108 protein-coding genes, 3 tRNA genes, 1 other RNA gene, 4 pseudogenes, 1 riboswitch and 1 other annotated feature are annotated in these 111,636 nt (G+C 36.6%); of the genes and pseudogenes, 31 read left to right on the top strand and 85 right to left on the bottom strand.

Translation table 11 applies throughout. From position 1 onward, the window contains the following. Nucleotides 1-670 precede the first annotated feature (670 nt). The 16 genes from lysS to spoIIE all read right to left on the bottom strand — a co-directional run bounded on the left by lysS (nt 671) and on the right by spoIIE (nt 18,063). Nucleotides 671-2,152: a lysine--tRNA ligase gene (gene lysS / locus J2Z81_RS05495; RefSeq protein ID WP_029268315.1), complete on the bottom strand. Its 1,482-nt coding sequence runs from the start codon at nt 2,150-2,152 to the stop codon at nt 671-673. A gap of 196 nt (nt 2,153-2,348) precedes the next feature. Beyond that, nucleotides 2,349-3,338: a tRNA dihydrouridine synthase DusB gene (gene dusB / locus J2Z81_RS05490; RefSeq protein WP_029268314.1), complete on the bottom strand. Its 990-nt coding sequence runs from the start codon at nt 3,336-3,338 to the stop codon at nt 2,349-2,351. Between the two features lie 32 nt (nt 3,339-3,370). After that, complete coding sequence (locus J2Z81_RS05485) at nt 3,371-3,592, bottom strand: helix-turn-helix domain-containing protein (RefSeq protein ID WP_029268313.1); 222 nt, start codon at nt 3,590-3,592, stop codon at nt 3,371-3,373. Beyond that, on the bottom strand, nt 3,562-4,074 hold the full coding sequence (gene folK / locus J2Z81_RS05480; RefSeq protein ID WP_029268312.1) for a 2-amino-4-hydroxy-6-hydroxymethyldihydropteridine diphosphokinase: 513 nt from the start codon (nt 4,072-4,074) through the stop codon (nt 3,562-3,564). The genes J2Z81_RS05485 and folK overlap by 31 nt, the downstream gene beginning before the upstream one ends. Further along, entirely contained in the window at nt 4,071-4,439 is a 369-nt protein-coding gene (gene folB / locus J2Z81_RS05475; RefSeq protein ID WP_029268311.1) for a dihydroneopterin aldolase, read from the bottom strand. Before folB ends, folK begins: the two co-directional genes overlap by 4 nt. Before the next feature lie 17 nt (nt 4,440-4,456). Continuing rightward, nucleotides 4,457-5,272, bottom strand: coding sequence for a dihydropteroate synthase (folP, locus tag J2Z81_RS05470; RefSeq protein WP_029268310.1), 816 nt, complete (start codon nt 5,270-5,272; stop codon nt 4,457-4,459). Between the two features lie 125 nt (nt 5,273-5,397). Further along, nucleotides 5,398-6,330, bottom strand: a complete 933-nt coding sequence (cysK, locus tag J2Z81_RS05465; protein ID WP_029268309.1) for a cysteine synthase A — start codon at nt 6,328-6,330, stop codon at nt 5,398-5,400. A gap of 120 nt (nt 6,331-6,450) precedes the next feature. Beyond that, nucleotides 6,451-7,356 (bottom strand): peptidylprolyl isomerase, encoded by a 906-nt coding sequence (locus tag J2Z81_RS05460; protein WP_226370876.1) that lies wholly within the window; start codon nt 7,354-7,356, stop codon nt 6,451-6,453. A 28-nt stretch (nt 7,357-7,384) separates the two neighbouring features. Next, nucleotides 7,385-8,254, bottom strand: a complete 870-nt coding sequence (hslO, locus tag J2Z81_RS05455; RefSeq protein ID WP_226370875.1) for an Hsp33 family molecular chaperone HslO — start codon at nt 8,252-8,254, stop codon at nt 7,385-7,387. A gap of 84 nt (nt 8,255-8,338) precedes the next feature. Further along, nucleotides 8,339-9,112 (bottom strand): type III pantothenate kinase, encoded by a 774-nt coding sequence (locus tag J2Z81_RS05450; protein WP_226370874.1) that lies wholly within the window; start codon nt 9,110-9,112, stop codon nt 8,339-8,341. A 453-nt stretch (nt 9,113-9,565) separates the two neighbouring features. Continuing rightward, on the bottom strand, nt 9,566-11,617 hold the full coding sequence (gene ftsH, locus J2Z81_RS05445) for an ATP-dependent zinc metalloprotease FtsH (protein WP_029268305.1): 2,052 nt from the start codon (nt 11,615-11,617) through the stop codon (nt 9,566-9,568). Between the two features lie 119 nt (nt 11,618-11,736). Next, nucleotides 11,737-12,285, bottom strand: a complete 549-nt coding sequence (gene hpt / locus J2Z81_RS05440; RefSeq protein ID WP_029268304.1) for a hypoxanthine phosphoribosyltransferase — start codon at nt 12,283-12,285, stop codon at nt 11,737-11,739. Nucleotides 12,286-12,295: 10 nt separating this feature from the next. Next, entirely contained in the window at nt 12,296-13,696 is a 1,401-nt protein-coding gene (gene tilS, locus J2Z81_RS05435) for a tRNA lysidine(34) synthetase TilS (protein ID WP_029268303.1), read from the bottom strand. Between the two features lie 84 nt (nt 13,697-13,780). Beyond that, a complete protein-coding gene (locus J2Z81_RS05430) occupies nt 13,781-14,710 on the bottom strand; it encodes a protein kinase domain-containing protein (protein ID WP_226370873.1) in 930 nt (309 codons plus the stop codon). After that, nucleotides 14,682-15,413 (bottom strand): VWA domain-containing protein, encoded by a 732-nt coding sequence (locus J2Z81_RS05425; protein WP_029268301.1) that lies wholly within the window; start codon nt 15,411-15,413, stop codon nt 14,682-14,684. The genes J2Z81_RS05430 and J2Z81_RS05425 overlap by 29 nt, the downstream gene beginning before the upstream one ends. Nucleotides 15,414-15,612: 199 nt before the next feature. Further along, the gene (spoIIE, locus tag J2Z81_RS05420) at nt 15,613-18,063 is read right to left on the bottom strand and encodes a stage II sporulation protein E (RefSeq protein WP_226370872.1); all 2,451 of its coding nucleotides are present in this window, start codon (nt 18,061-18,063) and stop codon (nt 15,613-15,615) included. Between the two features lie 307 nt (nt 18,064-18,370). Between spoIIE and J2Z81_RS05415 the strand changes: the two genes are divergently transcribed. Beyond that, nucleotides 18,371-18,444 (top strand) — tRNA-Met (locus tag J2Z81_RS05415). Nucleotides 18,445-18,596: 152 nt separating this feature from the next. Here J2Z81_RS05415 and J2Z81_RS05410 read toward each other — a convergent pair. The 24 genes from J2Z81_RS05410 to metG form a co-directional block, all read right to left on the bottom strand. Continuing rightward, on the bottom strand, nt 18,597-18,980 hold the full coding sequence (locus J2Z81_RS05410; protein WP_029268299.1) for a S1 domain-containing RNA-binding protein: 384 nt from the start codon (nt 18,978-18,980) through the stop codon (nt 18,597-18,599). A gap of 145 nt (nt 18,981-19,125) precedes the next feature. Further along, nucleotides 19,126-19,500 (bottom strand): FtsB family cell division protein, encoded by a 375-nt coding sequence (locus tag J2Z81_RS05405; RefSeq protein ID WP_226370871.1) that lies wholly within the window; start codon nt 19,498-19,500, stop codon nt 19,126-19,128. A 7-nt stretch (nt 19,501-19,507) separates the two neighbouring features. Continuing rightward, the gene (gene yabQ, locus J2Z81_RS05400; protein WP_029268297.1) at nt 19,508-20,107 is read right to left on the bottom strand and encodes a spore cortex biosynthesis protein YabQ; all 600 of its coding nucleotides are present in this window, start codon (nt 20,105-20,107) and stop codon (nt 19,508-19,510) included. Continuing rightward, nucleotides 20,104-20,403 (bottom strand): sporulation protein YabP, encoded by a 300-nt coding sequence (gene yabP, locus J2Z81_RS05395; protein WP_029268296.1) that lies wholly within the window; start codon nt 20,401-20,403, stop codon nt 20,104-20,106. The genes yabQ and yabP overlap by 4 nt, the downstream gene beginning before the upstream one ends. Before the next feature lie 76 nt (nt 20,404-20,479). Continuing rightward, complete coding sequence (locus J2Z81_RS05390; protein ID WP_226370870.1) at nt 20,480-20,743, bottom strand: RNA-binding S4 domain-containing protein; 264 nt, start codon at nt 20,741-20,743, stop codon at nt 20,480-20,482. 5 nt (nt 20,744-20,748) lie between these two features. Further along, entirely contained in the window at nt 20,749-22,194 is a 1,446-nt protein-coding gene (locus J2Z81_RS05385) for a bifunctional methyltransferase/pyrophosphohydrolase YabN (protein ID WP_226370878.1), read from the bottom strand. A gap of 3 nt (nt 22,195-22,197) precedes the next feature. Next, nucleotides 22,198-23,781, bottom strand: a complete 1,584-nt coding sequence (locus J2Z81_RS05380) for a putative polysaccharide biosynthesis protein (RefSeq protein WP_226370869.1) — start codon at nt 23,779-23,781, stop codon at nt 22,198-22,200. Between the two features lie 286 nt (nt 23,782-24,067). Beyond that, nucleotides 24,068-24,604 (bottom strand): stage V sporulation protein T, encoded by a 537-nt coding sequence (gene spoVT / locus J2Z81_RS05375; protein WP_029268292.1) that lies wholly within the window; start codon nt 24,602-24,604, stop codon nt 24,068-24,070. 296 nt (nt 24,605-24,900) lie between these two features. Then, complete coding sequence (gene mfd / locus J2Z81_RS05370; protein ID WP_029268291.1) at nt 24,901-28,425, bottom strand: transcription-repair coupling factor; 3,525 nt, start codon at nt 28,423-28,425, stop codon at nt 24,901-24,903. Nucleotides 28,426-28,527: 102 nt separating this feature from the next. Further along, nucleotides 28,528-28,758 carry an anti-sigma-F factor Fin family protein gene (locus J2Z81_RS05365; RefSeq protein WP_029268290.1) on the bottom strand — a complete coding sequence of 77 codons (231 nt, stop codon included), beginning with the start codon at nt 28,756-28,758 and terminating at the stop codon, nt 28,528-28,530. A 102-nt stretch (nt 28,759-28,860) separates the two neighbouring features. After that, complete coding sequence (gene pth / locus J2Z81_RS05360; RefSeq protein WP_029268288.1) at nt 28,861-29,421, bottom strand: aminoacyl-tRNA hydrolase; 561 nt, start codon at nt 29,419-29,421, stop codon at nt 28,861-28,863. A gap of 123 nt (nt 29,422-29,544) precedes the next feature. After that, nucleotides 29,545-30,180: a 50S ribosomal protein L25/general stress protein Ctc gene (locus tag J2Z81_RS05355; protein WP_029268286.1), complete on the bottom strand. Its 636-nt coding sequence runs from the start codon at nt 30,178-30,180 to the stop codon at nt 29,545-29,547. A gap of 140 nt (nt 30,181-30,320) precedes the next feature. Beyond that, nucleotides 30,321-31,274 carry a ribose-phosphate diphosphokinase gene (locus tag J2Z81_RS05350; RefSeq protein WP_029268284.1) on the bottom strand — a complete coding sequence of 318 codons (954 nt, stop codon included), beginning with the start codon at nt 31,272-31,274 and terminating at the stop codon, nt 30,321-30,323. Between the two features lie 14 nt (nt 31,275-31,288). Beyond that, entirely contained in the window at nt 31,289-32,668 is a 1,380-nt protein-coding gene (glmU, locus tag J2Z81_RS05345) for a bifunctional UDP-N-acetylglucosamine diphosphorylase/glucosamine-1-phosphate N-acetyltransferase GlmU (RefSeq protein WP_029268283.1), read from the bottom strand. 164 nt (nt 32,669-32,832) lie between these two features. Continuing rightward, nucleotides 32,833-33,123 carry a septation regulator SpoVG gene (gene spoVG / locus J2Z81_RS05340; protein WP_029268282.1) on the bottom strand — a complete coding sequence of 97 codons (291 nt, stop codon included), beginning with the start codon at nt 33,121-33,123 and terminating at the stop codon, nt 32,833-32,835. 350 nt (nt 33,124-33,473) lie between these two features. After that, nucleotides 33,474-34,301, bottom strand: a complete 828-nt coding sequence (purR, locus tag J2Z81_RS05335; RefSeq protein WP_029268280.1) for a pur operon repressor — start codon at nt 34,299-34,301, stop codon at nt 33,474-33,476. Nucleotides 34,302-34,367: 66 nt separating this feature from the next. Next, on the bottom strand, nt 34,368-35,219 hold the full coding sequence (gene ispE / locus J2Z81_RS05330; protein WP_029268275.1) for a 4-(cytidine 5'-diphospho)-2-C-methyl-D-erythritol kinase: 852 nt from the start codon (nt 35,217-35,219) through the stop codon (nt 34,368-34,370). 190 nt (nt 35,220-35,409) lie between these two features. Further along, nucleotides 35,410-35,592 (bottom strand): small, acid-soluble spore protein, alpha/beta type, encoded by a 183-nt coding sequence (locus J2Z81_RS05325; protein ID WP_226370868.1) that lies wholly within the window; start codon nt 35,590-35,592, stop codon nt 35,410-35,412. A 222-nt stretch (nt 35,593-35,814) separates the two neighbouring features. Beyond that, nucleotides 35,815-36,075 carry a biofilm formation stimulator Veg gene (gene veg, locus J2Z81_RS05320; RefSeq protein WP_029268273.1) on the bottom strand — a complete coding sequence of 87 codons (261 nt, stop codon included), beginning with the start codon at nt 36,073-36,075 and terminating at the stop codon, nt 35,815-35,817. A gap of 219 nt (nt 36,076-36,294) precedes the next feature. Continuing rightward, nucleotides 36,295-37,158, bottom strand: a complete 864-nt coding sequence (yabG, locus tag J2Z81_RS05315) for a sporulation peptidase YabG (RefSeq protein ID WP_029268272.1) — start codon at nt 37,156-37,158, stop codon at nt 36,295-36,297. A gap of 828 nt (nt 37,159-37,986) precedes the next feature. Further along, nucleotides 37,987-38,853, bottom strand: a complete 867-nt coding sequence (rsmA, locus tag J2Z81_RS05310) for a 16S rRNA (adenine(1518)-N(6)/adenine(1519)-N(6))-dimethyltransferase RsmA (protein WP_226370867.1) — start codon at nt 38,851-38,853, stop codon at nt 37,987-37,989. After that, nucleotides 38,843-39,412 carry a ribonuclease M5 gene (gene rnmV, locus J2Z81_RS05305; protein WP_029268098.1) on the bottom strand — a complete coding sequence of 190 codons (570 nt, stop codon included), beginning with the start codon at nt 39,410-39,412 and terminating at the stop codon, nt 38,843-38,845. Before rnmV ends, rsmA begins: the two co-directional genes overlap by 11 nt. Before the next feature lie 137 nt (nt 39,413-39,549). Further along, on the bottom strand, nt 39,550-40,317 hold the full coding sequence (locus J2Z81_RS05300) for a TatD family hydrolase (RefSeq protein ID WP_226370866.1): 768 nt from the start codon (nt 40,315-40,317) through the stop codon (nt 39,550-39,552). A 14-nt stretch (nt 40,318-40,331) separates the two neighbouring features. Then, nucleotides 40,332-42,281, bottom strand: coding sequence for a methionine--tRNA ligase (metG, locus tag J2Z81_RS05295; protein ID WP_029268094.1), 1,950 nt, complete (start codon nt 42,279-42,281; stop codon nt 40,332-40,334). Nucleotides 42,282-42,609: 328 nt separating this feature from the next. Between metG and J2Z81_RS05290 the strand changes: the two genes are divergently transcribed. Beyond that, nucleotides 42,610-42,897, top strand: a complete 288-nt coding sequence (locus J2Z81_RS05290) for an AbrB/MazE/SpoVT family DNA-binding domain-containing protein (protein ID WP_029268092.1) — start codon at nt 42,610-42,612, stop codon at nt 42,895-42,897. 99 nt (nt 42,898-42,996) lie between these two features. Here the strand turns inward: J2Z81_RS05290 and rsmI are convergent, their stop codons facing one another. The 18 genes and pseudogenes from rsmI to tadA form a co-directional block, all read right to left on the bottom strand. Then, the gene (gene rsmI, locus J2Z81_RS05285) at nt 42,997-43,872 is read right to left on the bottom strand and encodes a 16S rRNA (cytidine(1402)-2'-O)-methyltransferase (RefSeq protein ID WP_029268090.1); all 876 of its coding nucleotides are present in this window, start codon (nt 43,870-43,872) and stop codon (nt 42,997-42,999) included. Between the two features lie 6 nt (nt 43,873-43,878). Next, nucleotides 43,879-44,142: a GIY-YIG nuclease family protein gene (locus tag J2Z81_RS05280; protein WP_029268088.1), complete on the bottom strand. Its 264-nt coding sequence runs from the start codon at nt 44,140-44,142 to the stop codon at nt 43,879-43,881. After that, nucleotides 44,132-44,875, bottom strand: coding sequence for a tRNA1(Val) (adenine(37)-N6)-methyltransferase (locus tag J2Z81_RS05275; RefSeq protein ID WP_029268086.1), 744 nt, complete (start codon nt 44,873-44,875; stop codon nt 44,132-44,134). Before J2Z81_RS05275 ends, J2Z81_RS05280 begins: the two co-directional genes overlap by 11 nt. A gap of 86 nt (nt 44,876-44,961) precedes the next feature. After that, nucleotides 44,962-45,303 carry a DNA replication initiation control protein YabA gene (gene yabA / locus J2Z81_RS05270; protein WP_029268084.1) on the bottom strand — a complete coding sequence of 114 codons (342 nt, stop codon included), beginning with the start codon at nt 45,301-45,303 and terminating at the stop codon, nt 44,962-44,964. A 15-nt stretch (nt 45,304-45,318) separates the two neighbouring features. Then, complete coding sequence (locus J2Z81_RS05265) at nt 45,319-46,146, bottom strand: PSP1 domain-containing protein (protein ID WP_226370865.1); 828 nt, start codon at nt 46,144-46,146, stop codon at nt 45,319-45,321. A gap of 13 nt (nt 46,147-46,159) precedes the next feature. Further along, nucleotides 46,160-47,143 (bottom strand): DNA polymerase III subunit delta', encoded by a 984-nt coding sequence (gene holB / locus J2Z81_RS05260; RefSeq protein WP_029270792.1) that lies wholly within the window; start codon nt 47,141-47,143, stop codon nt 46,160-46,162. Between the two features lie 20 nt (nt 47,144-47,163). After that, on the bottom strand, nt 47,164-47,598 hold the full coding sequence (locus J2Z81_RS05255) for a YaaR family protein (protein ID WP_029270790.1): 435 nt from the start codon (nt 47,596-47,598) through the stop codon (nt 47,164-47,166). Between the two features lie 69 nt (nt 47,599-47,667). After that, nucleotides 47,668-47,997, bottom strand: coding sequence for a cyclic-di-AMP receptor (locus tag J2Z81_RS05250; protein ID WP_029270788.1), 330 nt, complete (start codon nt 47,995-47,997; stop codon nt 47,668-47,670). After that, nucleotides 47,966-48,647 (bottom strand): annotated as a pseudogene (gene tmk, locus J2Z81_RS05245) (dTMP kinase). Before tmk ends, J2Z81_RS05250 begins: the two are co-directional and overlap by 32 nt. Further along, nucleotides 48,644-50,092: an aminotransferase class I/II-fold pyridoxal phosphate-dependent enzyme gene (locus J2Z81_RS05240; protein WP_029270786.1), complete on the bottom strand. Its 1,449-nt coding sequence runs from the start codon at nt 50,090-50,092 to the stop codon at nt 48,644-48,646. Before J2Z81_RS05240 ends, tmk begins: the two are co-directional and overlap by 4 nt. 285 nt (nt 50,093-50,377) lie before the next feature. Beyond that, the gene (locus J2Z81_RS05235) at nt 50,378-50,569 is read right to left on the bottom strand and encodes a sigma factor G inhibitor Gin (protein WP_029270785.1); all 192 of its coding nucleotides are present in this window, start codon (nt 50,567-50,569) and stop codon (nt 50,378-50,380) included. A gap of 158 nt (nt 50,570-50,727) precedes the next feature. After that, nucleotides 50,728-50,991 carry a pro-sigmaK processing inhibitor BofA family protein gene (locus J2Z81_RS05230; protein WP_029270783.1) on the bottom strand — a complete coding sequence of 88 codons (264 nt, stop codon included), beginning with the start codon at nt 50,989-50,991 and terminating at the stop codon, nt 50,728-50,730. A gap of 75 nt (nt 50,992-51,066) precedes the next feature. Next, entirely contained in the window at nt 51,067-51,273 is a 207-nt protein-coding gene (locus J2Z81_RS05225; RefSeq protein WP_226374440.1) for a YaaL family protein, read from the bottom strand. Nucleotides 51,274-51,301: 28 nt separating this feature from the next. Next, nucleotides 51,302-51,898, bottom strand: coding sequence for a recombination mediator RecR (recR, locus tag J2Z81_RS05220; protein ID WP_029270779.1), 597 nt, complete (start codon nt 51,896-51,898; stop codon nt 51,302-51,304). A gap of 13 nt (nt 51,899-51,911) precedes the next feature. Next, a complete protein-coding gene (locus J2Z81_RS05215; protein ID WP_029270777.1) occupies nt 51,912-52,232 on the bottom strand; it encodes a YbaB/EbfC family nucleoid-associated protein in 321 nt (106 codons plus the stop codon). A gap of 52 nt (nt 52,233-52,284) precedes the next feature. Continuing rightward, nucleotides 52,285-53,979 (bottom strand): DNA polymerase III subunit gamma/tau, encoded by a 1,695-nt coding sequence (gene dnaX, locus J2Z81_RS05210; RefSeq protein ID WP_226370864.1) that lies wholly within the window; start codon nt 53,977-53,979, stop codon nt 52,285-52,287. A 238-nt stretch (nt 53,980-54,217) separates the two neighbouring features. Beyond that, nucleotides 54,218-54,483: signal recognition particle sRNA large type (ffs, locus tag J2Z81_RS05205), an RNA gene on the bottom strand. Between the two features lie 50 nt (nt 54,484-54,533). Beyond that, nucleotides 54,534-54,992, bottom strand: coding sequence for a tRNA adenosine(34) deaminase TadA (gene tadA, locus J2Z81_RS05200; protein WP_029270775.1), 459 nt, complete (start codon nt 54,990-54,992; stop codon nt 54,534-54,536). 83 nt (nt 54,993-55,075) lie between these two features. Here tadA and J2Z81_RS05195 point away from each other — a divergent pair, with 83 nt between their 5' ends. Continuing rightward, entirely contained in the window at nt 55,076-55,615 is a 540-nt protein-coding gene (locus J2Z81_RS05195; RefSeq protein WP_226370863.1) for an isochorismatase family cysteine hydrolase, read from the top strand. A gap of 63 nt (nt 55,616-55,678) precedes the next feature. After that, nucleotides 55,679-56,980, top strand: a complete 1,302-nt coding sequence (locus J2Z81_RS05190) for a glycoside hydrolase family 18 protein (protein ID WP_029268739.1) — start codon at nt 55,679-55,681, stop codon at nt 56,978-56,980. Nucleotides 56,981-57,098: 118 nt separating this feature from the next. Here the strand turns inward: J2Z81_RS05190 and J2Z81_RS05185 are convergent, their stop codons facing one another. Together J2Z81_RS05185 and J2Z81_RS05180 are read right to left on the bottom strand one after the other, a co-directional pair. After that, complete coding sequence (locus J2Z81_RS05185) at nt 57,099-57,611, bottom strand: type 1 glutamine amidotransferase domain-containing protein (RefSeq protein ID WP_226370862.1); 513 nt, start codon at nt 57,609-57,611, stop codon at nt 57,099-57,101. Nucleotides 57,612-57,692: 81 nt separating this feature from the next. Next, entirely contained in the window at nt 57,693-58,133 is a 441-nt protein-coding gene (locus tag J2Z81_RS05180) for an Rrf2 family transcriptional regulator (protein WP_029268735.1), read from the bottom strand. A gap of 179 nt (nt 58,134-58,312) precedes the next feature. Between J2Z81_RS05180 and hmpA the strand changes: the two genes are divergently transcribed. Beyond that, nucleotides 58,313-59,548, top strand: coding sequence for an NO-inducible flavohemoprotein (gene hmpA, locus J2Z81_RS05175; RefSeq protein WP_029268733.1), 1,236 nt, complete (start codon nt 58,313-58,315; stop codon nt 59,546-59,548). A 60-nt stretch (nt 59,549-59,608) separates the two neighbouring features. Here hmpA and J2Z81_RS16175 read toward each other — a convergent pair whose 3' ends face one another. The 4 genes and pseudogenes from J2Z81_RS16175 to acsA all read right to left on the bottom strand — a co-directional run bounded on the left by J2Z81_RS16175 (nt 59,609) and on the right by acsA (nt 62,006). After that, nucleotides 59,609-59,773, bottom strand: a complete 165-nt coding sequence (locus J2Z81_RS16175; protein ID WP_390337667.1) for an IS3 family transposase — start codon at nt 59,771-59,773, stop codon at nt 59,609-59,611. Further along, a pseudogene (locus tag J2Z81_RS16170) lies at nt 59,756-59,935 on the bottom strand (IS3 family transposase); the annotation flags it as partial. The gene J2Z81_RS16175 and the pseudogene J2Z81_RS16170, both read right to left, overlap by 18 nt. A gap of 45 nt (nt 59,936-59,980) precedes the next feature. Then, complete coding sequence (locus tag J2Z81_RS05165) at nt 59,981-60,205, bottom strand: hypothetical protein (protein WP_226370861.1); 225 nt, start codon at nt 60,203-60,205, stop codon at nt 59,981-59,983. 85 nt (nt 60,206-60,290) lie between these two features. Continuing rightward, nucleotides 60,291-62,006: an acetate--CoA ligase gene (gene acsA / locus J2Z81_RS05160; protein ID WP_226370860.1), complete on the bottom strand. Its 1,716-nt coding sequence runs from the start codon at nt 62,004-62,006 to the stop codon at nt 60,291-60,293. Nucleotides 62,007-62,240: 234 nt separating this feature from the next. Beyond that, a riboswitch (TPP riboswitch) is annotated at nt 62,241-62,340 on the top strand. A 136-nt stretch (nt 62,341-62,476) separates the two neighbouring features. Here acsA and tenA point away from each other — a divergent pair. Then, on the top strand, nt 62,477-63,169 hold the full coding sequence (gene tenA / locus J2Z81_RS05155; protein ID WP_226370859.1) for a thiaminase II: 693 nt from the start codon (nt 62,477-62,479) through the stop codon (nt 63,167-63,169). Between the two features lie 60 nt (nt 63,170-63,229). Here tenA and J2Z81_RS05150 read toward each other — a convergent pair whose 3' ends face one another. The 6 genes from J2Z81_RS05150 to J2Z81_RS05125 all read right to left on the bottom strand — a co-directional run bounded on the left by J2Z81_RS05150 (nt 63,230) and on the right by J2Z81_RS05125 (nt 70,123). Next, entirely contained in the window at nt 63,230-64,462 is a 1,233-nt protein-coding gene (locus tag J2Z81_RS05150) for a dicarboxylate/amino acid:cation symporter (protein ID WP_029268725.1), read from the bottom strand. A gap of 401 nt (nt 64,463-64,863) precedes the next feature. Further along, nucleotides 64,864-65,631 carry a phosphonate ABC transporter, permease protein PhnE gene (gene phnE, locus J2Z81_RS05145; RefSeq protein WP_029268724.1) on the bottom strand — a complete coding sequence of 256 codons (768 nt, stop codon included), beginning with the start codon at nt 65,629-65,631 and terminating at the stop codon, nt 64,864-64,866. Next, entirely contained in the window at nt 65,628-66,428 is an 801-nt protein-coding gene (gene phnE, locus J2Z81_RS05140; RefSeq protein ID WP_029268721.1) for a phosphonate ABC transporter, permease protein PhnE, read from the bottom strand. Before phnE (J2Z81_RS05140) ends, phnE (J2Z81_RS05145) begins: the two co-directional genes overlap by 4 nt. Beyond that, the gene (gene phnC, locus J2Z81_RS05135; protein WP_226370858.1) at nt 66,397-67,197 is read right to left on the bottom strand and encodes a phosphonate ABC transporter ATP-binding protein; all 801 of its coding nucleotides are present in this window, start codon (nt 67,195-67,197) and stop codon (nt 66,397-66,399) included. Before phnC ends, phnE (J2Z81_RS05140) begins: the two co-directional genes overlap by 32 nt. 112 nt (nt 67,198-67,309) lie before the next feature. Then, nucleotides 67,310-68,242, bottom strand: a complete 933-nt coding sequence (locus J2Z81_RS05130; RefSeq protein ID WP_029268718.1) for a phosphate/phosphite/phosphonate ABC transporter substrate-binding protein — start codon at nt 68,240-68,242, stop codon at nt 67,310-67,312. 282 nt (nt 68,243-68,524) lie between these two features. After that, on the bottom strand, nt 68,525-70,123 hold the full coding sequence (locus J2Z81_RS05125; RefSeq protein ID WP_226370857.1) for a bifunctional metallophosphatase/5'-nucleotidase: 1,599 nt from the start codon (nt 70,121-70,123) through the stop codon (nt 68,525-68,527). A 346-nt stretch (nt 70,124-70,469) separates the two neighbouring features. On the opposite strand from J2Z81_RS05125, the gene J2Z81_RS05120 reads away from it, so the two are divergent. Beyond that, nucleotides 70,470-72,530 carry a catalase gene (locus J2Z81_RS05120; protein ID WP_226370856.1) on the top strand — a complete coding sequence of 687 codons (2,061 nt, stop codon included), beginning with the start codon at nt 70,470-70,472 and terminating at the stop codon, nt 72,528-72,530. Between the two features lie 511 nt (nt 72,531-73,041). On the opposite strand, the gene J2Z81_RS05115 is transcribed toward J2Z81_RS05120, so the two are convergent. The 7 genes from J2Z81_RS05115 to guaB form a co-directional block, all read right to left on the bottom strand. Continuing rightward, nucleotides 73,042-73,114: transfer RNA gene (locus tag J2Z81_RS05115), tRNA-Arg, on the bottom strand. A gap of 189 nt (nt 73,115-73,303) precedes the next feature. Then, nucleotides 73,304-74,122, bottom strand: coding sequence for a pyrroline-5-carboxylate reductase (gene proC, locus J2Z81_RS05110; protein ID WP_029269163.1), 819 nt, complete (start codon nt 74,120-74,122; stop codon nt 73,304-73,306). A 399-nt stretch (nt 74,123-74,521) separates the two neighbouring features. After that, nucleotides 74,522-74,614 (bottom strand) — tRNA-Ser (locus J2Z81_RS05105). A 129-nt stretch (nt 74,615-74,743) separates the two neighbouring features. Continuing rightward, nucleotides 74,744-76,012 (bottom strand): serine--tRNA ligase, encoded by a 1,269-nt coding sequence (gene serS / locus J2Z81_RS05100; protein WP_029269162.1) that lies wholly within the window; start codon nt 76,010-76,012, stop codon nt 74,744-74,746. A 64-nt stretch (nt 76,013-76,076) separates the two neighbouring features. Further along, nucleotides 76,077-76,296, bottom strand: a binding site (T-box leader). An 87-nt stretch (nt 76,297-76,383) separates the two neighbouring features. After that, nucleotides 76,384-77,244 carry a pyridoxal 5'-phosphate synthase lyase subunit PdxS gene (gene pdxS, locus J2Z81_RS05095; RefSeq protein WP_226370855.1) on the bottom strand — a complete coding sequence of 287 codons (861 nt, stop codon included), beginning with the start codon at nt 77,242-77,244 and terminating at the stop codon, nt 76,384-76,386. A 61-nt stretch (nt 77,245-77,305) separates the two neighbouring features. Further along, the gene (locus J2Z81_RS05090; RefSeq protein ID WP_029269157.1) at nt 77,306-78,640 is read right to left on the bottom strand and encodes a serine hydrolase; all 1,335 of its coding nucleotides are present in this window, start codon (nt 78,638-78,640) and stop codon (nt 77,306-77,308) included. Nucleotides 78,641-78,796: 156 nt separating this feature from the next. After that, nucleotides 78,797-80,269, bottom strand: coding sequence for an IMP dehydrogenase (gene guaB, locus J2Z81_RS05085; RefSeq protein WP_029269156.1), 1,473 nt, complete (start codon nt 80,267-80,269; stop codon nt 78,797-78,799). A gap of 191 nt (nt 80,270-80,460) precedes the next feature. Between guaB and J2Z81_RS05080 the strand changes: the two genes are divergently transcribed. Further along, complete coding sequence (locus J2Z81_RS05080; protein WP_226370854.1) at nt 80,461-81,420, top strand: YaaC family protein; 960 nt, start codon at nt 80,461-80,463, stop codon at nt 81,418-81,420. An 80-nt stretch (nt 81,421-81,500) separates the two neighbouring features. Here the strand turns inward: J2Z81_RS05080 and gyrA are convergent, their stop codons facing one another. The 7 genes from gyrA to dnaA form a co-directional block, all read right to left on the bottom strand. Beyond that, a complete protein-coding gene (gyrA, locus tag J2Z81_RS05075) occupies nt 81,501-84,017 on the bottom strand; it encodes a DNA gyrase subunit A (protein ID WP_226370853.1) in 2,517 nt (838 codons plus the stop codon). A 39-nt stretch (nt 84,018-84,056) separates the two neighbouring features. Further along, nucleotides 84,057-85,982 carry a DNA topoisomerase (ATP-hydrolyzing) subunit B gene (gene gyrB / locus J2Z81_RS05070; RefSeq protein WP_038221157.1) on the bottom strand — a complete coding sequence of 642 codons (1,926 nt, stop codon included), beginning with the start codon at nt 85,980-85,982 and terminating at the stop codon, nt 84,057-84,059. 40 nt (nt 85,983-86,022) lie between these two features. Next, entirely contained in the window at nt 86,023-86,301 is a 279-nt protein-coding gene (gene remB / locus J2Z81_RS05065; protein WP_029269148.1) for an extracellular matrix regulator RemB, read from the bottom strand. A gap of 77 nt (nt 86,302-86,378) precedes the next feature. Next, a complete protein-coding gene (recF, locus tag J2Z81_RS05060) occupies nt 86,379-87,491 on the bottom strand; it encodes a DNA replication/repair protein RecF (RefSeq protein WP_029269146.1) in 1,113 nt (370 codons plus the stop codon). A gap of 65 nt (nt 87,492-87,556) precedes the next feature. After that, entirely contained in the window at nt 87,557-87,781 is a 225-nt protein-coding gene (gene yaaA / locus J2Z81_RS05055; RefSeq protein ID WP_029269144.1) for a S4 domain-containing protein YaaA, read from the bottom strand. 285 nt (nt 87,782-88,066) lie between these two features. Further along, nucleotides 88,067-89,203 (bottom strand): DNA polymerase III subunit beta, encoded by a 1,137-nt coding sequence (gene dnaN, locus J2Z81_RS05050; protein WP_029269142.1) that lies wholly within the window; start codon nt 89,201-89,203, stop codon nt 88,067-88,069. 185 nt (nt 89,204-89,388) lie between these two features. Then, the gene (gene dnaA / locus J2Z81_RS05045; protein WP_029269140.1) at nt 89,389-90,741 is read right to left on the bottom strand and encodes a chromosomal replication initiator protein DnaA; all 1,353 of its coding nucleotides are present in this window, start codon (nt 90,739-90,741) and stop codon (nt 89,389-89,391) included. A 673-nt stretch (nt 90,742-91,414) separates the two neighbouring features. Here dnaA and rpmH point away from each other — a divergent pair. From rpmH to J2Z81_RS04985, 12 genes are all read left to right on the top strand, one after another. Next, a complete protein-coding gene (gene rpmH, locus J2Z81_RS05040) occupies nt 91,415-91,549 on the top strand; it encodes a 50S ribosomal protein L34 (RefSeq protein WP_029269138.1) in 135 nt (44 codons plus the stop codon). 140 nt (nt 91,550-91,689) lie between these two features. Further along, a complete protein-coding gene (rnpA, locus tag J2Z81_RS05035) occupies nt 91,690-92,031 on the top strand; it encodes a ribonuclease P protein component (protein WP_226370852.1) in 342 nt (113 codons plus the stop codon). Between the two features lie 131 nt (nt 92,032-92,162). Then, nucleotides 92,163-92,927, top strand: coding sequence for a YidC family membrane integrase SpoIIIJ (gene spoIIIJ / locus J2Z81_RS05030; protein WP_029268970.1), 765 nt, complete (start codon nt 92,163-92,165; stop codon nt 92,925-92,927). After that, nucleotides 92,924-93,538: an RNA-binding cell elongation regulator Jag/EloR gene (jag, locus tag J2Z81_RS05025; protein WP_029268968.1), complete on the top strand. Its 615-nt coding sequence runs from the start codon at nt 92,924-92,926 to the stop codon at nt 93,536-93,538. Before spoIIIJ ends, jag begins: the two co-directional genes overlap by 4 nt. Nucleotides 93,539-93,818: 280 nt before the next feature. Further along, entirely contained in the window at nt 93,819-95,195 is a 1,377-nt protein-coding gene (mnmE, locus tag J2Z81_RS05020) for a tRNA uridine-5-carboxymethylaminomethyl(34) synthesis GTPase MnmE (RefSeq protein ID WP_226370851.1), read from the top strand. Nucleotides 95,196-95,256: 61 nt separating this feature from the next. Beyond that, nucleotides 95,257-97,143 carry a tRNA uridine-5-carboxymethylaminomethyl(34) synthesis enzyme MnmG gene (gene mnmG, locus J2Z81_RS05015; protein WP_029268964.1) on the top strand — a complete coding sequence of 629 codons (1,887 nt, stop codon included), beginning with the start codon at nt 95,257-95,259 and terminating at the stop codon, nt 97,141-97,143. A 26-nt stretch (nt 97,144-97,169) separates the two neighbouring features. Further along, on the top strand, nt 97,170-97,886 hold the full coding sequence (rsmG, locus tag J2Z81_RS05010) for a 16S rRNA (guanine(527)-N(7))-methyltransferase RsmG (RefSeq protein ID WP_226370850.1): 717 nt from the start codon (nt 97,170-97,172) through the stop codon (nt 97,884-97,886). 388 nt (nt 97,887-98,274) lie between these two features. Then, nucleotides 98,275-99,135 carry a nucleoid occlusion protein gene (gene noc / locus J2Z81_RS05005; RefSeq protein WP_029268962.1) on the top strand — a complete coding sequence of 287 codons (861 nt, stop codon included), beginning with the start codon at nt 98,275-98,277 and terminating at the stop codon, nt 99,133-99,135. A 318-nt stretch (nt 99,136-99,453) separates the two neighbouring features. Beyond that, complete coding sequence (locus tag J2Z81_RS05000) at nt 99,454-100,227, top strand: ParA family protein (RefSeq protein WP_029268961.1); 774 nt, start codon at nt 99,454-99,456, stop codon at nt 100,225-100,227. Further along, the gene (locus J2Z81_RS04995) at nt 100,208-101,050 is read left to right on the top strand and encodes a ParB/RepB/Spo0J family partition protein (RefSeq protein ID WP_029268959.1); all 843 of its coding nucleotides are present in this window, start codon (nt 100,208-100,210) and stop codon (nt 101,048-101,050) included. Before J2Z81_RS05000 ends, J2Z81_RS04995 begins: the two co-directional genes overlap by 20 nt. Before the next feature lie 108 nt (nt 101,051-101,158). Further along, complete coding sequence (locus J2Z81_RS04990; protein ID WP_319023822.1) at nt 101,159-102,316, top strand: aminotransferase class V-fold PLP-dependent enzyme; 1,158 nt, start codon at nt 101,159-101,161, stop codon at nt 102,314-102,316. 20 nt (nt 102,317-102,336) lie between these two features. Next, a complete protein-coding gene (locus J2Z81_RS04985; protein WP_029268955.1) occupies nt 102,337-103,041 on the top strand; it encodes a DUF554 domain-containing protein in 705 nt (234 codons plus the stop codon). A 65-nt stretch (nt 103,042-103,106) separates the two neighbouring features. Here J2Z81_RS04985 and yyaC read toward each other — a convergent pair whose 3' ends face one another. Continuing rightward, entirely contained in the window at nt 103,107-103,724 is a 618-nt protein-coding gene (yyaC, locus tag J2Z81_RS04980) for a spore protease YyaC (protein ID WP_226370849.1), read from the bottom strand. 86 nt (nt 103,725-103,810) lie between these two features. Here yyaC and J2Z81_RS04975 point away from each other — a divergent pair, with 86 nt between their 5' ends. The 11 genes and pseudogenes from J2Z81_RS04975 (at nt 103,811) to rpsR (ending at nt 111,492) form a co-directional block, all read left to right on the top strand. Next, nucleotides 103,811-104,833 carry a YkvI family membrane protein gene (locus J2Z81_RS04975; RefSeq protein WP_029268951.1) on the top strand — a complete coding sequence of 341 codons (1,023 nt, stop codon included), beginning with the start codon at nt 103,811-103,813 and terminating at the stop codon, nt 104,831-104,833. Between the two features lie 101 nt (nt 104,834-104,934). Beyond that, nucleotides 104,935-105,834 (top strand): mechanosensitive ion channel family protein, encoded by a 900-nt coding sequence (locus J2Z81_RS04970; RefSeq protein WP_226374369.1) that lies wholly within the window; start codon nt 104,935-104,937, stop codon nt 105,832-105,834. A gap of 29 nt (nt 105,835-105,863) precedes the next feature. After that, a complete protein-coding gene (locus tag J2Z81_RS04965; RefSeq protein ID WP_029268948.1) occupies nt 105,864-106,067 on the top strand; it encodes a DUF951 domain-containing protein in 204 nt (67 codons plus the stop codon). Between the two features lie 193 nt (nt 106,068-106,260). Further along, nucleotides 106,261-107,361, top strand: coding sequence for a redox-regulated ATPase YchF (ychF, locus tag J2Z81_RS04960; protein WP_226370848.1), 1,101 nt, complete (start codon nt 106,261-106,263; stop codon nt 107,359-107,361). 192 nt (nt 107,362-107,553) lie between these two features. After that, nucleotides 107,554-107,844 (top strand): 30S ribosomal protein S6, encoded by a 291-nt coding sequence (gene rpsF / locus J2Z81_RS04955; protein WP_029265867.1) that lies wholly within the window; start codon nt 107,554-107,556, stop codon nt 107,842-107,844. 16 nt (nt 107,845-107,860) lie between these two features. Then, nucleotides 107,861-107,926: pseudogene (locus J2Z81_RS04950) on the top strand (single-stranded DNA-binding protein); the annotation flags it as partial. An 815-nt stretch (nt 107,927-108,741) separates the two neighbouring features. Continuing rightward, nucleotides 108,742-108,954 carry a hypothetical protein gene (locus J2Z81_RS04945; protein ID WP_226370847.1) on the top strand — a complete coding sequence of 71 codons (213 nt, stop codon included), beginning with the start codon at nt 108,742-108,744 and terminating at the stop codon, nt 108,952-108,954. Next, nucleotides 108,955-109,644, top strand: coding sequence for a reverse transcriptase domain-containing protein (locus tag J2Z81_RS04940; RefSeq protein ID WP_226370846.1), 690 nt, complete (start codon nt 108,955-108,957; stop codon nt 109,642-109,644). It begins immediately after the preceding gene. A gap of 211 nt (nt 109,645-109,855) precedes the next feature. Then, on the top strand, nt 109,856-110,662 hold the full coding sequence (locus J2Z81_RS04935) for an HNH endonuclease (RefSeq protein WP_051681337.1): 807 nt from the start codon (nt 109,856-109,858) through the stop codon (nt 110,660-110,662). A 174-nt stretch (nt 110,663-110,836) separates the two neighbouring features. Further along, nucleotides 110,837-111,235 (top strand): annotated as a pseudogene (gene ssb, locus J2Z81_RS04930) (single-stranded DNA-binding protein); the annotation flags it as partial. Between the two features lie 26 nt (nt 111,236-111,261). Beyond that, the gene (rpsR, locus tag J2Z81_RS04925) at nt 111,262-111,492 is read left to right on the top strand and encodes a 30S ribosomal protein S18 (RefSeq protein ID WP_029265865.1); all 231 of its coding nucleotides are present in this window, start codon (nt 111,262-111,264) and stop codon (nt 111,490-111,492) included. Nucleotides 111,493-111,636 lie beyond the last annotated feature (144 nt).

The following is a 111,636-nucleotide window of genomic DNA, read 5'->3' as shown; positions in this document are numbered from 1 at the left end:
ATCTGCATCCACAACCACAAGCTATCATCTATATTCTTGACATACTGGTTGTTTTGTTCAGTTTTCAAAGAGCAAATTGTGCTTCGCCGTTCAAATTGGCGACTTTATTAATATATCACGCTGACAAGATAATGTCAACAACTTTTTTAAAATATTTTTAAAGGAGTTGAAGAACTTTATTGCCGTTCAACGCAACGTTTATTAATTTACCATGATTATTCTCCAAAAGCAAGCAAATTATTAAAAAAAGTATAAAGAAAATATTTCCTGCCTCAAGTACATGTTGCAACGCCTGTTATGCTTTGCTTTCTGTTATTGCTCCTTACTGTTTACGTTTGATAAAGCACAGTTCTAGTCATAAGTACAACAACAAATGGGTTTAGTTAAAGGGTAATGACTAAAATTATAATGCCAAACTTCATAAATACAATTCGATAAAGACTTCTTCTTTATTAACAAAAAATATTCCTTATTATCTAAGATTGCTTAAAAAGGAAACATATTAAACAAGGTGCATTTTTACATCCTTTTTAGTTACATTCCTTTCTTTCTCACTCATTAAGCTTGTTTTAATAAAAAAATATACGTGCTATTTCTAAATTGAAATGGCACGTATATCGAGTAATTGCTTTAAAAAATTCTAGACAGTAGAGTCTTCCTGTATCTTACCTTATTTATTGCGCATTTGCGGAAATAGCAATACATCTCTTATGGATGGTGAGTTAGTTAATAGCATAACGAGACGGTCAATCCCAATACCTAGTCCCCCTGTTGGTGGCATTCCATATTCAAGTGCTTCTAGGAAGTCCTCATCCATAAGATGTGCTTCATCATTCCCTTGTTCCCTTTCTGCCACCTGTAATTCAAAACGAGCACGTTGATCAATCGGATCGTTTAACTCACTAAATGCGTTGGCATGCTCACGACCGACTATAAATAGTTCGAATCGATCTGTAAAGCGGCCATCTTCTTTATTCTTTTTAGCTAAAGGGGAAATTTCTACAGGGTGACCAAAAATAAAGGTTGGTTGAATCAGTCTTTCCTCTACTTTTTGTTCAAAAAACTCATTAACTACATGGCCAAAAGTCATGGTATCTTTAATTTCAACCCCATGTTCCTTAGCTAATACACGAGCTTCTTCATCACTCATTTCCTTCCAGAAATCTACACCTGTATATTCTTTTACAGCATCTACCATATGAAGTCTTGTCCATTCCGGTTTTAAATTGACTTCGTTTTCACCGTACGTAATTGTTGTCGAACCTAAAACTTCTTTAGCAATATGCGCAATCATACTTTCTGTCAGCGACATAATATCTTTATAATCTGCATATGCTTCATATAATTCGATCATTGTAAATTCAGGGTTATGTCTGGTGGAGACTCCTTCATTTCGGAATACGCGACCTATCTCATATACTTTTTCTAAGCCGCCTACAATTAAACGCTTTAAGTGTAGTTCAATAGCTATTCGCATATATAAAGGTATATCCAACGCATTATGATGTGTTTCAAAAGGACGTGCTGCTGCTCCTCCAGGGATACCGTGCATCATAGGCGTTTCTACTTCTAAATAACCAAGTTCATCTAAATAACGACGCATGGACTGTAATATTTTACTCCGTAGTACAAATGTATCTCTGCTATCTAAATTGGTAATCAAATCTAAATAGCGCTGGCGGTATCGTTGCTCAACGTCCTTTAATCCGTGATATTTCTCAGGGAGTGGACGAAGTGACTTCGTTAATAAATGAAATTCTGCTGCCTTAACAGATAATTCCCCTACTTTTGTTTTAAACATTACACCGCTAACACCTATGATATCTCCCATATCTGTTGATTTGAAAATGTCATATGCTTCTTCTCCGATTTCGTCTTTTCGTACATATATCTGAATTTGACCACTAACATCTTGGAGATGTGCAAACCCAGCTTTTCCTTTACCGCGCTTTGTCATCATTCTTCCGGCGATCGTAACATAGTCCTCTCGTTCTTCCAGTTCTTCTTTTGAATAGGTATCATATAATTCTTGCAGCTCTTTTGACAAATGAGTCCGTACAAATTTGCAGCCAAAAGGATCCAGCCCTTTTTCTTGATAATCCTTTAGCTTCTCGCGTCGAACACTCATTTGCTCATTCAATTCTTCTGACACTATTAACCCTCCAGTATTATGGTTTATAGAAAAGATCCCTTATAAACCTAATATTTCTTACATTATACATCAATGTACATCGGCATCTACTATTATCATTAGTATATAGAAAAAAGAAACTTCTTTCATCTATCTTGAACATACATAAGAAAAAACTGTCAGCAAGTTACTGACAGGTTCAAAAATGAACTAAAAATTAGGAAGCTCTCATTGAGGTTTCTAATTCATGTGCGTAATCATATAATATATTTAGTAACTCGTCTCTTGTTTCACTTTCATTGATACGTCTTCTTATTCTTCCGTTCCCTTTTAATCCTTTCAAATACCATGCAGCATGTTTACGCATTTCCATAATTGCAATTTTTTCACCTTTAATCTTAATTAAGCGATCCATGTGAAGCATACAGACATTGATTTTTTCCATAGGGGACGGTTCATCTAATAGTTCCCCTGTTTCAAGGTATTTGGTAATACGGTAAATCATCCATGGATTCCCTAGTGCAGCACGTCCTACCATGACTGCGTCGACGCCTGTTTCTTCAAGTCGCTGTTTTGCAACTTGAGGGGAATCGATATCTCCATTTCCGATAACTGGTATAGAAACTGCTTGCTTCACCTGTTTGACTATGTCCCAATCTGCATATCCTTCATACATTTGTTTTCTTGTTCTCCCATGAATAGCTAACGCCTTCGCACCAGCAGCTTCGATTGCTTTAGCATTATCAATGGCGTAAATGTGGTCTTCATCCCAGCCACTGCGCATTTTAACTGTTACTGGTTTATCAACAGTTTTTACCACTGCTGAAACCATCTCATGAATTTTATCCGGGTCAAGCAACCACCGTGCACCAGCATCACACTTCGTAATTTTTGGAACAGGGCATCCCATATTAATATCAATAATGCTGGCGTTTGTATTTTTATCAACAAATTGCGCAGCCTCCATTAGTGAATCTTTTTCTCCTCCAAAAATTTGTAAACTCATTGGCATTTCTTCTTCGTCAATAAAAAGCATGCCCATTGTTTTTTCATTTTTATTAACGATTCCTTTATCACTAACCATTTCAGCATATACCAGTCCAGCGCCAAATTCCTTAACCGTTAAACGAAAAGCATAATTACACACACCCGCCATAGGCGCCAGTACAACTCGATTAGGAATAGATATATCTCCTATTTGAAACATCGTTTTAGCCTCCTTTATACAGTTTTTTAACATTACTCCTTCGTTTTTATATCTTCTAACATTAGTTCTTCTTTACTTATATTTAAACTTTCGGATACCTTATCCAATAATTCCCCAGAAGGTATCATTGTGCCTCGTTCTACTGCTCCAAGATGAGCTATAGGAACATTTATTTTTTTTGCTAAATCAATTTGCGTGTAACCTTTTAGCTTTCGAAATGCTTTTATTCTTCTGCCGACTCTTTTGGTGTCCATGTCGTTACATCCTTTTCTGCGCTTTCTGATAGATCCTTTATTAAGTCTCCTGCCGTTTTATTATATGTTGGGATATTTAAGGACGGAGCAATTTCCTCTAATGGAACCAGCACGAAGGCACGTTCATGCATTCGTGGATGCGGTACTGATAAACGCTCTGTTTTTATATTTTCTTGATTATATACTAAAATGTCAAGATCTATTGTTCTAGGGCCGAAACGAATCGTGCGTTTTCGCCCTAATTGTTGTTCAATCGTCTGACATGTATTCAATAGTTCGATAGCTTCTAGGGAAGTTTCTATTTGAATCACCATGTTTAAAAAATAACGTTGATCCAAGTAACCAACCGGTGCAGTCTCATAAATGGATGATTTTTTTAAGATAATAATGCCTTCCACCTCTGACAGTGCACTTATTGCATGATTTAAATATGTGAAGCGTGGTCCTATGTTTGTTCCCAGTGCTATAAAAGCTTTTTTCATGATACCTTCTCCCTGAAGATTTCTACTGCAACAGACTGATAATGGCCAGCAATTGGGGGATCGGGTTTTATGACCTTTACCTTGCAAGCAGCCATTATATCAAATGAGACGAGTAATTGATTTGCAATTTCTTCTGCTACAGCTTCAAGTAAGTTTTTAGCCTCACCTTCCACTATTTTTTGGACAAGTTCATATACATGTCCATAATGAATAGAATCAGACATGTCGTCTGTTTTTCCTGGTTTCTGCAGATCGGTGAATAGTTCTAGATCAACATGAAATCGTTGACCAAGTTTATTTTCCTCCGGGAACAGACCGTGAAAGCCATAAAATTGCATATTATTTAATAAAATTCTATCCTGCATTCGTCTTCACCCCCCCTTTAATAACGGCGTATCGTATCCATCACATCTACTAAATCTTTATGTATCTTAACATTGTGGACACGTACAATTTGGACTCCTTTCGTGATTCCTAAACAAGTTGTAGCTCCAGTCCCAATATCCCGTTGCTCTGCGGGAATATCATTTAATATTTTTCCGACCATTCTCTTTCTAGAGGCACCTAGTAAAACTGGATATCCAAGCTGGGAAAATTGTTCCAAGTTGTTCATCACTACTAGATTATCTTCCATTGTTTTCGCAAATCCTATCCCAGGATCAAGGATAATATTTTCCTTTTTTACATCCGCCTGTAAAGCAATATCGATACTTTGCTGTAAATCTTGCTTCATATCACCGAGAAGCGATGTATAGTTCATATTCGTTCGATTGTGCATTAAAATGATTGGTGCATTATTATCTGCAGCAACCTTAGCGATTTCAGGTTCTTTTTTTGCTCCCCATATATCATTAATAATGGCAGCACCCGCATCGATCGCTTGCTTTGCCGTTTCTGCTTTATATGTATCGATGGAAATAGGAATATTCACCGCTGATTTAACGGCCTCAACCATCGGTATGACTCGGTTTAATTCTTCCTTTAAAGAGACAGGCTCATGATCCGGTCTTGTCGATTCTCCGCCAATATCAATGATATCTGCCCCTTGCCTTTCCATTTCTATCGCTTGATTTACTGCTTCCTTAATAGATGTATAACTTCCACCATCAGAAAATGAATCAGGTGTAACATTTAAAATGCCCATGATATGCGTACGTTCTGCCAAATTATATGTTTTTACTGCCGTTTTTAATTGCATACTACATCGGACCTTCTTTCATTAGATTAACCATACTTATATTATCATAAAATAACGAAAAAGAGCTAGCATACATTTTTAAATGAGTAGCTAGCCCTCAGCATCATTTTATGAGCAGTTAATTCTTATTCAGTATCCTTATCAAATTGATACAATGGCGTAGATAGGTATCTTTCTCCATTATCCGGCAGTATCGCCAAAACTTTTTTTCCCTTACCTAACTTCTTAGCTATTTTCTGTGCTGCCGCTACTGCTGCACCAGAAGAGATACCTCCTAAAATGCCTTCTAATTTTGCCACATTGCGAGAAGTCTCAAACGCCTCGTCATTTGAGATACGAATAACATCCTCATATACATCCGTATCTAACACCTTAGGCACAAAGCCAGCTCCAAGCCCTTGTAATTTATGCGGACCTGGGGAATCTCCTGATAATACTGCGGAATCATCTGGTTCTACTGCGTAAATTTTAATATCTTTAAAATGTTCCTTTAAAACTTTACCTGCCCCGGTAATCGTACCACCAGTACCAATTCCTGAAATAAAGGCATCTAATCCATCGTCCATTTGTTCTACAATTTCTTTTCCTGTCGTACGGGCGTGGATCTCTGGGTTTGCCTCATTATCAAACTGCTGTGGCATAAAATAACCATGTTCCTCTTTTAATTCTTCTGATTTTTGAATTGCGCCTTTCATTCCATCTGCCCCGGGTGTCAAAATTAATTCTGCCCCATAAGCCCGCAACAAATTTCGTCTCTCTTTACTCATTGTATCTGGCATAACTACTACTAATTTATATCCCTTGGCTGCTGCAACCATTGCCAATCCGATTCCAGTATTCCCACTTGTCGGTTCAATAATCGTATCTCCAGCTTTCAAAACACCTTGTTTTTCAGCCTCTTCCACCATGGATAAGGCAATACGGTCTTTAACAGAACTTCCAGGATTCATAAATTCTAATTTCAAATAGACTTCTGCACTGTCTTCATCGGCAGCTCTATTTAATTTTACAATAGGAGTTTCGCCAATTAAATCCGTAATGTTTTTAGCAACTCTCATTAATATAACCTCCAAATTCCTACTAAATGCATAGGATTTATTTATAATTTACGGTCTTTGCGTTATTTTGTCAACAAAAATGAATAAAATAGGCGGATGGTTAAATGTACTTATATCAAATTATTCTTCAAATATCCAGTTTATATCTGCCTTTTTCCATAAAGGACTTGCTGTAAGTGGTTGATCTAGCTTATCTAATGCGAGCTCCCTCTTTATGTATGGCTTTATTTCATCATAAGAAAATGTGATGGACGGTAAATTTCGATGAAGATAAAGAATTACGAATCCATCTGTTGTTTTAAATGGTTTACTGTATGTTCTCTCCTCCATTTTAGCTGCCTTTTCATTATACTTACTTGGAACAAAGGAGCTTTTATTTGTAAAAAACCCGAGATATCCGCCCTCTTTTTTGGTGTCCCCATCAATTGAGTATTCTTTAGCTAGTAACCGAAATGATGCGCCTTGATCAAGCTCATCCATAATTTTTTCAACAGTTTTCTTGTCTTCCACAACGATGTGGGAATACTGCCGAGAAGCCTGAAAATCGTATTGCTTATGGTATTGTTCATAATACTTTTGTATTTCGCCTGCTGAAATATCTATGCCTTCTGTTAATAGGGCCTCTAATTGGTAACGATGCAAGATAGACTCTCGCCATTTTTCTTCCATGCGTGCTGTTTCCTCTTTTGTCATTATTCCCTGCATCGTCGTAAGCAATGCAATTTCCCGGTCAATTACTTTTTCATGTACATGTATATTCTCTTGTTCCGCCAATTGCTTCACAAGCTTTTGGTCGATCAGCATTTTTAAATGTTTTTCTCCATAATCTCTTCTTAAAGAAGACACCCAATCATCATATGATATTTTTGCCCCATCAATGATGGCCACCGGTTTATTGCTATTTATCTCTTTTTCTTCTCCGCCAGTATCTATTACTATTTTTTCATCTGTTTTCCAAATTAAGAATGTAGCAATATTGGTGATCAGCAGTACCACAACAATACCCAATAACAGCCTTCTTGACATGAATTACTTCCTTTCACTAACGGTTGGTTTATTGTTTTAAATTTACTAGCTCATCCTCGGTCAGATAATACTTTTTATTACAAAAATGACAAGTTGCTTCTGCACCATGATCTTCGTCAATCATCGCTTGAATTTCTTCATTTCCAAGACCCTTGATCGCTCGTTCAATCCGTTCTTTAGAGCACTTACAGCGGAATGTAATTGGCATTTGCTCATGCACCTTTACTTCCTCTTTTCCAAATAAATGTTCTAATATTTGCTCCGGTGAGTTCCCTTCTCTAATCAACTTCGATATGGATGGAAATGTCTGAATCTGGTCTTCCAACCGGGTAATTAATTCTTCATCGGCACCTGGCATCACTTGGATAATAAATCCTCCCGCAGATAAAATGGAATGATCCGGGTTAACTAAAACACCTGCACCAACTGCTGTAGGTATTTGCTCAGAATTTGCGAAGTAATACGTGAAATCCTCACTAATTTCTCCTGAAATAATAGGAACATGTCCCGTAAAATAATCTTTTAGCCCAAGATCTTTTACAACACTTATATTCCCCTCTGTGCCTACTGCACGAGCGACGTCAAGTTTCCCATGGTTATTCAATTCGAAGTCAACATGAGGATTTGCTACATAGCCACGAACTTCTCCTTTTGCATTACCATCTGTCACAATCACACCTAAGGGCCCATTTCCTTCTACTTTCACACTCAGTGAATCATCCCCCTTATACATTGCACCCATCATCGCAGTAATGGTTATCGTTCTACCTAATGCGGCTGAAGCCGTAGCCCATGAGTCGTGCCTTTTTTGTGCTTTTGCAACTGTATTTGTTGTCGTAGTAGCATAAGCTCGTACCATTCCCTCATAGGTAGTAGCTTTAATTAAATAATCTTTCATAGGTATTTGAATTCTCCTTTACAATCTTGTTTAAAATAAGAGAAAAATAATCATTCACCTTATTTTATAATGACCTAATTCTAATTACTTTATGAAGTTCTTTTGATAAATTAAATTTAATCCTTTTAGCGTTAAGTGCGTATCCACATAATCGATTGTCTCAGATGCTTCCCCGATCAAAGAAGCTAATCCTCCGGTAGCAATTACGGTTGGTTCATGTGTCATTTGCCTTTTTATTCGCATGACAATGCCATCCACTTGAGCTATATACCCATAAAAAACTCCTGATTGCATTGCTTCAACTGTAGAAGAGCCAATGACATTCTCCGGTGGCTGTAATTCGATTTTTGGCAGTTTGGAAGCCTTGCTATACAGCGCTTCCATTGAAATGCTAATCCCTGGGGTAATCAAACCTCCAGTATATTCCTGATGCTCATTGATATAACAATAAGTTGTTGCAGTACCAAAATCAATTATTACAAGTGGAGTATCGTAAGTTGCTATTGCAGCAACTGCATTCACAACACGATCTGATCCAATTTCTTTTGGATTTGGGTAGGAAACTTTTAAGTGGGTATGAACATTTTCCTCTCCTATGATGAGCGGCTTTTGATCAAAATAGATTTTGCACATTCTTTCTAATGCAATCATAATAGGAGGGACAACCGAGGAAATAATGATTCCTGTAATTTCCGAAAAGGAAATACCCTTATATTCAAATAAAGATTTTATTAGTATACCGAATTCATCTTCTGTTTTATAACGGTCGGTTTTTATCCGCCATTCATGTTTTAATTGATCCTTTTCAAATACACCTAAAACTGTATTTGTATTGCCTACATCGAGAACAAACAACATTATTAACCAAACCTTCCAATGAAATATAAATTCTTTCTTACAAATATACCATATATTTTTTTAGTATAGAATTATTAAAACACATCTTATGTAATTATAGCCTTACGTTTGAACTACTCACTGAATCTGTTTTGGATAATTCGTGCACTTCTGTTTCTTGAAAAGAAGTGGTGAAACACGAACCGAATACGCCCAATTGTTTTGATAATTAGCATTTCTTATTTTTTGTTTCGATAGATACCATAATCATACTTGTTGGAAGGGAAAAATTAAAATTGTTTGAATCGGACAATGGAGATAGCTAAAGCTATCCCTTGTCCAAAAGGTGATTCATCTACACCCTACTTCACCCTAAGATGGAGTCTTCTCGCCTAAAACGATAAAAACCCCGATTAGTGGATTTTTTATTTTCATTCCACTGCTCGGGGTTTTAACTAAATAGAGAAATCTTCATTACTCTTCCTTATGGTTATCATCCTTATCGGATTTTTCAGTTGATTCTTGCTCATCAGAAGAGATTTTGTTCTCATCTTTCTTATATTCTTGAGCCTCAGATTGTTTAGCCTTTGCTTTTGCCTTTGCTTCTTCATAAGACTCAGGTGTAATCTGGTCTTTATCTTTGCGTTGGATGTTTACTTTAACATCACTATTTTCATTTGCTTCCGCGTCCACTTCAGGCTCAGGAAGTACACCATCTTCAAAAAGCGATCTAATTTGTTTTGCATCTAATGTTTCTATTTTAAGTAGCGTTTGAGCCACGAGCTCTAACTTATCTTTATTTTCTGTAAGAATCTTTTTAGCTCGATCATAGCAGTAGTTGATAAAGTTTTGCATTTCTTTATCAATCTCATGAGCGATTGCATCACTATATGTTTGCTCATTCTGAATATCCTTGCCTAAGAAAACCTGGCCACCGCCACTGCTAAATTGAAGCGGACCTATTTTTTCACTCATACCATACTCTGTAATCATTTTATGGGCAATTCCTGTGGCTCGCTGGAAGTCATTTGAAGCACCAGTACTTACTTCGCCAAAAATGATTTCTTCTGCCACTCGCCCACCTAAAAGGCCAGTTATTTTATCAAATAGCTCTGGTTTTGTCATAAAATAACGATCTTCTTTCGGTAGCATAACAGCATATCCGCCTGCTTGCCCCCGCGGTACAATTGTTACCTTATGCACAGTATCTGCATCATCAAGTACCATACCAATAATCGTGTGTCCACTTTCATGGTATGCAACAATATTCCGCTCTTTTTCTGAGATAACCCTGCTTTTCTTGGCAGGACCAGCAATTACACGGTCAATTGCCTCATCGACATCAAGCATATCAATCGTTTTCTTATCATGCCGGGCTGCTACTAATGCCGCTTCGTTTAATAAGTTTTCTAAGTCAGCTCCCGAGAAACCAGGAGTACGCATAGCAATTGTTTTTATATCCACTGTATTGTCCAGCGGTTTATTTCTGGCATGGACATGTAAAACTGCTTCACGCCCTTTAACATCTGGACGATCAACTGTAATTTGACGGTCAAAACGGCCTGGACGCAACAGTGCTGGGTCTAGAATATCAGGACGGTTTGTTGCAGCGATAATAATGATTCCTTCATTGACGCCAAATCCATCCATTTCAACGAGAAGTTGGTTCAGCGTTTGCTCACGTTCATCGTGTCCTCCACCGAGGCCCGCGCCACGCTGTCTTCCAACTGCATCTATCTCATCTATAAATATGATACAAGGTGCATTTTTCTTTGCATTTTCAAATAGATCTCGTACACGAGATGCACCTACCCCAACAAACATTTCTACAAAGTCAGAACCACTTATAGAAAAGAATGGTTTACCTGCTTCACCTGCTACTGCTTGAGCAAGTAGCGTTTTACCTGTTCCCGGAGGCCCAACTAAGAGTACCCCTTTTGGAATACGAGCACCAACTGATGAAAATTTACGAGGGTCCTTCAAAAAGTCAACAACTTCTACAAGTTCTTGCTTTTCCTCATCAGCTCCAGCTACATCTTTAAAACGAACTTTCTTTTTATCCTCACTATACATTTTTGCTTTGCTTTTCCCAAAGTTCATGACGCGGCCTCCACCGCCGCCACCTTGGGCCCGACTAAGCATAAAGAAGATAAACAATCCGATGATGAGAAATGGAATCATCGTTGTTAGAAAAGTTACAAATCCGCTTGGTTGTTCTTCTTCCTTAACTTTTAAAACACTTTGTTCTGTTGCTTGATCAGTAATTGTAGCAATAATATCGGTGTTATCCGGAACCTGAGCAATAAATTCTTGACTATCTTTTTCTAAGACCCCGGTAACTCGCATAATTTTATTAGCTGGCTGCATCGTCATTTCTTTGATTTCGCCATTATTTAAAGCTTGCATAAATTCTTGTACATTAAATTCTTCAGCCTCATTATTTTGTCCTTTGAATAATCCAATAAGTCCGATAAGAACTAAGAATATTAGGGCAAAAATGACTGTATTACCAAATATACGTTTCATTTCTTTCCTCCTCCCAAGCGGGAAAAACTATATTAAATGGTACCATAGGAAAAAGTTCTAATACAACTAATTTCCCTCATAAAAATCTTATTTTCTAATTCCTCTAAAGCACCCTATTTTTATATTTCTTCCCCACCATATATTTTTGGTTTCAACACACCGATATATGGTAAGTTTCGATATTTCTCTTGATAATCGAGACCATATCCAACTACAAATTCATTAGGTACTTCAAATCCTATAAGATCAGCCTTAATAGCCGCTGATCTTCCGGAAGGTTTATCGAGCAGTGTAACAATTTTTACTGAATTAGCTTTTCGGTATTTAAACAGATCCACTAAATATTTTAGTGTTAAGCCACTGTCAATAATATCTTCAATAATCAGTAAGTCACGACCTTCTACTTTCGTATTAAGGTCTTTTACTATCTTTACTTCTCCTGAAGACTGCATAGCATCTCCATAGCTTGTAACATCCATAAAATCCATTTCTAAATTTGTTTCTATGTAACGCAACAAGTCTGCCATGAAAGGCATAGCTCCTTTTAAAACACCAATTGCAAGCGGAAACTTCCCATCATATTCTTTCGTGAGCTGACGGCCAATTTCTTTACATTTTGCTTCAATCGCCTCTTTAGATATTAGTATTTCTTTAATATCGTTATGCATTTTTGTCCTCCTACATGTTGCCTTTTTGGTAATTTAATTGAATATACGAGGAACCCTCTTCTGTTTTTAGCTTTGGCTCTCCTTTCTTTAAACCAACAAGCCATAATATTTCTCCCTTATTATCGGTGATTAAAGGCCACTTCTCTCTTTTTATTCGTGGTATCTTCGCATCGATAAAAATATCTTTTACTTTTTTGCTTCCCTTTAATCCTTTCCAACTCATTCTATCACCAGCCCGGCGCGTTCTTATATGTAAAGGTAAAGTAATCCTGTCAGCGGCGCATATGTAGATGTTTTCATCTTGCTTTTCAGGTAGTATATTCGTATACGAAGCAATAATCTTTGATCCGTTCTGTAAATTTACTTTTCCGGGCAGGTTTATTGTTTTTTTAATGGAGGAAGTCTGGGATTCTTGATCTTTAAAGTAAATAATTAGTTTATGATAGGATTTTTCCAGTTTCAAATTAGATGGAAAATCGATTTGAGAATTCCCTTTCTCATTTTCTAATAAAGCAAAAAAATGAGACTCATGAACATAAGATAAATTTCCAGGCTTTTTATCGTATAGATAGTTTAATATTAGATGATAGGCTCGTCTTTGTAAAGCATGTGGGTACGATTTAAATAAATCAATTTCGAACGAAATTCCTTCGCCATCCTCAGTCCACTCACAGACATGGTTAAACATATTAGTTGCAGCATCTTGTAAAAAGGTCTCATCCTCTTGCAACGACTCGCTTAATTGCTGTATTGTTGTGTGTATATTATTATTTTGAGTTTTTAATAACGGAAGTACATATTTTCGAAAATAATTTCTCGTGTAATTTGTTTCATAATTAGTCGGATCAATTTGCGGGATGATTTTATTGTGATCACAATATGCCTCTATAGCTGCTTTAGTCACACATAGGAATGGACGAATAATCAATCCAGAGGCAAAATTCCGTTTAACCGGAATACCTGAAAATGCACTTGAAGTGGCTGAGCGCACTAGACGCATCAACAGTGTCTCAATTTGATCATCTCCGTGATGCCCAAGAGCTAAATAGTCAGCTTTGAATAGATCCATTTGTTTTTCAAAAAACTGATATCGTAATTCTCTAGCGGCAACTTGGGTTCCAATTTGTCTCTCTTGCATGTAAGCTGGTACATTTAGAGAAGTTCCTACAAATTTGACACCCCACTGTTCACACTTTTTCTGTACATAGTCGAGATCCTCTTTTGCTTCCTCCCCCCGTAATTGATGGTCAATAGAAAGAGCAACTAATTCAAGATGCCATTCCTGGCGTATGGAACATAAAAAATGAAGTAGTGCCATGGAATCGGGTCCTCCAGACACGCCTACTAAAACCGTGCTATTTTTCTTCATTAAATGATGTTGTTTCATAAAAGTGATAATTTTATTTTGCATCGTATGAATTCATCCCCACTAAGTTATCTCTTCATTCTATCATATCCTATTTTACATCTTCTAATAAAAGAATTTAAATATAAACTAAAATAGCAAAGATGAAAAGTAATAACTTAATGCAAGTAATAATATCCCACCCAATTCGATAAGGAACGGCAATATGTTTACTTGATTCTTATCTCTTTTAGGTCTCCTTCTTTTCTGTCTGCTAGACAATATTTGCGTTATATCGCGTTTCATTTCACGACTCGATTGATACTTTCCTAAAATCGCCTTTTTTAGACTTGAGTTGTACGGTCTAAGTGCTTTAACACCATTTATTTTTTTGAAAAGGGTTTGCTCTGGATTTGGAGACTTGGAAAATCGATCAGGGTAAAACACTTCCAGCAAAACCATAACAAGAGCGAACAAATCATAGCTCGGTTCAGCGCGTCTTGAACCTATACCCCAATATCCTCTATCATAAAACTCTGTGTATTCCTTAATTGCTCTCCCCATTTGTGTTGTTCCACCAACATCCACCCATCGTACGCTTGGTGGTGAAGCGACAACAAGTAGGTTATCCAATTTTAAATCACCAAAAACCCACCCGGATTGATGGAGGTTCTCTAGATCTTCCAGTAATTGTAGGATGAAGACACCGATCCATTCCATTCCGTTTTTCTTAATAAAGGAAGGCAAACTTTCTCCTTGTAAATATTCCATAACGTAAAAAGAATATTTTCTGTTTTTTGTTATTTGCCAGTCGTCTACATCAAGCAAATAAGGCCCAAGGCGATTTCCTTGGACCTTTTTTAACGCTTTTAGTACATTGACCTCAACCGTCATAGATGTACCTTGTTCACTTATTTTTAATGCTGCTTGTTTTCCATTTGTTTCACACAAATATACTGTACCAATGGCACCTTGTCCAAGCTTCTTTTTTATTAAATAGCTATTTTTATGCCATTTCCCTTGAATAACGGTTCCTGGTCTAATATCAATATTATGCTTCTTCCATGCCTGATTTCTCATCTCTCAAGCTCCTTAGCAAGCCTTTCTTGCCAAATTGGTACATTGCCTCTCGTATCGCTGGCCCTGTTGGTGTTATTCCGCCACTGGTCAATTTCGGGAAAACAGATGAAATTTCATCTAGCCTAGGTGACCAATCAAATACAAGTTCAACGTCCTTGCGTCTGCCCGGAAAACTAAAAATACTAAATCGATTTCTGCCAATTCTTGCGTTTAAGCTAAGAGAAAGATCAATTAATGCTTCTTTTACTGTTTCAATTTTATCATACATACTTGCACTTGTATCTACTAATACTAATACCTCGAGATCACATGTTTCACCCATATCCTCAACAACTTCCATAACTTCTCCACGTTTTTCAGGATCCAAATCTTCAAGTGTTTGTTTCGGGCCTAAAATTTGCTTTAACTCATTATTCACAAACCCTTGCAATGTTTGTGTCATTGCTTGTTTGGTTACCATTTGAACTGTTTGTGCCAAAGATTCCTGATAGACAATCTGGCTTACCCCGCCCCCAGACAATGCAACATCTTCTACTTCTTGTAATCCTTCTGGATCTTCTGTTTGATCATCATCTAAAATACCAATAACGTTTACTGCAATTCCTTGCTGGTGAGCTAAAGCTGCTGTTGCAACGGGATCTTCCCCTTTATTGGAGCACCCATCTGTTACCAACAATATCTGTTTCAATGTCCCTTTTTTCACGCCAAAAACCTCCCAACTATTCCATCACCATCATCGACAAAAAGGGAAAAATTTATACATAGAAAGGAGGAGTATGTTTGGCATTTATTATCGATCTATTAACTGTGGAAAATACAAATCAGCGGTTGAGGAAGAAGGGAGTGAACAGGCAAAAAGACTGATATTCACCTAACCTAGCTATGGAATATCAGCCACAAACTTATTTTGCCTCTTCTCCGTAAAACGGAATGGAGGACCACTTTGGTGTATTTTTAACAATTTTGGCTACAAGCACCGTCATATCATCCCCGATTTCACCTGATCTTGTACGTATTACTTCTTCCAATAGCAAATCAGCTACTTCTTGAGGATCGTCGGTTTTCATTTCGCGAACTTTCCTCTTTATCCACATATCCATATTTTGAATGTTTTTTGGACCTTCAAAAATTCCATCACTCATCATAATTAATAGATCCTCTGCCTTTAATTGATCATTCACTATATCTACATCAAATTCCTGAATAATCCCCATCGGTAAGTTACTGGCTTCTATATTTAATATTTTATCCCCCCGTTTAATAAAACTAGGTGTCGAACCAATTTTCAGAAATCTAACAAAAGCATTGTGCAGGTTAATTACAGCAAGATCTAGCGTGGCAAACATTTCATCAGTTGTTCGTAAAGATAAAATCGAATTTATCGATTTGATAGCTACTTGTTCTGGGATACCTGTCTGTAAAATTTGTTGTAATAACCGTAGTGTCTCACCACTTTCTTCATTTGCTCGTTCCCCATTCCCCATACCATCACTAATTGCCATTGCATACTTACCCGCACCAATCTCTATCGTTGTGTAGCTATCCCCGGAGATTAATCCACCTCCCTTAGCCGCATTTGCAACCCCAGTTTCAATAACAAATTCCTTTGCAGAACCAAAGGCAAGGAAACAGTACCCATTAGGAAAAGGCGAAATTTCTTCTTCTTTTACGATAATCATTTCATTTAATATATCAGATAGTACCGGAGCAATTAATTTGGAAGCCTCTCCATGATAATTATAAAAGGATACGGTCATTTCAATATCCACATTCCCCTTTTCTAGTTGGAAAACATCCAATTTTTCTAGCTCTATTCCCATTTTCTTTAATGCATTTATAATTTGTACCTCTTGTTGTTCATGGTGCTTCCTTTCTTTTAAAATTTCTTTAGAAAAATCCTCCATCACCTCTGATACACCTTGCAGTTGATCTGCGACTAGTCTTTTACTCTCCTTTACTTGTTTTTTTAATTTTTGATTCGCCTCAAAAAAGGACATTTCCTCCTTTACCGTATCGATAACCTTTTTTGATTTTACACAGTGATTTTCAAACTTGTGAACTAACTTCCGATTCGGTTCATGCCCATCGGCAATATCATTTTTCAAATCTTCCATAATTGCGTATGTTTTATCAAATTGCTTTTGCCAACAGCGATCTTTCATAAAACAGGTTTGACAGGTTTTTTCCGTTATCTGACTTAAGAAGTAATCGGTTTCCCGCTGCACATTTTGTTCTTCAAGTAAATTTTCCTCCGATGTCGTAAAACTTTTTGATAAAGCTTCAAATACATTCGAAAACTGTTCTACCCGTTTAGCAGTTACATTGCGGACTTTTTGCAAATACTGTTCTTGTTCATTTGAGTATTCCTCTGTTCCAGGAATATACCTGGAAAGTTTCTTAATCCAGCTTGCTGGTGTTAAAAAGAAAAAAATAATGGCTATGGAAGATTCGATGAATGAAGAACCGATCGCTGATGTTTCCCCGTAAATACCAATTAAAAATGTCCCGACCAATAAACCAACACTGACACCAGCCTTTTTTCCTTCTTTTAGAAGGCCACCCAATAATCCTGAAAAAGCAAGCAGGCTCATTTGATATAAATTTGCTACATTTGCTAATGATAGAATTAATCCTGCCACAACCCCAACTGTAGAACCTATTGCAGCTCCGCCGACAAAGCTAAGTATCAGTACAAAATAACGTGAAAAAATTTGTTCCAACGATGCCCCATAAATTTCCCAGCCAATCGTTCCTGTTAATATAGAAGCGATTAAAATAATCATACAAACAATTTCTTCATTTTTTAATGTAGGTTTATACCTTTTTGGTGATATTAAAGGGATACTTTGCATAAATATTAATACTAGAACACATCCCAAGACACCTTCTACGGCTAGTAACAGCCATTCGTAGGAGGTAAGTTTATCGGAAATAGAATATAGAAATAAACGCGGTGCAGCGGTAGATATAAAAACGATAAACGGAATTTTTATCTGTACGTTTTTTGCATTTTTGAACATCGCTGCTAAAAATATAAAAACAAACATTGCCAACAATATGAACACGCCATGTGTCATACTGTAGCTAAGTGCACCTGCAAGCACCGCAAGCATTACCTTTGCAGACTTCTCTCTATGCACAAACCACATTGTTGCTAAAAAGGCAACTGCAAAGGGTGATACAACGGATAATATGATAGCTCTTCCTAAGAGAAATCCTACAATGTAAAACAGCCACCCTCTCTCAAGCATAATAGATTTAAAGTTAGCGGGGATTTTCCTCCACAACTTACTTAAATAATTATTTTTTACTTCAAATGTCTTTGTTTCCATTCTAGGAATTGAATCCATCATATAAAGCCCTCCTCTTGCATATATTAAATCACAAACTCTATTCTTTTTTTGTCAAAACAAGTAAGCGTGATAGAAAAATCGTTCGACTTCTTTCTAAGAGACACGCACCATTCAACATAAATGAATAGTTTCTGCTTCGTTATGTCTACGTTGTTTAGATCACAGACATGATTAATCTAAAGTTTTCACGAAGATAGAATTATTTCCCCGGAAATATGTCGAAGCTTTTATACTTTCTCTATCAAATTTTTCTTTGTTCTTGACACAAATGAATTTCTCATGTATGATATCTTTTGTGTTCAATTTTGGCGGCGTAGCTCAGCTGGCGAGAGCGTACGGTTCATACCCGTAAGGTCGTGGGTTCGATCCCCTCCGCCGCTATTTCCATCATTTGCTTGCATATTAAAAAACTGCCTTCCTTCAGGCAGTTTTTTTGATTCGATAAAAAAGAAAGCAGATATCACGTAAAATTGGTGATATCTGCTTTCTTTGGTTTATGATTTATAATAGAGCATCCTTATAGACAGCAATTGCTATCCTCTTTTAGCACCTCGACCTCCGCGTCTGGATTCCGTGTGCTTCTTTAAAGAGGCTAAACGGTCTTCAGAATCTTTAAGAAAACGATTCATCTTCGCTTCAAAATTTTCAGTGCGTTCACGAGCACTTTTTTGACGTACTGGTTTATCTTTTGCTTTCTTAATAGATAAACCAATTTTACCGTCCTTTTCAACATTAATGACTTTAACCTTAATTTCATCTCCAATGCTTAAGTGCTCATTAATGTCCTTAACATAATTATCGGCAACCTCACTAATGTGGACAAGTCCAGTTTTTTTGTCTCCAAGCTCGACAAACGCCCCAAAATTTGTGATACCAGTTACCTTTCCCTGCAGCTTGCTGCCTACTTCGATTGACATAAAAAAAATGCTCCTCCTTAAAATTTTTGAAAGACATGGCCTTTGCCATATTCTATATATTATTAAGCTTTAGAATTCAAATATATTCTAAGGCTCAAAATATAGTCCCACTATTCTATAGTATACATAAGCTTATAAAAGGGTGTCAATAGGATGGCTCCTCATCAGGGATCTTAAAGATTAATTCTCCCTTTTTAGAGAAAAAATAGTTCGTTCGTGCTATTTCCAGAACGTACTCTTCATCATTTAGCAATTCAATTTCTTCTTTATAATTTTTTTCCTTTTGTTCTAAGGATGCTAGTTCTTCTTCCATGTGATGATATTTTTCACTTTTCTCCGCCTGAAGTACACGCTGTTTAATATGGAAGGTAGCCATGCTCCCTATAGCAATAACAGTTATGATAGAAAATAGTACAAGACGGCGGATTAAGCGTTGCTTCTTTCTCTGTTTTCTTTCCATATAAGCATCATATTGCTGCATATAGTTCGAGTCTAATCTTGTAACATTCTTCTTTGGCATTAGGCCACTACCTCCTCTTAAACGGAATATACTTCTCCAATTTTATATATATATTCTTTATTATACTATAAAATCCTGCTGTTTTGTGCAATATTTTTTGCATTTTTTTTGGAAGTAAGCGATAGATCAATTGAAAAATCCACTTGATTGGCGTATATATAACTTTAAATAAAAAAAAGATGATGGATAATATCAGCTGCATCAGTGTTAAAAATAGTGTTATAACCATCCTAACAATCCAGCGCAGCGGTGTAATTAGCAATGCTTGTACAGTTCTTGCAAAAAAGCGGCATATAGCTCTCAACATGCTAATTATCTTTTCCAATGCCTTTTGGTATAGATTGGCTGCCATGACCTTGTACATGGAATATCCTAATAAACATGCAAGAAATACATAAACCCTCAGTTCCCCGCCGTTCACCTTAAATAAAACATAAAATAATAGGAATGTTTGCGTCAGCCAAAAACTGCTCTCCAATACATAAGTGAGCCATGTTTTTTTCTTCCAGTATGGAGAAAAGCGACGAAACGTATCTCTTGCTATCCCTAAGTAAAATCCACCTACAATCATAAAAATCATTGTCATGAATTGTGTATCAAGTGTCATTTAAATAGCTTGCTAAAGAATCCTTTAGCTTTCTCCTGATGCTGTTCATCAACATAGGATAGTTCATATATTTTTCCTTTAATGGAAACTAAACCATCGCCTACATCCAGGTTTTTCAATTGTAGATTTTGTCCCCGTACAACTAAATAACCCATTACGGTTTCCAGTAAAAATTCCTCATTATCAAAACTGTCTACTTCTTTAACACCGCTAATTTCCAGCTCCTTGCGGTTATTAATCTTCAAATAATGATCTTTTTGCACACGTGTAACATTTTCTCTTTCGTAATAATTCATTGCCCTCGCCCTCCTTATTATACTTTATGAAAGGTTGGACAAGGTTAGAACATTACTTTTTAAATGATGGGATTGTTTATTCCAACGTTTTTTCTTCTTCCCTGATTATTTTATACATCATCTCTGCCTCATTTTTTTTAACTGTTTCTTTTAACATGGTAATTTCAAGTGTCAATCGCTTTTGACCAAATTGAATGATTAATTCATCCCCCACAGATACAACGGATGACGCTTTTGCCCGATTGCCATTTATCGCTATTCGTCCCTGGTCAGCGACTTCTTTCGCTAACGTGCGTCTTTTAATTAAGCGGGATATTTTTAAAAATTTATCTAATCGCAATGAATTCATTCCCTTCTCTTAGCTTGCTCCCAGTAATAATCCATCTCTTCTAATGTGGCTTGATCTATGGCTTCTCCTTGTTCTCTTAATTGTTGTTCCATATACGAAAAGCGATAAATAAACTTTTGATTTGTCCGGTTTAATGCTACTTCGGGGTTAATTTTATAATACCTAGATAGGTTGGCCAGTACAAATAAAATATCACCCAATTCTTTCTCTATTTCATCTCTATTTTCCACTTGAATTGCTTCATTGACTTCTTGTATCTCTTCATTCAACTTAGCCCAAATATCATTTACATCTGTCCAATCAAACCCTACTTTAGCTGCCTTTTTCTGCAATTTGTACGCTCTTGCCAAAGATGAAAGACTTTTTGGTACACCATCCAATATTAATTTTCTTTGTTCACCCTTTTCTTCTTGTTTTAGTAAATCCCAATTTTTATACACTTGATCAACCGTATCGGCAGTAGTATCAGCGAAAACATGTGGGTGACGATGAATCATCTTGTCGGAAATTGCTTTAATGACATCGTAGATGGTAAAGTATCCGTCATCTTCTCCAATCTGACTATGAAGCATCACTTGCAGCAGCACATCTCCTAATTCTTCTACTATCCCCTCGTCATCTTGCTCATCGATAGCATCAATGAGTTCATATACCTCTTCAATGGCATATTCACGCAAGCTTTCATGTGTTTGTTTGCGGTCCCATGGGCACCCTTCTGGTGAACGCAGTGTTGCTATTATTTCTTTTAACCGAGCGAAAGTATGGTTTAACATACTATCGGGGGCTGGCGGTACATATACACTCACTAAATTACTCACCTCTAGTGAGCGGTCAAGTTCTTCTAGTGGCAGCGTTGTTAATTTCTCTGATTCAGTTCCTGCCGCTTCGACAATGGTAACTTGATAATCTGGCGGCAGATCCTCTAGTAAAGCTAACTTCACCTCAGATGCAATAAAACGGTCATATACCTGACAAAAAACAATAGGCTGACGATAATCTAGCTGACTTCTTTCAAAGAAGGTCCCATCAACAAATTGAAAGCCATCGATAGGGTCAATTCGTAATGCTGTAAAAAGTGCATCTAGATAACTTTGTCCGCCTGCTATATATACCGATACATCTTTTCTTTTTAACAAAAGCTGTACAGTTTTCTCAGCAAGCATCGGATGTCCAGGAACAGCATATATAACCTGCTTTTCCTTAGCTGCTTCAACTAATCTTCCTACAATACTTTCATACACAGTTGAAAATTGCATTTCATTTTCATATTCCTTATCAAATGATTCAAAAAGAACGCCTTCCTCTTGTAAAGCCTGAACAACAGGGTGGCTCATCGTCCGAATAAAAATACGATTTTCTGTCCCTATTAATTTTTTATAAATGCCCAGCGGCAATTGATTTATATCGCCCGCCCCCAAGCCGATAACCTCTATTTTATTCATCATTCACTTTCTCTCCTTATGCAATCGAATAAAAAATAATGGATAAGGAAGCATGGAAAGCTCCTCTTTGGAAAATGCTCTGCACCGCAATAATAGAATAATGTATAGAACTCCTCCGGTTATAGAGATAAATACAACATAGATCAGTAAGCGGATTCGAGAGAAAAGAGCATTACTTGCAAAAAAATAATCCATAACAATAATATATAAAATCATTCCGATACTTGCTTTTAAAAAGGCACTCCAATTTATATTTCCAAAAAACTCCAGCTTCGGCAATTTTCTTTTTAATTCAAAAACAGCCGCAATACCTAAAACACATAGACTAAAAACAGTCGCAAGTGCACTGCCTGTAATACCCCACAGCGGTACCAAGGTGTCATTAGCGATCCACTTTACCAAAACAGCCACTACAATAAATCCAGCTGTCCGCTTCATATACCCTAAACCCTGTAAAATAGAAGTAGCTGTAATAACAATTGAACATAGCAAGATGGACATAACTAAAATTTGTAACGTCTTTGTTCCGCTGTCATTTTCATATAATAATACATTTACTTCTGGAAATATCATTATCAATCCAAGAGTTGCTCCAGCTGCTAAATAGAAGCTAAACGCCAAGGCACCCTGAATAGATCGGTAAAATGCAGCTGGGTTTTTTTCCATGTTTTGTTTGCTTATATTCGGTATCAGGGCAAGAGCAAAGGAAGAACCAAGTACAGTTCCTAGTTGAATTAATGGTTGTCCGCGGTCAAATATCCCTTTGTCTTTCATAGCATCAAGCTTCGATAGGCCATGACTTAATAAATTCGGTACTAATGTAAATGCGTCCGCAAACTGGATAACTAATAAAATCATATGGTTTAATGCTGCAACAATCCCAAAGATAAAAACAGTTTTAAAATAGTGCTTCCATGGAGTTTCAACTCTAGTTCCTAAGCTTGGTTTATTTCTGCCAAAAAAGAACAAAAGAAGAAAAATGGCTGTAAGAAATCCACCTATGGAAGCAATTCCGGCGAATTCACCTATGTAATAGATATCCAGATCATGCAGAACAACTAAAATAGCAGCTAAAATAATAAGAAAAACTCGTGTAAGTTGTTCTCCCACTTGCGAATAGGCTGTAGGTTTCATATCATTATTTCCTTGAAAAGCACCACGAAGCAATGCTAAAAAAGGAATAAAGAGGAATAAAAAAGCTGCATTCTGATATGTCTTTTCTAATTGAATATCACCTGCCCAATTTGCTATCGTGGATGCATTACAATATATCAAAAGAAATAGAACACCGTTTATCCCTAATAAAATAAGAAAAACAGGCCAATAAAAGTTTGCTAATGAAATTTCTTTCCCTTCTGATTTTAGGTGTACCAGCGATCTAGAAATAGCAGAGGGAAAACCATATAATGCCAACACGATAGCTATTCCAAGTAATGGATAAACTTGTTGATAAATATAAAAGCCGAGGTCCCCTGTTAGATTTTGTAATGGGATTCGGTAACCTGCACTTAATATCTTACTAATCAATCCTGCTAATGTTAATAGGAAAGCACCTTTAACAAGCTTATCTGTCTCGCCTTTATTCATTGTAACGCCTTCTCATTTAATTAAAATTTTTCATTAAGTATAACATAGAAGCCTTTAAACCTCTCGCTACTTATCGACTTGCGGTCTGATTAAAGTGGGAGATTCCTACGCATTCCCGTAAAGCTAGATGCTTAATGTCTTTGTTTTTGTCTTCACCTCCGTTAATGGGAATGATTGCTCCTGTTATATCATCATCGTACTTGTTTAGGGGGGATTTTCCATAAATGAAACGAGCAAGAATCAGTTTATTTCTGACTCTTACTCGTTTCATTCATAATCACAGTAATTATTCCATTTGTTTCGCTAAAAAGTTTGACGCTGTTTCAATTAATTTTTGTTCAATTTTACTAAGCGCTTCCTTTTCTTTGGAAAACATCATCACACAGCCAATTGAATCTCCGTTAGCTATGATCGGACTGATGCAATAAGAACGCAAGTCTTCTTCTCTTCCTTCCGTAATTTCCACGGTGTTTGGTTCCGTTTCATATAAAAGGGATCGATCTTCAATGCTTTTTTCCAACAAGACACCGATATGTTTATTTAAATAATCTTTTTTCGATTCTCCTGCTAATGCGATAACTTCATCCCGGTCACATATTAGTACCGGGTAGGTAGCAGAATCAAATAATGCTTCTGCATATTCTTGGGCAAAATGACTCAATTCATTTATTGGAGAATATTTTTTCAAAATAACTTCGCCTTCACGATCAACAAAAATTTCTAATGGGTCCCCTTCACGAATACGCAATGTACGTCTTATTTCTTTTGGGATGACAACTCTGCCTAAATCATCAATTCGTCGCACAATTCCTGTTGCTTTCATTTTCTAAGAAGCCTCACTTTCGTATGATGATTATATTTAGTGTACTTACACATTTTAAAAGGTGATTTACTGTTAAGTATTTCCGGCTCCTATAGAGTTCTTTTTTCATGTAACCGGACTGTAAATGATTCAAACATTTTTAAAGGTTTCCCCACCTGACTCTTACTTATCTACCTGTAAAATGCTATTTCATTATGTCACCAGAATATCTAATTCCTTTCTTCATGTGTAAAAAACACCAATTATGGTTTTAGTATTAATCATCTGAAGGGAACTATACATAATACATTGCCTTTTTATTCGTTTCTATCCACATTCTCTAACTTTTTGATGAAACTTGATACGCTTTCAAATCGATGATGTTCTGTTTCTTTTGAAAATCTAAAAACAATTTTTAATTTATTATTCTCAGTGCCTAACTGAACTTCACGCCCGAAAGAGTTCGCTAATTCAAACAGCTTTGACCCGTCAATTTGTTGACTGCGGTCTTCCTCTACCAATAGCTCACACTTTTTATTTTTTGCACGGATAGATTCAACCCTTTCTTTTTTAGCATACATTTTTAAGATCGAAACTGAAAATAAATGATCAACCTCGATAGGATAATCACCAAACCGGTCAATTAATTCATCTTTTAAGTTATCAATGTCTTCCGATGAAGCAATCGTTTGAAACTGTTTATACATGTCAATTTTCTGTTTTTCATCTTTGATATAGGTGTCCGGTATATACGCATCGATATCTAACGTTAACTCTGGTTCGAATGGCGTTATATCTTCTATTTCTTTACCAGATCTTCGAGCGTCAATAGCCTCTTTTAACATTTGTGAGTACATATCAAAACCTACAGAATCAATAAATCCATGTTGCTGTGAACCGAGCAGGTTTCCTGCCCCGCGAATAGATAAGTCTCGCATAGCAATTTTAAAGCCCGATCCCAATTCGGTAAATTCCTTTATAGCCTGTAGGCGCTTTTCAGCTATCTCTGTAAGTACTTTATTTTTTTGATACGTAAAATACGCATACGCCACTCGATTCGAACGTCCAACACGCCCTCGTAATTGATAAAGCTGACTTAAGCCCATACGGTCAGCATCATTTACAATAAGTGTATTCACATTGGGAATATCAACGCCTGTTTCAATAATCGTTGTACTTACTAATACATCATATTCACCTTCTAAAAATCCAAACATGACATTTTCAAGTTCTGACTCGTTCATTTGACCATGGGCAACCGCAATTCTTGCATTATCAACAAGCATGCCAATATCCCTTGCAACTTTATCAATGTTTTCTACCCGATTATATAAGAAAAACACTTGTCCGCCTCGTGCCATCTCCCGTTCAATCGCTTCCCTGATAAATATCGGATTATATTCCAGCACGTAAGTTTGAATCGGAAAACGATTTTCCGGAGGAGTCTCAATAACGGATAAATCACGTACACCTAACATTGACATATGCAAGGTCCTAGGTATTGGTGTTGCTGTTAGCGTAATTACATCCACATTTGTTTTCATTTGTTTTATCTTTTCTTTATGTTTTACACCAAAACGTTGCTCTTCGTCGACAATAAGCAAGCCTAAATCATGATATTTAATATCTTTGGATAATAGACGGTGCGTCCCAATTACGATATCGACTAAACCTCGAGACAATCCATTCTTCGTATCCTTTTGCTGCTTTTTCGTTCTAAATCGACTTAAAAGTTCTATATTTACAGCATGATCTTGGAATCTTTCACGAAACGTTTCAAAATGCTGTTGTGCAAGAATAGTTGTAGGGACTAATAATGCTACTTGTTTACCTTCTGCAACCGCCTTGAATGCTGCTCTAATTGCTACTTCTGTTTTCCCGTAGCCCACATCTCCACAAAGCAGTCGATCCATCGGACGCTCTCTTTCCATATCCTCTTTTATTTCTTCGATACAACGTATTTGATCTTCTGTTTCCTGATAAGGGAAAGCTGCTTCAAATTCGCGTTGCATTTCCGTATCCTCTGAAAAGGCATGCCCTTTTTGGGCCTCTCTTTCCGCATATAATTTTATCAGATCATCCGCAATATCTTCTACAGAAGATTGGACTTTCCTTTTTACCTTTGTCCATTCTGAACCGCCTAATTTATAAAGTTTCGGTTCTTTTCCCTCAGAGCCAACAAATTTTTGAACCAGATCAATTTGATCAATCGGTACAAATAGTTTGTCATCACCAGAATATTTAATGAGCATATAATCTTTATGCAATTTATTTACAGTTAGCGTTTCAATTCCTACATACTTTCCAATGCCATGATTTGCATGGACAACATAATCCCCAACTTTTAATTCTTGGTAATCTTTAATGCGTTCTGCATTGGATATTTTTTGCCTTCTTCGCATGCGCTTCGTCTTTTTCTTAAATAATTCATTTTCTGTAATTAAAACTAATTTATGCATCGGCAATTCAATGCCATTATTGATATTACCAATTGCAATGGTTGGCTTTGTAACAGGTAACTCTAAGTGCTCTGCAATGCTTGCTTCGATATTATAATCCATAAAGATAGAGTGGATTTTTTCCGCACGTTTCGCATTTGGAGCTAAAACGACTACGGAATAATCTCCTTTTTCCCAACGTGTTAATTCATTTTTAAATAAGTTCATTTGTCCATGAAATTCTTGCATCGCTCTTGAAGAAAAATTTATGATATTTTCCGGCTGCGTGTTTGGAATATGTCGCAAAAACACAGACATATAAATACGTGGATGATTTATTTTTCCCCAAACAGTAAGCCAGTCAAAAGAAAATGTACTATCTTTCACCATTTGATTAGATGCTAGCAAACTGCTATACCATTCTGCCTCTTCTTTATCTAAATTTGTTGCAGTTTCTTGGATTCTGCTCATTTCATCCATGATAATTAATCCATTGGATGGCAGATAATCTAACAAACTAGCAGGATTCTCATATAGGAAGCCAATATACTTATACATTTCTTGAAAGCGCTCTACGTTTTTCAATCGTTCTATATCATGTTCCATTACTTTTATTAGTTTTTCCTTAGCTTCCTTCGATTTAATCTTTTTTAGCGTACTTGCTAATGCACGCTCAGTACGATTAGCTCCAGATAAAATATCCTCTTCATTCAATAGAAGTTCCGTCGCAGGTCTAACCCTGACTTGTTCTATTTTTTCTAAAGAGCGTTGTGTCCCTGCATCAAAATAGCGTATAGAGTCAACCTCTTCATCAAATAATTCGATACGAATTGGGTTTTCTTCTGTAACTGGATAAATATCAATAATACCACCTCGAATACTGAATTCACCCGGAGAATTAACCATTGACCCTCGTTCATACCCCATGTCAACTAATGATGATAGATAAGCATCTATGTCAATTTCCTCGCCTAGAGTGAAGCGTAATTGGTATTTATCCCAATAACTAGGCGGTGGCAAAATGCGTTTTAAGGCTGCTACTGGGGCTATTAAAATACCTGATTTCTTTTCTGCCCATTCTGTTAGCCCATCAATGCGCTGACTTTTTAATTCTGGACTAGCAATAGCAACTTCTGAAGCGATTAACTCATTCACTGGATATAAATAAACATTGCTATTTTCCATAAACTCTGACAAATCATCATAAAGCTGCTGTGCCTGAGTTAATTGGTGTGTAACTAGTAAAATAGGTTTGTTAATGGATTCATTAACAATGGAAATAAGCAAACTTCTTGCTGACCCTGATAAACCAGCAACAAGCTGCTCTTTCATACCATTATGAATACCACCTAAAATGGATTGGACATCTTCGGTGGAATGCAAAAAATTATTGATCCCTTTCATTTCTTAAACCCCCATGGTATATATAAAAGCGTAGACGAATCGCAGCAAGATGCTACAGCGCAAAAATGCTTTGGTTGAATAACCAAAGCTTGTCTGCGTATATTATTGTATAAAAAAGTCTAACTCGTGATATTGTGGATGCTGGCCAAGTGTATCCTCACAATTTTCACAAATAGCATGGATATGAATGTCTCCATTACTATTATAATTAATCATTTCTTTTTTATCCTCAATAGACAATTTATCCCACCCTAACATGGATGTATCAACAATTTGTTCCTCTATTTCACCTATGACATGTCCACAGTGTCTACACTTATAGACAATAGACATATAAAAAACCTCCTCAAATAAACATGGGGTACATTAAAGTTTATCCGAAAAGCATTTTTTTATACATAAAGTGAATCTTGCTTTTAGAGGAGACTTATATATCTAATGATTAAATTCATTCATCACCTCGTTAAAAGGGGCTTTCAGCCATGCTTCACAGGCATCTGCGGATTTCTTAATACTTTCATGTACGTCTTCTTGCTTGGCCTTAGGGAACGTACTGAGAACATAATCAACGATAGGCATCGAATTAGTTGGTCGTCCTACACCAATACGAATTCGTTTAAAATCTTTTGTTCCTAAATGGTCAATGATTGACCTGATTCCATTATGACCTCCATGTCCGCCTTTTTGCCGCAGGCGGATTTTCCCTACTGGCAAATCCAAATCATCATAAATCACAAGAATATCGTCGATATCGATATGATAATATTTCATTAATGGATACAGACATTCTCCAGACAGATTCATATATGTTTGCGGCTTGAGAAAAATTATTTTTTCACCTAAATCATGTTCTAACGCATATTTCCCGTTAAATTTAGATTTATTTAGACTCCAATGGTGACGGGATAACAATTCATCTATTACCATAAAACCTATGTTATGTCTGGTATGATGATATTTTTTTCCCGGGTTGCCTAGCCCAACAATACACTTCATTTCCATTCGTCCTTTTTAATAATATTTAGGTAAAAATACAATAATCCCTCCTAATAAGAATAGACATGATCAACGTTCTTAAAGGAGGGGCTACATATCTAAATTATATAGTTAGAAGAAAAATTATTGTTCTTCCTCTTTGGACTCTGCACCCACTAATTCTGGTTCAGCACTCTCACCGTCTGCATCTTCGTCTTCTTCACTTCCAGTATCAGGTGCTAACACATTAACAATAGCGGTATCTTCTTCTTCAAGAAACTCATATTTTTCAGAGCTTGGCAAATCAGCAATTGCGATTGTGTCACCAATATTTAATTCTGATACATCAACAGTAATTTCTTCAGGAATGTCGTTAGGTTTAGCACGTACTTGCAGAACATATAGTGGCTGTTGTAATACACCGCCTTCTTTTGTTCCAATTGCTTCTCCTTCTATACGCAATGGTACCTCAACATCCATTTCTTCAGACATGTCTACAACGTAGAAGTCAACATGCATCACTTCATCTTTAAGGGGATCCATTTGATAATCATGAAGCATTACATCAGCAGATTCACCATTTTCAATATCAAGGGTGATAATTGCGTTTCTTCCTTCTTCACGAACTGTTTTTACTAAGTCAATCGTATTTACTGTAATTGCTTTCGTTTCCTTGCCTTTCCCGTAAACAACACCTGGAACATTTCCACTTTCACGATATTGTTTTGTTGTTGAATTTTTAAGATCATTACGTAAAATTGCTTTTAATTTTACTGCCATGCTAATCATCCTCCAATTTTTTAACAACTTCGTTTCATCTATTTATGTTGTTTAATCTTGTATAATTTTCTATCCATACATTATATACTATTATCTCATTTTTAATCGATATAACAACTATTTTGAAGTAAAATACATATCTAGTCAAATAAGATACTTACAGATTTTAATTCATGGACCCGGATAATCGCTTCACCAATAAGCGGAGCTACGGATAAAGATTTGATTTTATCACTCATCTGTTCATTTGAAATCGGAATCGAATTCGTAACAACAAGTTCCTTTATTTGTGAGTTATCAATGCGTTCCAGCGCAGGTCCTGATAAAACAGGGTGTGTACAACAAGCATAGACTTCCTTTGCCCCATTTTCGATTAATGCATCAGCGGCAAGCGTGATTGTACCTGCTGTATCAATAATATCATCAATTAAAATTGCTGTTTTCCCTTCAATGTTACCTACGATATTCATCACTTCAGCAACATTTGGGCGTGGCCTTCTTTTATCAATAATACCAATAGGTGCCTTCAGATAGTCTGCCATTCTTCGTGCGCGCGTTACTCCGCCGTGATCTGGAGAAACTACTACGACGTCATCCAAGCCTTTCGCCTCAAAGTAATCCGAAAGTATTGGTACACCTTGTAAGTGGTCAATTGGCATATCGAAAAAGCCCTGAATTTGTGGTGCGTGCAAATCAAGTGTAATAACTCGGTTAGCTCCGGCTGTTTCTAATAAATCTGCCACTAGTTTTGCGGTTATTGGTTCCCTCGAGCGTGATTTACGATCTTGACGTGCGTATCCATAGTAAGGCATTACAATGTTTATCGATTTAGATGAGGCACGTTTTAATGCATCGATCATGATAAGCAGTTCCATCAAATGCTGGTTGACTGGCAAACTTGTGGATTGCACTACATATACATCACAACCCCTAACACTTTCCTCAATATTAATTTGTACTTCTCCATCACTAAATGTTGAAACACTGCACTTTCCTAAAGGGGTCCCAATATGATTTGCAATTTCCTCTGCTAATTTACGGTTTGAATTCAACGTAAATACTTTTAATGATGGATCCTTGTAGTCAGATGTCATTAAAAAAACCTCCATTAATCCTTTTTTTCTTTTTTTCTTTGTTTTGTATAGCCTTCTTTATCCGTTTGTCTCGATCTAGCGATAGATAAGGCTTCATTAGGTACGTCTGATGTAATTGTTGATCCTGCAGCTATATAAGAAGCTTTTCCAACAGTTAAAGGGGCAATTAAATTAGCATTACAACCAACGAACGCATCATCTTCAATGGTAGTTACATGTTTTTTATTACCATCATAGTTTACAGTAATTGTACCACATCCCATATTTACTCTACGTCCAATCACCGCATCTCCGATATAACTTAAATGAGGAATTTTACTATTTTGATCGATGGTTGACTTTTTGATCTCTACAAAATTTCCTACTTTAACTTCATCGCGAATATTTGAGTCTGGTCTAATATGAGCATATGGACCAATTTTTACGTGATCTCCTATTTGACTGTCTTCGAGGACACTTTGTCTGACAGCGGTATCTTTCCCCACCACACAATTAATAACCTCTGTGTACGGGCCAATTTGTGCACCTGCTTTAATCGTTGTATCCCCACTTAAAATCGAACCAGGATAAATGATTACATCTTGTTCTATTTTAACATTAGGTTCAATATAAGTGTTATCCATATCTTTAATTGTTACACCATTTCGCATATGTTTTTCATTGATACGCTGTTTCATTACCTTTTCTGCTTGTGCTAGTGCTACACGATCGTTGACACCCAGCGTTTCTTCAAAATTCGGTGTTAAAAATGCACTTATTTTTTCACCTTTTTCCCTTAAAATACCAATAACATCTGGCAAATAATACTCGCCTTGCGCATTATCATTTGATACTTCTTTTAATGCATCAAATAAAGCTTTATTATCAAAACAATATGTACCAGTATTTATTTCATCAACACTTCGTTCCTTATCATCTGCATCTTTATGTTCAACGATACGTTCAACTTCATTTTGTCCGTTACGAATAACTCGTCCATACCCCTTTGGATTAGGAGCTTTTGCGGTTAAAATCGTTGCTTTTGTTTCATTTCTTTCATGATAGTTAAAGAGTTCTTTATATGTTTCTTCTGTAATTAACGGTGTATCTCCACATACCACAATTGTTGTTCCTTCTTTATCTTTTAATAAGTCTTCAGCCTTAAGTACAGCATGGCCAGTTCCTAATTGCTCCTCCTGAACCACAAATTTACTTTCATCTCTAAGATGTTCAGTAACCTTATCTGCACCGTATCCAACAACTGTCACAACTTCATCTAATTGGATGGATTTTAAATGTGTGATAACATGCTGTACCATTGGACGACCTAATACAGGATGAAGCACTTTGTATAGTTTTGACTTCATTCTAGTTCCTTGCCCTGCTGCAAGAATGACAGCATAACGTTTTGTCATGAGGAAACCTCCATTCCATTTATCCATAATGAATATATCTCAAAAAGAATTCGATTTCAATAGATCTGTCAACAGAATACAATGTTTTTAATGGAAAAATAACTTGCCTTTTTGAATAAAAAAAGTCCAATCAATAAATGATTAGACCTCTTGTAATTTACATATTAGGAAACCCCAGCTTCTTCATATTCTACTTCTGCTTCCCCTGCACGGTGATATTCTTCCAGTACAGCATCCTGAATTTTTGCACGTGTTTTCGAGTTAATTGGGTGTGCAATGTCTCTAAATTCACCGTCTGGGGTTCTCTTTGATGGCATGGCTACAAATAGCCCGTTGTTTCCATCGATCACCCTGATATCATGGATAACAAATTCCTGATCAAACGTAATCGATGCAATTGCTCGCATTCTCCCCTCTGTATTCACGCGGCGTAATCTTACGTCAGTTACTTCCATGATGTGTCACCACCTTTTCCCTATTTAACTTATTTAAGTATTTCAACAAAACATACAAAAGTCCTGCCTGATATTCAAAAAAATTTAAAATAATTACAAAAAGGTTAATAATTAAGACTGTTATCTAAAAAATTGTTGTTAACATCTTAAAATTATGAATAACAGTTGAAATAAACGTAGACTTTTTCGAAAGTAGCAGCCAGAATGAGAACACTCAGAGCAAGGTATGAGTGAAGGAGCCAACAGGGGTCACCCGCGGAAAACGAAGCCTATTTGGGCTGTGGTGGCTTAAACGACCAAAGCATAAAACAGTTTTATTAAAATAAAATCTCCCATTTGTGCGGAAGATTTTATTTTTTGGAACAGTTTGATTCAAAGTTCCCAGGGTGTACTTCAATATAATTTTGCATCATATCAACATTTGTAATTTTAACCAATGATGTATATTCCCGAACCACTCGTTCATCTTCTTCATCATCTGCTTCAGCCAGCACTCCAATCGCTTTGACATTCGCATTAAATTCCTCAAGTAGACTTTTCATGCCAGTAATTGTTCCTCCAGCTTTCATGAAATCGTCAATAATACATACATTGGAGCCTTCTTGTAAACTTCGCTTCGGTAATACCATTGTTTGAATTTTTCTGGAAGAGCCCGACACATAATTAATACTTACCGAAGAACCTTCCGTCACTTTTGGATCTCGTCTCACAATAACTACTGGAACACCGAGGAATGAAGCAACTGCATATGCTAATGGAATTCCTTTCGTAGCCACAGTCACAACAACATCAATGTCTAAATGCGAAAAGGCAGATGCTAAAATTCGCCCTATTTGCCGAACTTGCTTAGGGTCTCCTAATATATCACTCATATAAAGGTATCCACCTGGAAGAATACGGCTTGTATCTTCCAATTTGTGGCACAATTCTGTAATGTACCGAATACTTTTCTCTTTCGAATTATACGGAATATACTTTACCCCACCAGCTGCTCCTGCTGATCTTTGCAAGTATCCTAAACCTTCATGTTTAAACATATAATCGATAATGTCCAAATCTTCGCTAATAGAAGATTTGGAGGCTTGATATATTTTAGTGAAATAAGGCAATTGTATTTGCTCTCTTGGGTTTTCTATAAAATAATCTGTCAATGCAACAATTCTGTTACTTCTTTTCATTTCCACACCTCAAAATCCGAATATTTATACTAAAATATACCATTTACATGCGTGTATTGGCAAATATCAACCTAATATACGGACTATATATACCTCTTCACAAAACCCACGCAGTCCATTATAAATTCGCCGTGCCTTGTTTTCATGTTGGACTAAACCATATATCGTCGGACCGCTTCCACTCATCAGAACACCTGCAGAACCCGCATATTTCATGCGATCTTTTATTTGCTGTACCTCTGGATGTAATTTAATTGTGACACTTTCTAGCACATTTCCCAGGTTATTACAAAGTTTTATGAAATTTTTTTCTTCCAAGGCGCTTATAATTTCAGATGTGCTTGGGTGTGTGATGCAACTCATATCAAATCTTTGAAATATTGTTCTTGTGGAGACCCCAATGTTAGGCTTAGCTAAAATAACCCAACAAGAAGGTGGAGAAGGTAATTTCTCAATACGTTCCCCCCGCCCTTTGGCTATCGCAGTAGAATTATGTACACAAAACGGCACATCAGAACCAATATGCGCCCCGAGTGCTGCTAATTCCTCCGTTGGAATGTTCATCGACCACAGTCGATTTAAACCACGTAATACAGCAGCTGCATCACTGCTTCCACCACCAAGACCAGCCGAAACCGGTATACTTTTTTCAATTTTAATATGTACGCCTTTTTCAATGTTGTACATTGTTTTAAAAATTTGAGCAGCCTTAAAAGCTAAATTTCGTTCATCATTTGGCACATATCTGCTTTCTAAAGAGACGTCAATACGATCTTGATCTAATGGATGTAATTCGATACGGTCAGATAGATCGATTGTTGTCATAATCATTTCAACCTCATGGTAACCGTCATCGCGCTTACCTAAAATATCTAATGATAAGTTAATTTTTGCTGGCGCTCTTTCAAAAAGAACCATTCCGTCACCCACTTTATAAATCTAAACAGATTGTAACATATTAGAAAACGGGAGGCGACTGCATGTGTCATGTGATGGACAACAAATAAGTATATACAGCTTTTATGCTGTATTTTATGGTTTTTTGAAAATTAATTTACAATAGAAAATAATAAGGCTTGCAGAGATATTCCCTGCAAGCCTAATCCAATTAGGGATTGTTCTTTTGTTGCATACTTTGCTCAGCTATTTCAAGAGCCCGTTTTACCATATTTCCTGCATCCCTTGCTTTTATTCCGCCCCATCCCTCTTTTTGAACAGTGTCGTAAAAACCTAACTCCTTAGCAATTTCCTCTTTCATTTGATCTGACATGATACCTCTTTGTCTAGCCATGAAAGAACAGCCCCTTTCTGTTAACAGTTTATACGACATTCGTAGCTTATGGTTTTTCTTATCTTTCTAGTCGCGTTAAATATATACAGAAAAGGCATTTTTTGAAAAAAACAAGCATAAGTTCAAATACTCTACAGTAGAGTATTGGTCTTATGCTTGTTTTACTTATATAGTGATTCGATCATCAGGAAACCTCAATAGAAGCAGAAGCATTATTCCGCCTTATATTGATTGTACTTGGGTTTCGTCATCTAAAAAACTTAATTCTACCGTTTCCGTCAGGACATCTGCATAGCTATATGAAACACGTTCGAATGCATTTTCTTCTTGGTCTAACTCAACCACGAAAACCGAAGGATACGTTTCAGTTAATATACCTGACCGGCAAATCGTTTTCCTTCTTCCTCCATTGGCAGTTAACTTTAATCTCTGCCCAATTTGACCTTCAAGACCTTGCTTAATTTCGACTAATGTTTTCACTATCCTCCACCTCACTGTATAGAGTATAACATAAGCTTGTTTGATTGTCAAATAAGCCTTATATTATAACAATACTTCATTTTAGTTGTCAACTAGTAAATATAAATATTTTCACTTCCTTGTATTATTGTTTCATTATCTTCATAAATTATGTAAAATAATTCTTTAAATGACAGGAAGAGGACATATAACCGTAATCGTCCTCTTCACAATGTATTTAATCTATTGCTCATTTTCCATATAGGGCATACCTGTTCGAAGCAGACCTCTGGTTTCAACTCCACCCATTCCTTTTTCTCCCGTTAGCGTATTTCTCAATACATCCCATACACTGACTTTATCCATAAATGATGTATATGCAATCTTAGCTGCTATATAAACTGGGTCTAATGCGTGTATGTTTATTCTAAACGGAGAACTGGCAAAATTTGCACCCGCTCGGATTAATGATTCAAAATGAGATTGACAGGCACCTGCAAAGATAACAAGTTGATCTAAGTTTGGTATAATTTCCCTTGCTCCTCGAATGGTTTCAGCAAAATATTTGGAATGGCGATAAGCCTGAAGGTCACTTTTTGAGCCTTTGTTTTTTGAATAAGCATCGTGACCAGTAATAACAATAATATTGGGCTGGATCTTTCTAACCAATTCACCAATTTTAAACGGCATTTCCTTTTCATTGATATGAACACCATGAACTTGCAATCCAATACGTTGATATAGCTCTACACATTTTCTCAGGTAAGTTTGATCTCCATCTATATGAAGTACTTTTGCAGGTAATTGAAAATACCTTGTCGTATGTTGATAGCCACCCGTTGATTGATAATCGCGCTTTTCTTTCATTAATTGATAATCTTGCCGAAAAAGACGATAAGAAAATTCTTCTTGTTCCTTTCCCTTTTTCCGTCTTTTTTCTAAATCCCTTTCTTTTACATGAACTAAATCATCGATAGGTGCATCAGCTTCCAAACGAATATCTTCTCCATGTAGAATGGCAAAATCATTTCCTAAAGACTCAATACGGAATAATAAGTCATGCTGATAGGATTTACGTGTCACTAGTTCTCCTGTTATAAAGCTCATAAAGCCACCTCACAGCCTTCATTAAAGTGAAAGCACCTCTAAACTTAGACTATGTATAAATAACCCATATTGTGCCTTATTATTCTTTTGATTACTCATTTCCAACCTAAATAGAGAGACTAACTATATAAAGTCAATAGTGCTAGCGACAAAATTTAATACTATTTTTATAGGGAATTTGGACATGGCAAATAAGCTTGATGGTTAATGATTTTAAAATTAATCATCAAGCTGTGTATTTTTGTTAAACTTTAGTATTTTATAACGGTCAAAATATTACGTATAAACAACTTCTTTATATAATTCGCCTGTCCGTATGAAATGGAATATGACTCTAATTAATTTCTTCGCTACATGGCTTAACACCACATTATAATGTTTGCCTTCTAAGAGCTTTTTTTCATAATATGCCTTGATGCCGGCCTCTGCCTTATGATGAGACCGAACGAAGGAATGTAAGCGCATGACGCCAAGAGACATGGGAGGGTACGTCCTCATAAATGAGCAGAGATAGAACGTGCATCAAATATCGAGTAAATGTTAGTTTTTACCAAACTAATACCGCGAAGCGAACCCTTTATTTCCTTTTTATTCCTAATATGGGATTCAATGGATAAGCATTCCGATGAACTAAACAAAAAAATATTTTTTTAGAAACTTAAAACACCTCTAAACGTTGTTACATCAACTTTCTCTGAGGGAGTCAGCCGCCTGCCTTTCGTTCCAGTCAACTAGATATGAAAAGGGCTTTAATATGCTTGTTTGTAAACAAAAAGGACACCTTCTGATAAAATTAAAGTCACTACACATGTCTCAATCTCTTTACTTTCAAAATGTATTGGCCAAGGTTGCAAATTCCTGCATGGAAAGTGATTCACCACGTCTTGAACCGTCAATTTGAGCTTTTTCTAGTATTTCATTAATTTGTTCTTTATGATAACTCTCTTTAAAATAATTTGATAAGTTATTACGTAATGTTTTCCTTCTCTGGGCAAAGCATGCCTGGACGATTGTAAAGAAAAATGCTTCATCAGCCACTTGAACAGGAGGCTCTTTTCGAATCGTAAGTTTTAAAACCCCTGAGTCAACGTTTGGCTGTGGAATAAATACTGTCTTAGGAACATGCATGGCAACCTTAGCATTTGTATAATATTGTACGGCAACACTTAAGGAACCATAGTTTTTTGTATTTGGTTTAGCAGCCATACGATCTGCAACTTCTTTCTGAATCATCACGGTAATGCTTGAGACAGGCAGTTTCTCCCGCAACAATTTCATAAGAATAGGCGTCGTAATATAATAAGGCAAATTAGCGACAATATGAATATCCTGGTCAGGCTGAAAATGGCTGCTGATTGCAGCTTTAACATCTGCTTTCAAAATATCCTGATGAATAATCTGCGTATTCGGATAACCAACAAGTGTTTCATCCAAAATAGGCAATAATCGCTGATCCACTTCATACGCAATCACTTTTTCCGAATGAACAGCTAATTGCTCTGTTAAAGCCCCAATACCCGGTCCGATTTCAATAGCTCCGGAATTCTTACTAATACCAGCACATGCAATAATATTTTCGAGAATATTAACATCAACTAAAAAGTTTTGTCCCAGGCTTTTTTTAAAAGAAAAGGTATATTTATTGAGAATTTCCTTTGTTCTAGTAGGAGTAGCAATATACTTTTTATTCCTCATTCTCTTCCTCCTGTAGTATTTGTCTTACCGCTTGCTCAAACTGCAGTTTTGTAATTTGAAACATAGTTAACCGCTTGAGAAGCTGTTTTCCATTTGTATGTCCGATTTGCAGTATTTCACCTATTCGCTTCCTTCGCGAGCTTGCATTAGCGCCTCCAATTAATCCATAAGCTAATAAATCCTTTTTATCAATCTCATTATCTTCATTTTCCATTCGTTCATACACACCTGAAAGTGCCTGTCTAATCGCTTCCACTGGTGCATGTTCTATTCCTAAACTATTATTTCTTGGATGTTTTGCTCTTGCCTTTTCCCTCGGTAAAAAAGCATGCTTACAGCCCGGAATTGCCTCATCGATGATACGGCGGATGCGTTCTCCAGGATAGTCCGGATCTGTAAAAATAATAACACCACGTTTATCTTTTACATGTTGTATTTGTTTTAAAATAGATTGATTAATTGCTGAGCCATTTGTTTCGATGGTATCAGCGTCTACCGCTTGAAGGACTTTAGCTGTGTCATCTCGACCTTCCACAACAATTACTTCTTTAATTTTCACGATTTACTCCTCCGGATCAAAAATAAAATGCTCTTACCATCATAGCATGGTAAGAGCATTTATTATAACGTAATATTCTCATCAGTCATCAATTCGATTTCTTTATTTCGAAAGGTTAACAGCAAACAACTGCCGTTTTAGTGTAAATTAAACAATTCAAAAGCATTTTCTGTTGTGATCTTTCCTAACTCGTCAAATCTCATTTCCCTTAACTGTGCGATCTTTTCTGCAACTAATTTTACGTATGCAGGTTCATTTCTTTTTCCACGATTTGGATGCGGTGCTAAAAATGGAGCATCTGTTTCAATTAATAAACGGTTAAGCGGCACTTGAACTGCTACCTCTTTAGGTAGCGGGGCATTTTTAAATGTGACAGGCCCGCCAAGTGAGATATAAAAGTTCATGTCAAGAAATGTTTGCACATATTCTGCTGAGTCATTGTAACAATGCATAATGCCGCCAATCTCACCGGCATTTTCTTCACTTAAAACTTCAATGATATCCTCAGTTGCTTCCCGATTATGAATAATAATCGGCATATTCACTTTTTTAGCAAGCCTGATCTGCCTACGAAACACTTCCTTTTGTACATCTTTTGGCGACTTATCCCAATGATAATCCAAACCCATTTCACCAAGTGCGATAACTTTAGGGTGTTCTGATAAAGACTCTATCCAAGCTAAATCTTCTTCCGTCATATCAATTGCGTCAACAGGATGCCAGCCTACAGCAGCGTAAATCGTCTCATACTGCTCAGCAATTTCAAGAGCTAGTGGAATCGTCTTGCGATCAAAACCAACAACAACCATATGCTTTACTCCCGAATCAAATGCCCGGTTGATAACTTCCTCTTTATCTTCATTAAATTGGTCTGCATTTAAATGTACATGTGTATCAAATAACACGCTATCCTCGCTCCTTACTTTACAACAGATCCATTCGGCAGTGATTCTTCCACTGTGGTGAGTACCAGTTTTCCATTTTCATCTTCACCAGACAGAATCATTCCTTCTGATCGTGCGCCGCGTAGTTTGACAGGTTTTAAATTGGTTACACAGATCACCTTTTTGCCAACTAGATCTTCCGGCTTGTAGTGCTCAGCAATTCCTGAGATTACTTGTCGTTTTTCATCCCCAATATCAAGCTGCAGTCTGATGAGTTTATCTGCTTTTTTCATTTTCTCTGCCTCTAGTATTTCGGCTACACGCATATCCAGCTTCATAAAGGCTTCATAATCGATTAATTGTTTTTCTTCTTCCGATTTCTTTTGTTTTTCCTGTCCTGGCTTCTTCATCATATCTTTAATGGCTTGAACTTCCTTTTCTACATCCAAACGCGGAAATATCGGTTTTCCTTTCTGTACACACGTCCCTACTTTCATTTGTCCAAGCTTGTATATACTATTCCATTCCTTGAGGGAATCCTCTTCGATACCCAATTGTCTGAAGATCTCTATCGGAGTTTCCGTTAAGAATGGACGAAGCATTACGCCAATAATTCTTAGTGATTCAGTCAGATGAGCCATCACGTTTCCTAAACGCTCTTTCTTGCTTTCATCTTTTGCAAGTATCCATGGCTCTGTTTCGTCAATATATTTATTCGTTCGACTGATCAATTGCCACAGGGATGAGAGTGCTACAGAAAATTTCATATTTTCTAACGCTTCTTCCACCTTACCGACTGTTTCTTTTGCAAAAGTCTCAAGGGATTGATCAATATCTGTTTCAGCTTCCTTATAAGCAGGAATTTCGCCATCAAAGTATTTTTTAATCATTGCTACCGTACGATTCAATAGATTACCTAGATCATTTGCCAAATCATAATTTGTCCGCTCCACAAAACCTTCCGGGGTAAATACACCGTCAGACCCAAATGGTACTTCACGCAATAAATAGTAACGCAATGCATCAAGTCCATATCGATCTGTCAGCTGAATTGGGTCAACAACATTTCCTTTCGATTTGGACATTTTTCCATCTTTCATTAAAATCCAGCCATGTGCAAATATTTTTTTAGGTAGTGGCAGGTCTAATGCCATTAACATAATTGGCCAATAAATGGTATGGAAACGCACAATTTCCTTACTCATTAAGTGAACATCCGCTGGCCAGTATTTTTTGAATTTCTCATCATTATCAGATCCATAGCCTAGTGCTGTAATGTAATTACTTAATGCATCAATCCAAACATAAATGACATGTTTAGGATCTCCCGGTATTTTAATGCCCCAGTCAAAAGTTGTCCTAGACACTGCTAAATCCTCTAGACCTGGTTTGATAAAGTTATTAAGCATTTCATTTTTTCGGCTTTCCGGTTGGATAAATTCTGGATTTTCGTCATAATACTGAATAAGCTGATCCACGTATTTACTCATTTTAAAGAAATATGATTCTTCTTTTACCTTTTCAACCGGGCCGCCGCAATCTGGGCAATGCCCATCATCTAATTGTCTTTCTGTAAAAAATGATTCGCAAGATGTACAGTACCATCCCTCATACTGATCTAAATAAATATCACCTTGTTTTACAAATTGGTCAAATATCTGCTGCACTATTTTTTTATGACGTTCTTCTGTTGTCCGTATAAAATCATCATTAGATATTTCTAATTTTTTCCATAGGTCCTGAATGCCAATAATCATATTATCGACATATTCTTGCGGACTTACGCCTTTTTCTGTTGCCTTTCGTTGTATTTTCTGACCATGCTCATCTGTTCCGGTCAGATAATAAACATCAAAACCACGCATACGTTTATACCTGGCAATGGCATCCCCAGCAATGGTAGAGTATGCGTGTCCAATATGTAAATTACCACTTGGATAATAAATAGGGGTGGTAATATAAAATGTGTTTCTTTCGTCTGACATGTTTTACCTCCTCTTTCCGCTTCCAATGACATACCTAACAAATAAAAGCTAATTCTATTGTAGCTATTTTAGCATAAGATTTCCATTATCTTATCATGTACGGTTAATAATCATTAAATTACCGGTACATAGCATTGCCATATTCGTTTCCTTTTCTACCTAAACTGGGTGACAAACAATTTTCTAATTTGTTTTAATATTTAATAAAAGGCATTGACACATATATCAAACGTTGGTACTATATGTCATAAGCTTATGTCGAATATTTCTATTAAAATTGGTAAAGGTGGGTCTATTCCCACCTTAATCTTTTGAGGGGGAGATAAATATTAAATCGACTGGAATTGTACGGAAAGTTGACGAATTAGGTCGAGTCGTCATTCCAATGGAATTACGTCGTACACTTGATATCCACGAAAAAGATGCAATGGAAATATATGTGGATCATGACAGAATTATTTTAAAGAAATACACACCAAACATGACTTGTCAAATTACGGGAAATACCTCTGAAAACAACATGACTTTAGCTAATGGCAAACTAGTACTTAGTCCTGAGGGAGCAGAAAATTTAGTAAAAGAAATAAAAAAACTGCAACAAAAAATAGAGCGTTAGTTTTTGAAGAAAACTTCTTCAATAGATCAATACGATGTGAAAATTTTAAAATACTAAAGGGGGATCAACGCTTGGAAAACCACGTTAATCCCTTTTACTTTATTCAATATGATATATTTTGTATACCTCACGTTTCCCTATATTTCGATCAGTAGCAACCTTTTTAATCGCTTCCTTACTGGAAATATTATCGCTTTCCATGTATTCTTCTACATGAGCTTTTACGGACAAATGACCCCACCATAAAACTTCTACTTGTTCCTCCTCATTATTGCACCCCTCTACAACGAGACAAAATTCACCTTTAAGTTCTTGTTTATCAGCCCAACTTATCACTTCTTCCAGTGTACCACGACTATATTCTTCAAATTTTTTCGTTAATTCGCGCGCAACAGCCAATTGTCGGTTACCAAACTGATGATAAAGAACATTTAATGTCCCCTTTAAACGGTATGGTGATTCGTAAAAAAGCAATGTAGCTGGTAAAAATTTCAGTCGTTGCAATTCTTTCTCTTTTTGTTTTTTCTTTCTGGGTAAAAAACCATAGAATAAAAATTCAGTGGTTGGTAATCCTGAGCCAACTAATGCACATAGGGCAGCACTTGCCCCAGGTAAGACTACAACAGAATGATTTGCTTCTATAGTTGCTTGCACTAATTCAAAACCAGGATCAGAAATAGCCGGCATACCAGCATCACTTACAATTGCAATTGACTCTCCCTGCTTCAATCGATTCAGTAATTGTTTATTTCGCTCATTCTTGTTATGTTCATGGTAGCTGATTAACGAAGTTTTAATTTCAAAATGGCGCAGTAAATTTTTTGTATTCCTCGTATCTTCTGCCGCGATAACCGCAACTGTCCGGAGTGTCTTTAATGCTCTATATGTAATATCCTCCAGATTTCCAATTGGAGTTGGTACAACATATAAAGTCCCTTCTACGTTCTGTGTATCAAAGCTTTTTTGTATCTGCATGATTTATCACTCTTTCACCTTGTCCTCAATTAATTGAAGTTTTTCCTGACGAGAAAGCTTTTTTATTTTGTATTCATTTTGCATTGCTTCTTCTTTTGTTGGGAATTTTTCTATAAACATTACTTGGAATGGCCCTCGCCCGCGTGTATACTTGGCACCTTTTCCTTCCGTATGCATTTTCAGTCGGTTTTCTAAATGATTTGTATAGCCAGTATATAATGTATTATCTTTACACTTTAAAATATAAACAATATGTTTCTCATTTTCCATAAATAATATCCTCAGCTTCTTTTGTATACGTATTATCTTCATTATAAATGATGAGTGGTGGCAAAAGACTTAAATTCGCTTTTCCATCCCGAATCCCTTCCACTAATAACATATTTGCTTCTTTCCCTTTTTTAGGGTAGACAAGCTGCATTCGCTTTGGTTCGAGTTTATAAGCACGAAATAACGTTAAAATATCAATAAGTCTGCCTGGTCTATGTACCATCGCTACTTTACCTCCTGGACGCACATAAAGTTTACATGCCTTTACAACTTCTTCTAACGTACAGAAGACCTCATGTCTGGCTATCGTTAAATATTCATTTTTATTATGCTCTGTTTTTGATGGTGTTGGGAAATAGGGGGGATTACATGTTACTACATCATAACTGCTCTGCCCAAGTTCAGGCTGCATATATCTTAAATCACCGTGAATCATTTTTATTTGTCCTTCTAACTGATTAAGTCGTACACTTCTTTGTGCCATATCAAATAAACGCTGCTGGATTTCAACACCGGTTATCTGAGCATATGATCTTTTTGATAACAAAAGCGGAATAACTCCATTTCCCGAACATAAATCAAGTATCTTTCCTTTTTTAATAGGAACATATGTAAAATGAGCTAATAAAACAGCATCAAGCGAAAAGGAAAAAGCAGAAGGACTTTGAATAATTTGCATGCTCTCATCTGCTAATAAATAATCCAAACGTTCATCATCAAATAACTGTACCATAGTCGAATCCTTTCTTATGCATTACCAAATGGAAGAAAAGCTGTTCCCTTGTCCTATGAAAGACATTGAAACAGCTCACCATCATTTTATTTAGCTTTATTTAAAAATTCAAGACAGAATAAACAATCCTCATCTTGTCTGGGACTCCCAAAATGAATATTACATATATGAAATCCCTCTTCGTATATTCTAGCCAAGTTGTCGTACCCTTCACCTGGTACCTCGGCTTTCTTTTTTTGCTTACTGCTTTCCTCTTGTTCTATATTGCTATCTAGACGATTGCGTAAATGATGGTTCTCCATAGCAAGGCGATGATTTTCCTCCAACATCTCTGCTAGCTTTCCTTTTAAATCACCTAATTGCTCATATAACTCGCCTATTTGTTTTTCCATATCTGATACCTGATCAAAGATTTGCCTTTTATTCACGCTATTTACACCCCACTATTCTGTGGCTTGTGCTGAAATAATTCCTTCATCGATTAATTCATCCAGTGTGTATTCAATTACCCGTTCTTTGTCTGGAATTTCGATTTGCACGAGTTTTTCAAGAATGTTTAGGCCTACTACTTTTCCATCTCCAAATGGGACTTTAATGCTTTCCCCGATATCAGGCAATTCACGTTTTGCTTTTTCATAATCATCATTTTCATATTTCAAGCAACACATTAAGCGGCCACATAAACCAGATATTTTTGCTGGATTAAGCGATAGATTTTGATCCTTTGCCATTTTAATAGAAACAGGCTCAAAATCCCCCAAAAAGGTGGAACAGCATAGCATTCTACCACATGGTCCAATCCCACCAAGCATTTTCGCCTCATCGCGAACCCCTATCTGACGCAGTTCAATACGCGTCTTAAATAAGGCTGCCAGATTTTTAACTAAGTTACGAAAATCAACACGACCATCTGCTGTAAAATAAAAAATAACCTTATTTCGATCAAATGTATATTCTGCCTCAACTAATCGCATATCGAGATTATGTTCTTTTATTTTATCGGTACACGTCTGAAAGGCCTTTTCCGCTTGCTTCTGATTTTCAAAAACAGTCTGTTTATCTTCTTCAGTAGCAATACGAATAACTTGCTTAAGAGGGAGTACAACATCTTCCTCGTCTACCAGTTTATCTGTAAGCACAACTTTTCCAAATTCAATTCCGCGCACTGTTTCTACAATAACGTAACTATTTTTGGATACGTTGTGTTCAGCTGGATCAAAGTAATATATTTTACCCGCTTTTTTAAAGCGGACACCAATAACCTTAATCAATCCTTTATCACCTCTATATTTGAAGTGTTAATTGTTCCATCACTAAAGTTGGATGAACATTTTGCTTCAAATTCCGTTTTGCCTGCAAGATCGCATTTAAAATATGGTGAAGTTTTTCCTGCGAAAAATACCTTGTTGTTCGTTGAAGACTTTCATCGTCCGTAGTAAACACTACCATGGAGTCCTCTCTTCCAATTTGTGCGTACAAAATATCCTTAAAAGCTAAAAGCAGTAAATCAAATCCTTGTTCTTGCTGCTTTCGATCTTTAAAATGTGGAATCCAATGCTGATGAATAAATAAGTAAACATCATCAGGCTTAGTTGAAAACATGTCTATTAATTGTACCATTATCTTTCTGGACTCTGCAAACCACTCATCTTCAATCCATGTAAACGCATCATTTAAATTATTCGTTAAAGCACTCATTAAAATCGCATTTGCCTCGGACATTCCTGATTCGGTAAGCTGCTGTTGGAATAATCTAGGATTAAGTGGGCGCAAGTCTATTACTTGGCAACGAGACCTTATCGTTGGAAGGATGGATTGACTATTATCTGTCAGCATCATTGCTGTTGTTTTTTTACTCGGTTCCTCCAGGAATTTTAAAATACGATTTGCAGCATTTGCTGTCAACGTATCAGCGCCTTTTATAATATATACTTTTTGCGTTGATTCAACTCCTGAATAAATAAACTCTTTCTGCAGGTTTCTGATTTGTTCAATTTTTATCGACTGCCCATCGGGCTCAATCCAGTGAACATCTGGATGATTTCCGGAATCAATACGCTTACAATTACTGCATATGTGGCAAGGGTCAGCGTCTCTTAAATTCTCACAAAACAGTACTTTTGCCAGCAATAGAGCAATGGCTTCTTTTCCGGTGCCACGTTCACCTTGAACTAAATAGGCGTGAGAAATACGATCTTTCTTTATACTATTTGTAATAATTTTACTTGCTAAAGGTTGAATTTCCATAACCTCAGACCATGTTTTCATCCCAGTTCATCCTTCATTTATTACATATATAAATTAACCAGTAAACCTTTTATTTCACCGATCATACCAAGCAGGTCTACTGACTTTTTTTCGTGATTCATCATTTCCTCTGTTAATGCTATTAATTTTTCATCAACTTCTTTTATAATCGATAATTCATGGTTTTGTCCCCCGTAGTTAAAACGATAAGACTTTTTTATATCAAGTCCATTGGAAACTGTTTCTTGCAATAAATCTTTAATCATATGCTTAAACTTTACTAAGTCTTTAAATGACCTAAAATGCGCAAGCTTCTCCCCTTGATGGGTAATATCTCTTATTAATTGCTCAATGGCCTGTTGTCTTAACTGATGTGTTTGGGACTGAACCATCCTGTCAAACCCTTGTTTGCTTTTTCCCGCAGTTCGATTAAATGTCGTTTCGATTTGTGAGCGCATTTCCTGACTAATTTTCATAGGCCAGCCCCTTTAATTAATGGCATTTTGTAAACGAACAGAGTTGTCAGCATTCTTTTCGACTTATGCTTAAAACTGATAAAATGACTCGATTGGCAGGATAAATACGGTTGCACCGCCAAGCTCTACTTTAACAGGTTTTGGGATATAGGAATCTGCATTGCCACCCATTGGTGAAATAGGTGCAACCATTTGCTCACGCTGAGAGCAATTGTCACGGATAATGGATAATGCATCATCCACATAATCATCCCCGCAGCCAATCATTAATGTTGTATTTCCTTCCTTCAAAAATCCACCCGTGGTAGCTAGCTTTGTCGTTTGAAAATTTTCACTTCCTAAGGCATCTGTCAGACGATTAGAATCCTTATCTTGAACAACAGCAATAATTAACTTCACTTTCTTTACCTCCTTTTTTACTTTGCTTGCAAATGAGAAATGATTTTTTCCAGCGTGTCTATTTCAACTTGTTCTACATCTCGGTTTGCATCAACTTTTTGGATACGGTTTGAATAGCGTTTACAAAGTATTTCATAAGCCTCATAAACTTGCTCATGAAAATGAACTTTTTCCAAATCTAAACGATTCCTCTCTCTATCTTTATTCAAACTAATGCGTTGCAATCCCTTTTTTGGTTCAATATCAAAAAATAAAGTTAAACTCGGCATACAATCTAAAATAGCAAACTGATTAATTCCAAATACTTCATCCATTCCTAGACCTCGGGCATACCCTTGATAAGCGAGACTGCTATCGATAAATCTGTCACAGAGAACGATTTTCCCTTGGTCTAATGCTGGCAGTATTTTTTCAACTAAATGCTGTCTTCGCGCAGCAGCGTATAACAGTGCTTCTGTACGTGCATCCATTTCTGTATGAAGAGGGTCTAGGATGATTTCTCTCACCTTTTCCGAGATTTCAATACCACCCGGCTCCCTTGTCTCAAGTACATCGTAGCCCATGTCAGATAATTTGTGATGTATTGAATGGATAACTGTCGTTTTTCCAGCACCTTCTACACCCTCAAATGTTATAAAATATCCGTTCACGTATCTTCTTCTCCTTTATTATAAACCTTTATACCATTATTTATATCACAGTGCTGAAAAGTAACACCTTGCTTGATTAATTGTTTAATCATTTGTATGTGTGTCTCAGTTATTTCTTCCCCTTTAAGAATGAAAGGAATGCCTGGCGGATATGGGATCACTGCCTCTGCTGCTATTTTTCCTTTTGCATTATCTAGAAGGGTTAGTACAGAAGTCTGTTGACTCATTTTTGGATAAGTCAAAGCTAATTTATGCACTTTATTTGAAAATAACTCTTTCATATCTATTGTAGCATGATTTGTTTTAATTTTTAATTCATCATTTATGCTTGTTACTGCTTTTTTAAGCTCACTTAATCTATGAAAAGGAGCTAATCCATGAATGAATAAAAGTTGATTATGTGTGACGAGTTCAGGAAAAACCCCATTTTTTTCAAAAAGACTTGCGACCAAAGCAGAAGAAATTCCTTTTTTCATAGATAACGTAATCTTTAAGGGGTCATCTTTTTCTGAAATTGGAAGAACGACGCATGCATTTAGTGATGCCATAACTTGTCTGACTTGTTTCACACTAGTTAAAACATCTGATACGCTTTTGGAAGTCAGGGTTGCCAAAAATGATCTGGCAATATCTAGTGATGCCATTAATGGGTAGGATGGGCTGCTAGATTGCAATATTTGCAAGAAATGGGCAACCTTTTCTTCCGCAACGAATGATGAGTTTATATGTAAGTAAGAAGTCATCGTCATTGCTGGTAATGTTTTGTGGGCGGAGTGTACTACAGCATCTGCACCGAACTTCAGTGCTGAATGTGGAAATGGGTGAATTCCTAAAGAAAAATGAACTCCATGTGCTTCATCAACTAATACAGGTATCTGATAGGTATGTGCCAGTTCAATCATTTCCTTTATCGCGTATGTTCTGCCAAAGTAATCGGGATAGGTTAATACAACAGCTTTGGCATCTTTATGTTCCTCTAAGGCCTGTTTTAATGTTGCCGGGCTGGGACTAGTATAACGATTCACCGCTTCATCATAATCAGGTGTTATAAAAATAGGATCAGCATTAGCTAATTCCAGTCCATTCATAATCGATTTATGACAGTTCCGCTGTACAATGATTTTGTCTCCCGTAACGCATACAGCCAAAATCATTGCTAGATTACCAACTGTGCTTCCACCAATGAGAAAAAAACTTCGCATTGATCCAAAGTAATCAGCTGCTAAACTTTCCGCTTCAGCAATTACTTCCTTCGGGGCATGTAAATCATCCATTCCTGTTATCTCCGTTACATCAATGGGCAAAATTGAACCAAAAAAGCGGTCTGCACGCTTTGGAAAGATGAGGCCGTTCTTATGTCCAGGGACATGAAAGGAAATTGGGGCTGCCGCAGCATATTGCTTTAACTTTGTATATAGTGGAGTTACTTGATGATCTTTTTTCAATTTTATTCAACATCCTTCTATGTTAATTATCTTTATAATAAGGCTTTAAACTTACCATTACGCATCTTATAGACTATTTGTAAATTCCAAATCCATTTCATATATTTTACTTTTATGGTCATCATTGGTCAATTTTAGAATTCCAGGCACTTTTTTCGGACCACCACCCTTTTAAAAATGGAAGGAAGAGACTTTACACCTAAAACAATAAAAAAAGCCTTTGCAAGCAAAGACTATAACAAATAAGAAGGAGATTAATTTTAGAAACAATCATATCTTACAAATCTAAGAATATAATCTTGGTTGATTCATATTTTTTAACTTTCTTAAATAATAGTTATACTTTTCCTCCCGTGGCTCCGTATGGATCATGTTTCGTTCACATTCACAGCAAATAAATAGGTTGTATAAATGAATTCCTTCCTTCTTTTCCTCTTCACATATGCCACACCGTTCAAATACGATAAACCGATTCATTTTCTTCACCTCCGTTAGTTTTAGCATCTCCTAATCTAACGGAATCTATACATATAAATCTTGTAAACTTTGATAAAGTATATGCTCCCCATGCCTGTTTGTATTCAAAAATGAAATAAAAAATAGCCGAAAGCTCATGTAAGCTCTCAACTATTTTACTAAAGTAAAAATAAATGAATTGCTGCAAGGGACGCTAGTCCAAATAAACCTAAAAATCCTGATATACCTATCGTAAATAGATTAATAGGTATATGTAATCCAATTGCTCCTCCAAAAACGTTAACAAAAAACAAAAATAGGACACCAATGCCTAATTTCACAGTAGTGTGGGCGATAAAACGCATTGGTTTAGCAGGAGCACCGATCAGTAATAATAATACAATTAATACAACCATAATGGAAATGACTAATGTAGAGTTCATCCTACGTACACTCCTTTTCTTTGTCTCTTTATACTAAAAGTATGAAAAGAAACACCGAAAAAGAACTAAAACTGATTAGTAATTCCAGGTTGCATTTATTTTCCTGTGCCTTGCTTCTCTAAGTAAAAACAAATACTTTGCTCGAGCTAACCCTTTTTTATATATAATACTATCAATAGGCTCAATACTATTTTCTAAGAGCGATTGAATTTGTTTCCACTCATTTTCTAAAGTGAAAATAGATTCTAGCAACTGCTGATCTATTTCTTTTTTCTTGTTCATTTTCCTCCCCATGCCATTCACCTAAATTCTACAAATCTCTTCTGCCCTCGATCGCCTTTGAAAGCGTAACTTCATCAGCATATTCCAAGTCACCGCCAACAGGCAGCCCATGAGCGATTCTCGTTGTACGGACCCCTGAAGGCTTCACAAGACGTGAAATATACATTGCAGTTGCTTCTCCTTCAATGTTTGGGTTTGTAGCTAAGATTAATTCATCTACTTCTTCATCTTTTAAGCGATTAATCAGATCGGGTACGTTTATGTCCTCAGGCCCAATGCCATCCATGGGTGAAATAGCACCATGTAAAACATGGTATTTTCCACTGAATTCCTTCATTTTTTCCATGGCAATGACATCCTTTGGATCCTGCACAACACAAATAACGGATGAATTTCTTGAATTATCCTGGCAAATGGAACATGGATCCTGATCTGTAATATGTCCACAGATCGAACAGTGAGATAATTCCCGCTTCGCTTTTACTAACGAGTTAGCAAAATCCATTACATCATCATCATTCATATTAATAACAAAAAAAGCCAGTCGGACGGCAGTTTTTGGTCCGATTCCTGGCAATTTTGTAAAACTGTCAATCAGTTTGGAAATCGGTTCTGGATAATACATCTATAAGTGCCTCCTAGAACATTCCGGGCATATTTAATCCTTTCGTAAATTGTCCCATTGTTTCATTGGTTTTTTCATCAATCTGCTTAATGACATCATTTGTAGCTGCAAGAACAAGGTCTTGTAGCATTTCTACATCATCTGGATCAACTACCTCTTCTTTAATTTGTACATCTGTAATTTCCTTTTGACCATTTGCGGTAATTGTCACCATTCCACCGCCTGCAGTTGCTTCAAAGCTCATCGCATGCAGTTCCTCTTGCGCCTTCGCCATCTTTTTTTGCATTTTTTGCATTTGCTTCATCATATTCCCCATATTTCCCATACCTTTCATGGAAAACGCCTCCTTTTCATGTACCTTTATAATTACTGAATGAAACTAAAGCTTAATCATGTATTTCTAATAGATCATCCCCGACAAGCTTTCTTGCCTCCTCTACTAAAGGATCTTTTTCTTGCTCCTTATTCTTTGAGGCTGATGCAGGGTGTTCTTGAATACTTATATATTCATTGCGTAATTCCTTCCAGTTATTGTCCGGAATTGGAATTATTTCAAGCTGCTTTCCGATTATATTTGAAAGTACCGATTCTACAATCTCCTGATTGTCCAAAAACAGGGAACAATGAATTTCATATTTGAACGCAACCACGAGCGCTTTATCTGATGCAGCCGCAGGTTTACTATCTTGAATTGTCGCATGCGCGGGGGCGTTGGTTGTTTTTAATTTGTTTAAAAATCCGCCCCACTCCGATTGTACTTCTTTTAAAGCAGCTTTTTTCGCCTCTTGAAGCACGTTGCGAATTTTTTCATATGGGATTTTATAACTATTTCTCATTGCTCGGGCTGGTGGTTTTCTCGGTTCTGAACTTTTTGTTGGAGTTGCTGTAACAGGTCTTTCCTTTAATGTATTGATTTCTTTTTCCAATTGTGCCAGCTTATTCGTCAGCCTCGTTATTTCTTCTGAGTCAGCCACGTCGCCTGCTTGCTGCTTTTCATGGTATCTGTTTGTTATCGTTAAAATTGAAATCTCAATAAATACTTTTGGACTGTTCGTCCATTTAATTTCCTGTTGACATTGGTTTAATTGCATAATCGCATCTTGAATCCATTCTACATGAACATTTGCTGACAACTGCTTAAATTCGCTATCTATTCTAGCTCTTTCCAGAACATTTTCCAAAGACGGGGCACTCTTATATAACAACAAATCGCGTAAAAAGTAAATTAAATCAAACACAAAACGCGCTGGATCCTTACCATGTTGAATTAAATCGTCCAAAAGATTCAGTGCTTGCTGCACATTTTTATGATACATTTCCTTAACAATATTTGTTAATATTTGTTGGGATACGCCTCCGGTAACGGCTAACACATCATCTAACTCAACAGTATCGTCACTATACGATATCGCCTGATCAAGTATGCTCAATGCATCCCGCATACCGCCTTCTGCAGCTAATGCCACAGTTTCCAATGCTTCGGGTGAAACGGTAATATTCTCAGCATCAATAATTTTTTGCATTCGATCAACAATTGCCCTACTGCCAATGGGCTTAAAATCAAAACGTTGACATCTTGAAATAATCGTTAGTGGTATTTTATGTGGCTCTGTTGTCGCTAAAATAAATACAACATGCTTTGGTGGCTCTTCCAATGTCTTTAGCAGCGCATTAAATGCATTTACTGAAATCATGTGCACTTCATCAATAATATATACTTTATAAGGGACAGAACTTGAAGCATATTTAACTTTATCACGGATTTCACGAATATCATCTACACTTGTATTTGAAGCGGCGTCTATTTCAATTACATCCGAAATGGAACCATCTTGAATACCACGACAGGCTGCACATTCATTACATGCCTCTGTTGTCGGTGCATGCTCACAATTGATGGTCTTAGCAAAAATTTTAGCTGCACTTGTTTTTCCCGTTCCACGAGGTCCAGAAAATAAGTAAGCATGTGAAAATTTTTCCTGTGCAATCGCATTTTGCAATGTTCTGGTGATATGCGCTTGTCCCACAACATCGCTAAAATTCTTTGGACGCCAGACACGATATAATGCTTGATAACTCATAAATACCCGTTCCTCTCCCTAATCTTACCTTTAATTATACCCGATTTATAGGTGCTATGTGAACCCAAGCGATTAAATAAGAAAAAATTCATCAAGTGGCTGATACGTGGTGGAAAAGAAAAAGTATTCGAAGTTCTTAATCCCCTTTAATATAAGGTTCTAAAATGATAAGTGATACAAAAAAGCTGTATCAAAAGATGCCCTAAAACATTTTGATACAGCTTTTTCAATATGTACGCCGTGCACCCATCGTCGATGTGATGACCCTATGCGTTACTTAAGTTCATGGCTCGGCCTAGGCTTCCCTGCGGCACACAAGGATAACCACTTACTGCTGCTTCCTTCCGGATCTGACAGGATTCATGGGTCCCTGTTGCGCAGGACCTAAGCGTCAACACCACTCCCTTAAGGCAGGCCATAAAGCCGCCACACCTTGGACGGGAATTCAGTCTCGCTATAGCGGATTGCGAGTATAGGGCACCGCTACCTCCCCACTTAGCACGACATTCTTTATTATAACTATTTTTTCTTCAAAAAACAAGAAAAGATTGTTGTTAATTTTTTCTGTTTCTTAATGCTTTGAAAAAATCCTTTAATAAATGTGCACACGCTTGTTCAAGAACACCGCTCCTTAACTCAACTTGGTGGTTAAATCGCTTTTCTGAGAGCAAATTCATTAAAGTTCCAGCACAGCCTGCTTTTGGATCAAAAGCTCCAAAAACAACCCGTTTTATCCGGGATTGGACAATCGCTCCTGCACACATCGGACAAGGTTCAAGAGTGACATATAACGTACAATCCTCTAAACGCCAGCTTCCTTGTTGTTTATTTGCTTTTTGAATTGCAATCAATTCGGCGTGGGACAGGGAAGATTGCGATGTTTCACGCAAATTAAAACCTGAAGCAATGATCTCATCCTTATAGACAATCACCGCCCCAATTGGTACTTCATTCAGCTCCCTCGCCTTTTTTGCCTCTTTTATAGCAATTTGCATAAATTGTTCATCTGACATCGTTTACTCAACTCTTTTATTTCGTTTGAAAATCATCAAATAGGAAATAAATAATACAGACAAGTTCTAAAGGAGTTTTACAAATGGCTGTGAAATCTTCATTTGAGAATGCCGCTGTATTATTTATCGATGTTATTAACGATTTTAACTTTCATGGTGGAGAAAAATTGCTTTATCATACAAAAAGCATTTTACCACACTTAAAAAAACTAAAAGCATTTGCAAAAGAAAATAGTTTACCCATCATTTATATTAATGATCATTATGGCTTATGGCAAGCAGACTTCAAAAAAATAATGAAACATTGCACAAATAAACACAGTAAAACAATTATTCAAGAAATAATGCCTGATAAAGAAGATTATTTTTTTATCAAACCACAACATTCCGCTTTTTTTCAAACACCGCTGCAATCTTTGCTTCATGAACTAGACAAAACATGTCTCATTATAGCAGGAATTGCCGGAGATATCTGTATCCTTTTCACTGCTAAGGATGCATACATGTATAAATATGATATGCATATTCCAAAAAACTGTATGGCATCGGAAGACAAAGATGGAAATGATTATGCACTTTATTTAATGCGTTCTGTAATGAAAGCAAAAACAGATCCCATTTAAAAGAATATATTAGATTCTCCCTTCATAAAATGGATTAGGATACAACTTAAGGGAGAGATTTTGATGCAAACGTATGTTATTAAAACTGGAGATACCTTACGTGCTATTGCGGATAAATATGGTACAACTATCGATGCTCTGGTAAATGCAAATGAGCTTGATGCACCAAACCAATTAGTTGTGGGACAATCATTAGTTATTCCAATTATTGGCCAATTTTATTTTGTTAAGTCTGGGGATAGCTTATATTCCATAGCCCAAAAGTTTAATATGTCCTATCAAGAGCTTGCGGAGATAAACAACTTTCCTGTCCATAACGTTCTTCCTATTGGCTTTCGGTTATATATACCAGAACAGCCGAAGAGACAAATTACTTCACTTGGCTATATCGCACCTAGTGGGGACAATGTTTCACAAACTTTAGAAAACGCTGCAAGAAAAACAACGCCATATCTGACCTATCTTGCACTTTTTAGCTATACGGTTAATCGTGATGGGAGCCTCACTCCTCCACCAATAGGTAATTTAAAAGAAATAGCTAATTCAAACGATTCATCATTAACACTCGTTGTAACAAACCTTGAGGAGGGTGGATTTAGTACGGAACTCGCCCATATCATCTTGACTGTTCAAGCGGTGCAAAATACGCTTCTGGATAATATTATGAATACAGCAGAAACTGTTGGTTACAAGGATATACACTTTGATTTTGAATATATACAGCCAGAAGATAGAAAAGCTTATAATAATTTTTTACGAAAGGCGAAGGAAAGATTTTCCCAAGCAGGGCTGTTATTGTCAACAGCATTAGCACCAAAAACTAGTGCTAAACAAAAAGGAACATTGTATGAGGCACATGACTATGCAGCACACGGGGAAATTGCCGATTTCGTTGTTTTAATGACATATGAATGGGGATATACGTATGGACCACCGATGGCTATCTCACCAATAGATGAGGTGCGAAAAGTTGTCGAATATGCATTAAGTGAAATGCCGGCAAATAAAATATTATTAGGTCAAAATTTATATGGCTACAACTGGGAACTCCCTTACGAAGAAGGTGTAGCGGCTCAAGCATTAAGTCCACAACAAGCCATTAATCTGGCACGCGAACAACGCGCAGAGATTCAGTTTGATCCAGGTGCACAAGCTCCCTTTTTCATTTATACAAGTGCAGAAGGAACCAGACATGAAGTATGGTTTGAAGATGCAAGGTCTATCCAAGCCAAATTTGACCTTATTAAATCATACAGTTTAAAGGGAATTGCGTATTGGAAACTTGGTCTAGCATTTCCACAAAACTGGTTACTACTCTCAGATAATTTTACAGTTACTAAAAATACAGGTATAGAAGGCATATGATATAAGAAGAAAAATCATATGCCTCACTCTTTTTCTAATTCATCGAGGATTCCAAATTTCAATCTGGCGAAAAAAACCTGTAGAATCCTTCGGATACATATTGGTATTAAAGGATTTTTTATTTTAATAGTGCCAATGCCTCTTTGTTAAATGCAGGAATATCCTTTGGTTCACGGCTGGTGACGAGCTGGTTGTTACAAACAACAACTTCTTCGTCTTGCACAAGAGCACCCGCATATTCCATATCCACATGAATCGATTTAAACCCAGTTGCTTTACGTCCCTCCAGGGCTTTCGCTGTTATGAGAAGCTGCGGACCATGACATATAGCAAAGACTGGCTTTTTTACGTCCATAAAGTGTTTTGCAAATGCTACAAACCGATCATCCGCACGCAGTTGATCTGGTGAAAACCCACCTGGGATAAATAAAGCATCAAATTCATCTGGATTAACATCATCAATGGAAGCATCAATGGTAACTTTTGATTCCTTATTCTTTCCTTTTATCTTCTTTCCCTGTTCTTTTTCCATGGTTACCACTTCATGCCCATTATCTTTAAACGCCTTGACAGGGGCTTTGTACTCGATATCCTCGAACATATCTGTTAAAATACATGCTATTTTACTCATGGTGATACGCTCCTTCATTATAGGCTATATAAGGAGTATTCCACGTGATGTGGAAATAAAACATGTCATCTGCCCCCCTACTTATTCACGTATTCCCATGAGCCGAAGCAATTCGTCATCGTTAACTACCAAATCTCTGATTGTGTATTGGTCTAAAACATACAAAAACTCCTGTAGCGCTTTATTTAGCATATGCTTTAATTGACAAGCGGGAGATATAACACAATGATTTACATCTTTATCAAAGCATTCCAATATTGTAAAATCATTTTCAAATTGCCGTACAACCATTCCAACATTTATATCCTCTGGAGGTTCAGCTAAGCGGATTCCCCCATTTCTCCCTCTTATTGTTTCAATATAACCAAGCTTATTTAGTTCAAACACAATCTTACCTAAATGATGTTGAGAAATAAAAAAGATTTCGGATATTTCCTTAATGCTTGCTAATTTCCCTTCTGGTTTCATTGCAGTGAAAATCAGTACACGAAGTGCATAGTCTGTATATTTTTTTAATTGCATCTATATTTACCTCCTTTTTAATTATTTATTTATCTATCTTCACAATATTGTAACAGAATTTTCCTTTTAGCTATTGAATAGGATATATTTACATTATACAATAAAGATGTATTTGAAATACATGTTTATTTAACCGGTTAAGAAGTATAATCTATTATTTACAAAGGGAGTGCTTTACTTTGGTAACAAAAACAACAGTTGAGTTGGACGAACGTACTAAAGACATTATAAAAGCGACTGTACCTGTACTACAAGAACGTGGAGATGAAATAACCAAACGTTTCTATCAGTTCATGCTAAGTGAGCATCCGGAATTAAAAAATATTTTCAATCAAACCAATCAAAGAAAAGGCGATCAATCGCATGCTCTTGCTAATACGGTTTATGCTGCTGCAGCAAACATTGATCAATTAGAAAACATAATGCCTGTTGTCACACAAGTTGCCCATAAACATCGAAGCCTGAACATAAAGCCTCATCACTATCCTATCGTCGGAAAATATCTATTATTAGGCATGAAAGATGTGCTTGGTGATGCAGCAACAGATGAAGTTATTAATGCTTGGGAGAAAGCATACGGCGTCATTGCTGATGTATTTATTGATGTAGAAAGAAAAATGTATGAAGAACTTGAAAATACGGATGGCGGTTGGGTGGACTTCCGCGATTTTAAAGTAGTTAAAAAAGTTGTTGAAAGCGATGTAATTACTTCCTTTTATTTAGACGCAGCAGACGGCAAACCATTCCCTGCCCACCAAGCTGGACAATATATTACAGTGAAAGCAGATATAGAAGGAGAACCTTATACACACTTACGCCAGTACACATTGTCTTGTGCACCAGGGGAAAGATTTTACCGAATCAGTGTAAAGCGTGAGGATGCGATAGGAGATAATCCAGCAGGTATTGTCTCCAACTATTTACATGCTAACCTGGAAGAAGGCAGTATTTTACCTATTAGTGCACCATCTGGTGATTTTATCCTTGATCAAAAAGATGATAGACCACTAGTCTTAATCAGTGGCGGTGTTGGGCTGACACCAATGATGAGTATGTTAGAAACTGTGATCAAGGTACAGCCAGAACGTGAAGTACTGTTCATCCATGCGGCACAATCCGGTAAGGTCCATGCAATGAAAGATAGAGTTAAGGAAATAACAAAGGCACATAAACAAGTAAAAGCTTATACAATCTATGATCATCCAACACTGGAAGATGAAGGACAATATGATAAACTTGGCTACATTGACCAAGAGTGGCTGGAATCTGTCATACCTACATCAAATGCAGCATTTTACTTCTGTGGACCAAAAGGATTTATGCGTGCTATGTATCAACATTTAACAAACCTTGATGTAGCAGATGAAGATATTCGTTATGAGGTATTTGGTCCAGCAACAGCAATTACAGCATAATTAAAAAAATACAAGACACGTGAGTCAAGTGTACTGAACCCATAAAGTTAAACTTAAATTTTAAGCTGCTAATTGGCTGGTTTGTTTCCGGTATTCAACCGGACTCATTCCAGTCAATTTTGCTTTTATTCTCTTATGATTATAATAGTAAATATACTTGTCAATACTGTATTTTCGTGACTTACGTGTGAATTTGGTGCATGCAAATCCAAGTTTATTCATGATGCGTAAAACTTTCTTGTGATTGACAATATATTCACGGTTTCTCAGCTCGATATTAATTCTTCGGTAACCATAGTTACCGTTGTGTTCTTCAAATATATCCTGAATTACTTTTTCAATTTCTTTATCTGGGTTAGTTTCATTGAATCTTTTCTGCCAATACATATAAGTAGCCTTTGGAAATTTTGTCGCTTCAAGGATTACTGCTAGTCAGAATTTTCCTAGTAGTTCGTGGATGATTCTAGATTCTGTTTTCGCAGTCGGCTCGGAATATTTTTCCCTGAAGCTCGGAGCTTTTTTAAGTAAGCATTCTCCACACGCAGTGGTTCGCTTAGCTGGAATACCAAATTTATTGGCTAACAATTTGTATCCACCTTCACCTGCTAAATACGCTTTTACAACTGCCAGTTTAAATGCTAAATCATACTTAGCCATATAAAACACCCCTAAAATTAGACTTTTGGTCTAACTCTAGGGGTGCACATCAAAGAACGTGTCTTGTATTTTTTCATTCTAAAACCTATTTTTCTAATGTTGAAGTATCACCTGTTGGTAATCCGAGCTCCCGTGATTTTAGAAGACGACGCATAATCTTACCGCTTCGGGTCTTAGGTATAGCATCTGTCACTTCTAATTCACGTGGCGCTGCATGGGCACTTAAACCTGTTTTTACAAATTGGCGAATATCCTCCAATAATTCGGATGCATCTTCATATCCCTCGTTTAGGGAAATAAAGGCTTTAATGATTTCGCCGCGTTCAGGATGTGGCTTACCAATCACACCAGCTTCAGCCACAGCTGGATGTTCGAGCAATTTACTTTCTACTTCGAATGGCCCAACTCGTTCACCAGATGTGTTAATGACATCATCTAATCGGCCCTGGAACCAAAAATATCCGTCTTCATCGCGATAGGCACTATCACCAGAGAGGTACCAGCCATTAACAAAATAGCTCTCAAATTTACCAGGGTTATTCCAGATTTTACGCATCATTGCAGGCCAACCTTCTTTAATAGCCAGGTTACCCATTTGGTTTGGCGGTAGTTCATTTCCTTCATTATCAACGATAGATGCTTCAATACCTGGAATTGGTTTTCCCATGGAACCAGGACGTATTTCTTGAGAAGGGAAATTCACAATAATATGTGCTCCAGTCTCTGTCATCCACCATGTATCATGAATTCGGTGGTTAAGCGCTTCCAATCCCCAAGTGATTACTTCCGGATTTAATGGCTCACCCACACTCATTACATGACGTAAGGATGATAAATCAAATCGTTTTACAACATCTTCTCCTGCACTAACTAACTTTCGTAATGCTGTTGGTGCTGTATACCATACGGATACATTGTATTTTTCGATTGTATCGTACCAAGCTTCTGGTGAAAATCGTCCACCACGGACAACATTTGAAACTCCTTTTAACCATGGGCCAAAAATTCCGTATGATGTTCCAGTGACCCATCCTGGATCTGCCGTACACCAGTATACATCATCATCTTTTAGATCAAGTACCCATTCTGCTGTAATATATTGTTGAATCATTATATTATGAACATGATAAACGCCTTTTGGTTTTCCAGTTGAACCAGAGGTATAATGAATGAGCATTCCATCTTCTAAGTCCACCCATTCTATATCAAAATCACTTGATGCACTTTCCATTTCTTCTTTATAATCAATATACTTATCCGCTGTTTCATTATGATTTTCGATAAGAATGATCTTTTTTAGTTCCGGAAGATCCTTTTGCGGAACACGCTCCAAGAGATCTGGAGTGGTTATTAAAACTTTTGCTTCACTATCCTGCAAGCGATCGCGAACAGCTTGCTCCATAAATGCTTCAAATAGTGGTCCAGCAATCGCACCGGTTTTTATAATTCCAAAAAATGATATATAAAATTCAGGACTCCTTGGTAGAAATAGAAAAACACGATCACCTTTTTGAACATCATGCTTTTTTAATACATTTGCAAACTGATTGCTTTTTTTACTGATTTGTTCAAAGGTTAATTGTTCTTCTCTATCAGGAGATGAATAATATAAAGCAACTTTATCTTTTAATTTTGGATTTTGTGCATGTCGGTCAACAGCTTCATATGCTATATTCACCTTTCCAGTCTCATTCCAGCTGAAATGCTTTTTCGCATCCTCCCATGAGAATGTTTCTCGCATTTTATCATAATCTTGTAAATTATACTTCCCTTTCTGAGCGGGTATACGTTGCATGTCCATGTTATCACCTCATGTTGTTTAGTTTGGAATTCTATTAATTTTTAAAAATTGTGTAATTACACTTTATTGTAACAATTTTGTCTATATATTTATTTTAGAACATTTTGTGACATTTTTAAAGTAATTTTGCTTAGATTGCCTATAAAAATTTTCTTATACCTCTATGAAGCTATCTTGCTTTATACAATCAGATATGATTTAATGGCATTAATAGTTAAATAACTTAATATTTTTTCATTTCACTAGGGGAGCAATTTAATTGCTGAGAGAGGAAGCTTGACCCTTTGAACCTGATCTAGTTTGCACTAGCGTAGGGAAGTGGAACATGCGATATTTGTATGCGCATAACCCATTCTTCCTACCAATGAAAGAATGGGTTTTTCGTTTCCTCTTAATCATTTTAGGAGGTCGATCGATTTAACAGTTTGGTCTTTGTTTCTAGTAAATACAGGAAAAAGGAGATATATAAAATGGAAAATTTATTCACAGACAGGTTATGGAACAAAGTAGAACCTATTTGGAAGTCTTATTTAGAACATCCTTTTGTAAAAGGACTTGGAGAAGGCTGGCTAGATCAAGAAAAATTTAAGCATTGGATGAAACAGGATTACATTTATCTTATTGAGTATTCACGTCTATTTGCTTTAGGAAGTGCGAAAGCTACAGATTTAGATACCATGACTACTTTTGCAAATCTGCTTCACGGAACATTAGATATGGAAATGGATCTTCACCGTAAATATGCAAGTAAGTTCGGCATATCCAATGAAGAATTAGAAAACACAGAAGCAGCTGCTACTACAACCGCGTATACAAGCTATATGCTAAATGTTTCGCAGCGTGGAGGCATTGAAAATGTTGTCGCCTCTGTACTTGCATGCGCTTGGAGTTATAATTACATTGGCAAGTCACTGGCGAAGGTGCCTGGTGCTTTAGAACATGAATTTTACGGAAACTGGGTACAAATGTATTCATCTGATGAATTCACAGCGTTAGCAAATGATTGTATTGATTTAATCAATACAATCGCTAAAGGTAAACCTGAGCATGAACTTGCTTTTATTGAAGAAATTGTTGTAAAAACAAGCTATTTTGAGTATATGTTCTGGGATATGGCAGAGAACAAGGAAATGTGGCCAGTAGAAGTCCGTGCTAGCGTTTAATAATAGATAAAGGTTGTCTCATTAGGTTATTACAACCTAATTTGAGACAACCTTTTTGTTTTAGGATGATTTAGCTAATTTACTTTCTTTTCGTTTTTCATTTTCAGAAATGACATATGCACAAGCTGCATCTCCGGTAATATTGAGTGAAGTCCGAAGCATATCTAAAAGACGATCAACCCCTACTATAAGTGCGACACCTTCAACTGGAAGACCAATTTGATTCAAGACCATAGCCAGCATAATTAACCCGACACTTGGTACACCAGCAGTTCCAATACTTGCCAGTGTAGCTGTCAGAACCACCATTAACATATCGTTTAGTCCGAGAGGGATTGCATAGACTTGGGATATAAACACCGTTGCTACGGCTTGCATAATTGCAGTCCCATCCATATTAATCGTAGCTCCAAGCGGTTGCACAAAACTACTAATAGACTTTTTAATACCTAGTTTTTCCTGGGCAATTTTCATCGAAACTGGTAATGCTGCACTTGAGCTAGATGTACTAAATCCAACAGACATAGCAGGAAAAAATTCTTTAAAAAACTTAGATGGTTTTGCTTTTCCAATTCCCCATATTGCCAAGCTATAGGTGATCGCTCCATGTAAAATTAATGTTAAGATTACAGCAAACATATACATGGCCATTGATCCTAATGCATCTAATCCTGCATCACCTATTGCTGAAGCAACCAAGGCAAATGCACCATATGGAGCCGTTTTCATAACTGCGTTAACAATGTAGATTAATATATCATTTGCTTGTTCAAATAATTGATATATTCCTTTCGTTTTCTCCCCTAACACAGCTAGTGCGACCCCTATAAAAATAGCAAAAGCAATAATTTGAAGCATATTCCCTGTTGTCATTGCTTCAAATGGATTTTCCGGAATAATATTTACGATTGTTTCCATAATAGGTGGAGCTGATTGCTCTTCAAAATCAGCTTTATTCGTCTCAAACACCCCGGCTTTACCAGGTTCCAGTAAAGTGCCTATCCCTAGCCCAAGCATCAACGCTATTGCTGTTGTAACTAGGTAAAAGGCAATCGTTTGAGCACCAATTTTACCCAGTTTACCCGGATCGCCAATTCCTGCGGTACCGAGAACAATGGAGACAAAAACAATTGGTACAACGATCATCATAATTAAATTTAAAAATAGCTGCCCAACAGGATTTAATGCATATTTATCTATGATTACGAACAAGTCGGAAGAAGTAAAGTTAAGGCCTATACCAACAATTACACCAAGAATAAGTGCAATAATAATCTTTTTTGTTAAACTCATATTATTCATTGTCCTTTCTTCTTGTTGTTAAGTAAATCAGATTAATGATTGGAAAGATGGGTTATACAGGTTCGAGGTATAAAAAAGAACAACTAGGCAGGAATTAAAACTAAGATACATGGTATGGAAGCCGACCTTTTTCATATTAACACACTTCGATTGTTTTTGTAACATCTATTCTCCGGGCTTCAACCTTCCTAATCGCAATGGAATTTTTTGTTGGAAGTTATAAAGAAGGAAATACTTTGAGAAAAGGCTAATCATTCTATCATTAAGCTAGTAACAGGGAGTAATTCTAAATTTCGAGGGTTTCATCCAATACAGAACCGGTAAATTGACTACACGGAGCATCTTTTAAATATCATAGATGATCCGTGATATCGTTTTTCTAGTCATTTTGCTTATGTGAAGCGAGCTCTTATTTTCCCAGAAATAAGATCAATCAGCGTAACCATCAAAATAATTCCAAGTAAAATAACACCCACTCTTTCCCAGTCGCGTACACTTAAAGCGAAAATAAGCGGTGTTCCAATTCCGCCCGCGCCAATGATTCCTAAAACAGTCGCAGCACGTACATTCACTTCAAACCGGTATAAAATAAAAGAAAAAAAGTTTGGTAATACTTGGGGTACAACGGCAAACATAAATGTTTTGATCGGGTTTGCACCAGTAGCGGTTAATGCTTCTTTTGCATTTAAATCAACACTTTCTACACTCTCTGAAATTAACTTACCAAGCATACCTACAGCACCAATCCCCAGTGCTAGCACACCTGCAAATGCACCTGGACCAACTGCTTTTATAAATAGTAATGCTAGAACAATATCTGGAAAAACTCGTATAAAACTTAAAATAAATTTGCTTATTCCCACCGTAGCTTTTGACTTTACTATATTTTTGGAAGCCATAAATGAAAATGGAACACAAAGAATGGCCGCGATAAATGTGCCGAGCAAGGCAATCGCTAGTGTATCAAGCAATCCTCGAAGCAAATCTTCCCCACCAGGATCATATACATATCCCCAGTCTGGATGAAATAGTCCAGAAAAAATAGCTGATATAACCTCAAGCGATGTTTCTTTTAATTCTACTATAGGTAAACCAGCAAAGGCCCATATGTAAATGCATAATATTGCCATCATAATGCTTATTCGCCGTACTCGACTCATGTTAACTTCTCCCTTATTTTCGTACTAAGGTAATCGATCAATAATACAACAATTAATGTATACATAATAATAGAAGCTGTTTTCCCATAATCCAGAAAACCAAGTGTCTGTTCGTAGTATAAACCGATTCCTCCGGCACCGACTAAACCTAATACTGCAGCTGCCCGAATATTGATCTCAAACGTATATAAAAAGAAAGAGGTAAAGGATGCCATTACTTGTGGTACCACTCCAAAAAATATCCATTTGATCTTATTTGCCCCAACAGCTGTCATCGCTTCCATAGGACCCGGGTCAATAGATTCAACAGATTCATAAAATAGTTTTGCAATAATACCTAGAGAGAATAATGTTAATGCAAATATCCCAGGAATCGGCCCAATACCGAAAACAGCGACGAATAAGGCCGCTAATAATAGTTCAGGCAGTGTTCGGATTAAATTTAATATAAACCTAGCTGGAACAGTTATCCATATAGAATGGAAAACATTTCGAGCCGCTAAAATAGAAAGAGGAAAGGCAATTATTCCACCAATTGTTGTACCGATGATAGCCATTCGTATCGTTTCAAGTAAGGGGGAAGTAATCACCGAAAAATATGCCCAATCAGGGGGCACTAATTGAACAATTAAATCCCACATGTTTGGAAGCCCATGAATCAATTCTGTAAATGAAAACCCGATTTGCCAGCTACTCCCAAGTACAAGTAATAAAACAAGTAGAGATGTGACGATTGGCTTTAATTTTGATGGGGAAGCGGAGATTTCAGCCGTTTGCTGTGTTTTCAATTCTTTCATATTGTTCCATCCCCATCCTTTCACTTGTTTTATCAGTTTTTCCGTATATTTCAGCAAATGCTTCATCGGTTGCTTCATCAGCTTTTCCGTCAAATACTACCTTTCCTGCTTTTAACCCAATAATTCGATTGGCGTATTTCCTCGCTATTTCGATATCATGTAAATTGACGACCATTGTCATGTTTAACTCTTGGTTTATACGCAGCAAGTCATCCATCACCTGTCCCGTCATCATCGGATCTAATGAAGCTACTGGTTCATCTGCTAGAATCAGTTTTGGCTCTTGTGCTAGTGCACGAGCAATGGACACTCTTTGTTGTTGGCCACCAGATAATTGATCAGCCCTCATAGATGCTTTTTCAGGAATATTTACACGACGTAAAGCTTCCATTGCTAGTTGTTTATCCTTTTTAGGAAATAGTCCAAGGATCATTCGTAAAGTGGAATGATATCCGACTCGTCCAGATAAAACATTTCTCATTACTGTTGAGCGATGTACGAGATTAAAATTCTGAAAAATCATTCCGATATCGCGTCGGATACGATAAAGTTCATTCCCCTTTGCCTTTGTAATCGATTTGTTGTTTATAAAAATTTCACCTTCACTTATTTCGTGAAGTCGATTAATGGATTGAAGAAAAGTAGATTTTCCCGCGCCTGATAGGCCAACAATAACAACAAATTCTCCTTCACCGATGTGCAGGTTAATATTATGTAATCCATGTATTCCATTTGGATAAATTTTTGAAACATGTTTAAACGCTATCAAAGTTTCCCCTACTTTCTAAACTTGAGTAAAAGGAGGCTGACCAGATAAATATCCAAGCAGCCTTCCCTTATTATTCAGTTATTATGTTAAGGTGTTTTTTCTGATAAATCGTTTATTGCTCTATTTCTTCGCTTACCTTCTCTTCATATTCTCTAACAATGTCAAAGTTACTGTCTTTTGACTCCACATATCCTTCGTGAGAATAGATATCTTGGATGATTTTACGGCCTTCTTCATCTTTTCCAATTGCAATAAACGCATCCTTTATTTTCTCTTTCGTCTCATCATTAATTTCTGGACGAATGGTTACCGTGTCATTTGGAATATCTTCCGTAAACTTAATAATTCTTGTTTCATCAAATACATTTTCATAATCCTCTTTTACGATATTACGTGCATCCTGAAATGTAACTGCTGCATCAATATCACCATTTAGAAGAGAAATAACTGCTTGGTCATGACCTTTTAGTGTTACGGACTCAACATCATTTAATGGATGAATGCCTACATCCATTAAAGTAGCAGCAGGCCAAACAAAACCCGCAGATGATGTTACGTTTTGATAGCCAATTTTTTTCCCTTTTAAATCTTCTACAGATTGAATATCAGAATCTTCTCGGACAATGAAAATAGATTTATAAGAATCAACAAGTTCATCTGTATCTGAACCATCATCATTTACACCGTAGCGCTGTGCTTGTAAAATAACATCTGCTGCACTTTGCTCTTTAGCAAGTACATATGCAGTCGGAGGCAAGAAGCCAACATCAACCTGCTCTGAATCCATCGCCTCGATTATCGTGTTATAATCAGTTGATACGCTAACTTTAACAGGAATGTCCAATTCATTACTTAGTAATTCTTCTAAAGGTTTAGCTTTTGCTTCTAATGTATCCGCATTTTGTGAAGGAACGAATTGAACAGATAATTCTTCAAGTTTTTCTTCGCCTTTTTCTGCTTTAGCTGCTTCATCTTCGCCCCCGCATGCCGATAGAATACCTAATGAAAGTAATAATATGAATCCTAAAGATGCTAATTTTTTCATGCTTTTGCCCCCAATTTGTTTTATTTAAATTTATATTGTTAATATAATCTAGCTAATGCACAATCGTAGGAAGCTCAACTAAAATTTGCTTAACACGATCCCTTCCTTTTTATATTTTTATTTCATGTTTGAGTATACAAAAGGTTTGTTTACTCAGTATGAATGTAGTGTTAATTTTATGTAAAATTGGTAATTTATGTAATAAACAATCAGAGGAATTTTGCCACATTCTCTATTAAGAGAATGATCATTTCTGCCTTTAAATGAGAAAACCCAAGCCGATTAGCTTGGGTTTCCTTTATTTACAATAACTTTGAAGTTCTCTGTTTTCGTTGCTTCTACAGTTGTATATTTCTCAAAATATTCCCTTATTAACGCAGCAGCTTCCTTTTGAATTTCTTTTACGATGGGCTTATATTGAAACATATCATAATCTCCACCGCCGCTTGCTCTATAGTTATTTAAAACCACGTTAAAGTGTTCATGTTCCAATATCGGCTTGCCGCGATAGTTTAATGTTTTAATTCTGTCTCCAACAGGTCTGGCTACGTTAATGGTATAGGTGATCCCTTCCCACATATCATAATTATAATGCTGCGGCTTTGGATGCTCATAGGCAGGGTTAACAATAATTGCATCTTGATCATCAAGTGTAAAATAGGCTGCACTTTTTTCCAATGCCGCTTTGATATCTTGACCTTTTAATTTTAAGACAACGAGTGTATTCGGATAAATATAATTAGATACAATATCTCTCACTGTAACAGTAGAAGGAAATCCTTTGGAGTTGTTATCAAACAATGAAGTAACAGATATATCAGCCCCACTTGCCTCTATTTGTACATTTTGGATAAATTCTATAAATGGATGTTTCGTCAACCTGGCAAAGAAAGGATCATCAATTGTCATATCGCCTTTTATATAGCCAACTGGCTGATCAAGCCATTGCTGCGTCGATTTCTCTATGTCAGCTGTTGTTTTTAAAATATCAGGATCAGGTGGAATGTTGTGTAAGGATTGAATAAAGGCTTTTTTTTGCCTGATTTTCCAACCATCCCCACTTTTTCCAAACATGATTCCCACTTCTCCGTAAGCAGTCCCATTACTTCCTGGCTGCACAACTAAAACATTATTGACAGTTTCAGTTAATTGCCGGTGCTGATGGCCGGTAAGCAACACATCTATTCCTTCGATCTGACACATTGCATAGCCTTGATTTTCACCTGTCAAAACTTCTGTTGCTTCGCCTGTTTCAATATCACGCTCGAATCCACCATGATAAGCAGCGACAACCAAATCAGGGTGCTCATTTTCCCGTACATAGGTAACCCATGACTTTAAAGTAGTAAATGCATCCGAAAAGTGAATGCCTGCTATATGATCCGGCGATTCCCAATTGGGGATGTAATGTGTAGTTACGCCTATAATGGCGACTTTTATGCCGTTTTTTAATCTTTTTATCACATAAGGAGGGCCATATTTTGGTTTGTTTATTTTAGTATCAATAACATTAGCAGCAATCCAAGGATAATTTGACTGGTTAATAGCTGATTGTAGTATTTGTTTGCCGAAATTAAATTCATGATTTCCGATAACGCCAGCATCAATGTTAATCATGTTCATCGCTTGAATCAATGGATTTATTTCATTAGCGTACTGCTTTACAAAATGTGTCATTAGTGGTGTCCCTTGAATAAGATCTCCATTATCAAGCACGATAACGTTATCAGTCTTGCTCCGAATTTGCTTTACAGCAGTTGCATATCTAGATAATCCGCTAGCCGCTTGTTCATTTGTTCCATAATGAATGGGCATAATATGACCATGAATATCACTTGTATATAAAATTTTCAGCTCAACAACATTGCTGTTTTTCAACATCAACATCCTTTCTAATCCAAATAGGGAAAGGTGGGGCAGTTTTTTGAGGAAGACGTCTATCTTAAATGAAATAAAAAACGGTGGCAACGATAACAATTGTTAATATTAACCTCACCTCTTTATTAAATACTATTTAGAGAAAAATAACTAGATGAGTCTTAAGAAATTTACGAGAATTTAACAAAGTCCCTTGCAAAAAAGAGAAATGGAAAAATAGAAACAATATACTGGATTATATCATTAAACAATTTCTATTACTTAATACCACCCAAGGTTGAATATCCAAAAGACAAGAAACATACATTATAGGTGGAGTTAAATAACTGATTAGAGGATAGGTGATTACATGGATGAGAAGACATCAAGAAACCAAAAGCCTGTTGATAAAAATGTTAAAAATGAGCGATTAGATCAGTATCGCGTTAAAAACACTGGGAAGCCAATGACAACAAATCAAGGGAGAAAAATTTCAGACGATCAAGACCAATTAAAAGCTGGTGAACGCGGTCCTTCACTACGCCAAGACTGGCACTTTTTTGAAAAAATGACTCATTTCGTCCGTGAAAGGATACCACCAAGAGTTGTTCATGCAAGAGGTTACGGGGCACATGGTGAATTTGTATGTTATGATTCTATGAAACAGTTTACAAAAGCTGGATTTTTGCAGGAACCTGGTAAAAAGACTCCTGTATTTGTCCGTTTTTCTACCGTCCAAGGGGACAGAGGGTCTAAGGATACGGCAAGGGATTTACGTTGCTGGGGTACTAAGTTTTATACAGAAGAAGGAAATTACGATCTGACAACGATTGCTATGCCTGTATTAATTAATATTGATGCGATGAAATTTCCGGATGCTATGCATGCCTATCAATCTGAGCCACGTACTGATATGCCAACAGCTTCTGGGGCACATGACAATTTTTGGGATTATGTAGCCAATAACCCGGAAGCGCTTCACATGGTGCAATGGATTATGTCTGATCGGGGCATTATAAGTAGTTATCGAATGATGGAATCATGGTCGATTAATACGTACCTATTTGTCAACGAACAAGAGGTACCAACCTTTGTAAGGTTTGTTTGGAAGCCTGTCCTCGGAGTCCATTCCCTTCTTCAGGATGAAGCACAGAAAATCGGAGGAATCGATCCGGACTTCCACCGGCGGGATCTAAAAGGGGCGATTGACCGCGGGGCTTATCCTGAATATGAATTAGGTGTCCAACTGATTCCAATGGAGGATGAATTCAAATACGACTTTGATGTTCTCGATCCTTCGAAGTTTTGGCCCGAAGAAGTTGTCCCTGTTCACCTTATCGGTAAGATGACATTAAATAGAAACGTTGATAATGCCTTTGCGGAATTAGAACAAGTAGCATTTAACCCTGCAAATGTCGTTCCGGGAATTGATTTTTCTAATGATCCCGTCCTGCAGGGAAGGTTAATTGCTTATCAAAGTGCACAATACCATCGACTTGGTAGCGGTAATTTTCAGGATTTACCGATCAATCAACCGATCTGTCCGTTTCATAATAATCAACGACAAGGCTATATGAGATATCGAATCGATGTTGATCATGTAAATTATCATGAAAATTCGCTAGCAAATAACACGCCATACACAACTCCCCCAGAAAAAGGTGGCTACGCTCATTATCCAAAAAAAGTGGAAGGACACGTCACACGTAACCGAAGCGAATCGTTCAAGGATTACTCTACGCAACCAAGAATTTTCTGGAATAGTATGACACCTGTTGAAAAGCAGCACACCATGGAAGCCTTTAGCTATCAACTTGGAAAAGTAAAAAGCGAATCTGTACGCCAACAAAATGTCAATTTGTTAGTCAACGTAGATAAGGAAATGGCCTGCATCATTGCTAATAATATTGGTGTCGATCGCCCAAGTGGATCCCATGTTCCTGTTTCTACAAGTTACCCTTCTCTAAGCCAGGCAAATACACCGCATTATGCATATACGCAAAAAGTAGGTGTACTGATTGGCAATGGTTTTAACGGTAATGAGGTAACAAATACGATTACCTTTTTACAACAATGTGGCGTTATTGTTGTAATTGTAAGTGAAACGCTTGGTACAATCACAGGTACTGATGGTACCAAGCTTAAAGTCGATGAAACATTTCTTACTTCAAGTCCTTATTTGCTTGATTCACTCTATGTCGTTGGCGGCAGTTCTAAGAATCAGGCAAAATTTAATCAAGAAATGATGCATTTTGTACAAAATGCATATAAACACTATAAACCAATCGGTATTGCTTCAACTGGGCAGTCTTTTATTCAGTCATCAGAGAAAAACAACTTAGCTGGTGTCATTTTTGCTGCTAATAATCCGAATTTCAAGGATGAATTCGTATCCGCAATCGCCAAGCAACGTTTCTGGAAAAGAAAATAGAATAGGGAGTACGTTTCATATAGAAAAGAGCAACCACTTATTTGTGTTGCTCTTTATCATTAATTGGAATCAAATATAAATACAGAGAAAAAACAATATGGGTACGCTGTATACAAAAAAGGATCAAAATATATTTACTATACAATAGGGGGATAAGCACATACAGTCCTATATTATTACGTACGTAACTATAACTCTTAGGGTTTATGATTTGGGAACTTTTTGTGTATAGGAAAAGGAACTAAATGAAAACGAAGAAGGTGCATCCGAAAATTGTGCAAGAAAGACTAGGACATTCGACTATTCAAATGACATTGGATACCTATTCCCATATGTTCCGAATATACAAGAAAAGGCAGCTTCTAAATTGGATGAAGTGTTCCAAAGAAGTGAGAACAAACATTCCATTTAAAAGTCAATATGACCAATCGGTGACTAGTTTATGTTTTTACACAAAAATAACAAGGGGTGCAAAATGCCGCAACCCTTGCTATGGTTAGATTTAGAGGGACGCCCCCGGCAGGATTCGAACCTGCGACACATGGTTTAGGAAACCATTGCTCTATCCCCTGAGCTACGGGGGCATATAAATTTAAAACAACATGATCTATTATACAAAATTATATCTATATTGAAAAGGAAGGACTAGGCTCTTTTATCCGAAATGGAAGAAACTACCGGGAAAAACCACCCTTAAATAAAGCTGCTGCACAAGGATAAAACGCCACATTCCTTTATATAAAAGGTGTTATATCCTTATGCAACAGGTTTTTTTACATTAACTTTCCTAATTCAATGGAACGCTCTTTGGCATTTTTCACACAGTCCATCATTGCTTTTTCGACATTATATTCATCCAGCGTTTCAATAGCCGCCTGTGTCGTTCCATTAGGGCTTGTTATTTTTTCTCTTAATGTTGATGCAGTTTCTCCTGATTGCTTTAACATTTCTCCGGCCCCAACGATTGTCTGCGTAATTAATTCCGATGCCACAAGTTGATCAAGCCCTGCTTCACTTGCAGCTTTCTGCATTGCCTCTACTACATAATAAAAATAGGCAGGTCCGCTTCCAGAAATACCTGTCACTGTATGCATTTCTTCCTCTTTTACAATAGACGTTGTACCAATCGTATTAAATAGCGATACTGCTTTTTGAAGATGTTCCTCTGAAGCATTTTCTCCCTTTGTAACAGCAGTAGCTGATAACCCAATGGAAGCTGATGTATTAGGCATAGCCCGAATAATAGGAATCTCCTTCCCGATAAGTTTTGCAATATAATCAGTTGATACACCAGCTAGAATGGAAATAATTAATTGATCTTCCTGGATATAGTCTTTCATAGAATCGATAGCTTCTTGAGCATCATGTGGTTTCATCGATAATATAATTAGATCTGCTCCTGCTACTAACTGCTTCTTGTTAAAATCACAATGTATTTCATAGCGTTCCGAAAGATTTTCTAATCGTTCCTTATTATTTTTATTCATGACAAAAATTTGTTCTTTTTTTAGAAAAGATGTTGTAATAATTCCTGATATAATTGCTTCTGCCATCGATCCTGCACCGATAAATGCTACTTTATTAAACAATATGTACTCCCCCTTTTAATAATTGAATCTAAAAAACTCATTCTATCCTATCTATAAGGACGGAATGAGTTTTCCGTGGTACCACCTTGTTTGGTATGTCTTCTACCCACTTTATAGTTGATAACGCAATAACATTGCGGTTAAGTATTAGGTAACGACTCCCAGGTAGGTTCAATCATGTCTATGTCCATAGGATCTCTCAGCCAATGAATCCCACTCTCTTTTGATACAACATGTATTTACTGGCCTGTTCACTGTCTTTTTATTTTACATTCAATTTTTTATACTATATGCTTCCTTGCCTTAATTGTCAAGTTTGAAGTAAATATGTGGTTTAAAAAAATAAAACCGCTACAATTGTAACAGTTTTATGTATCTCCAAATTTTATGCGCTTATTTAAATGGAGGAGGAAGAGGGATTCGAACCCCCGCGGGCTTTGACACCCCTTTCGGTTTTCAAGACCGACCCCTTCAGCCAGACTTGGGTATTCCTCCTTGATCAAATCGACAAGATATATAATATCATGCCTTTAAAAGGTTGTCAACAAAAATTAAATATTTTTTGGCAAGAAATAGGGAGAACGATAATGAGCCTGCCCTACTTCAGCCAAAATGAGATAAAATTTACTTTATAACTTCTCTTCCACCCATATAAGGACGCAAAACTTCTGGGATAACGACTGAGCCATCTTCCTGCTGAAAATTTTCTAAGATAGCTGCAACTGTACGTCCAACAGCTACACCTGATCCATTTAGTGTGTGAACAAACTCGGGCTTTCCGTTTGCTTCCCTTCGAAACCGGATTCCGGCACGTCTTGCCTGGAAATCCTCAAAATTAGAGCAAGAGGATATTTCGCGGTATGTTTCTTGACTTGGAATCCATACTTCAATGTCATACTTCTTTGCTGCTGTAAATCCTAAATCACCCGTACACATGCTCATAACGCGATAAGGCAGATTTAATAATTGTAACACTTTCTCCGCATTTTCCGTCAATGTCTCTAATGTTTCATATGATTCCTCTGGTTTTGAAAAATGAACAAGTTCAACTTTATTGAATTGATGCTGGCGAATAAGACCTCGAGTATCTCTTCCGGCAGAACCTGCCTCAGACCGGAAATTTGCACTAAATGCAACATATTTTTTTGGCAGTTCCTCCATGATTTCATCACGATAATAATTCGTTACAGGTACTTCAGAAGTTGGTATCATAAAGTAATCCCAATCAGCAACACGAAAAGCATCCTCTTCAAATTTTGGCAGTTGTCCAGTACCTGTTAAACTTGCACGATTTACCATATATGGTGGTAGCATTTCCTCATAGCCGTGCTCATCAGCATGCAGATCAATCATGAAATTAAAAAGTGCTCGTTCAAGTCTTGCTCCGATTCCTTTATAGAAAACAAAACGGCTTCCGGTAACTTTTGCGGCTCTTTCAAAATCCAGTATATCTAGATTCTTAGCAATATCCCAATGTGGCTTTACTTCATGCGTAAACTCTGGTACATCTCCCCATTTTCGTACTTCCACATTATCCTCATCATCTTCTCCAATTGGTACACTTTCATGTGGTATATTCGGAATAGCATACATAATATTAGCTAATTTGTCTTCAGTTTCCTTTAGTTCTTTGTCATAATTGGAAATTTGATCTCCTACTTCACGCATATCTTTAATTGCTGTATCTGCGTCTTTTTTTTCCTTTTTTAATACAGAAATTTGTTTTGAAACTTCATTACGCTTTGCTTTTAATGTCTCTGTTTCTTTGATTAATGTGCGCCGCTTTTCATCAAGTTCAGCAAATTTCTCAAGTTCCGACAGGTCTTCTCCACGATGTTTCAGTTTATCCTTTACTTCTTGTAAATGATTGCGCAAAAATTTCATATCCAACATAGTTATTTCCTCCTTATATGAAAGATCCTAGCTCAATAAAAATAAAAAACTCCCGCCCTAAAAAAGTAGGGACGAGAGTGTATTTCCCGCGTTGCCACCCTTGTTGAAGAGGATAACCCTTCCGGCTCACAGTTATTAACGGTACTTAACCGGGTTTATCTACATAAATAATCTATCAATAAACCAGTTCAAGGATGGATTCATAGCACACTACACCGATTTTCACCAACCATCGACTCTCTATAGAAGTTAATGCTATTACTAATTCCTATCGCTACTGTTAAACATTGTATAAGAATTATGATATATCATAGCGAATAAATAAGTAAGATGCAAGTACATATGATCATTATTAACCTTATGCTTTGCTTTTATTCACTTCGATCCTGCATACGCTCTCCTGCTTCTAATGTACTCATTTCAATCCCTTTCATAGCAGTACCTAGATCTTTAGAAAGCTCGCCAATTAATTTATAATCTTTGTAATTTGCTGTCGCCTGAACGATTGCTCCTGCAAATTTCTTAGGATTATCGGATTTAAAAATACCTGAACCTACAAACACGCCGTCAGCACCCAGCTCCATCATTAATGCCGCATCAGAAGGGGTTGCAACACCACCTGCTGCAAAATTATTTACAGGTAAACGTCCTTCTTTACGAATAGCCATTAAAAGTTCATAAGGTGCTCCAATATTTTTAGCATAGGTCATGACTTCATCTTCAGACATTGCTACAAGCTGGCGAATTTCTGAATTAACTTCTCGCAAGTGACGTACCGCTTCGACAATATTCCCTGTACCAGGCTCACCTTTTGTACGAAGCATGGAAGCACCTTCACCAAGGCGGCGCGCTGCTTCGCCTAAATTACGGCATCCACATACAAATGGAACCGTATAGTCTGATTTTTTAAGATGGAATACCTCATCAGCTGGTGTTAACACTTCACTTTCATCAATATAATCGACACCCATGGCTTCCATCACACGCGCTTCGACAATGTGTCCAATGCGGCCTTTAGCCATAACTGGAATAGAAACAGCATTCATCACTTCCTCCGTAATCGTAGGATCAGCCATGCGGGCTACTCCACCAGCTGCGCGAATATCTGATGGCACTCGCTCTAAGGCCATAACTGCTACTGCTCCAGCTTCCTCAGCAATTTTAGCTTGCTCAGCGTTAACAACATCCATAATAACGCCATTTTTAGGTATTTCTACGCTAGCATTTGTCATTTGATTTCCCCCTGTATTCTCACAATTTAAAATTTAAAAGCGATTATTTATATAATACCATTTAGAACCAGCCTTTAACAGTATCAACAATAGTAGAAAATAAATTTGCGAAGAAAGAGCCAATTGCTCCTAACGCTAGCATAAACCAATTCTTTTTCTCCACTTCTTCTGTAGCGATTACATCAACCGTTTGTTTATCTTTTTTATCGAAAAGGTAACCGTAGTCATCATCACCATCATACACAAGTTCAGCAGTCCCTATCTTTTCTCCCTTTTTAATGGGCGCAGTTAATTCCCCATCTTTATTTAATTTCTTTTTATCAAAATGGTATTTGACACTATATTTTTTCTCGTCCCCTTTTTTCACTGGGGCCTGAATCGCATCTTTAAGCGCAATATCTATATTTTCATCTTTTCCTTTTATTACTGGAAGCGTTGATTTACCTTTCAATTGATAGTTTTTAGGGAATAACTCTTTCATTGTAAAATGTTTAAATCCATAATCAAATAGTTTTGCAGTTTCCTTAAAGCGTTCTTTTTCGCTTTCTGTTTTCATCACGACAGAAATTAGCTGCTTTCCATCACGCGTAACTGTTCCAGTAAAGCAATAGCCGGCAAGGTCTGTAAAACCTGTTTTTAAACCTGTTACCCCTTCATAAGCAAATTGTTTCAGATAGGACGCATCATGTGGAAGCATGTAGTTCCAATTGCGAATGGTTTGACCATCAAATTCAGTTTCTGGAATTTTTGATATTTCAAGTGCCTCTGGATAATCATTTACTAAATTATAGGCTAATATGGCGGCAGAACGGGCGGACATTAAGTTCACCTCATCCGGTTCTGTCCCTTCCGGATGATTATCACCTAGTGATTTATTATCTAAGCCGCTGGAATTTACAAATTTATACTCTGGCAGTCCCATTTCTCCAGCTTTTTTATTCATTAATTTTACAAATTCACCTTCTGAACCAGCAATAAGTTCAGCAAGTGCAATGGTTGTTGCATTATCGGAATTAATCGCCATTGCCTCATATAACTGACGTACAGTGTAATCCTTATCTTGTTTCAAACCTACTCCTGAAAATGATTCATCTGCAGATATACTATATGCATAGTCACTGATTTGCGTTGTTGTCTCCCAATCTATTTCCCCTTTTTCAATAGCTTCCCAAACAAGATATTCTGTCATCATCTTGGTCATACTAGCAGGTGGAAGTTCGATGTCTGGATTTTTTGCATATAAAACCTTCCCTGTTTCAGCATCAACTAATATAGCTGATTCTGCATTAAGATTTAATTCTTTAGCTTGTACAGCATTTGGTTGTGCTGAAAACAATGCTGTCATTACAAAAGTTATGAGTAAAAATGACAAACCCTTTCCTATGTTGTGTTTCAACTTTCTCTACCTCCACTTTTCACCTTTAACATTTTTATTTTTAGAACGAACGAGACACACCTTTGTTATTTTACCATAATAAAAAGTAAAAAAATAGATAGGGAAGTGTCCCTATCTATATTATTATTTAGGAATTTTTTATGCTTATTAAAGCGTCTATTGAACGGAATAATTCGGTGCTTCTTTGGTTATTTGAACGTCATGCGGATGGTTCTCTCTTAGTCCCGCATTGGTAATTTTAATAAATTGAGATTCATTTCGGAGGGCATCAATTGTTTCTGAACCAGTATACCCCATACCAGCGCGAAGTCCTCCGATTAGCTGATGAAATGTTTCTGCCAGCGGACCTTTATAAGCGACTCTTCCCTCAATTCCCTCAGGAACTAATTTGTTCGACTGTGAAGAATCTTGGAAATAGCGATCTTTAGAGCCCGCCTTCATTGCTCCTACTGATCCCATGCCACGATACACTTTATATTGTCTTCCTTGATATATTTCCATTTCACCGGGGCTTTCTGTAACGCCCGCAAACATACTTCCAAGCATAACCGCGTGAGCGCCCGCTGCTAATGCTTTTACAATATCACCAGAATACTTGATTCCTCCATCTGCAATGACAGGAACACCATATTCCGAAGCTGCTTTTGCACAGTCATTTACTGCTGTTATTTGTGGAACTCCTATTCCTGCTACAACACGGGTTGTACAAATAGAACCAGGTCCAATACCGACCTTAACAATTGATGCGCCAGCCTCAATTAAGTCCCTTGTCGCCTCTGCTGTAGCAACATTTCCAGCAATAATATCGAGATTTGGATACGCATCGCGAATACTTTTTACTTTTTCTAACACCCCTTTGGAGTGTCCATGGGCTGTATCAATGACAATAACATCGACACTTGCTTCAACCAATTTTTCAATACGTTTCATTGCATCATTCGTTACGCCTACAGCAGCACCAACAATTAATCTCCCTTGTGAATCTTTTGCAGCATTTGGGAATTCAATTACTTTTTCAATATCTTTAATTGTAATTAAGCCTTTAAGAATATTTGCTTCATCAACTAAAGGTAATTTTTCAATTTTGAATTTCTGCATTAAATTCTCTGCTTCTTCCAATGTTGTGCCCACTGGAGCAGTTACAAGATCTTCACTAGTCATAACATCTGCGATAGTAATGGAATAATCTTGAATAAAGCGTAAGTCCCGATTCGTTAAAATACCGACTAATTCTTGGTCTTCAATATTGTTAACGATCGGTACTCCGGAAATGCGGAATTTCCCCATTAAATGTTCAGCATCAAACACTTGATGTTCAGGAGTTAAGAAAAATGGATTTGTAATTACACCACTCTCAGAACGCTTTACACGGTCAACAATCTCTGCCTGATCCTCAATGGACATGTTTTTATGAACAACTCCAAAGCCGCCTTGGCGAGCCATTGCAATTGCCATAGATGCTTCTGTTACCGTATCCATACCAGCACTAATTAAAGGAGCATTTAATTTTAAATGATCTGATAACGTTGTTCCCACATTTACATCACTTGGTAAAACTTCTGATTTAGCTGGCATTAATAAAACATCATCAAATGTTAACCCTTCTTTTGCAAACTTATCTTCACGCATCATTTTTCCTCCTTATTTTTTAAGTTTCGTATATATGAACTATGATTATAATTAATCAAATTGGTGAAACTATACAGTAGTCTATTGTAATATACAATACGTGATCACAAATGCTTTTTCAATAACAGATTCTTCATCGATAAAAAGTAAATAGATTCTAAATTTTTTAAATAGTAAAGAGAGGTAATGGGATGAATAAAAAGCGCATAAAAGACTTTTATATTTATTTACAATCCCAGCAAACTGCACAACACTTTCTTCATCAATGTTATAAAAAAAGACAAATATCGAATGCTGAGGCAAAGAGCTATGAAAATTGTAATACTTTTATGTATTACTTGGAGCATGGATACCAATTTTACACAAGTGGCAAAGACAGTAAACCCATGCTGCAGCCTATTCTATATTTTTATGGAATGACGCATCTTATTAAGGCTTGTCTTTTAACAAAAAGGCCAAATTATCCAGAATCAACATCTATGCTAGCACATGGTGTCTCAACTAGGAAAAGGAAAAAAAAAGATTATACATTTATCCAAGATGAAATCAAATTACAGCATAATGGTCTTTTCCCCTATTTTTCTGAACATCTGTTTTCTATACGCCAGTTTCCTTTTGGCAAAATCAAAATGTATGATCTATTATCCCTAATTCCCGAAATATCTTCATTATTCCGTCTCCAAAATAGCGAAAAATTAACGATAATAGGTAAGCTTGACTCAAGAATTTTAAAATTTCCTATATCCTTATTAGATAGCTATCATTTAACAAAAAAAGCCTTTATTCAGCGTATACAGACGTATTTACCAAATATAGAACATATTAAAAGTGAGTCATCATTTCTGTCCGTCGAATTAGAAAAACCTATCTCAGAATCTTATGGTCCTTTCTTTTTCCATTGTTTGGATCATACCATTCATTTTCCAATCTTCCGAGAACATGATATCCATATTTCGGAAGTAATGATTCATTATTTATTATTATATAATCTGAGTATGTTATCCCGGTATGAAACAGAATGGTGGGGAGAGCTTTTAACAACCAAACCTGAAGTAGACTATCCATTTATCATTCAGTTTCTCACATACACATTTGAAAAGATTCCGCTATTACTTGGACAACTGCTTTATCAAATGCATCTTTCCAAATAACCAGTAAAGCTTTTAGCAAGTAGATAGCAAAAAAGATGACTTCAGAAAGTGTTTGGCCTTCTGAGTCATCCTTTACGTTTTTATTCTTCGTCTGGTCTATTTTCTTCGTCCTTGTTTACTTCTGAATCAGATTGCGATGCTTCTTCTTGTCCTTTTTGCTCATCTTCTTCATGTTCAACTTTAGCAACAGTCGCCACTTCTTCATCATTTTGCAGACGAATGAGACGCACTCCCATTGTATTGCGGCCGGTTTCGGATATATCGGTTACAGGGATGCGAATTAATACTCCGGCAACTGTAATAAGCATTAATTCTTCTTCTCCAGTAACCGCCTTTACTGCAACAACATCACCTGTTTTATCTGTTAATTTACATGTAAAAATACCTTTTCCACCACGATTAGTAGTACGGTACTCTTCTTCAGGGGTTTGTTTTCCATATCCTTTATTGGTAATGTGGAGAATCTTAGAGTCTTCTTCAATAATTTCCATAGAAACCACCACATCTCCACCACGCAAAGTGATACCCTTCACTCCTGCAGCAGTCCTGCCCATTGCTCTTATTTGACTCTCATGGAAACGGATGAGATAACCATTTTCCGTTGCAAGCATCATATCTTTTGTGCCATCTGTTAGCCGTACCGAAATTAATTCGTCTTCATCACGAAGACCTACAGCAATTAATCCACCCTTACGAATATTTTTGAATTGAGATAGTGTTGTCCGTTTAGAAATGCCATGTTTCGTCGTAAAGAATAAATAATCATCTTCACTAAATTCATTTACTGAAATAACCGCATTAATCCACTCATCTCTTTCAATTTGAATCATATTAATGATAGGAATGCCTTTAGCTGTTCGACTGAACTCAGGTATTTCATAGCCTTTCACCTTATAAACCTTCCCTTTATTTGTAAAGAAAAGAACAGTGTCATGTGTAGAGGTTGATACAAGATGTTCCACAAAATCATCCGCATTAGTGCCCATTCCTTGAATACCACGGCCTCCACGCTTTTGTGTACGATAGGTGGATGATGGCAGGCGTTTAATATATCCTTGATGTGTTAGCGTGATGACGATATTTTCTTCAGGAATTAAATCCTCGTCTTCAAAGAAGTCTACACCACCAGGCACAATATCGGTGCGGCGATCATCGTTATAGCGCTCTTTTATTTCGTTGAGTTCTTCACGGATGATTTCTAATACTTTCTCTTCATCAGCTAAAATAGCCTTTAATTCATCAATTAATTGGATTAATTCATTATATTCATTTTCAATCTTTTCTCTTTCTAAACCGGTTAGTCGTTGCAAGCGCATATCCAAGATTGCTTGTGCTTGTTTTTCAGAAAGATTAAAGCGTTCTATTAACCCTTGCCTTGCTACATCTGTGGTTTTTGAGTTACGAATCAATGAAATGACTTCGTCCAGATGATCAAGTGCAATTCGTAAACCTTCTAAAATATGAGCACGTGCTTCCGCTTTGCGTAATTCAAAAGCAGTACGTCGCTTGATAATCACCTTTTGATGTTCCAAATAATGCTCTAAACATTGCTTAATGGATAGTACCCTTGGCTGGCCCTCTACTAAGGCGAGCATATTAATACCAAATGTTGTTTGTAGGGCTGTGTATTTATACAAATTATTTAAAACAACACTTGCATTAACATCACGACGTAATTCGATAACAATCCGCATCCCGTTTCGATCAGATTCATCACGTAAATCAGTAATGCCATCTATCCGTTTATCACGAACATGATCAGCTATTTTTTCAATTAATTTTGCCTTATTGACTTGATATGGTAATTCAGTAACGATAATCATTGATTTCCCATTCGGTTGCTCTACGATATCAGACTTAGCCCGAATTGTGATTGAACCCTTCCCAGTTTCATAGGCTCTGCGTATACCGCTTTTCCCAAGGATTTGCCCAGCTGTAGGAAAGTCGGGGCCATACAGATAATTCTCCATTAGTTCATCAATCGTAATATCCGGATCTTTACTAATCGCCAAAACGGCATCAATGGTTTCTCCCAAATTATGTGGTGGGATGTTGGTGGCCATTCCAACTGCAATCCCAGACGTGCCATTAACAAGTAAATTTGGAAACCTTGCTGGAAAGACGACAGGCTCCCTCTCTGTACCATCATAATTGTCCTGGTAATCGATGGTGTCTTTATTAATATCACGTAATAGTTCCATTGATATTTTGGACATACGTGCCTCTGTATAACGCATTGCTGCTGCTGAATCACCATCAACCGAGCCGAAGTTACCATGACCATCTACAAGCATATTTCGATAACTAAAATCTTGAGCCATACGAACCATTGCTTCATAAACTGCTGAATCACCATGGGGGTGGTACTTCCCGATAACTTCCCCAACGATTCGTGCAGATTTTTTATAAGCTTTATCCGCATGCATCCCGAGATCATTCATTGCATATAATATGCGACGATGAACAGGCTTTAACCCATCACGGACATCCGGCAGGGCACGCGCTACAATAACACTCATTGCATAGTCAAGAAAAGATGTACGCATTTCTTTGCTTATATTAACTTCTTGAACATTGGGACGTTGTTGATCCGCCATTTGATTACCTCCTACTGGAAAACCCTTTGTAGATTCCCCTTATACATCTAAATTTTGAACATATTGCGCATTTTCTTCAATAAAGTTTCGGCGCGGTTCCACTTTATCACCCATTAAAATATTAAAAACTTCATCCGCATCCATCGCATCGGTTAACTCAACTTGAAGTAATGTTCGAGTTTCTGGATCCATGGTTGTTTCCCATAACTGTGTCGCATTCATTTCACCTAAACCTTTATAACGCTGAATACCTGGTTTCGGTGATTTAGGAATTTCTTCTAAAATACGGTCTAATTCTGCATCATCATAGGCATAATGTGCTGCTTTTCCTTGTTGGACCTTATAAAGTGGTGGTTGTGCGATGTAAATATAACCATGTTCAATTAACGGTTTCATATAACGATAGAAAAACGTCAATAATAATGTGCGAATATGCGCTCCGTCGACATCTGCATCCGTCATAATAACGATTTTATGATAACGGGCTTTGCTGATATCAAAGTCTTCCCCAATACCCGTACCTAGTGCTGTTATCATCATTCGTACTTCGTTATTCGATAAAATGCGGTCCAAACGGGCCTTTTCCACATTTAAAATCTTACCGCGAAGAGGCAAGATAGCTTGGAAATGGCGATCTCGTCCCTGTTTTGCAGAACCCCCAGCAGAATCCCCCTCAACAATATATAATTCACTTATTTCTGCGTCTTTTGAAGAACAATCTGCTAGTTTACCCGGTAAATTGGAAACTTCCAGGGCACTTTTTCTTCTAGTTAATTCTCGAGCTTTCTTTGCAGCCATACGAGCACGAGAAGCCATAAGTCCCTTTTCAACAATTGTTTTTCCGATCGAAGGGTTTTCGTAAAGAAACTTTGAAAATGCTTCACTAAATACAGAATCTGTCACCGTGCGAACTTCACTGTTTCCGAGTTTTGTCTTTGTTTGCCCTTCAAATTGCGGGTCTGGATGTTTAATAGAAACAATAGCAGTCATCCCTTCCCGAACATCATCTCCGGATAAATTCGGATCATCTTCCTTAAATAAATTATTTTTTCGAGCATAATCATTGATGACACGGGTCAGTCCAGTCCTAAATCCAGATTCATGCGTTCCACCCTCATACGTATGAATATTATTTGCAAAGGAATAAAGATTGCTAGCATATCCATCATTGTATTGTATAGATACTTCTACTGCTATTTGCTGATCTTCACCTTCAGAATAAAATGGCTCGTGTAAAGCATCTTTGGTTCGGTTAAGATATTCAACATAAGAGATAATTCCACCTTCATAATGATAAGTAACAGGCTCTTCATCATTTCGCTTATCTTCTAGTGAAATGGAAATTCCCTTATTTAAAAATGCCAATTCACGAAGACGTTGCGCTAACGTCTCAAAATCAAATACAGTAGTTTCTGTGAAAATAGTCGGATCAGGTTTAAAATGAATAATTGTTCCTGTAATATCCGTCTCGCCAATTACTTTAATGTCTTCTTGAGATACTCCCTTTTCAAACCCTAGATAATAAACTTTTTCATCACGATGCACATATACTTCTAAGTTACTGGATAATGCGTTTACTACGGATGCACCTACACCATGCAAACCACCAGATACTTTATAGCCGCCACCACCAAACTTTCCGCCTGCGTGGAGGACAGTCATAATAACTTCCAGTGCAGATTTTCCTGTTTTCTCATGCGTATCAACCGGAATTCCCCGGCCATTATCTTTAACAGTAATACTATTGTCTTTTTCGACAATTACCTGTATATGATCACAGTACCCTGCCAACGCTTCGTCAATACTGTTATCAATAATTTCCCAAACAAGATGGTGAAGTCCCTTTTCACTCGTTGATCCAATATACATACTAGGGCGTTTCCTAACAGCTTCTAAACCTTCAAGAATCTGTATTTGCTCCGCATCATATGCTTGTTCATTTGTTACTTTTTCGTTCATAGACATTATCTCACCCACATTTCATATACTTAAAACTAAAAAACTTTTATTCCAGTTCTTCCGAATAATCCTCAAGCTTACTAATTGTAGAAATCATACTTGCCCGTTTTTGTAGGGTTGGAACGGACAATGTACTAAAATAAATAATATCCTTTGTGATCACTACTGATTTTGCATCCGTTTCTTCTCCCATAATTTTGTCTTGTTTTTTTGAAGCAGCAACCATTTCCTCCATAATCACAGAAGATGAAATGATATTATAATCAACGATTGAAATGATGTTTCGTGATTGAATCACGTTAGCATTGCCTAAATGAATAAACATTGTATACCCCCAAGTTTATCTAGCTTTTTTTTACTTGGAAACGATTGATCGATTCTTAAACTATTTTTGTACTCGAATTATATATCTATTATTCCATTGCGGACGCGAAAAAGTTCCGCTCTTTTTAATGTTTCATGATTAATTCCATCAACATTCGTGGTGGATACAAAGGTTTGGACTTTCCCTTGAATCGTATTTAACAAATGAGATTGCCTATAATTATCCAATTCACTTAAAACATCATCAAGCAGCAAAACAGGATATTCACCAACCTCGTTATATATAAGGTCTAATTCAGCTAGTTTTACAGATAAAGCTGTTGTTCGCTGTTGACCCTGAGATCCATAGACTTGGACATCTTTATCATTAACATAAAATACGAGATCATCACGGTGGGGCCCAATTAATGTGGTTCCGCGATCAATCTCTTTTTCTTGTATTTCATTAAATTTATTCGAATAGATTGTTTCTATTTTCTCCTTATTTTCCTCTTCTGATACCCCAATTGTAGGGTTATATCGAATATCTAAGTTTTCCATCTGACGACTAATTCCAGAATGAATTGGTTTTGCCCATTTCCTTAACAATTCTAAAAACATAAATCTTCTTTCTAATAAAATTGCCGCATGTTCAATTAATTGATCCGTTAAAACTTGAAGCATTGTTTTATCTTGTTTTCCTTTACGTTGCATTTGTTTTAGAAGATGATTGCGCTGTTTTAAAATCTTTTGATAATGTCCTAAATGGTAGACGTACTTAGGTTGAATTTGTCCAAGTTCCATATCAATAAAACGTCTGCGGATATGTGGCGGGCCTTTTACTAAGGTCAAATCTTCCGGGGCAAACATCACAACATTTAACGCACCAATATACTGGCTTAATCGCTTTTGTTCAATATGATTTAATTTTGCTTTTTTGCCTTTTCTTGAAATAATAATATCAAGGGGGAAACTTTGCTTTCGTTTTGTAACCCTTCCTTCTATTTTAGCATACTCTTCATCCCAGCTAATGAGTTCTTTATCACGTGGTGTACGGTGGGACTTCGTAAAGGCTAAAAGGTAGATTGCCTCCATCAAATTGGTTTTCCCTTGGGCATTTTCTCCAATAATCACGTTAACTTTATCATCAAAAGGGATATCCAATTTCTGATAATTACGATAGTTTTTTAGTTTTAATTGTTGAATGTGCATACTAAATTCCTCTTTTTAGCGCTAAATATACACGCCCTGCAAGTGTTTGAAAGCAAAATAAGTCGTTACATTTCTTTTTTTACAGCTATAAATGAACCAATACCTTCTACTTCTACCACATCATTTGGATATAATTTTCTGCCACGGCGATGTTCCCTCTCCTTATTGACGATCACACCTTGATCCTTTAGGAAAGATTTAATCATTCCGCCAGATTCAAGAATATTTGCTAGTTTAATAAATTGTCCCAATGTGATGTAAGTTGTAGAAATTTCTATTTTTTCATACATTTCATTCACCAAATTCTATTTGTATAATGTAGATATAAAACTTGTTACCTATAATTTTTTGTTAACCTTAGATTTACGGTTTCATTTTTACGGTTTTAAAAGCTCTAATACCTATTTTACTAAACTTTTTGTGTTTAGGGAAGGATTCCCCCTTTAAATATATAAAAACGCCAAAATAAGCCTTAAAATACCTTTTTTATCATTCTGTACATATATGAAAGAAAAAATACTAAAAATATGCTAAATAGAAAAGCCCTTATCCTTTATGATAAGAGCTTTCTATTTTTAATATGTTCGAACAGGCAGAATCAGTTGTAAAATGGAATCATTGTTCACTGGCCTAATAATGAATGGTCGCATTGCACCTGTAAATTCTATTTTAACCTCATCATATTCAATCGCTTTTAATGCATCTAGCATATACTTTGAACTAAACGAAATTTTCAATTCTTCTCCCTCAATGGATTTAGCAGAAATCTCTTCCGTAGCTCGACCAACTTCCGGAGAATTACTTGTTATTTCAACAGTTTGCCCATCTTTTGTTGTTAATCGGACGACATTATTTCGGTCTTCCTTGGCAAGCAGGGAAGCTCGATCAATCGTATTTAATAAATCTTTTGTGTTTACGTAGAGCACCGTTTTACTCTGATCCGGTATTAAACGGGACGTTTCCGGATATGTACCATCAAGCAATCGCGATAGGAAATATAAATGTTTTGTTCGAAATAGAATTTGATTGTTTGTAACACTAATTTCAATAGGTTCATCCGTGTCATCTAAAATTTTATACAATTCATTCAAGCTTTTTCCTGGTACGACAATACTTGAAAATTCGATATTTGCCTCTTTTACAGGTATTTCTCTTGACGCGAGTCGATGACTGTCTGTTGCTGTAAATTTGAGCTGTTTACCTTCTAGTTTCAGATTAACTCCAGTTAAAATTGGACGGGTTTCCATTGTAGAAATTGCAAATACCGTTTGTTTAATTAAGTTTTTTAAAAGATCTGTTTGTAATTCAAAACTATCATCTGTTTGCAATTTCGGAAGTTGTGGATATTCCTCTGCGTCTTGTCCATTTAAATTAAACTCTGCTTTTCCTGAACGTATCGTTACCTTTAAATTTGAATCTGCCTCTATTTCTACTGTTTTTTCCGGTAATTTTCGAACAATATCTGGAAAATAGCGTGCCTGCAACACAATACTTCCTTCTTCAATTTCTTCTACATGTACCATTCCATCTGATTCAGCAGGAATATAGGATTCAATAGAAATATCAGAATCACTGCCGGTTAGTTTGATTCCATGATCTTTCGCTTCGATTTTCATACCCGTTAATATTGGAATTGCTGTTCTTGTTGAAATTGCCTTCATTACATCTTGTACGCTAGCAATTAATTTATCTCGTTGAATTATAAATTTCATGGAATTAATCCTCCTATATGGAAGTATATTATATATATTTTATTAATATAATACAGTAATAATAGTAATAAGAACTGTGCATATGTTGATAACTGGGATATAACGAATCATAAAAAGGTTATACACATGTGGATAAAATGTTTACAACTGTCATTCTTCGTTCACACTATTAACATGTGTATCGATTAAATACCTTTTAATTTTTCTTTAATTTCTTCAATGTTTTTGCTTAAAAGTGTATCTGATTCGATTGTTTTTGTTATTTTTTCATGAGCATGAATGACGGTTGTGTGGTCACGACCGCCAAATTCCTCTCCGATTTTAGGAAGAGAGAGATCCGTTAGTTGTCTGGAGAGATACATAGCAATTTGTCTTGGGAATGCAATCGACTTTGTTCTCTTTTTAGCCGCAAAGTCTTCTAGTTTGACATTGTATTTTTCTCCAACAGCTTCCTGAATAGCTTGTACTGTTATTACTCTCGGTTTATTGCTGGGAATGATATCTTTCAGTGCATCAGCTGCCAGAGCTGCATCAATATCCTGGTTTACTAAAGAAGAGTATGCAACAACACGGATTAATGCACCTTCTAATTCACGGATGTTTGTATCAATTTGATTTGCAATATAAAGCATCACTTCATTCGGAATGTCCAATCCATCTGCTTTTGCTTTTTTATTTAGGATTGCTATTCTCGTCTCCAAGTCTGGAGGAGTAATATCGGTGATCAAACCCCATTCAAATCTTGAGCGTAATCGATCCTCTAAAGTTGGTATTTCCTTTGGTGGCCGATCACTGGATATAATAATTTGCTTACTTTCTTCATGTAATGCATTAAATGTATGGAAAAATTCTTCTTGAGTAGATTCTTTTCCGGCGATAAATTGAATATCATCAATTAATAGGACATCAACATTGCGATATTTATTTCGGAAGTTAATTGTTTTATTATCCATAATTGCATTAATAAATTCATTCGTAAATTTTTCTGAAGTAAGATATAGCACATTTGCTTCGGGATTATTTTCTTGCACGTAATGTCCGATTGCATGCATAAGATGGGTTTTACCAAGCCCGACTCCACCATAGATAAAGAGCGGGTTGTACGCATTTGCCGGTGCTTCAGCAACTGCCAGGGATGCAGCATGAGCAAATCGGTTGCCAGCCCCAATAACAAAAGTATCGAATGTATATTTTGGATTTAACATTGTTTTTTGTTTTTCATAGGTTTTATTTGACTTTGATTTTGACATAGGTTTTGCAGGCGGATCTTTCATTTCTGCTTGGTTATTAACTTCGGGAATAATGAATTTTGTTTTTAGCTCTGCGCCTGTCACTTCGTATAATGTGTCTGTTATTAATTTGGTATATTGACCCTCCAGCCAATCTCTTGAAAATTCATTAGGTGCAGCAATTATAAGCGTATTGTCCTGGAGCGCATCAGCTTTTGTATGTTTTAGCCATGTTTCAAAGCTAGGCTTACTAACTTTTTCTTGAATTTTTGTCAAGGTTGCCGACCATAATTCGTTAATATTTTCCATACTGTTTTCACCCCTTTTTTAATGATTTTGATCCTGAAAGGAATTAAAAAGCCTTTTACAATCTTTCTTTAGGAAACTTGGGATAAATAAAGAAAGATGATAAGGCCCATTTATATATACATGTTGTTATGGAAAGGCACAAAGAATGTGGACAAGAAAATGGCTTTATTTATATAGCTAGAATGAGTTATCTACTTCACGCACAATCTTGTTGATAACTATTTTAACAAGGTGTGGACTTTTATCCACACGCTATCCACATTCTGTGGATAAAAATATAAGTGTAATTACATGTTAACATAACAAAACATGAATATAATATCAGATAAAAGCTTTTATTGCAATGAATTGTAGACACTTATCCACAAAGTCCGCAAGGTGTAGATAAATATTATCCACATTGTATTATATTGTGGTTATCTTGTCGATAATTGTTGTGAATAAAAAAACATTGTCGTTTTGTTGTGAACATTGGATGTGGATAACCGGAGTAAGGGTGAAGAAGTTATAAATTTCAAAGAAGATGTAGAAGCTGGTCCTGTAAAAAGAAAAAAAAGATGTTCTGCAAAATGAAGTTGACAGATTCGATAATTTTTACGTATAATTATCAAGACTGTCTTCTGAATATTAACGTTTAGTCAGTTTTTAAATTCCTCGGGGAGGTGCAAGATAGATGAAAAGAACATTTCAACCAAATAATCGTAAGCGAAAAAAGGTACATGGCTTTCGCGCGCGTATGAGTACAAAAAACGGTCGTAAAGTGTTAGCTCGTCGCCGTCAAAAAGGAAGAAAAGTAATTTCTGCATAGGCCACTGAAACATGTCAGTGGTCTTTTTTAACTTTTAGATATAAAAAGATTTTGGGGTTTGAGATAGAGCTGGAGAGGCAGATTTACTATTCTGTTTGATCCATTGCTTATTCTTAGACAGGCTTATATAGGTGGTCAGTATGAAAAAAGCATTTCGCATAAAAGATAATAAAGAGTTTCAGTATGTGTTCAAACAAGGGAAGTCTTTTGCAAATAGGCAGCTTGTTTTATATTATATGAATAAACCAGAGCAAAATCATTTCCGAATAGGTCTTTCGGTGGGAAAAAGGATTGGTAATGCAGTAACGAGAAATCAAATAAAAAGATATCTGCGTCAAGCTTTCCTCGAGCTGGAAGAGAAGGTAAAGCCTACAAAAGATATTATTATTATAGCCAGGCAGCCAACGAAAGATATGAATTTTCATCAGATAAAAAAAAGTCTAATTCATTTATTATCTCGTGAACATTTATTAAGGAAATAACATTGAATAGTTAGTTGTTTACATAGAGTCCCAATCTCATTATAATAGGTAGGGACATTACAATTTATTACATAAATAAAAAGTTAACGTTTTTTATGTGAATTGTTTTTTGACAGTTAGGAGGAAAAATGTTGCGAAAAAAGGTCTTTTTGCTTGTGGCCTTAATTGGTATAATAACCATACTTTCTGGTTGTACGCAGATTAATGAAGATATTACCCCTGAAAGTACTGGGATTTGGAATAAATATTTTGTTTATCCAATGTCATGGTTTATTACGTATTTTGCTGAATTATTCGATGGAAATTATGGATTAGCAATTGTGATCGTTACGATCATCGTTCGGTTAATTTTACTGCCGTTAAACGTTAAACAGTTAAAAAGTTCAAAGGCAATGCAAGATATCCAGCCTGAATTGAAGGAAATACAGAAAAAATATAGTTCAAAAGATGCAAATACACAACAGAAGTTACAACAAGAAACAATGGCATTATTCCAAAAGCACGGTGTAAACCCACTCGCTGGCTGTTTACCTATATTCGTACAAATGCCGATTTTAATTGCAATGTATCATGCAATTATGCGTACGCACGATATAAAAACAGGAAGTTTTCTTTGGTTTGAATTAGGAACAACAGATTTTATCTTACCGTTGATTGCTGGAGGGGCTACGTTCCTGCAACAAAAATTAATGATGTCTGGAAGCCCAGCAGGACAGAACCCGCAGATGCAGGTTATGCTTTATATGATGCCAATTATGATTACCGTTATTGGCTACTTCTTACCGGCTGCGTTAGCGTTGTACTGGGTAGTTGGTAATGTGTTCATGGTGGCTCAAACTATTTTTATTCGTAAACCGATGATGAAAGATCAAAGTACTGGAGGAGACAAAAAGTGAGAGAAATAACTGCTAGTGGACAAACGGTTGAAGAAGCGGTCCAATCAGCATTAGAGCAGTTAGACACAACTAGGGACCAAGTCGATATCAGTATTATTGATGAGGGTAAGAAAGGAATTCTTGGCTTATTTGGTTCAAAACCAGCAATTGTAAAAGCAGTTGTATTGAAAAACCAAATCGAAGAAACGAAAGCTTTTATACAGGAAGTAATCAAAAATATGAATGTGGATGTCAATATAAAGACAACAGTCATAGATAATCATGTAACTTATGAATTAAATGGCGAAAAAATAGCGAAACTTATCGGTAAACGCGGGCAAACATTGAATGCTCTGCAATATTTAGTGCAGCTCGTGTTAAATAAAGATGGGAAGCAATATTATTCAGTCACTTTAGATGCAGAAGGCTATCGCGGGCGAAGAAAAGAAACATTAGAGGCTTTAGCAAAAAAAATGGCTGAAAAAGCAGTACGCATCAATAAAAAAGTATCCCTTGAACCAATGCCAGCATTTGAGCGGAAAATTATTCATAGTGCGTTGCAAGGAAGAAATGATATTTCGACCTATTCTGATGGTGTAGAACCACATCGGCATATTGTTATAAAACCATAATTTTAAAAAAGAGTAATTTGAGACCCTGGGAAGCCAGGGTTTTTTGTTTGATAAAAATTCATCGACTAAAACCTATAAGAATGCATCGGTAAAAAGATATCAACATGTTGATAAACCCCCAAAGAAAAAATATAAAAAATATTTGTGGATAAGTTTATTTTTGCTGTATTTTGTGGTAATCTATTATGTTAGTGGCTATAAAAAGAAAGAAATGCTGCTATAATAAAATAATCATTAAATGCTGTTTATATATATTAATAACGTCTGGGAGGTGACATGAGTGGAGACAGATACAATTACTGCAATTTCCACTCCATCTGGTGAAGGAGCAATTGCAATTGTCAGGTTAAGTGGGCCGGAAGCTATTTCCATTGTGGACAAATTGTTTCAAGGGAAAAGTTTAAATGATGTTGATTCACACACTATTCATTATGGTAAAATAATGGACCCCACAACAGACGAAGTTGCTGAGGAAGTAATGGTTTCTGTGATGCGTGCTCCAAAGACATTTACACGCGAAGATGTGGTAGAAGTGAATTGTCATGGAGGAATGGTAGCAGTAAATCGTGTATTAGAAATTATTCTTAGTCAAGGTGCTCGTTTAGCTGAACCAGGTGAGTTTACCAAACGAGCATTTTTACATGGACGAATCGATTTATCCCAGGCTGAGGCAGTAATGGACTTAATTCGGGCTAAGACAGATAAAGCGATGTCTGTTGCATTAAAACAAATGGATGGGCGTTTATCAGCCCTTATTCAGCAGTTGAGACAAGAGTTATTGGAAACAGTGGCACATGTCGAGGTAAATATTGATTATCCGGAATATGATGATGTCGAAGAAATGTCACATGAAATGATGCAAAAAAAGACGAAGCAAGTCCGTGCAAAAATCGAGGATTTATTACAAGTTGCGAAACAGGGAAAGATATTAAGGGAAGGTATCGGTACGGCAATTATAGGTCGTCCAAATGTAGGGAAATCCTCATTAATGAATACACTTGTGCAAGAAAATAAAGCGATTGTTACTGAAATTCCTGGTACTACGAGAGATATTATTGAAGAGTACGTTAATGTTCGTGGCGTGCCGCTTCGCTTAGTTGATACTGCAGGAATACGTGATACCGAGGATATAGTGGAAAAAATAGGGGTAGAGAGATCACGTCAGGTTTTAAAAGAATCCGATCTTATTTTATTTGTGTTAAATTATAATGAAGCATTGACAGATGAAGATATTAAATTGTTTGAAGCTGTCCAAGGATTAGAATATATCGTTATTATTAATAAAACAGATCTAGAACAAAAACTTGATTTAGAAAAGGTTCGCAAGCTTGCAAACAATCGTCCCGTTGTTACTACTTCATTGATTGAAGAAGAAGGAGTTAATGAACTGGAATCAGCAATTGCTCAGAGCTTTTTCGAAGGCGATATTGACATGGGAGATCTAACCTATGTTTCGAATGTCAGACACATTCAACTATTAAAACAAGCTGCACAAGCTTTAGATGATGCTATGATAGGTTTAGAAAGTGAGATGCCTCTGGATATCGTGCAAATAGATGTAACTCGTTCATGGGAGTTTTTAGGCGAAATAATTGGAGATACTGCTAGTGATAGCTTAATTGATCAGTTATTTTCACAATTTTGTCTTGGGAAATAACGTTAAGATACGTGATTTATTTAATAAATATAAAAATATAAAAACAGAAAGGGTGAAAGTTATGATTTATGATGCTGGACATTATGATGTAATTGTTGTTGGGGCAGGTCATGCTGGGTGTGAAGCAGGCATTGCTGCAGCTCGTATGGGAGCTAAAACATTAATGCTTACGCTAAACCTAGATATGATTGCTTTTATGCCATGTAACCCGTCACTTGGAGGTCCTGCAAAGGGGATCGTCATCCGAGAAGTTGACGCACTTGGAGGTGTGATGGGAAAGGTTATTGATAAAACGTATATTCAAATGCGGATGTTAAATACCGGAAAAGGACCTGCTGTTAGAGCTTTACGAGCACAAGCAGATAAACCATTATACATTCAAGAAATGAAAAGAATCATCGAAAATGAGGAAAATCTAACCTTACACCAAGGAATGGTTGACAGCTTGATTGTAGAAGATGGAGTCTGCAAAGGTGTTGTTACAGAGACAAAAGCGGCATATCATGCAGAAACAGTTATTGTAACAACCGGAACGTTCATGCGCGGTAAAGTTCTAATGGGAGATATCGAATATGAGAGTGGACCAAATAATCAGCGTGTCTCCGTAAAACTATCAGAGAACTTGGAGGAGCTTGGGTTGGATCTTACTCGATTTAAGACTGGTACACCTCCAAGAGTAAACAGTCATACAGTAGACTATTCAAAAACAGAGATACAACCAGGGGATGAGAAACCTCAAGGGTTCTCTTATGAAACAACAGACTATATTACAGATCAGATTCCTTGCTGGTTGACGTATACAAATGAATTTACACACAAAGTAATTAATGACAATTTACAATTATCTGCGATGTATTCTGGCATGAAACGTGGTACTGGGCCTCGATATTGTCCATCCATTGAAGATAAAATTGTACGATTTAATGATAAACCGCGTCATCAAGTATTCTTAGAACCAGAAGGACGAAATACAGAGGAAGTTTATGTTCAAGGATTATCCACTTCACTACCAGAGTATATCCAGCATGAAATTGTAAAATCTGTACCGGGCTTAGAAAATGCGCAAATTATGCGTCCGGGTTATGCCATTGAATATGATGCATTAGTGCCTACACAGCTATGGCCAACACTTGAGACGAAGAAAATCCCAGGATTATTTACTGCTGGTCAAATTAATGGTACTTCAGGTTATGAAGAAGCGGCAGCACAAGGGATTATGTCAGGAATTAATGCAGCTGCCAAAGTGCAAGGAAAAGAGCCATTTATATTGGATCGTTCTCAAGCATATATTGGTGTGCTCATAGATGATCTTGTTACAAAAGGAACAAATGAACCATATCGTTTGTTAACTTCACGAGCTGAATACCGTCTGCTGTTGCGCCATGATAATGCTGATTTGCGCTTAACAGAGATTGGCTATAATTTAGGGTTAATTAAACAAGAACGCTATGACCAATTTGTCGAAAAGAACAGACTTGTCGAAGAAGAGAAAAAACGTTTAAGAAAATTAACAGTTAAACCCGAAGCTCATATACAGGATCTTCTAAAAAGCGTCAATGCAACGCCAATAAAAGAAGCAGTAAAAGCTGGTGATTTACTCAAACGTCCAGAAATAAAATACGAATTAATGGAGCAGATGATTGAATCAGATCCAAGCTTGCCTTTAGAAGTAAAAGAACAAGTGGAAATCCAAATTAAATATGAAGGTTATATTAAAAAAGCAAATGAACAAGTGGCTCGCATGCTAAAAATGGAAGATAAAAAGATCCCGGATAACTTGGATTATGACGATGTAAGCGGCATTGCTACAGAAGCGAAGGAAAAATTAAAGAGAGTTCGTCCATTATCAATCGGGCAAGCATCTCGAATTTCTGGAGTAAATCCCGCTGATATTTCAATTTTAGCGATTTATATCGAACAAGGTAAAATAGCACGTGTTGCCAATTAAAATAAAGCTTAGCAAGGAGATATTCCATGAATCCAGAACAGTTTGCAAGTGAATTACAAAAAAAGGGTATTGAATTAAGTAACCATCAACTGGACCAATTTGCGATTTATTTTAAAACCTTGGTGGATTGGAATGAAAAAATAAACCTTACCGCTTTGACGGCTGAAGCAGATGTCTATTTAAAACATTTTTATGATTCCATCACTGCTGCATTTTATCATGATTTTCAAAGTGTGAAACATATTTGTGATGTGGGAGCAGGAGCTGGGTTTCCCAGCATCCCTCTCAAAATATGTTTCCCACATTTACATATAACCATTGTCGACTCACTGAAGAAACGAATCGGTTTTTTAAATCATCTAGCGGAACAACTTAATCTGGATCATGTCGCTTTTTATCATAGCAGAGCAGAAGACTTTGGTAAAAACAGCAAATGCAGGGAAAGTTTTGACATCGTTATGGCTCGAGCAGTGGCCCGTATGTCTGTTTTGAGTGAATTATGTCTTCCACTATGCAAAAAAGATGGTTTATTTATGGCGATGAAAGGTTCTCAAGCCCAGGAGGAATTAACGAGTGCGAAAAAAGCGATCGATGTTTTGGGCGGAGAAATAAAACATACACATACATTTTCACTACCACAGGAAGATAGTGAACGGTCTATTATCATAATCAATAAACAAAGGAAAACACCGAAAAAATATCCGAGAAAAGCAGGAACACCAAATAAAAGTCCGATTGAATAAAAATTAAACACTTCGAGTAAGAATGATTTGATGCATTTCATATTTTTTTACGTATAAATATGGTAGAATGAAATAGAAACAGAACACGTTGAAAAGTGATATCATCTTTACGCAGCAGTTTTCCTGCGGCGTTTTTTCTTATCATTTCCAAATCTAGTGCATATGTGAAAAAAATAGCTTAGACGTTCTATATTGTGACCTCCAATTTCATATTAATTAGGAAATTTGCATTTTTACTCCCTTTCAGAATAAAATAGACTCATAGACGATATTCCTTCAAACGGTTTTATACTAAAATGTTCCACGTGAAACAATTTTATTTTATATAGATGTATTTGTTGTTCTTAATATACTTTTTAAGTTTGAAAACTAAAGGTGGTGTCTGATGGTGTTACATCCTTTTAACCGAATCTTTGGTTTGGGAGATAAATCAGATTCTGAATCGGAAAAAGAGGCCTATCATCCGGATGAAGTAATCCAACTTCCTGTAAAAAACATTAGAGCGAATCGATATCAACCAAGATCAATTTTTAATGAGGAAAAAATAAAGGAACTAGCTCAAACGATACATACACACGGAATGATCCAGCCAATTGTAGTTCGAAAATTGGAGGAGGATTTCTATGAAATAATAGCAGGGGAACGAAGATGGCGAGCCGCTCAATTACTAGAGTGGGAAAATATTTCTGCGATTATTCGAGAAATGACGGACGCAGAAACTGCCTCTGTAGCCTTAATTGAAAATTTACAACGGGAAGAACTTACAGTTGTTGAAGAGGCAAATGCATATGCCAGCCTCCTGGAACTTCATAATTTAACTCAAGAGGCACTAGCACAGCGATTGGGAAAAAACCAATCAACGATTGCAAATAAATTGCGCCTGTTAAAACTGCCAGAAGAAGTGCAACAAGCATTATTAGATAAAAAAATTACAGAACGGCATGCCCGTGCGTTGATAAAATTACAAGATCCAGAAGCACAGATAAAACTGTTAGAAGATATATTGGAACATGATTTAAATGTTAAACAAACTGAAGAGCAAATTGCAAAAAGAAACTCTCCAAAAGAAAGTAAGAAGAAAAAGCGCCCTAAATTAAAAGGGGTCAATAAAGATATACGGATAGCAATGAATACGATCCGTCAATCATTAACAATGGTTTCTGATACAGGAATTGATGTAGAATCAGATGAGAAAGATTTAGATGATTATTATCAAATTACAATAAAAATACCAAAAAAGAAATCATAATATTATTCATTTATTCGTAATAAATCGGAAAAAAACTTTTAAAAACGAACACACTGGCTTTATTCAGTACCCATCTTTAACGGAAGATGGGTATTTTTACACAATAGATATTCAAAAATTAAGCTTTTCTAACAAAAAGGCGATTCATCGTATTTTTTATTAAAAAAATGATACGATGTAATAGAATCTATTTTGGTTTTTTCCATGATAGAAAATATACTCGTTTAATAGGATGTTTGCATAACAAATAGAGACATATGAATCGCTACAATTTCACAATTTGCGAGAATTTAAGTTTTCAAATAGGTAGGTGTCAAGATGGGGAAAGTAATAGCCATTGCAAACCAAAAGGGTGGCGTAGGGAAGACAACAACATCAGTGAATTTAAGTGCATGTCTCGCACAATTAGGAAATCGAGTCCTGGTTGTGGATACAGACCCACAAGGAAATTTGACAAGTGGGGTAGGAGTTAATAAAGCTGACATGGATCAGTGTGTATACAATGTATTAGTAGAGGATTTACCGGCAGAAAACGTTTGTGTTCCAACAAATATAGACAGGCTAGATATTATTCCTGCGACAATCCAACTTGCTGGAGCAGAAATTGAATTGGTGCCAACAATTTCTCGGGAAATTCGCTTAAAAAAATCGTTAGATAGCCTAAAGGAGAATTATGATTACATTATCATCGATTGTCCTCCTTCTTTAGGGTTGTTAACAATTAACGCATTAACATCATCTGACAGTGTACTAATACCTGTACAATGTGAGTTTTATGCTTTGGAAGGATTAAGTCAATTATTAAATACAATAAGACTTGTCCAAAAACATTTAAATAAGCAATTAATGATTGAAGGTGTTTTGTTAACAATGCTGGATGCTAGAACGAATCTGGGAATCCAGGTAATTGAGGAAGTTAAAAAATATTTCCAGGATAAGGTTTATAAATCGGTCATTCCTAGAAATGTTAGATTGGGAGAGGCTCCTAGTCATGGTAAACCGATTATTGTCTATGATCCAAAATCAAGAGGTGCTGAAGTATATCTTGAATTAGCGAAGGAAGTGATGGAAAGTGGCGAAAGGGTTAGGTAAAGGTATCAATGCTTTTTTCCCTGATTTGGAAGCAGAAGATCATGATTCAATTCAAGAAATAGCGATCAATAAATGCAGACCAAATCCTTATCAACCCAGAAAAACGTTTCATGCAGATTCGATTGAAGAATTAAAAGAGTCCATTTTAGAATATGGTATCATCCAACCTTTGATTGTTCGGGAGAGTATCAAAGGTTATGAAATTGTTGTCGGAGAAAGACGCTTTCGTGCAGCTAAAGAGGCAGGCCTTGATACAATTCCTGTTATCATAAAGGAATTGTCTGACGAGAAAATGATGGAGCTGGCTTTATTAGAAAACCTTCAACGAGAGGATTTAACACCGATCGAAGAAGCGCAGGCATATGCAAATTTAATGAATGAATTAAAGGTCACGCAGGAGGAATTATCTAAAAGGCTGGGGAAAAGCCGGTCACATATAGCAAATATCGTACGTCTGTTAACATTACCAGAACAAGTTATTGCTTATATTAATAATGGGGAGTTATCCATGGGCCATGGACGTGCTTTATTAGGTTTAAAAGAAAAGGATAAAGTCATTCCGTTTGTCAATAAAATCCGCAATGAAAAATTAAATGTACGTCAAGTTGAAAAATTAGTAATTCGATTAAACGAAAAGCCAAAGGCAGTTAAAAAAGCAAATAAAGATAAAAAGGATATTTTTATTCAGGAAAGAGAATCGGTATTAAGAGATCGGTTAGGAACTTCTGTAAATATTCAGCGCGGAAAACGAAAAGGGAAAATTGAAATAGAATTTTATACAGATGATGACCTTGATCGTATTATCAATGTATTGGAACATTGACCTAATTCAAGAGAATGAATGCAAAGGCTGACGTAGTGAAATGATATTTCCATGTCAGCCTTTTTTATGCTAAAATATTCAAAAAATTCACTGAAGGAAGGCAGGGTAATGATGATATATTTTGACCAAGCAGCTTCATCCTTTCCAAAACCGTCCGAAGTAACGGATGCAGTCGTAAAAGCACTCAATGAAATAGGAGCAAACCCTGGCAGAGGAGGACATGCTTTAGCAAGGAAAGCAGCGAATATTATTCAGCAAACAAGGGAAAAAGCTTCCAATTTATTTGGTTGTAGTAATCCCAAACGTGCTTTATTTTATCCAAATGCTACCGTTGCTTTAAATCAGGCAATCAAGGGTTTGACCTGGCAGAAGGGTGATCATATTATCACAACTTCTGTGGAGCATAATTCGATTCGGCGCCCACTTGAGAACGTAAAACATACATATGATCTTTCTGTTTCTTATATTCCTTGGAGAGAAAATAGGGAGCAATTTTTGGAGCTTGTTAAGAAAGAAATAAGAAGCGAAACAAAGTTAATTGCTATTACACATGCATCAAATGTTACTGGGTCTATCCTCCCCTTAGATGACATAACAAACATTGCAAAGGAACAGAACCTAATAACGCTTGTTGATGCTTCTCAAACGGCAGGACATATACCGCTAGATATGAAAAAACAAAAAATAGATATGTTGGCATTTCCAGGACATAAGGGACTACTCGGGCCACAAGGGACTGGAATGCTGTTAGTGGAAGGTAATCTAGATTTGAGACCAATACATCACGGCGGCACAGGAAGCTTTTCAGAAGATCCAAACCAGCCAGAGCAATGGCCGGAAAAATTAGAAAGCGGCACATTAAATACGCCTGGTGTAGCGGGTTTACATGCCGCCTTGGAAGTATATGAACAAAATCGAGAAAAAATTGTTCCACGTGAAACAATGTTAATCAGTCAGCTTGTTTCAGGTCTAAAAAGAATCGAAGGAATCAAGTGTTTTGGACCAAATGTTGATGAAAATAGAATGCCAATCGCAGCCTTTAATATCAATAACATTGATTCGCAGGAAGTTGCTATGATATTAGATACACACTATCAAATTGCTGTTCGAGCAGGATTGCACTGCAGTCCATTAACACATGATACATTAAAAACAATCGACCAAGGGATAGTCAGAGTTAGTTTAAATCGATTTAATACGAAAGAAGAAATCCATTTATTTTTACGTGCTATCAAAGAAATCGTTGAAGCATATCAGGCTATATAATAAAAAATGGAGTTGTTGAGATGGTTCTATACGGAACAATTGTAAATGGGATTTGTATTATCGCAGGAAGCATTTTAGGCCTTTTTTTTACGAAAATACCAGAAAGGTATAAAACGACAGTGATGCATGGGATTGGGCTGGCCGTTATACTAATCGGTTTACAAATGGCCTTTTCTACTGAAGTAATTATCGTTGTTCTTTTAAGTATGCTTTCAGGGGCAATAATCGGCGAATTTTTCGATGTTGAGGAAAAGCTAAATCGTCTGGGTACATGGGTTGGGAGTAAATTTGCATCTGCAGATGATCATTCCGGCATTGCGCAAGGTTTTGTTACGGCTTCATTAATATTTGGAATTGGGGCGATGTCTACCTTAGGGGCATTGGATAGTGGGCTTCGTGGTGATCATGAAGTTTTACTAACGAAGAGTGTGCTGGATGGTTTTGTAGGTTTAGTATTGACAACTACATTTGGAATTGGTGTCATGTTTTCAGTTATCCCTGTTGTTCTTTATGAAGGCTCTATTGCGCTGCTTGCAACACAAATAGAAAAATGGGTGCCGGAATCTCTTTTAAACGGTCTCATTGTTGAATTAACCGCTGTAGGAGGACTTATCATTCTGGCAATTGGACTTAATATATTAAAAGTGACGGAAATACGAATTGGGAATCTTTTGCCGGCGATCGTAACCGTAGGATTTATCTATTATATTTATCAACTCGTCTAGTGAAGACATTGTATTTATTAGAAGGCTCTCTTTAAAGAAGGAGAGCCTTTTTAAAAATTCGTTGGTTATATAGAACGTTTAAGTTTTGAAGGGGCTACAACAGCTGATAATGTTTGATCATATGTTAAACGTTGATCAATGACATCTAACAAATCTGCAATTTGATTAGCCATATCGACAACTACTGATAGTCTTGTGTTTTGTAATACATTGTATTCCATAAATCCACTAATATTAACTACACCTGTAATATGGACATCACCAATAGGGGGGAGGGGTTTATTTAGTGCTGCCCCCGGCTTTAAGGGACCTAACCCCGTAATAATGTCTCCAACAGACGTAGTCTTGCCCAAACAGGCGTCAACGGCTATAATGTAGGGGTTTTTATGTCTCCTTTTGATGGTATCCATCGATATTTCTAAATTTGTAGCATGAATCGGATGATGTAAGGTCCCATAAATGGACATATATTTCGGTTCTTTTTCAGAGAGAAATGTGCCGGCTAGTGGCCCTAAAGCATCTCCAGTAGATCGATCTGTCCCTATAAAAATAGCCACATACTCCCGTGGAACTGCAGGAAACCATGAAATGATTTGCTCACTCACTTTTTCAAAAAAATGAGGATCGGTATGCGGTAATCGTAGTTGCTTATTTTTTTCTGAAGTTCTCCTTTTTAGATTCATAGCTTATCCTCCACAAACATATTGGTATAGTATACGGTCAAATTTAAATTTCTATACATAGATACTGAATAAATGGAGGAAATGCAATGTGGAGAGCAGGATTTAAATGGATGTTTTTAATTATTGGGACAACAATCGGAGCGGGGTATGCATCTGGTAGGGAGTTGTGGGAATTTTTTGGGCATGAAAGTGGACTGGCCATTCTTTTGTTTGTTATCTTCTTTACCATATCATGCATTGTCATTATGAATATTAGCTACCAACGGCAATCATCTGACTATTTACCGGTGCTGCGCAAGATTGTTGGAGATAAATTAACGAAGATATATGATATTATGATATTCTTGTATTTATTTACGACCACTGTTGTTATGATTGCAGGCAGTGGAGCAACGGGACAATCTTTTAACCTATCTTATTGGTGGGGGGTTGCCGTCATTGTTATTGCTTTAATTGTTTTATTCTTTCGAGATATAAATGGGCTGCTGTCTATTAATGAGTATATTTTACCGCTTTTGCTTAGCGGATTATTATATGTATTGTTATTATTCACCTTTGACCAAGATTTGTCCTTGTTTTCCCATTGGCATGAACAGCGTAATTGGACTGCCGCTTTCTCATTTTCAGCATTAAATGTATTACCTTTAATAGCGGTCATTGGGGCAATTGGAAATAAAATTCATTCCAAACAAGAAATATGGATTGCTAGTGTGGGGAGTGGGCTCATACTAGGAGTTATATCCTATATTTACAATAATAGTCTTATTTACATTGCAGATGAAATTCTTTTATATGAAATCCCCTTATTTGCAATTTTAAAAAATTATCCAATTGAAATGTTGATTTTTATATCGATTTTGTTGTGGTTTGCTGTTTTTACAACAGCCGCCGCAGGAATATTAGGAATTGTAACTCGTCTGCAGCATTTTTTTAATATTCCTTTATGGATGTTAGTGATTATTATTTTAACTACCATGGTTCCGTTAACGATATTTGGTTTTTCAACACTCGTAGCATATATCTATCCAATTTACGGGATATTGAACTTATATGTATTAACACGCCTATTACTTTATCCATTTTGGGGGGCTAGTCGAAAACACGAATAAAAAGTCACTTTACTTTCATAACTAGGGTGTATGGTGTAAAATTTAATTGTTATATGAAGATTTTACACGTTGTGAAAAAAAGGTTTTTGGAGGTTTTTAGTTTGGGTGCAGTTAACAATCAATTCATGAAACTATGGGATTATATAACAGGACCTGAACTATGGGCAACGTTAAGCAAAGGTTTTATAAAAATAGTAATCATTATTATTTTAGCTAAATTAGTTATTAAAATAGGTAAAAAGATAACGGAGCAAATTTTTCAAAGTAAACAACGCGGACCAATTCGAATTACAGCGCGGAGAGAGGCAACACTTAAAAAATTAATTCAAAACATGATATCCTACATTATCTATTTTATGGCTCTTGTGATGATTTTGGATACGTTAACAATTAAAATTGGCCCGCTTTTAGCTGGTGCAGGGGTTGCCGGGCTAGCAATTGGTTTTGGAGCACAAAACCTTGTTCGCGATATTATATCAGGATTTTTCATTATTTTTGAAGATCAATTTTCTGTCGGCGATTATGTATTCACCTCTGGAGTAGAAGGAACTGTTGAGGAAATTGGTCTTCGAACGACAAAAATTCAAAGTTGGACAGGCGAACAAAACGTAATTCCTAATGGAAGTATAACACAAGTAACGAACTATTCGATTCATAATGGATTAGCCGTCGTTGATATTAATATCCCTTATGAAAGTGATATTGAAACAGCGGAAAAAGTGATTGAAAGAGTAGTTGGCGAGTTACCTGATAAATATGAAGAAATTGTAACGATTCCAGAGATTTTGGGAGTGCAAACATTAGAATTATCTCACTATGTTATTCGTGTAGTTGCTGAGACACTGCCAGTGTATCAATGGGCAGGTGCACGTATGATCCGAAAAGAAGTAAAAGAAGCATTGTACAATGAGGGTATCGAAATTCCATCACCTCGTCTCGTCATGTATTCCCGGAATGAAAATGCTACTGGATTAGAAATGGAACGGGAAAGAGAACAATAACGTTAACATTTTAGAAGGGAGAACATTTCATGGCAGATAAAGAATTTGGATTAAATGACGTTGTGCAAATGAAAAAGCAACACCCTTGCGGTGAAAATAGCTGGAGAATCATTCGTATGGGAATGGATATCCGTATTAAGTGTCAGGGATGTGACCATAGTGTAATGATTCCGCGTAAGGAATTTACAAAAAAGGTGAAAAAAATATTGGAAAAAGCGGATGAAACGAAATAATGTACCGCTTTTCAAGAATAAAATTGATCATTCAACATGAAAAAAGATACTTTAATAGATAAAGGTTTAAAAATAAGCATAGATCTATGCTTATTTTTAACTTTTGAATGCTTGTCAATTAATTATAATAAATCTATAATTGGGATGACTATCTTAGTTCACGTGAATGAAATCCTTAAGGAGTGGAAGTTGAATGGCGTTAACAGCAGGAATAGTCGGTCTTCCTAATGTTGGGAAATCAACCTTATTTAATGCGATTACCCAAGCAGGAGCAGAATCGGCAAACTATCCATTTTGTACAATTGATCCAAACGTAGGTATTGTAGAAGTACCTGATGATCGTTTGAATAAATTAACAGAATTAGTAAAACCAAAAAAGACCATACCCACAGCATTTGAATTTACAGATATAGCAGGTATTGTAGAAGGAGCAAGCAAGGGTGAAGGGTTAGGAAACCAATTCCTATCGCATATTCGCCAAGTAGATGCAATTTGTCATGTTGTCCGCTGTTTTCAGGATGACAATATTACGCATGTTTCTGGAAAAATTAATCCAATTGATGACATTGAAATTATTAATTTGGAATTAATCTTAGCAGACTTAGAAACGGTTAACAAAAGGTATGAGCGTGTAGAAAAACTTGCACGTCAAAAGGATAAGGAAGCAGTAGCAGAGTTTAATGTAATGAAAAAGTTAAAAGAAGGTTTGGAAGCAGAAAAACCTGCACGTTCGCTGGAATTTACGTACGAGCAAATGAAATATGTGAAACAGCTTCATTTATTAACAAGCAAATCTGTATTGTACGTTGCAAATGTTAGTGAAGATGAAATAACAGCCCCAGACGCTAATGAGAATGTGCAAAAAGTGAAAGCATATGCAGCTGAAGAAAACGCAGAAGTGATTGTTGTTTGTGCAAAAATTGAAGCAGAAATTGCAGAGTTGGATCAAGAAGAAAAGGAAATGTACCTTGAAGAGTTAGGAATCCCTGAATCTGGTTTAGATCAGCTAATTAAAGCAACATATGAGTTGTTAGGACTGGCAACGTATTTTACAGCTGGTGAACAAGAAGTGCGTGCATGGACTTTCCGTAAAGGAATTAAAGCACCACAAGCGGCAGGTATTATTCATTCTGATTTTGAACGTGGTTTTATTCGTGCAGAGACGGTATCCTATGAGGACCTTGCTCAGAATGGATCAATGGCTCAAGCACGTGAAAAAGGAAAAGTCCGTCTGGAAGGAAAAGATTATATTGTCGAAGACGGCGATGTTATTCACTTCCGCTTTAATGTATAAGTTTTTTAAAATTCGAATGATATAACGAAGAAAAGGATTCTCGAATAGTTGTTTTTCAGAAAAAAATTTAGTATACTTAATTCTTGTGAGTAATTAAATTTCAAGATTACTCCTTGCTCTGATGAAAATAGGCACATTCGTGTTGTTTATTTTTTTCAAAGGAGCCGCTAAGACCAAAAGGAGGTGTAACGGATGAGAAAATATGAAATCATGTACATCATCCGCCCAGATATCGAAGAGGAAGCTCAAACAGCTTTGATTGAGCGTTTTAACAAAGTTTTAACTGATAATGGCGCGGAAATTGAAAAAGTTGATGAAAAAGGCAAGAAACGTTTTGCTTATGAAATCAATGACTACCGTGATGGATACTATATACTTATTAACTTCAAAGGCAATACAGAAGCAGTTAATGAATTTGACCGCCTAGCGAAGTTTTCTGATGATATACTCCGTCATATGGCAATTCGAGAAGATGATCAATAATTAAGGAGTGGTTCTGATGTTAAATCGAGTCGTACTTGTCGGCAGGTTGACGAAGGATCCTGATCTACGTTATACACGTGCGCCACGTTCTGCATAACCGTTGATATGACGGAAAAAGCAGCGTGCTAGCATCTAATTAATGTTAGTAAAAAACTCTAACAATGAACTCCTCTGTGAAAGTCAGAGGTCACACAGAATCTAATATAACAGGGAACACCTCCTTAAGGATTTGAGCTAATAGCTCAATAGCGTTCGTAATGTTATATGTGTGCAGTCTAAAACCCCTACATGCTATTTCAATCTGACAATTGGAATGGTATGAAGCTAGGTGAGGTCGTAACCCGAGTAACCTAAGTTTTCATTGTTGAAAATATGGTGAATGTGGTGCGGGATTCCTTAAAAACTTTTCTATGACTACCAACAGTAGTGGGAACTCATGCAGTCTCGTAACGTAGTATTATCCGTGAAAACGGGTAAAATGTAATTCGCGGTTTGTTGTTGTGTGTTCAACTTACTGCCCCATACCTTGAAACAGGATGGGAGATACAATACTAACTAAGATTCAGAGTTGTATCATGAATTACCGGGATAGGGTGAGAGTCTAAGGATAAGTAAATGAAGGGATAGTTGTTAGGGAACGTGGGAGAGCCTATCAAGAGGAGGATGTCAGTCTGTAGAGATTTGATAGGAAGTCAGGAGTTCCATAGTAGTGTGGAAGCAGGGTAATGCCTGTGGAGCGAAGGGAACTAGTCGTTTCTAAGAGATGGTTATTAAAACAAGAGATTATACAAAACGTCATTTGGTTAACGTTATAGGTACAGGCGTGTACTTATAATAATTGCTAATCCACTCTTGTAAGCTTTATATCTTTCTTACTAAGAAGGATGTGAGAACAAAGTGGAGGTTAATTACCAAATCGAGTCTGAAAAGGACTTGAAGCAGACTCTGGACAGATTATACCAACATTCCAGAGAGGGGAAATCCCTAAATGGTCTTTATGAAATTATCATCAATGAACATACCATCATAACTGCTATTCATGACATCAAGTCAAATAAAGGCAGTATGACGGCGGGTATCGATAGAAAAACCATAAACCATTTTCTATAAATGCCAAGAGAAAAACTTATTCGCACGGTGTTAACGGCTTGTGGAAATTACAATCCGAAGCCAGCGAGAAGAAAGCATATACCGAAAGGAAATACGGGAAAAACCAGACCGCTGGGCATTCCTACTATGCTTGATAGAATTATCCAACAATGCGTAAAAACTGTTATTGAACCAATCATTGAGGCTAAGCTATACGAACATAGCTATGGATTCAGACCGTATAGGTCAACCCATGATGCTATTGCTAGGATAGCACACCTTATTAATATTGGAAGATACAGATACGTCATTGAAGGAGATATTAAAGGCTATTTTGATAATATAAACCATGCAGTACTAATGCGTAAGTTGCATAAAATAGGCATTATCGATAAAAGAGTTTTAGCGATTATCAAGAAAATGCTTAAATCTGGCATCATAGAAGAAGATTTCAAATTCTATGACATAGATAAAGGTACTCCACAAGGTGGAATCATTAGCCCTATCTTAGCAAACGTCTATCTAAATGACTTTGACTGGATGGTTTCAAGCAGATATGAGAATCCATATTTCTCAGAGGAATTTGCTAATGTCAAAAATGCCCGTAGGAAATTTCGGAGGGTAGGCAGACAACCTGTTTTTCTTGTAAGGTATGCGCAGATGATTGGGTCATATTCACGAAAACCAAAGAAGAGGCTACAAGGTATCTAAAATATTTAAAGAAATATTTTAGTGCAAAGCTGAACTTAGAGTTATCGGAAGAAAAGACACTAATCACTGACTTACAGGAAAGTAGAATGAAGTTTCTTGGTTTCGAAATAGGACTTGCAAGACCTCGTAGGTCAATAGGAAGGACTGGAAACCAAAAGAAACATGAGTTATATGCCAAAATATTGCCTGATTCAAATAATATTAGGCCTAAATGGCGGAAATTCTCAAGGATATTAGACAGATTAGGAGAACACAATGCGATTATCAGAAAGCAGTAATCATTGAAAAAGTGAACTCCAAAATTATAGGTATGGCTGAATATTATAAAATAGCCGTCTGGACAAAAATATTCGATTCATTTGATAATAAAATCTTTACGACTTGTCATTACACTTGGAAAAAGCTTTATCGAAACCAAAATAATGGAAAAGATAAGGCGAACCTGAAAAAGTTTTCCCAGCTTTCCAACAGACAATCGAGACATGCAAAATATACTGCTGAAACTCATGCTGTTGAAGTAGAGGGGCAATGGATAGGAATTACAAAATTCTTACACACATCTTCTGAAGACCCAAAAAATTTTAATCAAAAGATGACACCTTTTACCGAAAAGGGAAGAGAACTCTACTATAAGAAGGCGAAAATGAAGGGAAGACTTAACAGACCACCATTGTATGACAAAAATGAAGATATTTTTAGATTGGCGAAACATAATCTAAATAGTTCTAACCGAGAGAATATCCGTAAATATAACTTCGAGTTCTACATGAACAGAGAGTATGCATTTAACAGAGACAGAGGGAAATGTAAAATATGTGTCGACGATATTTTACCGTCAGACCTGCATTGTCATCACGTTAACCCAAAACTACCCCTCGACAAAGTTAACAAAGTAAGCAATCTAGCTAGCCTGCACAAAGGATGTCATGAGCTAATTCATGCTAATGATCTACCTAGTGACAGCAAAATAGCTGAGAGAGTCGAGAAATATAAAGCTAAACTCAAAAGTGGCATTTAGCTAAGTCGTATAGTATAACACTATCTCGTCAAATTACGGATCCAATTTGATTCTGTCATGGTAAAACATGACGGATTGGAAACGATGGCGTGCCGTATGCGATGAAAGTCGCACGTGCGGTACTAATGGGGGGAAAAGCTGGAGATAACTTCAAAGGCTTACCTATCCATATCAAATGGCGTTGCTGTAGCTAACTTTACAGTTGCAGTTAATCGGCCTTTTACAAACCAGCAAGGGAATCGTGATGCTGATTTTATTAATTGTGTTGTTTGGCGCAGGCCCGCAGAAAATCTTGCTAACTATATGAAAAAAGGTAGTATGGTAGGTGTCGACGGTCGTGTTCAAACACGTACTTTCGAAGGACAAGATGGAAAGACTGTATTTGTAACGGAGATCGTTGCAGATAGTGTACAATTCCTGGAATCAAAAGGTTCCTCTCAAACAAGAGGACAAGATCCATCAGGATTTCAGCCAAATCATAACCAGAACCAATTCCAGACTCAACATGAAGAGGACCCGTTTAAGAACAACGGAGAGCCTATCGATATATCAGATGATGATTTACCATTCTAAAATTTCATTTAAAGGAGGAGTTATAAATGGCAGTTCGTCGCGGACGTGCAAAGCGTCGTAAAGTGTGTTATTTCACATCAAATGGAATTACACATATTGATTATAAAGATATTGATTTGCTAAAACGTTTCGTTTCAGAACGTGGAAAAATTCTTCCTCGTCGTGTAACAGGAACATCTGCTAAATATCAGCGTAAACTTACAAAAGCAATCAAACGTGCTCGTACTATGGCATTATTACCTTTTGTAACGGATTGACCGCGTCAAAAACCTCTAAATCCAGCTCATACTGGATTTAGAGGTTTTTTAGTGCGCCCAGCATGGGCTATAACTTGGTGGTGAAAGTCCACTACAGGCTTGGCAGTAGGAACTGTTAGCTGAAAGCAAGGGTGTCCATTGCGA

Origin of the sequence: Virgibacillus alimentarius (genome assembly GCF_017874635.1) — a bacterium.
Classification (GTDB): Bacteria; Bacillota; Bacilli; order Bacillales; family Amphibacillaceae; genus Virgibacillus_B; species Virgibacillus_B alimentarius.
The sequence above is the reverse complement of the archived record's forward strand: the minus strand, read 5'-3'. Positions and strand labels throughout refer to the sequence as shown.

What these genes read in the sequence shown, in the direction of transcription:
- dusB (WP_029268314.1), bottom strand. Translation starts at nt 3,338, where the DNA reads ATGTTTCAAATAGGAGATATATCTATTCCTAATCGAGTTGTACTGGCG.
- J2Z81_RS05485 (WP_029268313.1), bottom strand. Translation starts at nt 3,592, where the DNA reads ATGGACACCAAAAGAGTCGGCAGAAGAATAAAAGCATTTCGAAAGCTA.
- folK (WP_029268312.1), bottom strand. Translation starts at nt 4,074, where the DNA reads ATGAAAAAAGCTTTTATAGCACTGGGAACAAACATAGGACCACGCTTC.
- folB (WP_029268311.1), bottom strand. Translation starts at nt 4,439, where the DNA reads ATGCAGGATAGAATTTTATTAAATAATATGCAATTTTATGGCTTTCAC.
- folP (WP_029268310.1), bottom strand. Translation starts at nt 5,272, where the DNA reads ATGCAATTAAAAACGGCAGTAAAAACATATAATTTGGCAGAACGTACG.
- cysK (WP_029268309.1), bottom strand. Translation starts at nt 6,330, where the DNA reads ATGAGAGTTGCTAAAAACATTACGGATTTAATTGGCGAAACTCCTATT.
- J2Z81_RS05460 (WP_226370876.1), bottom strand. Translation starts at nt 7,356, where the DNA reads ATGTCAAGAAGGCTGTTATTGGGTATTGTTGTGGTACTGCTGATCACC.
- hslO (WP_226370875.1), bottom strand. Translation starts at nt 8,254, where the DNA reads ATGAAAGATTATTTAATTAAAGCTACTACCTATGAGGGAATGGTACGA.
- J2Z81_RS05450 (WP_226370874.1), bottom strand. Translation starts at nt 9,112, where the DNA reads ATGTTGTTTGTTCTCGATGTAGGCAATACAAATACAGTTTTAGGTGTA.
- ftsH (WP_029268305.1), bottom strand. Translation starts at nt 11,617, where the DNA reads ATGAAACGTATATTTGGTAATACAGTCATTTTTGCCCTAATATTCTTA.
- hpt (WP_029268304.1), bottom strand. Translation starts at nt 12,285, where the DNA reads ATGCATAACGATATTAAAGAAATACTAATATCTAAAGAGGCGATTGAA.
- tilS (WP_029268303.1), bottom strand. Translation starts at nt 13,696, where the DNA reads ATGCAAAATAAAATTATCACTTTTATGAAACAACATCATTTAATGAAG.
- J2Z81_RS05430 (WP_226370873.1), bottom strand. Translation starts at nt 14,710, where the DNA reads ATGAGAAATCAGGCATGGAAGAAGCATAATATTGATATTAGACCAGGA.
- spoIIE (WP_226370872.1), bottom strand. Translation starts at nt 18,063, where the DNA reads ATGATGGATTCAATTCCTAGAATGGAAACAAAGACATTTGAAGTAAAA.
- J2Z81_RS05410 (WP_029268299.1), bottom strand. Translation starts at nt 18,980, where the DNA reads ATGTCAATCGAAGTAGGCAGCAAGCTGCAGGGAAAGGTAACTGGTATC.
- J2Z81_RS05405 (WP_226370871.1), bottom strand. Translation starts at nt 19,500, where the DNA reads ATGCCAAAGAAGAATGTTACAAGATTAGACTCGAACTATATGCAGCAA.
- yabQ (WP_029268297.1), bottom strand. Translation starts at nt 20,107, where the DNA reads ATGACACTTGATACACAATTCATGACAATGATTTTTATGATTGTAGGT.
- yabP (WP_029268296.1), bottom strand. Translation starts at nt 20,403, where the DNA reads ATGAATTATTACGAAAGAGAAAATGTTACACGTGTGCAAAAAGATCAT.
- J2Z81_RS05385 (WP_226370878.1), bottom strand. Translation starts at nt 22,194, where the DNA reads ATGAATAAAATAGAGGTTATCGGCTTGGGGGCGGGCGATATAAATCAA.
- J2Z81_RS05380 (WP_226370869.1), bottom strand. Translation starts at nt 23,781, where the DNA reads ATGAATAAAGGCGAGACAGATAAGCTTGTTAAAGGTGCTTTCCTATTA.
- spoVT (WP_029268292.1), bottom strand. Translation starts at nt 24,604, where the DNA reads ATGAAAGCAACAGGAATTGTGCGACGAATTGATGATTTAGGCAGAGTT.
- mfd (WP_029268291.1), bottom strand. Translation starts at nt 28,425, where the DNA reads ATGAAAGGGATCAATAATTTTTTGCATTCCACCGAAGATGTCCAATCC.
- J2Z81_RS05365 (WP_029268290.1), bottom strand. Translation starts at nt 28,758, where the DNA reads ATGTCTATTGTCTATAAGTGTAGACACTGTGGACATGTCATAGGTGAA.
- pth (WP_029268288.1), bottom strand. Translation starts at nt 29,421, where the DNA reads ATGAAGTGTATTGTTGGGCTAGGCAACCCGGGAAAAAAATATCATCAT.
- J2Z81_RS05355 (WP_029268286.1), bottom strand. Translation starts at nt 30,180, where the DNA reads ATGGCAGTAAAATTAAAAGCAATTTTACGTAATGATCTTAAAAATTCA.
- J2Z81_RS05350 (WP_029268284.1), bottom strand. Translation starts at nt 31,274, where the DNA reads ATGACATCTGACTACAAGGATCCATCATTAAAAGTATTTACGTTGAAT.
- glmU (WP_029268283.1), bottom strand. Translation starts at nt 32,668, where the DNA reads ATGACAAAACGTTATGCTGTCATTCTTGCAGCAGGGCAAGGAACTAGA.
- spoVG (WP_029268282.1), bottom strand. Translation starts at nt 33,123, where the DNA reads ATGGAAGTAACTGACGTAAGATTACGCCGCGTGAATACAGAGGGGAGA.
- purR (WP_029268280.1), bottom strand. Translation starts at nt 34,301, where the DNA reads ATGAAAAGAAGTAACAGAATTGTTGCATTGACAGATTATTTTATAGAA.
- ispE (WP_029268275.1), bottom strand. Translation starts at nt 35,219, where the DNA reads ATGGTTCTTTTTGAAAGAGCGCCAGCAAAAATTAACTTATCATTAGAT.
- J2Z81_RS05325 (WP_226370868.1), bottom strand. Translation starts at nt 35,592, where the DNA reads ATGGCTAGACAAAGAGGTATCATGTCAGATCAAATGAAAGAGGAAATT.
- yabG (WP_029268272.1), bottom strand. Translation starts at nt 37,158, where the DNA reads ATGAGCTTTATAACAGGAGAACTAGTGACACGTAAATCCTATCAGCAT.
- rsmA (WP_226370867.1), bottom strand. Translation starts at nt 38,853, where the DNA reads ATGAGGAATAAAAAGTATATTGCTACTCCTACTAGAACAAAGGAAATT.
- metG (WP_029268094.1), bottom strand. Translation starts at nt 42,281, where the DNA reads ATGTCAGACGAAAGAAACACATTTTATATTACCACCCCTATTTATTAT.
- rsmI (WP_029268090.1), bottom strand. Translation starts at nt 43,872, where the DNA reads ATGCAGATACAAAAAAGCTTTGATACACAGAACGTAGAAGGGACTTTA.
- J2Z81_RS05280 (WP_029268088.1), bottom strand. Translation starts at nt 44,142, where the DNA reads ATGGAAAATGAGAAACATATTGTTTATATTTTAAAGTGTAAAGATAAT.
- J2Z81_RS05275 (WP_029268086.1), bottom strand. Translation starts at nt 44,875, where the DNA reads ATGGTACAGTTATTTGATGATGAACGTTTGGATTATTTATTAGCAGAT.
- holB (WP_029270792.1), bottom strand. Translation starts at nt 47,143, where the DNA reads ATGAAAACATGGTCTGAGGTTATGGAAATTCAACCTTTAGCAAGTAAA.
- J2Z81_RS05255 (WP_029270790.1), bottom strand. Translation starts at nt 47,598, where the DNA reads ATGAAAATTAGTCAGGAAATGCGCTCACAAATCGAAACGACATTTAAT.
- J2Z81_RS05235 (WP_029270785.1), bottom strand. Translation starts at nt 50,569, where the DNA reads ATGAATCGGTTTATCGTATTTGAACGGTGTGGCATATGTGAAGAGGAA.
- J2Z81_RS05230 (WP_029270783.1), bottom strand. Translation starts at nt 50,991, where the DNA reads ATGAACTCTACATTAGTCATTTCCATTATGGTTGTATTAATTGTATTA.
- J2Z81_RS05225 (WP_226374440.1), bottom strand. Translation starts at nt 51,273, where the DNA reads ATGAACAAGAAAAAAGAAATAGATCAGCAGTTGCTAGAATCTATTTTC.
- recR (WP_029270779.1), bottom strand. Translation starts at nt 51,898, where the DNA reads ATGTATTATCCAGAACCGATTTCCAAACTGATTGACAGTTTTACAAAA.
- J2Z81_RS05215 (WP_029270777.1), bottom strand. Translation starts at nt 52,232, where the DNA reads ATGAAAGGTATGGGAAATATGGGGAATATGATGAAGCAAATGCAAAAA.
- dnaX (WP_226370864.1), bottom strand. Translation starts at nt 53,979, where the DNA reads ATGAGTTATCAAGCATTATATCGTGTCTGGCGTCCAAAGAATTTTAGC.
- tadA (WP_029270775.1), bottom strand. Translation starts at nt 54,992, where the DNA reads ATGTCAGATGAACAATTTATGCAAATTGCTATAAAAGAGGCAAAAAAG.
- J2Z81_RS05195 (WP_226370863.1), top strand. Translation starts at nt 55,076, where the DNA reads ATGGCTGTGAAATCTTCATTTGAGAATGCCGCTGTATTATTTATCGAT.
- J2Z81_RS05190 (WP_029268739.1), top strand. Translation starts at nt 55,679, where the DNA reads ATGCAAACGTATGTTATTAAAACTGGAGATACCTTACGTGCTATTGCG.
- J2Z81_RS05185 (WP_226370862.1), bottom strand. Translation starts at nt 57,611, where the DNA reads ATGAGTAAAATAGCATGTATTTTAACAGATATGTTCGAGGATATCGAG.
- J2Z81_RS05180 (WP_029268735.1), bottom strand. Translation starts at nt 58,133, where the DNA reads ATGCAATTAAAAAAATATACAGACTATGCACTTCGTGTACTGATTTTC.
- J2Z81_RS05165 (WP_226370861.1), bottom strand. Translation starts at nt 60,205, where the DNA reads ATGGCTAAGTATGATTTAGCATTTAAACTGGCAGTTGTAAAAGCGTAT.
- acsA (WP_226370860.1), bottom strand. Translation starts at nt 62,006, where the DNA reads ATGGACATGCAACGTATACCCGCTCAGAAAGGGAAGTATAATTTACAA.
- tenA (WP_226370859.1), top strand. Translation starts at nt 62,477, where the DNA reads ATGGAAAATTTATTCACAGACAGGTTATGGAACAAAGTAGAACCTATT.
- J2Z81_RS05150 (WP_029268725.1), bottom strand. Translation starts at nt 64,462, where the DNA reads ATGAGTTTAACAAAAAAGATTATTATTGCACTTATTCTTGGTGTAATT.
- phnE (WP_029268724.1), bottom strand. Translation starts at nt 65,631, where the DNA reads ATGAGTCGAGTACGGCGAATAAGCATTATGATGGCAATATTATGCATT.
- phnE (WP_029268721.1), bottom strand. Translation starts at nt 66,428, where the DNA reads ATGAAAGAATTGAAAACACAGCAAACGGCTGAAATCTCCGCTTCCCCA.
- J2Z81_RS05130 (WP_029268718.1), bottom strand. Translation starts at nt 68,242, where the DNA reads ATGAAAAAATTAGCATCTTTAGGATTCATATTATTACTTTCATTAGGT.
- J2Z81_RS05125 (WP_226370857.1), bottom strand. Translation starts at nt 70,123, where the DNA reads ATGTTGAAAAACAGCAATGTTGTTGAGCTGAAAATTTTATATACAAGT.
- J2Z81_RS05120 (WP_226370856.1), top strand. Translation starts at nt 70,470, where the DNA reads ATGGATGAGAAGACATCAAGAAACCAAAAGCCTGTTGATAAAAATGTT.
- serS (WP_029269162.1), bottom strand. Translation starts at nt 76,012, where the DNA reads ATGTTGGATATGAAATTTTTGCGCAATCATTTACAAGAAGTAAAGGAT.
- pdxS (WP_226370855.1), bottom strand. Translation starts at nt 77,244, where the DNA reads ATGACAAATGCTAGCGTAGAAATACCTAAAAATGGCGTTATTATGGAT.
- guaB (WP_029269156.1), bottom strand. Translation starts at nt 80,269, where the DNA reads ATGCGTGAAGATAAGTTTGCAAAAGAAGGGTTAACATTTGATGATGTT.
- J2Z81_RS05080 (WP_226370854.1), top strand. Translation starts at nt 80,461, where the DNA reads ATGAATAAAAAGCGCATAAAAGACTTTTATATTTATTTACAATCCCAG.
- gyrA (WP_226370853.1), bottom strand. Translation starts at nt 84,017, where the DNA reads ATGGCGGATCAACAACGTCCCAATGTTCAAGAAGTTAATATAAGCAAA.
- gyrB (WP_038221157.1), bottom strand. Translation starts at nt 85,982, where the DNA reads ATGTCTATGAACGAAAAAGTAACAAATGAACAAGCATATGATGCGGAG.
- remB (WP_029269148.1), bottom strand. Translation starts at nt 86,301, where the DNA reads ATGTTTATTCATTTAGGCAATGCTAACGTGATTCAATCACGAAACATC.
- recF (WP_029269146.1), bottom strand. Translation starts at nt 87,491, where the DNA reads ATGCACATTCAACAATTAAAACTAAAAAACTATCGTAATTATCAGAAA.
- yaaA (WP_029269144.1), bottom strand. Translation starts at nt 87,781, where the DNA reads ATGTATGAAAAAATAGAAATTTCTACAACTTACATCACATTGGGACAA.
- dnaN (WP_029269142.1), bottom strand. Translation starts at nt 89,203, where the DNA reads ATGAAATTTATAATTCAACGAGATAAATTAATTGCTAGCGTACAAGAT.
- dnaA (WP_029269140.1), bottom strand. Translation starts at nt 90,741, where the DNA reads ATGGAAAATATTAACGAATTATGGTCGGCAACCTTGACAAAAATTCAA.
- rpmH (WP_029269138.1), top strand. Translation starts at nt 91,415, where the DNA reads ATGAAAAGAACATTTCAACCAAATAATCGTAAGCGAAAAAAGGTACAT.
- rnpA (WP_226370852.1), top strand. Translation starts at nt 91,690, where the DNA reads ATGAAAAAAGCATTTCGCATAAAAGATAATAAAGAGTTTCAGTATGTG.
- mnmG (WP_029268964.1), top strand. Translation starts at nt 95,257, where the DNA reads ATGATTTATGATGCTGGACATTATGATGTAATTGTTGTTGGGGCAGGT.
- rsmG (WP_226370850.1), top strand. Translation starts at nt 97,170, where the DNA reads ATGAATCCAGAACAGTTTGCAAGTGAATTACAAAAAAAGGGTATTGAA.
- J2Z81_RS05000 (WP_029268961.1), top strand. Translation starts at nt 99,454, where the DNA reads ATGGGGAAAGTAATAGCCATTGCAAACCAAAAGGGTGGCGTAGGGAAG.
- J2Z81_RS04990 (WP_319023822.1), top strand. Translation starts at nt 101,159, where the DNA reads ATGATGATATATTTTGACCAAGCAGCTTCATCCTTTCCAAAACCGTCC.
- J2Z81_RS04985 (WP_029268955.1), top strand. Translation starts at nt 102,337, where the DNA reads ATGGTTCTATACGGAACAATTGTAAATGGGATTTGTATTATCGCAGGA.
- yyaC (WP_226370849.1), bottom strand. Translation starts at nt 103,724, where the DNA reads ATGAATCTAAAAAGGAGAACTTCAGAAAAAAATAAGCAACTACGATTA.
- J2Z81_RS04975 (WP_029268951.1), top strand. Translation starts at nt 103,811, where the DNA reads ATGTGGAGAGCAGGATTTAAATGGATGTTTTTAATTATTGGGACAACA.
- J2Z81_RS04965 (WP_029268948.1), top strand. Translation starts at nt 105,864, where the DNA reads ATGGCAGATAAAGAATTTGGATTAAATGACGTTGTGCAAATGAAAAAG.
- ychF (WP_226370848.1), top strand. Translation starts at nt 106,261, where the DNA reads ATGGCGTTAACAGCAGGAATAGTCGGTCTTCCTAATGTTGGGAAATCA.
- rpsF (WP_029265867.1), top strand. Translation starts at nt 107,554, where the DNA reads ATGAGAAAATATGAAATCATGTACATCATCCGCCCAGATATCGAAGAG.
- J2Z81_RS04940 (WP_226370846.1), top strand. Translation starts at nt 108,955, where the DNA reads ATGCCAAGAGAAAAACTTATTCGCACGGTGTTAACGGCTTGTGGAAAT.
- J2Z81_RS04935 (WP_051681337.1), top strand. Translation starts at nt 109,856, where the DNA reads ATGGCGGAAATTCTCAAGGATATTAGACAGATTAGGAGAACACAATGC.
- rpsR (WP_029265865.1), top strand. Translation starts at nt 111,262, where the DNA reads ATGGCAGTTCGTCGCGGACGTGCAAAGCGTCGTAAAGTGTGTTATTTC.